This window comes from Pseudomonas sp. HMSC065H01, assembly GCF_001815235.1.
Taxonomy (GTDB): Bacteria; Pseudomonadota; Gammaproteobacteria; order Pseudomonadales; family Pseudomonadaceae; genus Pseudomonas; species Pseudomonas aeruginosa.
The window spans coordinates 167,404-278,436 of the sequence record NZ_KV819859.1; the positions used below are offsets into that span (position 1 = coordinate 167,404).

Consider the following 111,033-nt stretch of genomic DNA (forward strand, 5'->3'; position numbering starts at 1 on the left):
CGCCGACCCAGCGCTTCTCGAGCAAGGCGATGACTGCGCCGGTCAATTCAGAAGGCCCGTATGCCATGGCCCCGCTCCCCCGTCACCAGCACCTGCCAGAGCGCCCCCACCTGCTCCGCCAGGCCGCCGAGCACGCGCAGCTTGTGCATGTCGCTCATGACCCGCTCCAGCTTCACCGGATCGAGCCGGCTCGACTGACTGTCCAGGTCGGCGCTCAGGGCTTTCTGCAGGAAGGCCACGACCCGCTCCAGCGGCGTCGCGGCGAAGCGCGCCTGGATGTCCTGCCAGGCCGCCGACAGGCCCCGGTAGTCGAGTACTGCGTCACGGTAGGTATCGCGCAGCGCCTGGATATCGCCGACACCGGCGGCGGAAGCCTCGGCGGCCAGCGGCTCGATGCGCAGGCCGAGTTCGATCTCCAGGCCCTGCTCGTCGGCCATCCGCAGCAACGCCTGGTCGACCAGCGCCAGCATCGCCCGCGCCTCCGGCCGCCCGGCCAGGACGTCGCGCGCCCGCGACAGCGCCAGGAAGCGCTGGCTGATCTCGCTGGAGAAGCCCTCCAGGTAAGCGCTGAGCTGCGCCAGGCTGCTCAGTTGACCGCTGCCCAGGTGGGCGATCAGCGCCTCGAGCTTCTGCTGGCTTTCCAGGTCCGGAATGCGCTTCCAGTACTCCTGCAGCATGGCCTGGACTTCGCTCAGGCGCGCATGGGCGTCGCTCAGGCGGCGCTTGGCCAGGGATTTCTCGGCGCGCTCGGAAAAGGCGAAGGTCAGCTCTTCCGCGGCATCGGCCAGCGACTGCGAAACGGAGACGTAGTGGACGCGCTCGCCCTGGAAGCTGCCGCCGGCCTGCTGCGCGGGGGCGTTGGCCGCTTCCCGCGGCGCGAGGGGCGCGGCGGAGGAACTCTGGAGGATGTCCATCGTGGCTGTGGTTCCTGGTCTGCAAAGGCGGCGCAGTATAGGAACCGGTCCAGTGCCGCCGATGCCAATATCGGCCGGTTTTTTTTAGCCGCGGCGGCAACCGATTTCTAAAAACTCCCGGCTGGCACTGAAATTCGTCGCGCGAGGCTTTCTCTATAGTGCGCGCCGACTCCAGCCGAACCGACCCGCCATGCCCGCGCCTCTCTCTCCTCTCATCGTCCGGATGCGCCACGCCATCGAAGGCTGCCGGCCGATCCAGATCCGCGGGCGGGTCACCCAGGTCACCGGAACCCTGCTCAAGGCCGTGGTGCCCGGCGTGCGCATCGGCGAACTCTGCCAGTTGCGCAATCCCGACCAGAGCCTGGCGCTGCTCGCCGAGGTCATCGGCTTCCAGCAGCACCAGGCGCTGCTCACCCCGCTCGGCGAGATGCTCGGGGTTTCCTCCAACACCGAAGTCAGCCCTACCGGCGGCATGCATCGCGTGGCGGTCGGCGAGCACCTGCTCGGGCAGGTGCTCGACGGCCTCGGCCGCCCCTTCGACGGCAGCCCGCCGGCCGAGCCGGCGGCCTGGTATCCGGTCTACCGGGATGCCCCGCCGCCGATGAGCCGGCGCCTGATAGAGCGGCCGCTATCGCTGGGTGTGCGCGCCATCGACGGCCTGCTGACCTGCGGCGAAGGCCAGCGCATGGGCATTTTCGCTGCCGCCGGCGGCGGCAAGAGCACCCTGCTGGCCAGCCTGGTGCGCAATGCCGAGGTGGATGTGACGGTACTCGCCCTGGTCGGCGAACGCGGTCGCGAAGTCCGCGAGTTCATCGAAAGCGACCTCGGCGAACAGGGGCTGCGCCGCTCGGTGCTGGTGGTCGCCACCTCCGACCGACCGGCGATGGAACGCGCCAAGGCCGGTTTCGTCGCCACCAGCATCGCCGAGTATTTCCGCGATCAGGGTCGCCGCGTCCTGCTGCTGATGGACTCGCTGACCCGCTTCGCCAGGGCCCAGCGCGAAATCGGCCTGGCGGCCGGTGAACCGCCCACCCGCCGCGGCTACCCGCCCTCGGTGTTCGCCGCGCTGCCACGCCTGATGGAGCGTGCCGGGCAATCCGAGCGGGGCTCGATCACCGCGCTCTACACCGTACTGGTGGAAGGCGACGACATGAGCGAGCCGGTGGCCGACGAGACCCGCTCGATTCTCGACGGGCACATCGTGCTGTCGCGCAAGCTGGCCGCCGCCAACCACTATCCGGCCATCGACGTGCTGCACTCGGTGAGCCGGGTCATGAACCAGATCGTCGACGACGATCAGCGCCATGCGGCCGGACGCTTGCGCGAATGGCTAGCGAAGTACGAGGAAGTCGAGTTGCTGCTGAAGATCGGCGAATACCAGAAAGGCCAGGACAGTGAAGCCGACCGGGCCATCGAGAAGATCGCGGCGATCCGCCAGTGGCTGCGCCAGGGTACCCACGAAACCAGCGATTACGCACAGGCCTGCGCGCAGTTGCGGAGCCTCTGCGCATGAGCCTGGCGCTGCTGTTGCGCGTCCGACGCCTGCGCCTGGACCGGGCCGAGCGCGCCCAGGGCCGCCAATTGCTACGGGTTCGCGCCGCGGCGCAGGAACACACCGAGCGCCAGGCGGCGCAACGGGACTACCGCGACTGGCGACTGGCCGAAGAGCAACGGCTGTTTCTCGCCTGCCAGGCGGCCATGCTCGACCGCCGGCGCCTGGAAGCCTGGCAGCAGCAGGTAGGGCTGCTGCGGGAAAAGGAAGCCGGCCTGGAACAGGACTGCGCCGAGGCCGCGCAGCGCCTCGAAGGGGAGCGCGAGCGCCTGCGGCAGTGCCGGCGAGAGCTGCTGGAACGCCAGCGGCAACTGGAGAAGTTCGCCGAACTGGAGCGCCACGTCGACGCCGAGCGCCAGGGGCTGCGCGAACGCAGCGAGGAAGGCGAACTGGAAGAATTCACCCGCCACGAGACCTGGCCATGCTCAAGCTGAACGCCGTGGATACGGCTCCGCTCGTGTCGTCCGACACCCTTGCCCCCCTTCCGCCGCTGCGCGCGCAGCAGATCGCCTTCGAACAGGCCCTGCCCGCGCACCGACCGCCGGCGCCCAGGCCACCGTTCGACAAGGGCGACGAAACGACGGAGGCCGCCGCGACAGCCGACGCGCCGACCTCGACGCCTCTCGCCGACCAGCCCGCGGCGCCTGCCGCCGACCGGCCGCCGACCACTCGGCAGGATCCCATGCCAGTTGCCGCGGACGCAACGCCAACGCCAACGCCAACGCCAACGCCAACAGTGTCGCCGTCCGGATCGGTAGCACGGCAAGCGCCGGCAGTCACCGCGCGCGTCGCGGCGTCCACGCAAGGCCGGGAGCCGGCCAGCGTTTCGGCGCCTCCGGTCGACGAACCGCCGCTGGTGCCGGTGTCCTCCCACCCGCAAATCGCAGGTCGGACGCATGAGCGGCCACAGCCCGGCCCCGGCTTCCCGGCGAAAACCGCAGCCGAGGTCGCGTCCACGGCGCAGGCCAGTGTCCAGGCTTCGCCGCCCGCGCCGACAGCGGGCGGCGAAGGCCGCGGAGAGGAGCGTCGGCAACCCGGAGAAACCGATCCATCCGCACTGCCCCCCGACGACCAAGCGCCTGTGCCACTGCCTGCCATGCAAACCCCCGGCGACCGCCTGCTGGCACGCCTGCTGGCATCGAGCGGGAGCCGGCCACTGCCGCTGGCCGATCTCGTGCGCCTGCTCGATGCCGTGCAGGGGCGCATCCAGGTCGCCAGCGCAGCCGAAAGCCATGCGGCGCGCCTGCAGGTGCGACTGCCCCAGCTCGGCGCCGTGGAGGTGCAGGTCCTGCATGGCCATGGCCAGTTGCAGGTCGAGATCAGTGCCAGCCCCGGCAGCCTGGCGTTTCTCCAGCAAGCCCGTGGCGAGTTGCTCGAACGCCTGCAACGGCTGCATCCGGAACAACCGGTGCAACTCACCTTCAACCAGCAGCAGGACAGCGGCCAGCGCTCGCGGCAACGTCGCTACCTGCATGAAGAGTGGCAAGCCGAATGAACGGTACGGACCTCGACCTGCCGCTCGCCAGCCGCGCCGAACTGGATCTCCAGCGACGTCTCGCGCGTTGCCGTCGCCACTATGTCGGCAACGCTTTGCAAGCGCGCCTGGACATCGCCCAGGCCGCCCCCGACGTCGATCTCGAACTGAGCCTGGCGTGGGACGGCCTGCCCCTGCGCTTTCTCTGCCAGGCTCCGGCACTGGCCCACTGGCTCGCGCCGAACCTGCAGGAGGCAGCCTTCGCCAGCCTGCCGGCGGCCCTGCAACTGGCCTTGCTGGAGCGCGAAGGCAACGTCTTTCCCGGCCTGGTCTGGTACGGCCTGAGCCCGGCGCAACCACGCGCTGCGATGGGCCTGCGCCTGAGCCTGGAACGCGACGACCAGCGCCTGGCGCTCTGGCTCGACGGCGATCCCGCGACGCTGCTGGCACGCCTGCCGCCGCGCCCCTCGGCGCAACGCCTGGCCATACCGCTGCGCCTGTCGCTGCAATGGCCCGGCCTGCCGCTGGACGCCGGCGAGCTGCGCACCCTGGAGCCCGGCGACCTGTTGCTGCTGCCTGCCGGTCATCGCCCCGACGCAGCGCTGCTGGGGGTTCTCGAAGGACGCCCCTGGGCGCGCTGCCAACTCCACTCCACGCAACTGGAACTGCTCGACATGCACGACACCCACTCCCTCGCCGACGGCGAGGACCTGCACGAACTCGACCAACTGCCGATCCCGGTCAGCTTCGAGGTCGGCCGCCGCACCCTGGACCTGCATACCCTCTCCACCCTGCAGCCAGGCTCGCTGCTCGATCTCGACAGTGCCCTGGACGGCGAAGTGCGCATCCTCGCCAACCAGCGCTGCCTCGGTATCGGCGAACTGGTCAGGCTCCAGGATCGGCTCGGGGTGCGCGTAACCCGCCTGTTCGGACACGACGAAGCATGATCCAGTTGCCCGACGAGCTCGGCCTGATCCTCGGTCTGGCCCTGCTCGCGCTGGTCCCGTTCATCGCGGTGATGGCGACCTCCTTCATCAAGATGACCGTGGTCTTCTCGCTGCTGCGCAACGCCCTGGGCGTCCAGCAGATTCCGCCGAACATGGCGATGTACGGGCTGGCGATCATCCTCAGCCTGTACGTGATGGCACCGGTCGGCTTCGCCACCCGCGACTACCTGCGCAACCACGACGTCAGCCTGAGCGACTCGGCATCGGTGGAACGCTTTCTCGACGAGGGCATGGCGCCCTACCGGAACTTCCTCAAGCGGCAGATCCAGGAGCGCGAACACACCTTCTTCATGGAAAGCACCCGCCAGGTCTGGCCCAGCGAATACGCCGAGCGGCTCGACCCGGACAGCCTGCTGATCCTGCTGCCGGCCTTCACCGTCAGCGAACTGACCCGTGCCTTCGAGATCGGCTTCCTGATCTACCTGCCCTTCATCGCCATCGACCTGATCATTTCCAACATCCTCCTGGCGATGGGCATGATGATGGTGTCGCCGATGACCATTTCCCTGCCGTTCAAGCTGCTCCTGTTCGTCCTCCTCGACGGCTGGGCGCGGCTGACCCACGGCCTGGTCATCAGCTACGGAGGCTGACCATGAGCAGCGCCGACATCCTCCACTTCACCAACCAGACCCTGTGGCTGGTGCTGGTCCTGTCGCTGCCGCCGGTACTGGTCGCGGCCCTGATCGGCACCCTGGTATCGCTGGTCCAGGCGCTCACCCAGATCCAGGAGCAGACCCTCGGCTTCGTCGCCAAGCTGGTGGCCGTGGTGGTGGTACTGTTCGCCACCAGCGGCTGGCTGGGCGGCGAGCTGTACCGTTTCGCCGAAATGACCCTGCTGAAGGTGCCGCTGGTGCGATGAGCGTCCAGGACCTGCAGCAACTGCTGCTGACCTACAGCCTGCTGCTGCCGCGGATCATCAGTTGCTTCGTGGTCCTGCCGGTGCTGGCCAAGCAAACCCTGGGCGGCGGCCTGGTGCGCAACGGCGTGGCCTGCTCGCTGGCGCTGTTCGCCTACCCGATCGTCGCCGGCAGCCTGCCGCCGGCCCTCGACGCGCTGGACATCGCCCTGCTGATCGGCAAGGAAGTGCTGCTCGGCCTGCTCATCGGCTTCGTCGCCACCATTCCCTTCTGGGCCATGGAAGCGACCGGCTTCATCATCGACAACCAGCGTGGCGCGGCACTCGCCTCGACCTTCAACCCCAGCCTGGGCAGCCAGACCAGCCCCACCGGGCTGTTGCTGACGCAGACGCTGATCACCCTGTTCTTCTCCGGCGGCGCCTTCCTCGCGCTGGTCGGCTCGCTGTTCAGGAGCTATGCCAGTTGGCCGGTGAGCAGTTTCTTCCCGCAGCTCGGCAGCCAATGGGTGGCATTCTTCTACGCGCAGTTCTCGCAGATGCTGATGCTCTGCGCGCTGTTCGCCGCGCCGCTGCTGATCGCCATGTTCCTCGCCGAGTTCGGCCTGGCGCTGGTCAGCCGCTTCGCCCCGTCGCTGAACGTGTTCATCCTCGCCATGCCGATCAAGAGCCTGGTGGCCAGCCTGCTGCTGGTGCTCTACCTGGGCATCCTCATGGAGCACGCCTACGATGCCCTGCTGCTCGCCGTCGACCCGCTGCGCCTGCTGCGTCCCGTGCTGGAGACGCCATGAGCGCCGAGAAGACCGAGCAGCCCACGGCGAAGAAGCTGCGCGACGCCCGCCGGCAAGGCCAGGTGGTGAAGAGCAAGGAAATTGTCTCCAGCGCGTTGATCCTGTCGCTGGTGGCGCTGCTGATGGGCTTTTCCGACTACTACCTGGAGCATCTCGGCAAGCTGCTCCTGCTGCCCGCCGAGTACATCGACCTGCCGTTTCGCCAGGCGCTGGAGACCATCCTGGAGAACCTTCTCCAGGAGCTCCTCTACCTGCTGGCGCCGGTCCTGCTGGTCGCGGCGCTGGTGGTGGTGCTCAGCCATGTCGGCCAGTACGGTTTCCTGCTCAGCCTCGACAGCGTCAAACCGGACCTGAAGAAGATCAACCCGGTGGAGGGCGCGAAGAAGATCTTCTCGATCCGGAGCCTGGTGGAGTTCCTCAAGTCGACCCTGAAGGTCGCCCTGCTCTCCCTGCTGGTCTGGTTGACCTTGCAGGGCAACCTGGCCAGCCTCCTGCGGATTCCCGCCTGCGGGCTGGACTGCGTGGCACCGGTGAGCGGGCTGATGCTCAGGCAACTGATGCTGGTCTGCGCGGTCGGCTTCCTGGCGATTGCCGTCGCCGACTACGCCTTCGAACGCCACCAGCACTACAAGCAGTTGCGCATGAGCAAGGACGAGGTGAAGCGCGAGTACAAGGAGATGGAGGGCAGTCCGGAGATCAAGAGCAAGCGCCGGCAATTCCATCAGGAACTGCAATCGAGCAACCTGCGCGCGGATGTCCGGCGCTCCTCGGTGATCGTCGCCAACCCGACCCACGTCGCCATCGGCATACGCTATCGACGCGGCGAAACGCCCCTGCCGCTGGTCACCCTGAAGCACACCGACGCCCTGGCCCTGCGGGTCCGGCGCATCGCCGAGGAAGAAGGAATCCCGGTGCTGCAACGAATTCCGCTGGCACGGGCGCTGCTGCGCGACGGCAATGTCGACCAGTACATACCGGCGGACCTGATCCAGGCCACCGCCGAAGTCCTGCGCTGGCTGGAAAGCCAGCAGACGGATACGCCCTGATCGCTATCGGGCAGGGCGGCCGCCGCGGCACCGGCGACGCAAGACGCTGCGACCTGGCGCCGAAAAAAAGGGGCCCGAAGGCCCCTTTCACATGCTTGCTACGGGTCAGTCCTTGTCCGGGATCCCGTGTACCACGCCCGCGGTATTCTCCAGCAGGCTCTTGGTCGCGGTCTGGATGAACGACTCCAGCTTCTTCTGCAGCTCGGCCTGGTCCGGCACTTCCTTGGTGATCACCGCCTTGGCATCGCCGCCCAGTTGGTAATCGTAGACGCGCACGTCACCGTCCTTCGGCCGCACCAGGATGCGGTTGCCGGAGACGATGGCGACGTTCTGCTCGCTGCCCGACGGCTTGATCACGCCGAAGCCCTTGTCGCCTTCCGGCAGGTTCAGCAGGTCGCGGCCCCAGCACTGGTGGACGGTCTCGCCGCCGAGCAGGCCCATGATGGTCGGCACGATGTCGACCTGGGTACCGACGGTCGGCAGGTGGGTACCGAACTTCTCCTGGATGCCGGGGGCGATCAGCAGCAGCGGCACGTTGAAGCGGTGCAGGTCCATCTCGGTGAGCTGCTCGGGGCTGCCGAAGCCATGGTCGCCGACCACCACGAAAAGGGTGTCCTTGTAGTACGGCGACTTCTTCGCCTTCTCGAAGAACTGGCCCAGCGCCCAGTCGGAATAGCGCATGGCGGTCAGGTGCTCGTCGAGCGAACCGTAGCCGGTCACGCGCTCCACCGGCAGGTCCTTCGGCAACGCATAGGGCACGTGGTTGGAGAGGCTCTGCAACAGCGCATAGAACGGCTTGCCGGTGCTCGCCAGCTTGTCCAGTTCCTCGTTGCCACGGGCGAACATGTCCTGGTCGGAGACGCCCCAGGTCGGATCGGAGAACACCGGGTCGACATAGTCGTTGCGGCCGATGAAGGTGGTCATGCCCTGGTTGCTGAAGAAGCCGGACTGGTTGTCCCAGGCGAAATCACCGTTGTAGACGTAGACGTCCTCGTACTGGCGGGCGCTGAGCAACTGCGGCAGGCCGGAGAACTTGTGGCCGCCCTCCGGGGTTTGCATCAGGTATTCGAAGCCCGGCAGGTTGGGGAAGCAGGCCATGGTGGCGAACATGCCCTGGTGGGTATGGGTGCCGTTGGAGAAGAACTGGGTGAACAGCAGGCCTTCCTTCGACAGCTTGTCGAAATACGGCGTGATGTTGCCCGGCGCGCCCAGGGCGCCGACATAGTGGCCGGCGAAGCTTTCCAGCAGGACCACCACCACGTTGCGGATCGGCAGGGCATTCGCCGCCGGCGGGGTGAACTCGCGGCGCACCGCGGCCTCATCGGCGTCCACCAGCTTGTCGTTGGGGGTCAGCAACATCTGCCGGGTGGTCTCCAGGGCGACCTTGTCGTCCAGGGTGGCCTTCCAGATGTTCGCGCGGTCTTCGGAGAAGCGCTCCTTGGCCGCCTTGACCAGGGTCAGGGTGCCGTTCAGGCCCAGTTGGTTGGCGAACATGGATTCGGTGGTGAAGGCATCGCCCCAGCGCAGCGGCGGGCCCTGGCGCAGGGTGCCGCGGGCGGCGAGGACGCAGACCAGCACGCAGAGGAACAGCACCACGCCGCGCACGTACCAGGGCGCGGCAGCGCTCGGCCGGGCGATCACGCTGTCTTCGCGCGGCTTGCGCTGGCTCGGGCGGGTCGCCAGGTCGATGGCCTTGAACACCCGGTACAGCACCCAGGTGGCGAAGGCCCAGGCCAGCAGGTAGCGGACCACCGGGAAGCCGTACCAGAGCATGCTCATGACGGTCTTCGGGTCTTCCGACATGTACTGGAAGACCAGGCTGTTCAGGCGCTGGTGGAACTCGCGGTAGAAGTCCAGTTCGAGTACGCCGAGGAACAGGGTGATGCTGGCGAACAGCGTCAACCATGTACGGAACAGGCCGCGAGCGGCCATCGCGCGTACCGCGAACAACGACAGCACCAGCGGCGCCACGGCATAGACGACGACCCGCAGGTCGAAACGCACGCCGTTGCCGAACGCCTCGAGGAAGGTGCTCGCCGGGGTCGCGCCGATCAGTTCGCGGTTGTAGATCAGCAAGGCCAGGCGCAGCAGGCTGAACATGACCAGCAGCACCAGCGCGCTGAGCGCGGTGAACGCCAGGTGGCTGCGGATGGTGGGCTGGAACAGCCGTGGGGGCGATTGGGTGGTTCGGACTTCCGTTTGGTCCATGTTTACAATTCGCTCTTCTGTCGTTCGATTTCGAGAATGCGGTCCCGCCCCTGCTCGGCCAGCAGGTAGCGGCCGGGCCCGATGGGCAGTAGGGACTGTGCGGAACGCAGGCGCCGTACGATCACCTGCAGCGGCCCGTCGGGCGGCAGCAGCAAGGCTCGCGCGTTATGCGTCGAGTCCTCGGTGATCCACAGGCCTTCGCTGTCGCACAGCAAAAAGCTCGGTGCATTCAGTCCGTTCAGCACCACCTCGTCCTCGGCCCCCTCATGCAGACGCATGACGTGGCCACGTTTCTTTTCCGTGTAGAAGACGCTTCCGTCCGGGCAGGCGGCCACCCCTTCGGAGCGCTGCAATCCCTCGCGCAGTACCGTCAGTCCGCCGGTCTCCGGGTCGTAGCGGAGAATCCGCCCGTCCAGGTCGCGATCCTCGGCGGCGTACAGGTAGCGGCCGTCGCTGGCGACGCCCTCCACCTGGATGCCGTCGAACAGCGGCCGGGCCTGCTGGGCATGCCACCAGAACACCGGCGAGGCGCCCTGCTCCTGGCTGATCGCGATGCCGTCGCGGAAGCTGGCCATGCCGTCGGGCTTGGACAGCCCGTCGAGCACCGTATCGCGGCTGCCATCGGCGGCGATGCGGAACACCAGGCCCTTGCCGTCCTGCAACTCCTGGCTCACGTAGAGCAGGCCGTCCGGGTCGCGGGCCAGGGCGCTGACGTGGGGAATGTCCTCGAGCACTACCCGGTAGGTCCAGCCGGATACGGTGGCTGCCGGGGCGAAACGCTGCCAGCCGAGGAAGGCCAGGGCGATGAAGAGGACGCTACCGAGCAGGCAGGAGACTACTACGCCGCTCTGGCGCAATCGTTTGGTCAGCATTCGATGCACTCAAGGACAAAACTGCCATTTATAGCCATGGCAACGGAAAAAAGCGCGCAGATTTTCCCGGATCGATTGTGAAAAAAATGTTAGCTGGCAGTAACAGGGGATGTCGGAGCGACGCATGAAAAAGGGCCTTGCGGCCCTTCTTGGTGAAGCGTCAGTCGTTGTCCTGCTTGCCGATGGCCTGCAGCACGTACTGCGGCAGAGCAAACGCGCCCAGGTGGATATCGGCGTTGTAGTAGCGGGTGGCGATGCCGCTGTCGCGGAAGCGCTGGCGCAGCGTTTCCAGCGGAAGGCGACGCAGGCCTTCGCGGGTCGAACCCCAGGCGAAGGTCATGGCGCCGCCGATATAGGTCGGCACCGCCGCCTGGTAGAAATGCCAGTCGGCGAACAGCCCGTCGGTACGTGCGGCGGTGGTGCGCACTTCCTCCAGTTGCATGAATGGCGTGCCGTTCTGGGTGACCAGGATGCCACCCTCGTTCAGGCAGCGCCGGCAGGCCTGGTAGAAGTTCTCGGAGAACAGCACCTCGCCAGGGCCGATCGGGTCGGTGGAGTCGGAGATGATCACGTCGAAGCGTTCTTCCGTGGTAGCCACGAAGCGCATGCCGTCGTCGATCACCAGGTTCAGCCGCGGGTCGTCGAAGGCGCCCTGGGAGTGGTTGGGCAGGAACTCCTTGCACATGTCGACCACGGTGCCGTCGATCTCGACCATGGTGATCCGCTCGACGCTCTTGTGCTTGGCCACCTCGCGCAGCATGCCACCGTCGCCGCCGCCGATGATCAGCACGCGCCGGGCCGCGCCGTGGGCGAGGATCGGCACGTGGGTGAGCATCTCGTGGTAGATGAACTCGTCGGCCTCGGTGGTCTGGATCACTCCATCGAGCGCCATCACCCGGCCCATCCGGGCGTTTTCGAAAATCACCAGGTGCTGGTGCTCGGTGCGCACCTCATGCAGCATGTTGTCGATGCTGAAGCGCTGGCCGTAGCCCTGGTACAGAGTTTCCTGATAATCGCTCATGGGCCGGGATCTCCCTGGTAAGGCTGCAATCTGGCAGCGGGACTTGCCCGCGCCGCGAAGAAAGGCGCGCATTCTACGCTGGCGGCAATGACAGGTCGAACCCCGCCGGCGGATGGCGCCGGCTGCGCCGGACAGGTATCGTCTGCCCATGAGCCAGCCTACCTCTCCCCTCGTCCTGCACCTGCCCTACCAGTCACCCTGGGAATGGCGCCAGTTCCACCAGCATTTCGCCCTGCGCCTGCTCGCCGGTGTCGAAAGCCTGGGTGACGACCACTATGCCCGCAGCTTCCGGGCCAACGGCCGCCCGGCCTGGTTCGAGGTGCGACCGCTGGCGGAACGCCAGGTCCTGGCGCTGAGCCTCAGCCCGTCCGCCCATGCCCTGGCCGCCGAACTCGAGGCACGGGTCCGCCGGATGTTCGACCTGGACAGCGACCCGGCCGCCATCGCCCGGCATTTCGCCGGGGATCCCCTGCTCGGCCCGCTGGTGGCCGCCAATCCGGGACTGCGCCTGCCGGTGGCCTTCGATCCCTTCGAACAGGCGGTGCGCGCCATCGTCGGCCAGCAGGTCACGGTGAAGGCCGCGGTGACCATCACCGGGCGCCTGATCCAGCGCCTCGGCGAGCCGCTGGAAGATCTCGGCTACGACGGCATCAGCCACCTGTTCCCGACGCCCGCCGCGCTGGCGCAAGCCAACCTCGACGGCATCGGCATGCCCGGCAAGCGGGTACAGACGCTGCAACGCTTCGCCGCGGCGATCGCCTCGGGAGAGCTGAGCCTGGACCTGGCGGACGGCCCCGAGGCCCTGGTGGAGCGCCTCTGCGCGTTGCCCGGCATCGGCCCCTGGACCGCCGAATACATAGCCCTGCGTGCCATGGGCGAAGCCGACGCCTTCCCCGCCGCCGACCTCGGCCTGCTGAAATCCACGGTCTGGGGACCGCAAGGCATCGATGCGCGCAGCCTGAAGGCCCGCGCCGAGGCCTGGCGGCCTTGGCGCGCCTACGCCGCGATCCACCTGTGGAACCACTACGCCGCAGGCGGCTAACGCCGCGGCGGGAGGCTACAGCCTGACGTTGCCGCGCGGGCCGGCGATGGCCCAGATGATCAGGCCGAGCACCGGCAGGACGATGATCACCAGGACCCAGATGATCTTCATCCCGGTTTCCGCAGCGCTTTTCAGGATGTTGACGATGGCCCAGATATCCAGGGCCAGGATGACCAGGCTGATCAGCCCGCTGAGGGTGGAACCCATGGCGCGATGCTCCCGAGCAAGAGTGTTCCCTCAGGATAGCCGGCGCGTTCACTCCACGAGGATGTCGGCGAAGCTGGCCACCGTCGGATGGCCGTCTAGGCTGCCGCCTTCGCGGGCCAGGCCGAGCGTGCGCATGCCCGCGTCGCGCGCGGCATCCAGTTCCTGCACCACGTCGGAAAGGAAAAGGATTTCCGCGGCCGGCAGGCCGATGGCCCCGGCGATCCGCGCATAGGAGGCGCTTTCCCGCTTCGGCCCGCTGGTAGTGTCGAAGTAGCCGGAAAACAGCGAGCCCAGGTCGCCGGCCTCGGAACAGCCGAAGATCAGCTTCTGCGCCTGGATCGAGCCGGAGGAATAGACGTACAGGTCCAGCCCACGGGCCTTCCACTCGCGCAGCGCCTGCACCGCGTCCGGGTAGACGTGGCCCTTCAACTGACCGTCGCGGTAGCCCTGGGCCCAGACCATGCCTTGCAGGGCCTTCAGCGGCGTCGCCTTGCGGTCCTCGGCGATCCATTGCAGGAGGATCGCGATCACCCGCTCGACATCGGCGTCCGCCTCACCGCTCTCGGCACGCACCGCCGCCAACTGTGCGGCTACCTCGGTCTCTCCGGCGTGTTCGCGGACGAAGTCCGGCAGGTGCCGGGCGGCATAGGGAAACAGCACGTCGAAAACGAAGCTGACCGCGCTGGTGGTGCCTTCGATGTCGGTGAGGATGGCTTTGATGGTCATGCGGACTCCGGATGAAACCGCCCCCGGCAGGACCGGGGGCGCGGATGGTGACGGATGGGACGGTGCCTCGCTCAGTCTTCCAGCAGGGGGAAGCGGCTGGCGATGTCGTCGCCGGTGAACTGGGCGACCCAGCCCTCCGGGTTGTTGAACAGGCGCACGGCGACGAAATGCGGGTGCTCGCCCATGTCGAACCAGTGGCGGGTGCCGGCCGGCACCGAGATCAGGTCGTTGCGCTCGCAGAGCACGGCGTAGACATGCTCCTCGATATGCAGGACGAACAGGCCGCGCCCGGCGACGAAGAAGCGCACCTCGTCTTCGCCATGGCGGTGCTCGTCGAGGAACTTGGCGCGCAATTCGGCCTTCTGCGGGTGGTCGCTGTTCAGGCTGACCACGTCCACGGTGATGTAGCCGCGCTCGCGCTTGAGCCGCTCGATCTCGTGGGCGTAGGCGGCGATCACCTCGTCCTGGCTGGCGCCGGCGGCGATCGGCGCGGCGGCTTCCCAGCGTTCGAAACGGACGCCGACCTCGGCCAGGGTCGAAGCGATGTCCTCGGCATGGGTCAGCAGCTTCAGCGGCTGCTCCGGCTGGTTCTCGTGATAGACGGTAAGGCTGCTCATCGGCTCAGACTCAGTACTTTCAGTTCACACTCGAACAGAAACTCGAAAGCTTCCACCTGACGCAGGGCATCGCTCATGCGCGCGCCCCAAGTGTACAGCCCGTGGCCGCGGATCAAATACCCCGGGCAGTGCGGATGCGCCTCCAGCCAGGGCTGCACGCGGCTGGCCAGGCGGGCGATGTCCTGGTCGTTGTCGAAGATCGGCACCTCGACCTGGCCTTCGTGGGTGGTGACCCCGGCGAAGGCCTTCTGCAGTTCGTAGTCCTGCAGCACCAGGCGGTCGCCGCGGACCAGGCGGGAAAGCACGGTGGCATTCACCGAGTGGGTATGCAGCACCGCGCCGATCGCCTGGTTCCAGGCATACAACTGGGTGTGCAGGAGGGTCTCCGCCGAGGGTTTCTTGCCCGGTTCCAGGCTGTTGCCGGCCAGGTCGGTGGCCAGCACGTCGTCGAAGCCCAACTGGCCCTTGTGCTTGCCCGAGACGGTGAGCAGCGCGCGCTGTTCGTCCAGGCGCGCGGAGTAGTTGCTGCTGGTTGCCGGCGACCAGCCGCGGCCGTAGAGGAACCGGCCGGCGTCGATGATCTGCTGGGTCAGCTGTTCACGGTTGTCGTTCATGCCCGCACCTCTTGCAAACGGGTACTGATGATAGCGGCTGCCAGCAAGGCTGCCAGGCTGGCGATGGCGAAGGTCCAGGCAGGGCCCAGGCTGTTCCAGCTATAGCCGGAATACAGCGCGCCCAGGGCTCCGCCGGTACCGGCCAGCGCAGCATACAGGGCCTGGCCCTGGCCCTGCTGGCGCGGGCCGAAGCTACGCTGCACGAAATGGATGGCAGCCGCATGAAAACTGCCGAAGGTGGCGGCATGCAGCGTCTGGGCAAAGACCAGCAGCGCCAGGCTGTCGGCCAGGTTGCCGAGAAGCAGCCAGCGCAGCGACGCCAGCAGGAAGCTCGCGGCCAGCACCTGGCGCAGGCTGAAACGTTGCAGCAGGCGTGGCATGGCGAGGAACAACATGACCTCGGCGACCACCCCCAGCGCCCAGAGCAGACCGATCAGCGCCCGGCTGTAGCCCAGCGATTCCAGGTGCAGGGTCAGGAAGGTGTAGTACGGCCCATGGGACAGCTGCATCAGGCACACGCACAGGTAGAACGCCAGCACGCCCGGCTGGCGCAACTGGGCGAGGAAGCCGCCCTCGCCTTCGCGCGGTTCGCGATGGGCCGGCTGGGCATTGGGCACCCACCAGCTGCACAGCACGATGCCGAGCATGATACCCAGCAGCGTCGCCGGGTAGACATCCAGGCTCAGGCGCTCGAACAGCGCGCCGAGACCGACCACGGTGCAGATGAAACCGATCGAGCCCCACAGGCGAATCCGGCTGTAGCTGGCGCTGCGCTCGCGCAGGTGGGCCAGGGTGATGACCTCGAACTGCGGCAGCACGGCGTGCCAGAAGAACGCGTGCAACGCCATCACCAAGGCCAGCCAGGCGTAGCTGTGGCTGACGAAGATCAGCGAGAAGCCCAGCGCCGTGCATACCGCGCCGAAGCGCACGATGGCCAGGCGCTGGCCGCTGCGGTCGCCCAGCCAGCCCCACAGGTTGGGCGCGACGCAACGCATCAGCATGGGAATCGCCACCAGCTCGCCGATGCGCGGGCTGGGGAAGCCCAGGTGATGGAAATACAGGGCGAGGAACGGCGCCGTGGCGCCGAGCAGGCTGAAATAGAAGAAATAGAAGCTGGACAGGCGCCAGTAGGGAACCGCGCTGGTCACGATCCGCCGTTCACCCGTCCCGCATCGCTGCCTGCCACAGCCCTCACAGCTGCGGCAGGACCGGCGTGTCGACGCGCACGTCGGCGTTCTGCCCACGCTGGCGCAGCAATTGGTCGAGCAGGACGATGGCCATCATCGCCTCGGCGATCGGCGTGGCGCGGATGCCGACGCACGGGTCGTGACGGCCCTTGGTGATCATGTCCACCGGCTCGCCGGCGGTATCGATCGAGCGCCCGGGAGTGGTGATGCTGGAGGTCGGCTTCAGCGCCAGGTGGGCGACGATCGGCTGGCCGGAGGAGATCCCGCCGAGGATGCCGCCGGCATTGTTCGACAGGAAGCCTTGCGGGGTCAGTTCGTCGCGGTGCTCGGTGCCGCGCTGGGCGATGCTGGCGAAGCCGGCGCCGATCTCCACGCCCTTCACCGCGTTGATGCTCATCAGCGCATGCGCCAGTTCGGCGTCCAGGCGGTCGAAGATCGGCTCGCCCAGGCCCGGCGGCACGCCTTCGGCAACCACGGTGATCTTCGCCCCGACCGAATCCTGGTCGCGGCGCAATTGGTCCATGTAGGCCTCCAGCTCCGGCACCTTGTCCGGGTCGGGGCTGAAGAAGGCATTCTGCTCGACGCTGTCCCAGCTCCTGAACGGAATCTCGATCGGCCCGAGCTGGCTCATGTAGCCGCGCACCTGAATGCCCAGGCCCGCCAGGTATTTCTTGGCGATAGCCCCGGCGGCCACACGCATGGCGGTCTCGCGCGCCGAGGAACGGCCGCCGCCGCGGTAGTCGCGCACGCCGTACTTGTGGTGGTAGGTGTAGTCGGCATGGGCCGGGCGGAACAGGTCCTTGATCGCCGAGTAGTCCTTGGACTTCTGGTCGGTGTTGCGGATCAGCAGGCCGATCGGCGTGCCGGTGGTCTTGCCCTCGAACACCCCGGAAAGAATCTCCACCTCGTCGGCTTCCTGGCGCTGGGTGGTGTGCCGGCTGGTGCCGGGCTTGCGCCGGTCGAGGTCGCGTTGCAGGTCCCGGGCGGACAGTTCCAGCCCCGGGGGGCACCCATCGACGATGGCGACCAGCGCCGGGCCGTGGCTTTCGCCTGCGGTGGTGACGGTGAAGAGCTTGCCGTAGGTGTTGCCGGACATGCGAGGCTCCGCGTGAGGACGAGAGGGAAAGACATCGGAGTATACCCGTCAAGGACGGGCCTGCGAACCTTCCCCGGAGGACGCGATCAAAGCGCTATCATCGGCCCATGAAGACCTCCATGCCGCGCGCCCTCCTCGCCCTGTTCTGCCTGCTCGCCAGCCTGGCCCACGCCGCTCCCAACAGCATCCTGCACCGCCCCTACGACCTGGACACCGGGCACGGCGTGCTGCGCGGCTCCTTGCTGCTGCCGCGCAGCGCCGTGCCGCCGCCGGTGGTCCTGCTGGTCGCCGGCTCCGGTCCCACCGACCGCGACGGCAACAACCCCTTCGGCGGCAACAACCGCTACCTACTGCGTCTCGCCGAGGCCCTGGCCGAACGCGGAATCGCCAGCGTGCGCTACGACAAGCGTGGAGTCGCCCGCAGCCTGGCGGCGGCGCCGCGCGAGGAAGACCTCAGCGTCGGCGTCTATGTCGACGACGTGGTCGCCTGGAGCGAGCGGCTGGCCCGCGACCCGCGCTTCTCCCGGCTGATCCTGGTCGGCCATAGCGAAGGCGCGCTGATCGCCAGCCTGGCGGCGCCTCGCACGCCGGCCGAGGAATTGATCGCCATCGCCGGCAGCGGCCAACCCATCGACCGGGTGCTGCGCGAGCAACTGCGCGGTCGCCTGCCGCCGGCGCAACTGCGCCAGGCCGACTCGGTGCTGGCTTCGCTGAAGGCCGGCGAGACCCGCGGCGATATCCCGCCGGCGCTCGCCAACCTGCTCCGCCCCAGCGTGCAGCCGTACCTGATCTCGCTGTTCCGCGAAGACCCGGCCCGCGCGTTCGGCCGCCTGCGCATCCCGACCCTGATCGTCCAGGGCCGCAATGACATCCAGGTCGGCGTCGCCGACGCCGAGGCGCTCCAGCGAGCCAAGCCCGACTCGCAACTGGTGCTCATCGACGGCATGAACCACATCCTGCGGATCGCCCCGAGCACCGGTCTCCAGCAGCTTTCCGCCTACAACGACCCGAACCTGCCGCTGGCCCGGCAACTGGTCGAGGCGGTCAGCCGCTTCATCCTGCGCGGCGCAGAGGCGGAAAAAGGCCGCTGAGCCGCTACAGAAATCGCTTCCCGCGCCGACAAGTTCTGAAAGCCGGCCCGTGAAGGCGGCCGGCCAGAGGATGTCCGATGATCGATAGCGATACCCAACCGGCCGCAGAAGAAGCCGAGAAGAAACCGCCGCACCCCTGGGCCGAACTGGCGCCGGAGCATTTCCGCCTGCTCCGCCTGGCGCCACTGCCCACCGACCGCGCGACCGGCGCCCGCCCCCTGCGCTTCGTCCAGCTCGGCAGGGTCGAACGGCACAGCGCGGACCAGAGCCTGCTGCGCCTGAGCATCCAGGTGCCAGGCCTGATGCTGCGCAAGGAGCAGAACCTGCTGGAGGTCTGGGCCGATCATCGCAACAAGGAAGTGCGTTTCGGTTCGGACGCCGGGCTCAGCCTGGAACCCTTGAACCGCGGGCTGGGCCGCTTCCTGCTGGCCCAGGCGATCGCCTGGGCGCAACGACGCTGGGCCCACTACAAGGTGGAAGGCGGCGCACTGGCGCTGAAGGATGGCCTGACCGAAGACGCACGCCTGCGCCGCGACCATTTCATCCGCGCCCAGGGCTTCGACGTCAGCTATGAGGACCAGCGGTTGCTCAAGGCCCGCTACAGCGCCGGCCGGGTCAGTGAGCTGCACAGCGATTGGCACAAGGACAAGGTGCAGATCGTGCCGCTGCTGGACGCCGCGGCGATGCTGGAACAGGCCGAGCAGACCCTGCAGGCCCAGGATGCGGAGATCCGCCAACTGGAACAGCGCATCAACCACTACCGCCGCGACGACACCAGCCTGCGCTTCACCATCGCCTGCCTGACCGCCTTCGCGGTGTTCCAGGCCGGCCTGCTGATCTGGATCGCCACTCACTGAACCGGCGGCACCAGCCGCCTCCGATCACTTTTCCAAGCGCGAACGGAACAGTTCCCGGTGCTCGCGGCACTGCGCGGCGGACAGCATGAACACCCCGTGGCCGCCGTGCTCGAACTCCAGCCAGGTGAAGTCCACTTCCGGATACAGCGCCTGCACATGGACCTCGCTGTTGCCCACCTCGACGATCAGCAGGCCTTTCTCGCTGAGGTGGTCGGCCGCCTCGGCGAGCATCCGTCGCACCAGGTCCAGGCCGTCGTCGCCGCAGGCCAGGCCGAGTTCAGGCTCATGATGGAACTCCGCCGGCATGTCGGCGAAATCCTCGGCATCCACGTAGGGCGGATTGGACACGATCAGGTCGAAGCGCTGGCCGGGAAGCCCGGCGAAACCGTCGCCCTGGACGGTGTAGACCCGCTCGCCGAGGTCGTGGCGCTCGATATTGACGTTGGCCACCTCCAGCGCATCGAAGGACAGGTCGGCGAGCACCACCTCCGCCTGCTCGAACGCATAGGCGCAGGCGATGCCGATGCAGCCGGAACCGGTGCAGAGGTCGAGGATTCGCGCCGGCTCGGCCGGCAGCCAGGGCGCGAAGCGCTGTTCGATAAGTTCGGCGATAGGCGAGCGCGGCACCAGCACGCGTTCGTCGACGCTGAATGGAATCCCGCAGAACCAGGCTTCGCCCAGCAGGTAGGCCGCCGGAATCCGTTCCTCGATGCGCCGCCGGAGGATCTCCGCCAACTCGGCGCGTTCATCGTCTTCCAGGCGGCAATCCAGGTAGCTGTCAGAAATTTCCCAGGGAAGGTGCAGGGAGCCCAGAACCAGGTGGCGCGCCTCGTCCCAGGCATTGTCGGTGCCGTGACCGAAGAACAGGCCGGCGGCGTGGAAACGGCTGACAGCCCAGCGGATGTAGTCGCGCAGGGTGAGCAGACGGGACTCGGACATGACGGAATTGCTCCTCGCAACGCACAAAAGGGCGACATTCTAGCCGATCGCGCCGGAGCTGGCCTCCAGCGCGGGAAGTCCATACCACTTTAGTGCGCATGCGGCAAAGGTTCACAGGCTCGCCGATAGGGGCCAGAATGAAAGGCATGTGCCTTCTCAGGAGTAGTGACATGCCTCATCCGCTCACCCTTTTGCAGATCAGCGGACGCGGCTACCCGCCAGCCCCCCTTCGGCAGAGCACCTTGCTGATCATCGATGCCCAGGAAGAGTACCGCAGCGGCGCCCTGCGCCTGCCAGGCCTCGACGCCGCCGCCGCGGAGATCGGCGTGCTGGTGCAGGCGGCCCGCGCCAGCGGTACGCCCATCGTGCATGTACGCCACCTGGGTATCCAGGGCGGCCTGTTCGATCCGCAAGGGCCGCGCGGCCAGTTCCTCCCGGAACTGCAACCGGAAGCCGGGGAAAAAGTCGTGGAGAAACGCCTGCCCAATGCCTTCTCCGGCACCGAGCTGCACGACCTGCTGCAGAACCACGGCCGTCTCGACCTGATCGTCTGCGGCTTCATGACCCATTCCAGCGTCAGCACCACCGTGCGCGCGGCCAAGGACTACGGCTACCGCTGCACCCTCGCCGATAGCGCCTGCGCCACCCGCGACATACCCACCCTGAACGGCGGGGTCCTGAGCGCCGCGGATCTGCAACGCGCCGAGATCGCCGCCCTCGGCGACAACTTCGCGGCGATCGTCGCCCAGGCCCGGGAACTGCTCTGACCGCCCATCCAGCCGCCCTCCCGTCCCGCCCTGCGGAGGACTAGTCTGCCTGCAGGGCCATGGCTTGCGGCGAGAAGACGAGTGGCGCACGGTTTGCCCACGGCTCCCGGGAATCCGGGAACCCGGCAGGAAGGTTCCGGTCCTAGCCCCGATGACACACGAGGAAGTCGGGATGAAGTTGTCCGATAGTTTCGATGCGCGCCGGCTGCGCCCGCGCCGGCCGAGAGTCTGGCGCTGGCGCCTGGCGGCGGCGTTCGCGGCCCTGGTGGCGAGCCTGGGCGTGCTGCTGTCGCTGGCCGGCACCTCGGCCTTGATCGGCCGCCAGCCGGCTGTCGGCATGCTGCATATCGAACCCGCCGCTGGCGGCGTCTTGCTGGCCCTTGGCCTGCTGTCGCTCTGCCTCGGCGTGTTCTTCTGGCGTTTCAGCCGCCGCCGCAGCCGCCGCAACAGCGACCTGAGCCTGTCGCCGAACCTGATGAAAAAGCGCGACTGAGCGGGCTGCCGGCGTCCGGCCGATCCGGTAAACTGCGCCGCTTCGCGGAGGCTCCCATGCAAGACGACGACTTTTCCCTGTTCAAGAGCGAGATGCGCGGCGTCAAGCGCATCTCGGTCGATCGAGCCGATACCGGCAAACCTCGCAACGACCGCCAGCAACTCAAGCAACGCCAGCTCAATGCCAGCGTGCGCAACGACGAAATCCGCGTCGATGGCCTGTCCGACCAGTTCGTCATCGACGTCGGCCCCGAGGACGAGCTGTCCTGGGCCCGCGACGGCGTCCAGGAAAGCCAGTTGCGCAAGCTCAAGCAGGGCCTGGTGCCCTTCGACGGTAGCCTCGACCTGCACGGCATGAGCGTGGAGAAGGCCCGGCAGACGCTATGGGACTTCCTTGCCGAGGCCACCCGCCTGGAAATCCGCTGCGTGCGCGTGACCCATGGCAAGGCCGCGCGCAAGGACGGACGCAGCCCGCTGGTGAAAAGCCACGTCAATACCTGGTTGCGCCAGCACCCGCAGGTGCTCGGTTTCACCTCCTGCCTGCCACGCCACGGCGGCACCGGCTCGGTCTACGTGATGCTGCGCAGGACCATGCTCGAAGGCCGCGACGAGTAGCCGGCAAGCGCCGAGTCTTGCCAGCGGCCCGGCGACGTCCTACCCTCCGCGCTGGTAATCGTCTGACTGGAACGCCCATGTCCCTGGAACAACACTACTCCTCGATCCTCACCCAGCTCGGCGAGGACGTTAACCGCGAAGGTCTGCTGGACACGCCCAAGCGTGCCGCCAAGGCCATGAAGTACCTGTGCCGCGGCTACCAACAGAGCCTGGAAGAAGTCGTCAACGGTGCCCTGTTCAGCTCCGACAACAGCGAAATGGTATTGGTCAAGGACATCGAGCTGTACTCGCTCTGCGAGCACCACCTGCTGCCCTTCATCGGCAAGGCCCACGTGGCCTATATCCCGAACGGCAAGGTGCTCGGCCTGTCGAAGGTCGCGCGGATCGTCGACATGTACGCCCGCCGCCTGCAGATCCAGGAGAACATGAGCCGGCAGATCGCCGAGGCGGTCCAGCAGGTCACCGGCGCCCTCGGCGTCGCGGTGGTGATCCAGGCCCAGCACATGTGCATGATGATGCGCGGCGTGGAAAAGCAGAACTCGTCCATGGTCACTTCGGTGATGCTCGGCGAATTCCGCGACAACGCCGCCACCCGCAGCGAATTCCTCAGCCTGATCCGCTGAGGCCAGGTCCGCTGGCGAAAGAACCGGCCCCACTGGGCCGGTTTTGCGTTTCCTTCCCCGGCGATCAGCCGAAGAAGCGCTTCATCGAGCGCGACAACCAACCGCCCTCGCTCTTGTCCTTGACCAGTTCGGACATGCTGTGGCGTACCGCATCCACATATCCGGCGTCGTCGTTGCGGATGTGGTTGAACAGCCAGCGCGAGAGCAAGCCCTTGAGTTCATCGCCGACATCCTCGCCGGCCTGGAAGCGCACCCGGTATTCGGAGACCCGGCGGATGAACAGCTCGTGGATCTTCTTGTGCGCCCGGGAAAACTGGTAGCCGGCATCCTCCATCAGGGTTTCCTCGAAGGCGAAGTGCGACAGCGTGTAGTCCACCAGCTCCTCGATCACCTCGGCGATCGCCGCGTGTTCCTTGCCTTGCTGGGCGTCGTGCAGGTGATTGATCATCTCGACGATGCGTTTGTGTTGATTGTCGATGACCTGAATACCGGTATTCAGGTCATCCTGCCAGACCAGATGCGCCATGATGACTTCCCCCAAGCGAACAGCGAACGGCCTTTCCGAACGGCCTGGGGCCAGGGTATTTTTGTGACGCAGTACGGGTATTGACGCCGGTCAAGCGGGACAAGATGTTAATGAATTTCGCATGAATTCATTCGCCCCCCTCGCGGCGGCATGCCCGCTCGATCCGCTCGGTTTCGCGCGGCTGAACATCCGCCATCGTCGCCGGAAAGCGGCGTCACCAGTGGTCCCGACAGGACAGGAAGGAAATGAACCTGATCGCGCACGTGGAAATACCGGTGTCCGACCTGGGGAGGGCGATGCGTTTCTACGCCTCGGTGTTCGGAGTGGCGTTCGGCGAGGTAGCCACCCTGCACGGAAGCAGAATGGCGCATTTCCCCTTCGAGGAAGGCCGTGACGGTGCCAGCGGCGCACTCGCCGAGGGCGACGTCTACGTGCCTACGCTACATGGGGCGATCATCTACCTGAATGTCGCGGACCTGGATGCCGTCATTGCCCGGGCCCTCGGCGAAGGCAGCGAAATCCTCTTCCCGAAGACGCCGCTTGGCGACGGCGTGTTCATCGCCGAGATCAGGGACAGCGAAGGCAATCGTATCGCCCTGCGGAGCGCTTGCGGAGAGCGGCCGTAGAGGTCCTGCAAACCGAGCGCCGCCGGCTCAACGGGCAAGAACGCCGGCCAGCCAGGAACGCCGCGCGCCCAGCGCTTCCTGCAATTCGCGGACGCCGATGCAGCGCCGTTCGGGGTCGAGGCTCAGGGCGGTACGCAGCGCCGGCCAGCAGCGCCGAGGCAGGTGTCCGGGCGCGCGCAGCTGGCGCTCCAGCCCCTGCTCCCGGGCCTGGTTCGAGGGCAGGCGGCGGAACGGATGGCGACCGTCGGCCAGTTCGTAGAGGACGCAGGCCAGCGCATACAGGTCGGCCGCCGGCGACAATGGCGCGCCCTCGAGCAGTTCGGGAGCGGCGTAGCCCGGAGTCCAGGCGTCGATGCGGCCCCGGCTGAGCTGCGGCAGGCCATCCAGGATGCCTGCCTGCGCCTGGCCGAGGCCGAAGTCGAAGAGCCGCACGCCCTCTTCGCCGAGCATCACGTTGCTCGGCTTCAGGTCGCCATGCAGTACTCCTTGTTCGTGGACGTAGGCCAGAACATCCAGCAACGGCCGGGCGATCGCGCTCAGCTCGGACCAGGGCAGGCCTTCGGGACGCTCGCAGAGCAGGCGGTCGAGCGGCAGGCCAGGCATGAGTTCCATGACGATGTAGGCGCGCTGGCATGCGGTGTCGACGTCGAAGGTGAACAGACGCACGACGTTCGGATGGCGCAAGCGCCGGGTCAGGGCGAACTCGCTATAGAGCAAGGCGCTGGCGTCGGGTGACTCGGCGACCGACTCGTTGAGCAGCTTCAGCGCTACCAGCGGCGCCGGGTCGCCGAACTGCTCATGGAGCAGGTCCCGGGCACGGTAGACCGTCCCCATGCCGCCGGCGCCGAGCATCCGCTCCAGACGGTAGCGCCCGGAAAGAACGTCCGGCAGCGGACCGGGCAACACCGCCGGCAGGTCCGGCGCCGAGGCGGTCGGGGCGGCGAAGGCGAAATAGGTCAGGTTCGCGCCGCCCTCCTCCTCCGGCAGCAGCTCCAGCGACGACAGCGGTTCGTTCATTGGCGGATCACCACTGCCGTCAGGTTGTCCCGTGCGGCGCCGCTCAGGGCACCGTCGAACAGCCGCTCCACCGCCACCTGCGGCGATGCCAGGCTCAACGCGCGACCCAGCGCATCGGCGCTCAGCTCTTCGTAGAGCCCGTCGCTGCAGAGCAGGAAGACATCCCCGGGATGCACCTCCAGTTCCAACACGTCCAGCACCAGTTGTTCGCTGGCGCCGACGGCACGGGTCAGCGCGCGCGCCGAGGGATAGGCGCGGGCCTGCTCGATATCCATCCGCCGTTCGTCGACCAGTCGCTGCAACAGCGAGTGGTCGCGGGACAGCTGGTACAGCCGCTGGCCGCGCCACAGGTAGCAGCGACTGTCGCCGACCCACACGCAGGCCGCCCGCGAACCCTCCACGACCAGCGCCACCACCGTACTGCCGATGATCCTGTCGCCGCGTTCGGCGCTGAGGGTGAGTTCCTCGCCCAGGCGCCGGTTGAGCCAGTGCAGGCACTGGCGCATCGCGTTCAGGCGCTCGTCGAATCCCGCCCGGGCCGGCAGTTCCGCCAGGCTGGTGACGATCATCCGGCTGGCCAGGTCGCCGGCCTGGTGCCCGCCCATGCCATCGGCGACCGCCCAGAGCCCGCGATCCGGGCAGTCCAGGAAGGCATCCTCGTTGCGCGCGCGGACCTTGCCGCGATCCGTGCGCGCCGCGCTGCGCCAGGGCTCGGTGCGTTGCATCAGAGCTGCACCGGCATGCGGAAGCTGCGCAGGACCGCGAGATCGAACGGATTCGGCGTGCGCTGGGCGAGCAGCAGGTAGTTGGCGCGCAGGCCGCCCAGGTCGGCCTTGAGCACCATCACGTCACGCCCGCTGAGGTACTCGGTCTGCATCAGGTCGAACAGCCTGAACAGCGACCAGGGCCCGGTATTGCGTTCGATTCCCACCGGTCGTCCGGCCATCTTCTCCAGCACCAGGCTGGTGCGGCCGCCGTCGGCGTCGCTGGGCCACTTGAACGACATCGGCACGATCGGGCCGTGGCGGTACTCCATGGACTGACCGTCGAAACGGAACTCGGCGCGGCTGACGCCAGGATCGAGGGTATAGGGCTCCAGGCGGAAGCGCACCTGTGGCTCGGCCGGGTTCTCGGCGAAGAAGCTCTGGCGGATCACCTGGGCCGTGCCCATCTGGTCGAGATAGACCTTGGACATCGGCAGGCTGTAACCGTCCACGCTGCGCAGGCGGTAACTGCCCGGGTCGCCGCTGACGAAGGGCCGCATGTAGGTTTCGAAGAAGCGTTCGGCGACGCCCTGCGCCTTGAAGAACTCGCGGAAATCGCTGACCGCGACATCGCTGGCGCTGTGCGCGTTGAACGGGTAGCGCTTGTTGATCGCCTTGCTGTAGAAACCGTACAGCTCGCTCTGGTAGCGCTGGTTGAGGTACAGGTAGGCATCGCCGAGGACCAGCCGCCAGGCGTCTTCGGCCAGCACGCTGAACCATCCGCCGAGCGGTCGCGGCAGTCGCGCGGAGGCGTTGCGCAGGTTGCTCAGGGCATCGCGCTGGCCGCCCATGCGGCTCTTCGCCATGTCGAAAGCCGCCTGCTCCGGCTGGCTGGCGCGCGCCAGTCCGGCGAGTTGCAACTGCAACTCGTTGAGCGCCTGCAACAGCGGGGTGAGGTCGGCCGCCGGGCCGTTGTTATCGTCGAGCAGGCGATGCAGGGGCTCGAAGCGGCGTTGCAGGGACTTCTTCGCGGTATCCGGCAGGTTCTTCGCCAACGCGTCCCTGGCCTTGCCGGCCGCCGCGGCGGCCGCCTTGCCCAGCTTGCCGCCCTTTTCCGCGGCCTTGTCGCTGGCCTCTGCCAGCGCCTCGGCGCTCTCCGCCAGGACCGGGAAACGGGTGTTCTCACGGACCTCCAGCAACAACTGGAGGATCGGCGAGTTGGCGGCGAGCAGCCCGGAAACCTGGTCGGCGCCCTCGCCGGCATCGTTGAACGGCAGCAGGCCCAGGCGTCCGACCGCCTCGCTCCAGAAGTTCGCGTAGTCGCGGAAATACAACTGCTCGAGTTCGACCATCAGGCGCCGCAGGTCCATGTCGCTGATCCCGCTGCCCTCGCCCAGGACCCAGTTGTCGCGAAGGATGTCGTTGATCAGGCTGGCGCCCTGGACCACGAAGTACTGCTGGTAGCCCTGCTGGGTGTAGAAGCCCGGGATCACGTAGTCGGTGCCGACGAACAGACCGGCCTGCGGCCCCAGGTGCTGGCCGAAGCGATACTCGGGCAGGCTTCGCGCCTGTTCGCGCAGCACCCGGTAGACCACGTTGGCCAGGGACTCGCTGCGCAGCACCTGGCGTGCCTGGGCCACCAGGGTCTCGTTCAGCGGATAGCTGAACGGTTGCTCGAGCAGACGGGCGAAATGCGTGTTCAGGCCATTCTGCACGGTGCCGTTGCCGGCATAGCGCTGCGACCAGTCGGTAGCCACCCAGTCCTTGAGCCATCCGCTCTCGCGGCGCTCGCGCAGATTCAGCATCAGGTAGGCCCGCAGGCTGTTGAGCAGGCGTTCGCGATTCTGCATGTTGCCGCGGATCTGCGCTTCGAGCATCCGTGCCACGCGCGGCAGCAGTTGCGTCTCCAGCTCGCGGCGATAGGCCGCGGCCAGCGGCGGGTTGACCTCGTTGCCCTGGTACAGCCCGGCGCGCTCGTGCAGCGAGACTTCCCCTTTGGGCGGAAACACGGTGGTCGCCGCATAGCTGCTATCCAGCGTCTTCAGCGCCGCCATGGCGTCTTCGCGCTCGCCAAGCGCCTGGCGCTGCTGGGCCCATTGCTGCGCCAGCTCGCGGACCCGCTCCAGGCGCTCGTGGTTGGCCGAGAAACCGCCAGCCCAGAGCAGGCCGAATAGCAGAAGGAGCGCCAGCGAACCGACGTACAGGGCTCGCTGGCCCCAGTGGATGCGCGTGCGTTCGCGGCGATCGAGACCTGCCAGGTTGGCCTCGGGGAAGATCACCTGGCTCAGCAGGTGATGGATGAAGCGCGAGCGCCCGTTGCGCAGGGTCGGCAGCAGGCCGCTGGCGATCCCCAGGTTGGCGCCGATGCCGGCGGTGTCCTCGTCCAGCTGCTGGGCCAGGTGCGGCGCGCTGGTCAGGTAGAAGCCGCGCAGGCGGCTGGCGCGCTGGTAGCGGTTGCCGGTGAAGGCGAGTTCGACGAACAGGCACAACCGCTCGCCGATCTGGCCAAGCTGGTGCGGGAAGTCGAGGATGCGACCGCGACGCAGGGTATCGCGCTCCTGGTGGATGCGCATGATCACCTGGCTGTTCAGGCGTCGCAGAAGGTCCTCGAACGCCTGGCGCAGGACCGTCACATCTGTGCCGTTCTGCTCCTTGCCGAAGCTGGTGCCCAGAACCTGGTCGCTCTCCTCGCGGCTCAACTGGTCGAAGAACTCGTCGAAGCCGAGCAACTGGTCGGCCTTGCTCAGCACCAGGTAGACCGGCAGATCGAGGTGCAGGGTCTGCTGGATTTCCTGCAGGCGCGCGCGCACCTGGCGAGCCAGCGTATCCAGCGCCATCTCGTCGTCGCTGAGCAACGTTTCCACCGGAATCGACACCATCACGCCATTCAGCGGCCGTGCGCGGCGGCGCTTGCGCAACAGGCCGAGCAGGGTCGCCCAGGCGCCCCCGTCGACCTCGCCGTCGGCTTGGGTCAGGTAGCGCCCGGCGGTGTCGATCAGGACGCCGTGGTCGGCGAAGTACCAGTCGCAGTAGCGCGTGCCGGCGGTGTCGCGGGTCAGCTTGCGGTCGATCCGGTTGATCGGGAATTCCAGTCCGGAAAAGTCCAGCAGGCTGGTCTTGCCGCTTCCCTGCGGGCCGATCAGCAGGTACCAGGGCAGCTCGTTGCGCCAGCGCTCGCTGCGGCCGCGGTACAGGCTGGAGGTCTTCAGGGTGCGCAAGGCGTCCTTGAAGCGGCTGCGCAATTCCTTCTGTTCGTCTTCGATCAGACCGTCGCGGCGCAGGCGCTCCTGGCCCTCGTCGCTGTCCTCGACGGCCTTGCGCCGCACTCCCGCGCGCCAGCTGACGAAGACCATCGCCAGCCCCCAGACCAGGAACATCAGGCTGATGCTCAGCAACCGCGAGGTCGGGCTTTCCCAGAACTTGTAGTCGGCGACCGCCAGCAGCGGCCCGACGAACCACACCAGCAATGCCGCCAGGAGTGCCAGCAACAGCGTCCAGACCCACGTCTTGCGCAGGAAGGCGCCGACTTTCTTGAAGAAGTTTTTCATTTCGCGTCCCTGTGTTTACGAACCGGGCTGTCCTGCCGCCGCATCGAGCGACTGGTAAGGCTGCAGCACCGTGTCGCGTTGTTCGCCGAGAACCCAGGCGAATCCCGAATACATCACCACTAGGCAGACCAGGGTGAACAGCGCCACCATCCACCAGGGCACGATCCGCACCAGGCCGCGACGCTGGTCGCTGAGCCCCTGCCAGTGCGGCGACAGTTCGCGCGGCACGTCGCCGCGCAACTGGCGGATCTGCCGGTAGAGCGCATCGGAAATACCGTCCAGGTCGAGCACGCCGCGAGCCATCACCCGGTACTTGCCCTCGAAGCCGAGGGCCAGGCAGAGGTACATCAGCTCCAGCATCGGCAGGTGCTTGACCGGGTTCTTCGACAGCCGGTCGAGCAACTGGAAGAACTTCTCGCCGCCGAAGGTCTCGTTATGGAAGCTGCTCAGCAGGCTGATCTTCGACCATTCGCTTTCGTTGCCCCACGGGGTGGTCACCACCGCCTCGTCGACCACCGTGCACAGCACGTAGCGCGCCGCCATGACCTGGCTGTTTTCCACGCCATCCTGCACGGCGCGGAATTCGAAGAGCTTCATGGCGGAGGTCAACCGCTCCTTGAGCGCCGCAAGGTTCTCCAGCACGGTGCTGTGCTTGAGCCGGACCACTTCCGAAAGCAGTTCGGAAGCCGCCGCCACCAGCGGGTTCAGGCTGACGTTGAAGGCCTCGCCCGGACGCAGGCGCGCCGCGTAGATCATCCGCTCCTCGAGCTGCTCGAAGCGCGGCGGTTCGGCGAAATCGGTCAGCGGCCCCTGGGCCGGTACCTGTCCCTGGTGATCGAGGAGGACGGTCTTCTCGTCCTCGTGGTATTCCCTTTCCTTGATCATGTTCAGTTCCTGATGGCCCAGAATTTCAGTTCAAGCTCGGAGAACTCGCCGGATACATGGAACGCGAAACCGCCGGAGCGCTCCAGCTGGGCCATGTCCTCGGCGTTGGGTTCGAGAATGAAATAGGTCTTGTTGGAGTGGAACGGGATCTGCCGCGGCGCCACCGGCAGCGGCTTGACCCGGATCCCCGGCAGGTGCAGGTTGACCAGTTGGCGAATGTGCTCGACCGCACCCACCTTGAGATGCGCGGGCAGCCGCTGGCGCAGTTCCTCCGACTCGCAATTGGCACTGGCGGCGAGCACGAACGAGGCGCTGCCGAGCAGCTTGTGGTCGTGCAGGGGCGAGACCAGGATGCCGTACTGGCGGGCCTGGAGAGGCAGTTCGATGGCATGCTGCTCGAGCACCATCGACAGGACCTGGCGGATCGCCTCCATCAACCTGCGGAAGCTGGCGCCCTGGTCGCTGTGCTGGTAACGGCTGTCCAGGCGCGGACGCTTGCTCTCGCTGCCGAAGGTGGCGAGGTCGCCGAGCATGGTCAGCAGCACCCGGTACAACTGCTCCGGATGCACCTGCTCCAATCCCAGGTAGTGGCGCAGCAGCAACTCGGTGCGATTGATCAGTTGCAGCATCATGAAATCGCCGACCTCCGCGCCGCCGACCTTGCCATTGGACCGGATACGCTCGGCGATGGTGTCGCCGCGATGGCCGAGCATGCTGATCACTTCCTTCAGGCAGGACAGCAGGTAGGCGGATGCGTGGGCGTGGAGGTAGCTCGGCACGAAGTCGGGATCGAGGCTGATCACCCCGTCCGGCGTGGTATCCAGCACCACCGCCACCTTCAGTTTGACGTAGGCCTGGTCGCTCTGCTGCTCGCCGAGCAGCAGGCGAAAATCCGGCCGCGCGCAGCTGACCTGCACCATGGAATCCTCGCCGGCGTTGGAGTCCGCCACCTCCAGGTCGTAGGCGGTATAGCGCGCCAGGACCTCGGCCTGCTCCGGCCGACGCGCCTCGATGTGGTTTCCGGTGACCAGCGGCAGGGCCAGGTAGATCGGCACGTTCGAGGTATTGGGCGGCACGTCGAGGGCGAGCGGCTCGGTATTGCCGCCGAGTTCGAACAGGCTGCCGTCGGGCAATACGCCGGAGGCCTGGCTGATCACCAGCTTGCCCATGTTGAGGAACTGGCGGTCCAGCTCCAGGGCGAGGAAGCCCCAGTTGTAGCTGCCCAGCAACTGGGTCCGGGCCTTCATCTGGTTGTCGTAGTAGCGGTCGTTGTGTTGCAGGTGCTGCGGGCGCAGCAGCATGCCTTCCTGCCAGACGATCTTGTGCACGTTCATCGCGCGTCACCCGCCTTGCCGAGCAGTTCGCCGGCATTCAGGATGCCCTTCTGGCCCAGCTTCAGCTCTACCCGGGTCAGCTCTTTCGCCGTGACCGGCACCACGTAGCGCCAGCTTGCCTCGCCGAGATCACGGTAGGCGGCGAGCACGCCCACGTAGCGGCTCCCCTCCCCCACGCTGAGCTTGAGTTCGACCCGCTCGCCGGGACGCAGCTCCAGCTCCTCGCTGGTCACCAGGTCGGGGTCCAGGGTCTCCTTGGGACGTTCGTAGAGGCTGAAGAAGTCGGCGTTCTCGAACGCCACCGGGTGTTTCAGCTCGAACAGCCGCACTACCACCGGCGACGGCCGGCCATTGAGGTCGGGATTGACCCGCTCGCCGGCGCTCAGGGCGAGGTCGAGCTTGGTCAGTCTGGAATACGGCGACAGCGTGGAACAGCCGGCCAGCAGCGCCAGGACGGCGAGCATGGCCAGCGCCCTGGCTGGCGGGATCGGGCGACGAGACATGGCGATCATCCTTGGTGCTCGGTGTAGAGGGTGGAAATCAGGCGAACCTGCTCTTCGTAGGCCTGGGCGAAATCACGCGCCAACAGACGCTCGCTCCAATCGTCGTCCTGGCATAGCGACTGGTGGTAGCGACCGTAGGCACGCCAGCGGCTGCCCGAGGTGGCCAGCAACGGCCGGCGACCGTCGCGCTCGAAACGCAGGGCCAGCTGCTGCGGCGAGAAATGCTCGAGGGTCGCGCGCACCGCCGCCCGGCTGGCGCCGAGCAGCGCCACCTGGTGCGCCTGGAGGTCGCGGAAACTGCGTGCGACGGCCTGTTCGCCACTCAACTGGCCAGGCTTGCCATCCCGTAGCAGATGCCCCAGCGCCTCGCTGGCATCGGCGCTGAAGCGCAAGGGATTCTTGCCGGTATCGCGCAACGTGCTCAGCGACAGGCGCAGTTCGTTCTTCAGTTCGCTGCGGGTCCGCAGGCTCTGCTGCAAGCCGCCGATGCACTGCCGCAGCAAACCGGCGGCGTCGATCGCCAGCGCTTCGCGCGCAGCGCCGTCGAGGCCTTCGAGGTCCATTCCCAGGGCCTGGCCGAAACGCTGCCAGAAGGCTTCGTCGCGACCCGGACGCGGACTTTCCACGGGTTCCTGCGGAGCCGCCGGGGCGGGCACCAGCTCCGGTACGACCAGGCTTTCCATGTCGATCCGCGCGTAGTCCGCACGCGCCCCGGCCTCCTGGCTGGGCTGGGCGATCGCGCTCAGGTCGTCGAGTTCGTAGGCATCTGCACCGTCCTGGTCGAGCGCCTGCAACGGATCGAGGGCCAGGAAGGCATCGTCCGGAATGATGCTGCCCGCCGGCTGCGGCCGCCCGACGTCCATGGCGAGCTCGTCGGGCTCGCGCAGCAACCGCGCGCGGATCTCGAAGTCGCCGAGCAGGAAGACGCTGTCCTGCTCGATGCGCTGCGGCTCGCCATGCGGCAGGCGGCTGCCGTTGCCGGCGCGGATGCCGTTGCTGCTGGTGTCGGTCAGGTAGAACGCGCCGTTGCGATAGCTGACCCGCGCATGCTGCTTGGACAGGTGCCGCTTGCGATCGGGAATCGCCCAATCGCACTCACCGCCGCGGCCGATGAGGCCGCCGTTCCTGCCGAAGGTCTTGCTGCATAGCTCCGTCGGTACGAATTGCTTGGCGCTGAGCATTTCCAATACCAGTTCCATGAGATCGCTCCTTGCGGTCACTTGCCGCGATTGACCGCCTGCGGATCGCCAAGCGGGCGATAGTCGCCGTCGTTGAATTTGTAGTTGCCGCTGCAACCGGAGAGGCCGCAGAGGACGGCCAAGGCCAGAAGCACGGCGGGCCAGTGACGAACAGGCATCAGGGAGTCTCCATGGAAGGGCCGCGGACGCCGCGCTCCAGGCGCGCGCCCGGCTGGGCTGGTTGGAAGGAAATCTCGATCATGGGCTTCAGGTCCGGGGATCGCCGAAATGAATGTTCAGGCGTCCCATGCGATAGATCAGGGTTCGTCGCGGCAGACCCAGTTCGCGCGCGGCGAGGGTCTGGTTGCCAGCGTTCCTGCGCAGGCAGGCGAGCAGCAGGTCCCGTTCGATCTGCTCCAGATGCTCGCGCAGCTTGAGCGGCGCCTCCGCTTCCGGGGGCGCGCGCAGGGAAAAGTGTTCGGCCAGCAGCATCTCGCCTTCGCAGAGCAGTACCGCGCATTCCACCAGTCCCTTCAGCTCCCGAACGTTGCCGGGAAAGCCATAGCCGTCGAGCAGTTCCAGCGCTTCCGCGGACCAGCCCAGCGGCGCGCGGCGCAGGAACACGCAGGCGCGCTCGGCGAAATGCCGGGCCAGTTCGAGGGCGTCGCCCTCGCGCTGGCGCAACGGCGGCAACTCGATGGGAAACTGCGCCAGCCGGTAGTAGAGGTCTTCGCGGAACTTGCCATCGCGTACCAGCAGGGCGAGGTCACGGTGGGTAGCGGCGATGATGCGTACATCGACCTTGTGCGTGTCGTTGCCGCCGAGCGGGCGAATCTCGCCTTCCTGCAACACGCGCAACAGCTTGGCCTGGAGCGAGAGGGGCATGTCGCCGATTTCGTCGAGCAGCAGGGTTCCGCCATCCGCGGCATCGAACAACCCGGGACGATCGCGCTCGGCACCGGTAAAGGCGCCCTTGCGGTAGCCGAACAGCTCGCTTTCCAGCAGGTTTTCCGGAAACGCCGCGCAGTTCTGCACCACGAACGCCTGTGCACGCCGCGGGCCGTACTCGTGGATCGCCCGTGCGACCACCTCCTTGCCGGTGCCGGTCTCGCCCTGCAGCAACACGGTATAGGGGTTGTGCAGGACCTTGCTGATCAGGCGGCAGGTCTCACGCATCGCCGCGCTCCTGCCGATCAGCCCGTAGCCGCTGACCACCGGTGCGCTGGACGGTCCCTGCGGCTCGCCGGAGGGTTGCGAGAGGCGTTGCAGCAGATGCAGCTGGGCCAGCACGAACGAGCCCAGCTGGCCCAGTGGATGGGCGAATCCCTGCAGGTCCAGTGGGCGCCGGGTAGCGCAGACCACCATGCCCTCGACCGTTTTCTCCGGGCTCACCAGCGGAACGCAGAGCAGGGACAGCCAGGGCTGCTCCCCTGCCGGCAGGAAGCCGGTCTCGTGCAGCCGCGACGGCAGGTCGACGAGACTGACCACGCGGTTCTGGCACAGGGCGAACTGCAGCAACTGCTCGCCGGTGTAGTCCGCCGGCAGGCTCGACGGCTCCAGCGCCTGCAACAGGCCGTCCCGGCATTCGGCGTTGAGGGTGAGCGCGGTATGGGTCTGGTCGAGCAGATACAACTGGCTCAGCTCGCAGCCGCTGAGTTCGCCGACTGCGCGTGCGAAACCGCCCAGCAGGGCCGCGGCGTCGGTTTCCCGCGACAGCGCGCCGAACTGAGCGAGCAGGGCTTCGGCGAAGGCCAGGGGTTGCGGTACGCGGCTGAACATCGCACCCACCTCAGGCGAACTCGCAGAGCACGCGGCCGTGCTCGCCCAGCGTCGCATGGACCCGCTCGAGACGCTCGTCGCGCGCCATCGCTTCCAGCAAACGGTCGGCCACCAGCGGCAGCAGGTGCGTGTCCAGCAGGTGGTCGATCAACCGTGCGCCGCTGTCGCTCTGGGTGCAACGCTCGGCCAGGTGGCCCACCAGCGCCTGGCTGTAGTCGAAAGCCAGTTGACGGCGCGCCAGGCGCTCGCCGAGGCGTTGCAGCTTGATCTCGATCAGCTCGCGCAGTACCGGGCCGCCCACCGGGTAGTAAGGCACCACGCGCATGCGCGCCAGCAGCGCCGGCTTGAAATGCCGGCTGAGCGCCGGCCGGATGGTTTCCTCCAGGAGTTCGGCGGAAGGCCGCGCGCCGTCCTGGCAAAGCGCGGCGATGTGCTCGCTGGCGAGGTTGGAGGTCATCAGGATCAAGGTATTGCGGAAATCGATCTCGCGCCCTTCGCCATCGTTGGCCACGCCCTTGTCGAAGATCTGGTAGAACAGGTTGAGCACGTCCGGATCGGCCTTCTCCACCTCGTCCAGCAATATCACCGAATAGGGCTTCTGGCGTACCGCCTCGGTGAGCATGCCACCCTCGCCATAGCCGACATAGCCGGGCGGCGCGCCGATCAGGCGCGAGACGGTGTGCTTCTCCTGGAACTCGGACATGTTGATGGTGGTGATGAAACGCTCGCCGCCATACAGCAGGTCGGCCAGCGCCAGCGCGGTCTCGGTCTTGCCCACCCCGCTCGGGCCCACCAGCAGGAACACGCCGACCGGCGCATCGGGCTTGTTCAGCCCGGCCGCGGTGGCGCGCATCGCGCGGTCCAGGGCGCTGACCGCCTGTTCCTGGCCACGGATCCGCGCCCGCAGGTCGTCGGCGAACCCCATCACCTTGGCGTTGTGTTCCCGCGCCAGTTGTTCCACCGGTACGCCGGTCCAGGCGCCGATCACCTCGGCAACCAGGCGCGGGCAGACCTCGAAGCTGACCAGCCGCCCCTGGGCCTGGGCATCGACGAGCGCCTGGCGGGTTTCGTGAAGGGCCTTTTCCAGGGCTTCGACACCGCCATGCTCGTCGGCCGGGAAAGTCTCCGCGTCCGCCTCGCCGCCCTGCTCTTCCCGGTTCGCCTCGCGGGCCCTGGCCAATTGCTGGCGCAGGGCGAGCAGGCGCTCGGCGAGTTCGCGCTGGCGGCTCCACTGGTCCTCCTGTACGTGCCGCTCGCTTTCCGCCTGGGCCAGGCGCTCCTCCAGCGCCTGCAGGGTATCGTGGTCGATCGGCAGGCCTGCCTCGGCATCGCGGCGCAGGGCCTGGCGCTGGCGCTCGCCTTCGGCCAGCTCGCCGCGCAGGCGCTCGAGGCTCTCCGGCGCCGCCGCCAGGCTGATGCGCACCCGCGCACAGGCGGTGTCGAGGACGTCGACGGCCTTGTCCGGCAACTGGCGACCCGCCAGGTAGCGGGCGGACAGTTCGGCGGCGGCCACCACCGCGTCGTCGCGCAGGTAGATACCGTGGCTTTCCTCGTAAACCCGGGCCAGGCCACGCAGGATCGTCACCGCCTCGGCAACGCTCGGCTCATGCAACTGCACGGGCTGGAAGCGCCGGGCCAGCGCCGGGTCCTTCTCGAAATACTTCTTGTATTCGGCCCAGGTCGTCGCCGCGATGGTGCGCAACTCGCCACGTGCCAGGGCCGGCTTTAGCAGGTTGGCGGCATCCGAGCCGCCGGCCTGACCGCCCGCGCCGATAAGCGTATGGGCCTCGTCGATGAACAGGATGGTCGGCCTGAGCGCTGCCTTCACTTCGTCGATGACGCCTTTCAGGCGCCGCTCGAACTCGCCCTTCACGCTGGCACCGGCCTGCAACAGGCCCATGTCGAGGGACAACAGCTCGACGTCCCTCAGCGCCGGCGGCACTTCCCCTGCGGCGATCCGCGAGGCCAGGCCTTCGACGATGGCGGTCTTGCCGACGCCGGCCTCGCCGACCACGATGGGGTTGTTTTTCCGCCGACGGGCCAGGATGTCGACCATCTGGCGAATAGCCCCGTCGCGACAGAGCACCGGATCGAGCTTGCCGTCGCGCGCCTGCTGGGTAAGGTTGTGGGTGAAACGCTGCAACAGGGACTCGCCGCCGCCCGGCTTGCCGCTGGGCGCGCCCTCCAGCGGCTGCGAGAGCGCGAAATCCTTCAACCGCTCGATGTCGAGCCGCGCCAGCAGCGGCTGGTAGCGGCTGCCGGCATAGCGCAACGGGTTGCGTAGCAGGGCCAGGATCAATGCCGCCTGGTCGATCTGGCTACGGCCCAGTTCGAGGTTGGCCAGCAACAGCGCATCCTGCAGCCACTGCACCAGCTCGGGCGCGAACACCGGATTGCGCGAGGCACTATGCTCGCCCCGCGCTTGCAACGCGGCGTTGAGTTCGCCGGCGTCCACCGCGGCATCCTGCAGGGCGCGCGCCAGCAGTCCCTGGGGACGCTCCAGCAGGCCCAGCAACAGGTCCTCCACCAGTACCTTGCTGCCGCCACGGGCTACGCAGCGCTCGGCCGAGCCTTCGAGGTCGCGCCGGGTGTCGGCATCCAGCGCCTGAATCAGTTGTTGCAGGTCTACGTTGATCATGCTCATCCATCCTTAATGAATCTTGCTGCCCAGCGTCACCACGCCATCCGCACGCTCCCGGCCCAGCCAACTGGTCCAGCCAAGGCGGCAGGCGTTCTGCGCGCCGATGCGGAACTCACGGATTTCCTCGTGGCGCAAGACCAGCCGGATGTCGTAGTCGAGCGGGTCGCGCAGGGTGAAGCGAACCAGCGCGCAAAGCGGCTGGTAGCCGGGACCGATCGGCAGGAACTCGTGGAAGCGCTGCCAGTCGAGCTGGCGGATATGAATGCGGAACTTGCCGCTGCGGTCGCGGACCCGTTCGCCCAGCACCGCGTCTTCGCCAAGCTGGCTGTTGAACAGGCCGAGCCGGTTGCGCTGCTCTTCGAGGATCGCGACGCGCCGTTCGATACACTGCTCGGCGACCAGTTCGGCATGCTTGAAGTAGTAGCGCAGCACCGACTCGATCAAGGCCGCCGAGTGCGCCCGCAGGCTGAGCAGGCCCAGGTAGGGCAGCAGGCGTTTCCAGTTCAGTTCCCTGGCCTTGCGGATCTCTTCCCCGCCCAATCCGACGAGGGCGAACAACTGAGCGGAGAACGCATCGCTCGCGCCGCTCTGGAAGCTCACCCGGTAGCGGTACTTGCGCCAGATCGGCAACAGCAGCCGATGCAGGCGGTGATGGAAGAGATCGAGGAAGTTCCGCGTAGGATTGCCCTCCTCGCTGTCGCCCAGAGCCTGCTCGCTGTAGAACGCCGGCAACGGCGAACTGGCACCGAACAAGCCGATCAGGTTGAAACGCAGCCGCGCCCGCAGCATGCCGCGCTCTTCGAAGAACTCCACCCGATCGACATCGCTGCCCGGGAAACCGAGGCTAGGATTGGCCTGGAATTCCAACTGATCGTAGAGCGCCTCGTCTCCCAGGCCGGGATATTCCTGACGCAGGCGATCCATGACCAGCAGGACCGCCTGGAACAGCGAGTACTCGCGAATGCCCCGGGCCAGCGCGCTTACAGCAGGGGCTGCAAACCCATGCGCGGTTTCCATTGGTACACGTCTCCCTGTGTGCTCCTCACCCGCAACTCGTGGTAGGAGTTGATGCTGGCGTAAAGCGCGAAAAATTCGTTCAGAACCGAAGCGAACACGAACAGGTCGCCCTCGCCGATGTAGCCTTCCGGATCGATCGTCAGCTCGGTACGCAAGCCGCGCAGCGGCAGGCCCCGATGCAGGCGGTCGACATGCTCGTGGCGGACCGACTTGAGCCCGCCCAGCAGGCGCTTGCTGACCTTCGCCGCATGCTGGTCGTAGTAGCGCGGCAGGTCGTAGGTTTCGAGGATCACCTTGAGCGCGTCGACGTTGGCCAGCGACAGGTAGTTGAGCGACATGTTGCTGATCAGTTTCCAGAGGAAATCGCGGTTCAGCGGCGGCGCGTAGCTCGGCGTCGGCGGGGTGATATTGCGGAAACCGAGGAACTCCGGCGTGCCTTCGCAGGCGACGCAGATATCGCCCAGGCGCAGCCGTTGGGGCAGGTTCTGGTTGGTGCAGGTCAGTTCCACCGACAGCGTCTCGATCTGCTCGGGATGGCGGATGCCGAAGCTCAGGTAGGTGTCCAGGCCATCGTGCAGCAACGAGGTCCGTTGCCGGACGCTGTAGTGGGGCCGTGCTTCCGGGACGTCGAAGCTGGGATCGTGCTCGAAGGACTCGAACGGTACGTAGGCCTGGTAGCCGAGCCCGCCCGGCCGCCAGCCGGTGACGCCCTCTACCGAGAACACCCCGCAGTCCTCCAGGCTGTATTCGGCCGGCATCAGCAGGTATTCGTCCTGCTTGCCGTCTAGGCGGATCGGCAGCGCATCGTGGCGGAACAGGTTGGCCACCGGCGTACAGTACAGCTTGACGTTCTCCAGCGTCGGGTGCAGGCGCTGGATGCCGCTCTTGCGGATATCGAAGCGCAACTCGAGGCCGCGGACCTGCTTGAGGGTTTCCTCGGGCAGAGCGCCGAGCAGGTCAAGGCCATCCACGTCGACGAACAGGAACTTGTCCTGGAACGCGAAGTATTCCTGCAGGTAGCGATAGCCACGGAAGGTATTCAGCGGATAGGGAATCAACGCCTCGTCTTCGGCGAACCCCACCGGCTGCACCCGCTCGCCCGTCAGGCGGAACGACATCGGCTTGCCGGCCACGCCATCCAGCGGCCGCCCATGGGCGTCCAGCGGAATCAGCTGGATGCTCTCCAGGTTGCGCAGCAGGCACAGGTAGAGCATCTGGCTGATGTAGCGCTCGCCGGCCAGGTGCAGGCGCAGCCGACTCAGGCCCAGCTCGCCGAGATGCCCGTCGCAGCTCATCGCCAGGCGCAGGCCGAGCAGCGCACCCTCGCCGGTCACCGAATAGTTGAGCGCCTCCAGCACCAGCGGCAGGACTTCGGTGGCGTAGCAGGTACGGAAGCGACAGGCGACCTCGCCCACCGGCCGGCTCTCGACCGGCGTATCGCGCTCCACGCGCAGCGCCCCGCCCGGGCGGGTCAGGGGGTCGAACTGGAGAATGCTGAAAGCCGGCAGCGGGCGCATATAGTTCGGCCACAGCAGGTGCATCATCGAGTGGCTGAGTTCCGGCAACTCGTCGTCCAGCTTCTGCCGCAACCGCCCGGTCAGGAAGGCAAAGCCCTCGAGCAGGCGCTCGACATCCGGATCGCGTCCGACCTGCCCGAGAAACGGGGCCAGGGCCGGGCTACGCTCGGCGAAACGGCGCCCCAGCTGGCGCAGTGCGGTGAGTTCGCTCTGGTAGTAATGATTGAAGGACACGGCTTACCTGCTGGATATCGTTTCACTGATGGCAGTCGTCTGACCGCTGCCGCCAAAACCGCAATGACATTTCTGGCCTGAAGATCGGAAACCCACGGTGTCCGTTGTCTTTCCGTAATCGACCCGATTCGCGCCCATCTCAGAAGACCTCATGGACGAACCAGGCATCGAAGCGGTACAGCGCCAGGCCGAGGCGTCACCCTGGCGGGCCGCCGCGAGGCCGTCGAAGAACACGTCGGCGGAACCGACGCCGATGGGATTGCTGCCGTGCCCGGGGAGCGGACAAGCGGTGGGATCGGAAACGCGGGCTGCGGGTTTGCCGGACATCGAAACCTCCTTAGCTGACCTTCACCTGGCCGCTGCCATCCAGGCATGCGGAAAAACTCACCTGGCGCTTGAAACCTCCCACCTCCAGCAAGCCTTCGATGCTGAAGGCCAGGCGGAGCTGGTCGTTGTCGCGTGGCAGGGAAACGACACGCACGTCGCTCAAGCGCGGTTCGTAAGCCTCGATGAAACCTTCGATGGCCGAGCGGGCCTGGCTCAGGGAGTCGTGCAGGCTCAGGCGCATGTCGTTGAGATCGGGCAACCCGTAGTCGGACAGCGTCTGCACGCTGCCCGCCCGGGTGCTGAGCATCTTGCCCAGATGGGCAGCCACCGACGCCATGGCGGAAACCTCGCGGCTCCAGCCGACGCGCTTATCCGCGTCGCCGTTCAGGCGCTCGAACAGGCTGCCGTATCCGGTCATGGAAAGCTCCGCTTACTCTTTGTCCAGCTTGCCGACCAGCGACAGGGTGAAGTCCGCCCCCATGTACTTGAAGTGCGGGCGCACGTTCAGGCTGACGCGGTACCAGCCCGGCTCGCCCTCGACGTCACTGACGATGATCTGTGCAGCGCGCAGCGGGCGACGGCCGCGCACTTCGGCGCTGGGGTTTTCCTGGTCGGCGACGTACTGGCGGATCCACTTGTTCAGCTCCAGCTCGAGGTCGGTACGCTCCTTCCACGACCCCAGCTGTTCGCGTTGCAGGACCTTCAGGTAATGGGCCAGGCGGTTGACGATCATCATGTACGGCAACTGGGTGCCGAGCTTGTAGTTCAGCTCCGCGGCCTTGCCTTCGGCGCTGATGCCGAAGAACTTCGGCTTCTGCACCGAGCTGGCGGAGAAGAACGCGGCGTTGTCGCTGCCCTTGCGCATGGTCAGGGAAATGAAGCCTTCCTCGGCCAGTTCGTACTCGCGGCGATCGGACACCAGCACCTCGGTGGGGATCTTGGTCTCGATCTCGCCCATGCTCTCGAAGTGGTGCAACGGCAGGTCCTCTACCGCACCGCCGCTCTGCGGCCCGATGATGTTCGGGCACCAGCGATACTTGGCGAAGCTGTCGGTCAGCTTGGTGCCGAAGGCATAGGCGGTGTTGCCCCACAGGTAATGCTCGTGGCTGTTGGCCACGGTCTCCTTGTAGGCGAACGACTTGACCGGATTCTCTTCCGGATCGTAGGGCGTGCGCAGCAGGAAGCGCGGTACGGTCAGCGCCACGTAGCGGGAATCCTCGGACTGGCGGAAGCTCTGCCACTTGGCGAACTGCGGGCCTTCGAAATGATCCTTCAGGTCCTTCAGGTCCGGCAGGCCGGTGAAGCTTTCCAGGCCGAAGAACTTCGGACCGGCGGCCGCCACGAATGGCGCATGGGCCATGCAGGCCACGCTGGAGACGTATTGCATCAGCTTGACGTCGGGCGAACTGGGCGACATGTAGTAGTTGGCGATGATGGCGCCGACCGGCTGGCCACCGAACTGGCCGTATTCGGCGGTGTAGATGTGCTTGTACAGGCCGGACTGCATCACCTCGGGCGAGTCCTCGAAATCGTCCAGCAGGTCCTGCTTGGAAACGCTGAGAATCTCGATCTTGATGTTCTCGCGGAAGTTGGTGCGGTCGACCAGCAGTTGCAGGCCGCGCCAGGCCGACTCCAGCGCCTGGAAATCGGGATGATGGAGAATCTCGTCCATCTGCGTGCTGAGCTTGGCGTCGATCTCGGCGATCATCCGGTCGACCATCGCCTTCTTCACCGGCTCGCCGTCGTTCTGCGGCTTGAGCAATTCCTCGATGAAGGCGGAGACGCCGCGCTTGGCGATGTCGTAGGCCTCGTCGTCCGGGCTCAGGCGGGTCTCGGCGATGATGCTGTCGAGAATGTTGTATTCGCCGTTCTGGTTCCGGCCTTGCTGTGCGGCACTGGTGCTCATGTATCTGCTTCCTTGGCTAGGGGTGGCTCAGGCGTCCTGGGAGGGGGCGGCGCTCAGCCCCAGCTCGCCCAGCACACGGCTACGGGACTCGTCGTCGGCGAGTACGCTTTCGATGGCCTTGCGGAACGCCGGGGCGTTGCCCAGCGGGCCCTTGAGGGCCACCAGCGCATCGCGCAACTCCATCAGCTTCTTCAGCTCGGGCACCTGCTCGACGATGCTGGCCGGGTTGAAGTCCTTCATCGAGTTGATCTGCAGCCCCACCGCCAGCTCGTCGCTGCCGCCCTCCTCCTGGAGACGATTGGGTACGCTCAGCGTCAGCCCCAGCTCCTGCTTGGCCAGGACCTCGTCGAAGGTCATCTTGTCGATGCCGATCGGCTTGCGGTCCTCCACCTTGCGCTCATCCGCGCGCTGGGTGTAATCGCCGATCGCCAGTAGCTTCAACGGCAGTTCGATTTCTTCCTGGGCACCGCCAGTGGCGGGCTTGAAGGTGACGTTGATGCGTTCCTTTGGGGCTACCGAGCCTTCTTTGGCCATGGCTTTTTCTCCTTGAGAATTGAGGGCGCGAAGCCCTATTCGAGCACCACCTCGAGATCGAGGTGGCACAGCCTGCGATAAATGTCTTCCTTGCGTTCTCGCACGGCGTGGTTCTGCGGCAACAGCTCGCAGCAGCTATGCAGCAGGTGCAGTACATCCAGCGCCAGATCGGGCTCCCAGGCGTGCAATCCCGATTCGTGCAACTGATGGTCGAGGCTCTCCAGCTGGGTCTTGGCCAGCTCGTACTTCTTCGCCAGGAAGCACAGTCGCGCGAGGCTCAGTTGCCAGAAGAACCGGGCGCGCCCGCCGTGGGCGCGCTTCATGCCCTGCTTCAACACCTGTACCGCCGCCTTCAGGCCGTCCTTGCGCAACACCGGCTGGACCTCGTCCAGGGCGACGTCCCATTCGGCCTGCAGGGCCACGGTCTCGACCTTGCGCGGCGCACTGTCGTTCTGGAGATGGGGCATGACATGGGCGCTGATCCAGCCGCGGGTGGCCGCATCGGCGAATGCGCTGCCGTCGTGGAAACGCAGCTCCACCAGCCCCGGCAGACGCTGCAGGAGCAAGGCGAAATGCATTTCGACTTCCCGCATCGCCTGCTCGGCGTTGAGCCCTTGCAGGCACTCCCAGACCAGGCGCTGGCCGTCGAACCAGAACGGCGCCCGTGCCAGGCTCGCCTCCAGCTCCACCAGGAGATCGGCGTACAGGCCCTGGGCGAAACGCTCCTGGTAGCTTTTCAGCTTGTCCGCCGGCACTCCCCTTAGCGCGGTGACCTGTTCGGCATTGCGCTCGGGCATGGACTCGATGGGCAGCCAGAGCATCGTCCGGTTGAGGCGCAGCGCGCGCAGATCGGTGGCTTTCTGCTTCAGCCACCAGGCGCACAGGGGGCGTGCGGCCTCCTGCTGGGCGCGCATGGCCTTGTGGGCGTCGCGCTCGTTGTCGATGGGCGCACCCGGCGCCAGCAACTGGCTGGCCGCCTGCTTGACCTGGGCCACCACGGCGCCGACCACGCCAGGTTCGGGCTGGTTGTCGGCGGCGCGCTGGAGCATGCCCGAAAGGCGTCGGCTGATCGGCAGCAACAAGGGCGCGTCGTCGCCCAGTTGCGCGGTCAGCGCGGTATCGAGTTTTTCCAGGTGCTCGGCGAGACGCCGGAACAGGGGGAGTTGCTCCTTGATCGGTACGTTTTCGTTCAGTGCCTGCTCCAGCCGGGGCACCAGCCAGGCAATGGCCGCGGCGCGAGTGCGCGCCTTGAGCGGATGGATCTCGACCCAATGCCGGCTGCACAGACGTTCCAGCAATCCCAGTCCGGCCAGCAAACCGGGAAAGGATTCCCGTTGGTAGAGGGCCCAGGTCAACCAGGCTGCAACACGCAGGTCCTTGGATTGGGCACGAAGCAGCGCTTCGCTGTTTTCCAGGATTTTCAACCAGTCGGTCTGGCCGTTCTCATGGAGCGAGAGCGCCTTGCCCAGCTCATTTTCCAGCGCCTCGTATTCGCTGGAAAAACGCACATCCTCACCCGCAAAGACATCCTTTGAAATCGGCTGTTCCGCGAGTTCCAGATAATGCGAGGAGAGCTTGCTCGAATAGGTCATCCTAACCCTTCAATGCACACCATGTGCGCCAATGAATATCTTAACAATTCAACTAGTTGGCATAAAAACCGAGCGAAAATCCCAATAGTCTGAAGAGCTCTTTGCCTTTTCCATGAAAACAACATAAAAACTGGCAAGCAACAGGACATTCCCTCTTTGGGAATTTTCCTATTCATTGATACGAATCAATGAAAGATTTTCAGCCAAACGTCAGGCGTCTGCGTCCATGCCCTTTACGGCTTGGCTATAGCCATCATAACGACATTGATGGCCATTTGGAAAACCCTACCAAAACAGGTAGTTAACAATTTATAAAAAATAAGGCAGGCAGTATGGATTTCTCCGGAGAGCCTCGAAACATAGGCCTTCCAAGCGGACCAACAGCTGATTTAGAGCGTAATAGCGATTGTGCAAGAAGTTGCACAATGAAAACCAAGAAACATCCCCAATAACAGTCCACAGCCCTTGAAAATACTGGCCTGAACACTACTGCGCAAAAAGTTGCACAGCACTGCGCAACTTCTTGCTCAATTCACTTGTTATATTTCTTTTCAGAATGAGACATGGATAACAATAAGCCATTGAATGAGATTGATTAAAAGAGCCACGAAAAGACTGGCACGGGAATTGTTAGAGAAATTAATCGAGATGGGCGGTCCCATGGCCACCGGCGAGGAAGTTGCGCCGTGACCGACTGCAGGCGGGACGCACCGCTGCGTTTACCCTGGACACGCCCGTACCGCACCGGCTGGGCGGAAATCGATAGCGACCCGAGCAGTCAGGAAAGCAGGATTCGATGACCGCCGCAGCGCCTATCGCCAAGCCCTCGATGACCAACTTATGCGGTAGGCCGCGTACGGCGACGACAGAGAATTGCGCACCGCTTACCCGCTCGACAGTGCTGTGCGCCTACTGGCGAGAAAGCTGCCCGACAGTAGTCGGGTCGGCTAGCGCGGCCAGTCGGTCGATGCCCTCCTGGGCATCGACCTCAACGGCCAGTAACTGACCCGCCACCAGCGCAGCGCCGGGTACCAACAGCAGCGCCAGGAAAGCGAGCTACGAATAATCAGGAAAAACGCGCATCCAGCCCGATGCATAAAAATTTCGCTCTACCCGAAACTCCCGCTCATGACAGAAATCACTGCCTCGCCAACCGCTGATCGAAGCTCCCCTCAATCCAGCATCCCCACATACCCCGGCACCTCCCCCACTCGCTTGATCCACGCGCGGATCGCCGGGTAGGCCGTCAGGTCGAAGCCGCCTTCATGGGCGACATGGGTGTAGGCGTAGAGGGTGATATCGGCGATGGAGAACTGTTCGCCGACCAGGAATGGCGTGCGCGACAGCTGTTTCTCCATGACGTCGAGGGCCTTGTAGCCGCCGATCTTCTTCTCTTCGAACTCGGCGCGGCGGGCTTCCGGGAGGCCGAGGTAGAGCTTGATGAAGCGCGCCACGGCCACATAGGGCTCATGGCTGTATTGCTCGAAGAATTGCCATTGCAGCACCTGGGTGCGCAGGCGCGGTTCGCTGGGCAACAGGGCGCTGCCGTCGGCGAGGAAGTTGAGGATGGCGTTGGACTCCCACAGGCAACTGCCGTCCTCCAGCTCCAGCACCGGTATCTTGCCGTTGGGGTTCTTCGCCAGGAACTCCGGGGTCTGGGTCTCGCCCTTGAGAATGTCCACCGGTACCCACTGGTAGTCGATGCCGAGCAGCGACATGGCCAGCTTGATCTTGTAGCAGTTGCCCGAACGGTAATCACCGTAGACCTTGTACATCGTGTCGCTCCTCGGATCGGATGGCCGGCGCCCCGGAAGGAGCGCCGATGAGGGTTCAGGCCGCTTCGGCGGCCTGGGCGTCGCGGACGACCTTGGCCAGGCGCCGCAGGCCTTCGTGCAGGCGCTCCGGGGCGACGTGGCTGAAGTTCAGCCGCAGACGCCCGAGGTTCTGCTCCGGCTCGGCGAAGAAAGGTTCGCCGGGCATGAATGCGACATCGGCGGCCAGCGCCGGCTGGAGCAGGGTGCGGGTATCCAGCGGCTGCCTGAGGGTCAGCCAGAAGAACAGCCCGCCCTCCGGGATATTCCATTCGGCCAGCTCACCGAAGTGCTCCAGCAGCGCCTCCTGCATGGCGTCGCGGCGGACCCGGTAGAACTCGCGCAGTTCGGCCAGGTGCTGGCGGTAGGCCTCGCTGCCGAACCATTGCAGCGCCTGCCACTGCCCTACCCGGTTGGTATGCAGGTCGGCCGACTGTTTCAGCCGCAGCAGGTGGGGGAACAGGTCCGGGGTGGCGATCAGGAAACCGACGCGCAGGCCCGGCAGCAGGGTCTTCGACACCGTGCCGGTATAGATCCAGCTGGACTTGCGCAGGCGGCTGACCAGCGGGGTTGCGCGGCCCTCGTCGAACACCAGTTCGCGATAGGGTTCGTCTTCGATCAGGGTCACGCCGAATTCGTCTAGCAGCGCCGCCACCGTGTCGCGGCGTTCCTCGCTGTAGCGCACGCCGGACGGATTCTGGAAAGTCGGGATCAGGTAGGCGAAGGCCGGCTTGTGTCGCTCCAGGCGCTGCCGCAGGGCAACCAGGTCGGGGCCCTCGGCACCCAGCGGCACGGTCACGCAATCGGCGCCGAACAATTGGAAGGCCTGTAGCGCGGCGAGGTAGGTCGGCGCCTCGAGCAGCACCTCGGTGCCCGGATCGATGAACAGCTTGCTGGCCAGGTCGAGGGTCTGCTGCGAACCGCTGACGATCAGCACCTGGCTCGCCTCGCAGGGGACGCCGAGGGCACGCGCTTCGGCGGCGATGGCTTCGCGCAGGGCAGGCTCGCCTTCGCTCATGCCGTACTGGCCTATGGAGGCCGGCATCTGCTCCCACTGCACCTTCGGCAGCATCGGCTCGGCCGGCAGCCCGCCGGCGAACGACATCACCTCCGGACGCTGCGCCGCGGCAAGGATTTCGCGGATCAAGGAGCTTTTCAGGCGGGAGATGCGTTCAGAGAAGGCCATGGGATCACCGGTAGCGTAGGCGGGGAAAAATGAGTCAAACTGCTTGACCGAAACTACGATGCCGCACCCGGAAGCGTCAATATGCCTGACCTGAAAAACCACGCCGTCCAGCAGCAGGCCATGATGGAAGCCTTCTTCTTCGCGTACCAGGCCTTCACCACCAAGCCTGACGAGATGCTCGCCCGCCGCGGCCTGGGACGTGTGCACCACCGCGTGCTGTTCTTCATCGCCCGCTATCCGGGCCTCAGCGTGAAGGAACTGCTGGCCCTGCTCGGCGTGACCAAGCAGGCGCTGAACATCCCGCTGCGCCAGTTGCTGGAGATGAACCTGATCGGCAGCGCCACCGCCGACGACGACAAGCGCAAACGCCTCCTCGGCCTCACCGCCGAGGGCGTGCGGTTGGAAAAGGCGCTGCGTCGCGAGCAGTCGCGGCTGCTCCAACGCTGCTTCGAGGAAGCCGGCGGCGAAGCGGTCTCCGGCTGGCTGGCGGTCAATCGCACCCTGGCTCGGGCGCATGCAGGCAGCCGCGGCGAAGCGGCGACGGAGGCCGCCGACTGACGCCCCATGGGCCTGGCGCATGGACGCTCGACAAGCCGACCGGCTGCCCGCTAGCTCCGCTCCAACTCCCGCGCCGCGCGCCAGCAGGCCAGCGCCATGGCCACGGTGGCGGCCAGCAGCGGCAGTACCGCCAGCACCAGCAACAGCACCGAAGCCAGCATCGCGCCGCCGGCGATGTCCAGCCAGGCCATGATCCGCAGCGACGGATAGAGATTTTCCTGCTTGAGCAGACGCAGGCCCAGCCAGAGGGTGGTAGCTCCGATCAGCGCAAGCAGCGCGAAGTACACCAGCGCCTGCCAGTTCCAGCCCTGCAGCGCATCGTCGGTAACCGCCAGCAGGCTCCAGCCCTCGCCCAGCAGGGTCAGGAGAATCGACAACCATACCGGCCAGGCCAGCGAGGGGCCGCGAAAGCGCGACTCGACCAGGTGCTTGAGCCGCAGCAGCAGGTAGGCGCCGAGCAGGCTGAGGAGCAGGCCCAGCCAGTCGGCGTAGACCCTGAACGCGGCGCCGTCGCCGAATGCCTCCAGCAGGCTGAGCACCATCAGCACCACGCCGCCGGCTATCGAGGCCAGGCAGAGCCAGGCGAGGATGCGCAGTTGCGCGGGCGTCCAGCGCCGGCGGAAAGCATCCGGTATGCCCTGCTCGACCAATTCGACACGCGGCGTGGCGTAGGGGTTTGCATCCATGACGAAGCTCCTCGGCAAATGCCGGGAAGTTACCAGCTGCGCCAGCTTCCGGCAGCTGCGACTGTATGGCCAACTATGTCCGCGGCTGTACCGGGACAGCCCCTGGCCGGCTGTTTAGGCTGCGCAAAACAGAAAAAGATGATCGGCACTCCGCGCCTCGCGCAACCTGCCCCGTGGCTCCGCCCACCGCCGTGCCCGGTCGTCCCGCACACTCCATGGAAGTACCCGGCATGACCGAAACCACCCAGCCCCAGCCTCGTCTGCGTCCGTTCGCCGACTCCTCTCCCGCCGCCGTGGTGGCCGGCTTCGTCGCCATGCTCACCGGCTACACCAGCTCGCTGGTACTGATGTTCCAGGCCGGGCAGAACGCCGGTCTCAGCAGCGCGCAGATTTCCTCGTGGATCTGGGCCCTGTCGATCGGCATGGGCCTGGCGACCATCGGCCTGACCCTGCGCTACCGGGTGCCGATCGTGATCGCCTGGTCCACCCCCGGCGCGGCGCTGCTGATCAGCAGCCTGCCCGGAGTGCCGTACAGCGAGGCGATCGGCGCCTTCATCGTCTGCGCCCTCCTGATCACCCTGTGCGGCGTCACCGGCAGCTTCGAACGCCTGATGCGCCAGGTTCCCTCCTCGCTGGCCTCGGCGCTGCTGGCCGGGGTGCTGTTCCGCATCGGCATCGAGATCTGCAACGCCGCCGAGCAACAGACCCTGCTGGTGCTGGCGATGTTCTTCAGCTATCTGCTGTGCAAACGCTTCTCGCCGCGCTATGCGGTGTTCGCTGCGCTACTGGTGGGGGTGCTGCTGGCCGGGATACTGGGCCAACTGGACTTCAGCAGGTTCCGCCTGGAACTGGCGGTACCGGAGTGGACCACGCCGAGCTTCTCCCTGGCCGCCACCATCAGCATCGGCATCCCGCTGTTCATCGTCGCCATGGCTTCGCAGAACATGCCCGGCATCGCCGTGCTGCGCGCCGACGGCTACCAGGTGCCGGCCTCGCCGCTGATCTCGAGTACCGGCATCGCCTCGATCCTGCTGGCACCGTTCGGCTCCCACGGGATCAACCTGGCGGCGATCAGCGCGGCGATCTGCACCGGTCCCTCGGCCCACGAGGACCCGCACAAGCGCTATACCGCGGCGCTCTGGTGCGGCTTCTTCAACTGCGTCGCAGGAACCTTCGGCGCCACCCTGGCAGCGTTGTTCGCGGCGTTCCCCAAGGCACTGGTACTGTCCATCGCCGCCATCGCCCTGCTCGGCTCGATCATGAACGGCCTGGCCAACTCGATGGCCGACGAGCGCCAGCGCGAGGCCGCGCTGGTGACCTTCATGGTCACCGCCTCCGGCTTCACCCTGCTGTCCATCGGCTCGGCGTTCTGGGGCCTGGTGGCCGGCCTGCTGACTCAGTTCGTGCTCAACTGGCGGCGCGGCTGACCGACCTCAGTCCGGCGCCGTCACGGGCGCCGGCGCGGCCTGGTGGCCACGGCTGACCCACCAGCCGAAGGCCGCCGCGGTGAAGAACATCAACACTCCGTAGATCGCCGGCGGAATCGCCATGGTGCTGTTGTTCAGCAGGCTCGGACTCAGCGCCAGGGCGATCGCCAGGGTGCCGTTGTGGATGCCGATCTCCATGCCGATGGCCACCGCCTGGGCCTTCGGCAGGCGCAGCAGGCGCGGTACCCAGTAGCCCACCGCCAGGCTCAGCAGGTTGAAGGCCAGCGCGGCCAGCCCGACCACCGGCGCGTAGGTGACGAAGGTCTGCCAGTCCTTGGCCAGCGCCAGCAGGATGATCACCAGCAACAGCAGCGCGGAAAGGATCTTCACCGGCTTCTGCAGCCGATCCGCCACGGCCGGCAGGCGGTTGCGCACCAGCATGCCGATGGCCACCGGGCCGAGGACGATGACGAACACCTGCATGACCTTGCCGAACTGCAGGGGAATCGCCTGCCCGTCGCCCATGAAGTATTGCAGCGACAGATTGACGATCAGCGGCATGGTGAGGATGGCGATCACCGAGTTCACCGCGGTCAGGGTGATGTTCAGTGCCACGTCGCCATGCGCCAGGTGGCTGTAGAGGTTGGCGGTGGTGCCGCCGGGCGAGGCCGCCAGCAACATCATGCCGACCGCCAGGGCCGCCTCCAGGGCGAAGCCCTGGACGATCAGGAAACAGGCCATGGGCAGCAGGACGATCTGGCACACCAGGCCGACCAGCACCGGCTTCGGGTAGCGCACCACGCGGAGGAAGTCGGCCGGGGTCAGGGACAGTCCGAGACCGAGCATGATGATGCCCAGGGCGATGGGGAGGAACAGGGTCAGGATGGGATCGGCGGTCATTATTGTTATTGCTCCGATGCGATGGAGACGGGCTCAGGCCCCGGATTCTCGACCCAGGTTAGTCCCCCGGCAGTGGCCTGGCGCGCCAAACCGCGCGCCGACCTGTAACAGAATGCGAATGCCCCGCGCCGGGGCATCCCGATTGTATCGCCGCCCGCTCAGATCGCCGTCGCCCCGCCGTCCACCGGCAAGGCGATACCGGTGGTGAAGCCCGCGTTGTCGCTGCACAGGTAGAGCACCGCGGCGGCGATTTCCTCGACCCGTCCGACCCGACCCAGCGGATGCATCGCGGCGGCGAACTCGGCCTTGCGCGGATCGGCCTCGTAGGCGCGGCGGAACATGTCGGTGTCGATCACCGCCGGACACACGGCGTTGACGCGGATGCCCTTCTTCGCGTACTCGATCGCTGCCGATTTGGTCAGGCCGATCACCGCGTGCTTGGAAGCAGCGTAGATGCTCATCTTCGGCGCCGCGCCGAGCCCGGCGACCGAGGCGGTGTTGACGATCGCGCCGCCGCCCTGGGCCAGCATCAGCGGGATCTGGTGCTTCATGCACAACCAGACGCCCTTCACGTTGACAGCCATGATGGCGTCGAACTCGGCTTCGTTGCCGTCGGCCAGCTTGCCCTGCTCGATCTCGATACCGGCGTTGTTGAAGGCGTAGTCGAGACGGCCGTAGGCCGCCGCGCAACCCTCTACCAGCGCCTTGACCTCGGCGTCGCGGGTGACGTCGCAGCGAATGAAGACGGCTTCGCCACCTGCCTGGCGGATCGCTTCGACCGTGCCCTCGCCGCCGGCGCTGTCCAGGTCGGCGACCACCACCTTGACCCCGGCGGCGGCGAAGGCCAGCGCGGTAGCGCGGCCGATGCCCGCCGCACCGCCAGTGACCAGTGCGACCTGGCCGGAAAGAAGTTTGCTCATCTGCTGCTCCTCGGAAAATCGCCTTCCGCCAACCGCGACGGAACCGGGCCGCGCCAGTCTAGCCAGGGCCGGCGCAAGGCATAGCACTATCAGGGGACTGGAGGATGGGCCATCCAGCCCGCTGATAAGACTGATGGCGGCGAATCATCGGCATAGATGACCGGTCATTTCCGCACTCGCCTTCGCTTGCCGCCGGCGCCGGCGCCAGCTATCCCTAGGGGCCTGTTTCCCGACATTCGAGTGCCCTGCCATGACCTCCCAGATCAATCGGCAATACCAGTTGGCCCAGCGTCCCAGCGGGCTGCCCGGCCGCGACACCTTCAGTTTCGTCGAAACCCCGCTCGGCGAACCGGCCGAGGGCCAGATCCTGGTGAAGAACGAGTACCTGTCGCTGGACCCGGCGATGCGCGGCTGGATGAACGACGCCCGCTCCTACATCCCGCCGGTGGGGATCGGCGAGGTGATGCGTGCGCTCGGCGTCGGCAAGGTGCTGGTTTCGAAGCACCCCGGCTTCCAGGCCGGCGACTACGTCAACGGCGCCCTCGGCGTGCAGGACTATTTCATCGGCGAGCCCAAGGGTTTCTACAAGGTCGACCCGTCCCGCGCGCCGCTGCCACGCTATCTCTCGGCGCTGGGCATGACCGGCATGACCGCCTACTTCGCGTTGCTCGACGTCGGCCAGCCGAAGAACGGCGAGACCGTGGTGATCTCCGGCGCCGCCGGTGCGGTGGGCAGCGTTGCCGGGCAGATCGCCAGGCTCAAGGGCTGCCGGGTGGTAGGCATCGCCGGCGGCGCCGAGAAATGTCGCTTCCTGGTCGAAGAACTGGGCTTCGACGGCGCCATCGACTACAAGAACGAAGACCTCACCGCCGGACTCAAGCGCGAATGCCCGAAGGGTATCGATGTGTTCTTCGACAACGTCGGCGGCGAAATCCTCGACACAGTGCTCACCCGCATCGCCTTCAAGGCACGCATCGTCCTCTGCGGGGCGATCAGCCAGTACAACAACAAGGAAGCGGTGCGCGGCCCGGCCAACTACCTGTCGCTGCTGGTCAATCGGGCGCGCATGGAAGGCATGGTGGTGATGGACTATGCCCAGCGCTTCCCAGAAGGCCTGAAGGAGATGGCCACCTGGCTGGCGGAAGGCAAGCTGCAATCGCGCGAGGACATCGTCGAAGGCCTGGAGACCTTCCCCGAAACGCTGCTCAAGCTGTTCAGCGGGGAAAACTTCGGCAAGTTGGTGTTGAAGGTCTGAGGTCCGCCGCCGGCGCGAAGAAGCGGCGGATAGCGCCTCGCCTCGAAGAGCGTGTGCACTGAAGAAATAATGATTCCCGGCAATCCTGCCGCCTGTCCTTCGGGCTAAGCTGCGGCATCCGCGCCTGCAAGGAATCAGCCGCATGCCGCTCGCCCGCTGGGTACCCGGACTCGATAGCCTGCTCCACTACCGCCGCGCCTGGTTCCGTCCGGATGTCCAGGCCGGGCTGTCGGTAGCGGCGATCCAGATCCCCACCGCCATCGCCTACGCCCAGATCGCCGGCTTCCCGCCCCAGGTAGGCCTCTATGCGTGCATCCTGCCGATGCTGATCTACGCCCTGATCGGCAGCTCGCGGCAGTTGATGGTAGGCCCCGACGCGGCGACCGCGGCGATGGTCGCCGCCGCCATCACCCCGCTGGCGGCGGGCGATCCGCAGCGCCTGGTGGACCTGTCGATGATCGTCGCGATCATGGTCGGGCTGTTCTCCATCGTCGCCGGCCTGGCCCGCGCCGGGTTCATCGCCAGCTTCCTCTCGCGACCGATCCTGGTCGGCTACCTCAACGGCATCGGCCTGAGCCTGCTGGTCGGGCAACTGGGCAAGCTGTTCGGCTACGAGGCGGCGACCAGCGGCTTCGTCGCCGGCATCCTCGCGCTGCTGGAGAACCTGCTGCACATCCATTGGCCGACGCTGATCCTCGGCAGCCTCTCGCTCTTGCTGATGGTGCTGCTGCCGCGGCGCTTCCCGCAGTTGCCCGGGGCGCTCTGCGGCGTCCTCCTGGCCAGCCTCGCCGCGGCGCTGCTGGGCCTGGATCGCTACGGCGTGGAACTGCTTGGCGAGGTACCGGCCGGGCTGCCGCAACTGAGCTGGCCGCAGACCAGCCTGGAGGAACTGAAAAGCCTGCTGCGCGACGCCACCGGCATCACGGTGGTCAGCTTCTGCAGCGCCATGCTCACCGCGCGCAGCTTCGGCGCCCGTCACGGCTACAGCATCAACGCCAACCACGAATTCGTCGCCCTCGGCCTGGCCAACATCGGCGCCGGGGTCTCCCAGGGCTTCGCCATCAGCGGCGCCGACTCACGCACCGCGGTGAACGACATGGTCGGCGGCAAGACCCAACTGGTCGGCGTGGTCGCCGCGCTGGTGATCGCCGCCACCCTGTTGCTGCTGAACAAGCCCCTGGGCTGGGTGCCGATGCCGGCGCTCGGTGCGGTCCTGTTGCTGGCCGGCTGGGGCCTGATCGACGTGCAGGCGCTGAAGGGCTTCTGGAAGCTCAGCCGCTTCGAGTTCAGCCTCTGCCTGCTGACCACCGTCGGCGTGCTCAGCGTCGGCGTGCTGCCGGGAATCTTCGTCGCCGTCAGCATCGCCGTACTGCGCCTGCTCTACTACACCTATCGCCCGAGCGACGCGGTGCTCGGCTGGATGCACGGCATCGACGGCCAGGTCGAGCTGGCCAAGTACCCGCAAGCCACCACTCTTCCCGGCCTGGTGATCTACCGCTTCGACGCCCCCCTGCTGTTCTTCAACGCCGACTACTTCAAGCAGCGGGTGCTTGCCGTGGTGGACGGCAGCGAGCGGCCGAATGCGGTGCTGCTCAACGCCGAAGCCATGACCAACCTCGACATCAGCGGCCTGGCCACCCTCCACGAGGTGCAACAGATCCTCAAGGCCCAGGGCGTGCACCTGTCGCTGGCGCGGGTGACCGGGCAGACGCTGGACCTGCTGCAACGCTCGAGCATGCTCGGCGAGATCAAGCCGCCGCTGGTGTTCAGCTCGGTGCGCTCCGGGGTCAGTGCCTATCGCTACTGGCTGCGCCAGCAGGAAAGACTCGCCGCCCAGGCCGCGGCTACAAGCGGAAATGCCTGACCATGCCCTGTAGTTCGCGGCCCAGCTCCGCCAGTTGTTCGCTGGACGAAGCCGTCGACTGCATGGCTTGGGCCGACTGATCGGCCACCTCGCGGATCGCCGTGACACTGCGGTTGATCTCCTCGGCGACCGCGCTCTGCTGCTCGGAGGCCGCGGCGATCTGCTGGTTCATCTGCTGGATCAGCGCCACCGCCGTGGCGATGTTGCCCAGCGCCGCCTCGGTCTGCAACGCGTCGTCGACGCTCTGGTCCACCAACTGGTGGCTGCGCTGCATACGCTGCACCGCCTGCTGCGTGCCATTCTGCAAGGCACCGATCAGGGTCTCGATCTCGGCCGTGGACTGTTGGGTGCGCCGCGCCAGCGCCCGCACCTCGTCGGCGACCACGGCGAAGCCTCGACCCTGGTCGCCGGCCCGCGCCGCCTCGATGGCGGCGTTCAGCGCCAGCAGGTTGGTCTGCTCGGCCACGCTCTTGATCACGTCCAGCACGCTGCCGATGCGCTGGCTGTCGGCGCTCAGCGCCTCGACGCTGGCGGTGGCCGCGCGCACCGCCTCGGCCAGTCGCTCGATCCGCTCCAGGGTCTGGCGTACCACCTCCTGGCCGACGCTGACCTTGCCGTCGGCGCTTTCCGCCGCCCCCGCGGCTTCCTCGGCGTTGTGCGCCACTTCATGGACGGTGGCGGCCATCTGGTTCATCGCCGTGGCCACCTGTTCGGTTTCCGCCCGCTGGCTGTCGATTCCCAGGCGGGTGCGCGTGGTAACGCCGGACAGCGCCTCGGAAGCGCCGGCAATCCGCCCGACGCCGTCCTGCAACTGGCTGACGATACCGCGCAGGCTGCCGGTCATGGCGCGCATCGCGGCCATCAGTTGGCCAACCTCGTCGCGCCGCTCGCTGTCGACCCGTACCGCAAGGTCGCCTTCGGCGATCCGCTGCGCCACACCCATCGCCTGGCGCAGCGGACGGACGATCAGCAGGCTGATGCCGAAGGCCGCGCCCAGGCCCACCAGCAGCGCCAGCACGGCGGCGCCGACGATCAGCAGGGAGTTTGTCCGCAGGCTGTGGAGCATGGCCTGCTGCTGCGCCTCCCAGCTACGGTCGACACGCGCCATCACCTGCCCGGCGCGCTCGCCCATGGCGGCGTACATCTGCCGCTCCTGGAGCTGACTGGCGCGGTACTCGGCGAGCTTGTCGGCGAAACCGCGGATATTGGTCAGCACGTCCTTGACCACCGACACGTAGGCATCGTCGGTGATCGCCTGCTCCAGCCGGGCTGCCAGCTCCAGCGCCTCGCGCAGCGATTTCGGCGGCCCCTCCTGCGCATCCGCGGCGCGCGCTTCGAGACGCGAGCGGGCCTCGTCCAGCCCCTGAAGGACCAGGCGATTGACCTGGGCGACCTGGGCCGCCTGCTGCAACAGCGGCTCGCCGTCGTGCCCCTGGCTCTCCTTCAGCGCATAGGCGCCATCCTCGGCCAGGCTGGACTGGAGGATATCGAGGCTGTTGGCGGCGCCGTTCAGCGACCAACTGGCGCTTTCCCAAGCCAATTGGCGTCCCTGGATGGACTGCTCGAAGCGGCCGAACGCTTCTAGGTATGCCGCCAGCACCTGCTCCACCTCGGCCATGCCAAGCGCCTGATCGGCGTCGCCGTCGGCCTTGAGCCGGCCCACCCGTTCAAGGGTCGCGGCCAGGCGCTGGCGCAAGCGCTCGGCGTCGCTCTTTTCCCCGTGCAGGGCAAAGTCCTTCTCGGCCTGGCGAACCTCCAGCACGTCGCGATTGATCGCGCTCATCTCCTGCAGGCGCGCGAAGCGCTGCCCCAGCGCATGCAGCGAGAGCACCGCGAGCGCGGCCACCAGCGCGGTCAATAGCAGGACCAGGGTAAAACCGATGGCCAGTTTCTTCGCCGTGCCGAGATCGGCCAGACGCCTGCGCAGCAACCCCAGCATGACTCCCCTCCCCCGTGACGCGCCGTCTGCGTGCGCATTTCCCGCTGTGTCGCGCGTTTTTCGCCGAACCTGAGCGGCCGGGCAAGGTAATGGCACGATAATGGCCAGGAGAGATATGCGCAGGTCGTTTCCAGGATATCCGGGCTGACGTCGGTCGAGCGCGGAGCCATACTGGGCGCCCCATGGAAAAAGGAGCTTGCCATGCGTCCCGTATTGCCGCTGTTGCTGTCGCTGAGTCTGTGCGCCCCCACCCTGGCCGACTGGAGCGGCCCGATCGAGCAGCCGCTCTGGTCGTTGCCGGCGGCGCCGGGCCTGTCGCGCTGGCTGATCGTGCACAACCTGTCGAGCGCGGCGGCCGACGGCCTGTACCACGTCGAGGTCCTGGAGCGCCGCCAGGGCCAGCAGCCCTGGCAGTTCCAGCGCCTGGCCGCGCACCTGGCGCTGACCGAACAGGCGCTGCGCGCGAGTATCGTGGCGCCGCTGAAGCGCGGCGGGGTGTATCCGGAAAGCTACCAGTTCGCCTATCGCCAGTGGCAGGAACGCCAGGCCGCGGGCCAGGCGCCGGTGTGCCGGCGCACGGTCGACGAGTGCCTGCGGGCGCCGGACTGAGCCCGGCTACCTGGGCCGGATCATGCTGAACGTGTCGCGGGTATGGCTGTAGTGGCTGCCGCCCAGGCGACCGACCAGGTCGAGCCGGGCGCTATCCACATGGCGCTCGTCGGCCAGCACGGCATCGTCGACATGGGCCAGCAGCACGCGGGCGAAGATCAGGTGGCAATTGGGGTTCTCCGCCGGATACGGCTTGATCTCCGCCACCTCGCACTCGAAGGCCACCGCCGCCGCGGCGATCCGCGGCGGCGCCACGCGTACGCTGGACACGGTAGGGATGCCGACCGTCTCGATCTCGCTCACACCATGGGGCAGCCAGGCGGAGGTGGCGTTCATGGTTTCGGCCTGGGCGGCGCCGACCAGGTGGATCACCAACTGCCCGGTGGCCTGGACGTTGCGCAGGGTGTCCTTGAGGCTGCCGTCGTCGCGCAGGCTGACGTTGACCATCAGGGTCGGCGGCTCGTCGCTGATCACCTGGAAGAAGCTGAACGGGGCCAGGTTGCTGGCGCCCTCGGCGGACAGGGTCGAGACCCAGGCAATCGGTCGCGGGGTGACGGTGGAAGCCAACCAGCGATAGGCCTCGGCGGGAGCGATGGTGGTGAAGTCCAGTTGCATGGCGGTCTCGCGGAAATCGACGGAGGGGACGCCGATTATGCCGCAGCCCCGCAGCTCTCGCGACCGTCTGCGCCGCAGCCCTGCGCCACCTGGAGGCAGCGGCTAGACTTGCCCTACCCTCACCCAGGAGCCCTGCCATGAACTATCGAGGAAGCTGCCACTGCGGAACCATCGCCTACGAAGTCGAAGGCGACCTCGACCAGGTGATCCAGTGCAACTGTTCACTGTGCAGCCGGCGCGGCTGGCTGCTGTGGTTCGTCCCGCGCGACCGTCTGGCGCTGAAGACGCCGGCCAGCGCGATGCACACCTACACCTTCAACACCCACCGCCTGCAGCATCACTTCTGCCCCACCTGCGGCTGCGCGCCGTTCAGCGAAGGCATAGGTCCGGACGGCCAGGCGATGGCCGCGGTCAACGCGCGCTGCCTGGAGGACATCGACGCCAACGCGCTCCCGGTACAGCACTACGATGGCCGCAACGCCTGACGCTGGCGCAGGTAGCCGATCACCTCGGCCTGGTTGCCGCGGAACTCGACGCGGTCTTCCTTGCTCTGCCGCTGGAAGGCGTACATCGGGTCGTAGTACTCCTTGAGCAGCCCCTCGATCCAGCCGCGATGGGTATCCACCGAGCCGTCGCGGCCCTGCTCTTCCAGCGCCTGCACGAGGATCGCCGCCAGCCGCTGGTAGCGCTCGCCGCCGAGGCGCTTGACGATGCCGGCGAGGCTCTTCTGCAGGTAGGCGGAGAAGGCGGCGAAGCCCTCCTCCACGCCCACCACGCGCTCGAACTCGCTGCGCAGATCGATCACGTAGTCCCTGAGGATACGCTCGACACGCTGCTCGAAGGCATCCTCCAGCCAGACCAGCGGGTAGCCCTGCATACCCTGGTACAGCTCCAGCGGCAAGGAGCAGCTGCCGACGATCCGCCCCTCGTCCTCGAGGACGAACTGGCCGACGCCACGATGACGCTTCTTCAGGATGTCGATGGCCAGGCGGTTCTCGAAGTCGATCTGCGCCGGCTGCGGCGTGGCTCGCCGGCCAAAGCTGGAGCCGCGATGGTTGGCGTGGCCTTCGAGATCGAGGCTGTTGTCCAGCGCCGCGATCACCTCGGTCTTGCCGCAACCAGTAAGGCCGCCGACCAGCACGAAATCGCACTCGTCGACCGCCGCGCGGGTGGTTTCGAAAAGGAAGTTGCGCAACGCCTTGTAGCCGCCGATCACCCGTGGGTAGTCGATGCCGGCGTCCTGCTTCAGCCACTGCTGGACGATCTGCGAGCGCAGGCCGCCGCGGAAGCAATACAGGTAGCCGTTCGGGTTGGCTTCGGCGAAGGCTTTCCAGGCCGCCAGCCGTTCGGCCTTGAGCGCCCCGCAGACCAGTTCGTGGCCAAGGGCGATGGCGGCCTGCTGGCCGTGCTGCTTGTAGCTGGTGCCGACCTTCTGCCGCTCGATGTCGTTCATCAGCGGCCGGTTGACAGTGTTGGGAAAGGCGCCCTTGTGGTACTCCACCGGGGCGCGCACATCCATCAGGGGGATATCGTCGAGAAACAGTTCGCGGTAGTGCTGGGTGTTGTCGCGCATTACAGCACCTGTACCGCGAGACTCTGTCGCTCGACCAGCTCGCCGATCGGCGCCAGTTGCAGGCCGAGTTCCGCCGCCACGGCGAGGAACTCCGCCTCGCCTTCCGGAGCCACCGCCACCAGCAGGCCGCCGCTGGTCTGCGGATCGCAAAGCAACAGCTTCTGCACTTCCGGCAGTGGCGCGATGCGCTCGCCATAGCTGTCGAAGTTGCGCAGGGTGCCGCCAGGCACGCAGCCCTGCTCCAGGTAATATTCGGCACTGGCCAGGCGCGGTACCGCGGCGTACTCCACGCGTGCGGTGAGCTTGCTGCCGTCGGCCATTTCCACCAGGTGGCCGAGCAGGCCGAAACCGGTGACGTCGGTCATCGCCTTGACCCCCGCCAACCGGCCGAAGCGCGCGCCGGGCCTGTTCAGGGTGCACATCCAGTCACGCGCCACGCCGACGTCCTCGGCGCGCAGCCTGGCCTTCTTCTCGGCGGTGGTGAGGATGCCGATGCCCAGCGGCTTGGTCAGGTACAGCCTGCAGCCGGCCTCGGCGGTGTCGTTGCGTTTCATGAAGCGCTTCTCCACCACGCCGGTCACGGCCAGGCCGAAGATCGGCTCGGGGGCGTCGATGGAGTGTCCGCCGGCCAGCGGGATGCCGGCTTCCTCGCAGACCTTGCGGCCGCCGGCGATCACCTCGCGGGCGACTTCCGCGGCCAGCACGTTGACCGGCCAGCCGAGGATGGCGATGGCCATCAGCGGGTCGCCGCCCATGGCGTAGATATCGCTGATGGCGTTGGTCGCGGCGATACGGCCGAAATCGAAGGGGTCGTCGACGATCGGCATGAAGAAATCGGTGGTGGAGACCACCCCGCGCTCCTCGTCGAGGGCGTAGACAGCCGCGTCGTCGCGCGAGGCGTTGCCGACCCAGAGCTTCGGATCGAGGTTCTGCGCGCCGCTGCCGGCGAGGATCACCTCCAGTACCTTGGGCGAAATCTTGCAGCCGCAGCCGGCGCCGTGGCTGTACTGGGTCAGGCGGATCGCCTCGCTCATCGGTGTACTCCCGTGGATGTCGGAAAAGTGCCCATTCTAGCAAAGCCGGCGCCGCCGCCAGAGGACCGATCGCCGCGCCCGGCTCAGCGCCCGGCGCGCGACTCGCGGATATAGAAGCGCGCCTTCTCGGCCTTGCTGGTGCAGCCCTCGTAGGCCTCGAACTGCTGCTGGGTCTTGGCCCCGGTGAGCAGGGTCAGGGCCTTCGAGTAGCTGACGGTGCCGGCGAAGCCTTCGGCCTTGGCCAGGTCGAGTTCCTTCCAGGCCGCGTCCAGCTGGTCGGCGCAGTTCTCCCGGTAGGCGGTCTTGCCGGCGCAGCCGGCCAGGGTCAGGGCAAGGACGGGCAGAACGATCCAGGTTTTCATCGAACGATCTCCGGACAGGGAAAGGGCCGCGCATCGCCGCGACGCACTTGGCGGCGGCCGGGCGACACGCGTATCGTTTTCGCTTCGTCACGCAGTATTGGCAAGGGGTTGCAGATGAGCAAACAGGTCGCCCTGGTATTGGGCTCCGGCGGTGCGCGCGGCTACGCGCACATCGGCGTGATCGAGGAACTCGAGGCACGCGGCTATGAGATCACCTGCATCGCCGGTTGTTCCATGGGCTCGGTGATCGGCGGCATCTACGCCGCCGGCAAGCTGCGCGAGTACCGCGAGTGGGTGGAAAGCCTGGATTACCTCGACGTGCTGCGCCTGCTCGACGTCAGCTTCCGCCTCGGCGCGATCCGCGGCGAGCGGGTGTTCGGCAAGATCCACGAGATCCTCGGCGAGGTAAACATCGAGGACCTGTCGATTCCCTACACGGCGGTTGCCACCGACCTCACCAACCAGCAGGAAATCTGGTTCCAGGAAGGCTGCCTGCACCAGGCCATGCGCGCCTCGGCGGCAATCCCCAGCCTGTTCACACCGGTCATGCAGGGCAGCCGCATGCTGGTCGACGGCGGCCTGCTCAACCCGTTGCCGATCGTGCCGGTGGTGTCGGCCCACAGCGACCTGATCATCGCGGTCAATCTCAACGCCACCAACCAGAAGCAGTACCACCTGCCGGTGATCGAGCGTCCGGCCGCGCTCAAGGGGCGCTTCGACAGCATGATCGAGAGCCTCGGCCACAAACTCTCGTTCTTCCGCCGCCACGGCGACGACAATACCCCGCCGGAGCTGAGCGCCGACGCCCTGCTCCATCCGGTTCCGGCGGAATCCGAGGAGCCCGCCGAGCCGCAACTGCAACAGCCGGCCGCGGCGCCGCAAGGCAAGGACTCGCCGAAGTCGGCCAGCGGCACCACGGTGGTGGAAAGCAGCGGTCCGGCATCGCTGCTGGAACTGGTCAACCAGAGCTTCGAGGTGATGCAGACCTCGCTGGCGCAGTACAAGATCGCCGGCTACCCGCCGGACATCCTGATCAACGTGCCGAAGCGGGTCTGCCGCTTCTTCGAGTTCTACAAGGCGCCGGAATTGATCGCCCTCGGCCGGCAGATCGCCAGCGACACCCTGGACCGCTACGAGGAAGACAACGCCTGAGCCTCAGCGGCTGAACTCGAGGACCTCGTAGCCGCCGCGCCGTTCCGGGAACAGCAGGAGGAAGCCACCGGCGTGCGGGCGCAGCAGCGCGACCACGTCGGACTCAGCCGGCGCGCCGTGGGCCAGGCCACTGAAGGCCACCTGGGGCTCGTCGTTGACCGTGGCGCCGCCGAGGAACACGTAGCGCTGCGTGCCTTCGCGGAACAGGTAGCCGCTGACCCGCTGCGAACCGCTGGTCTTCTCCAGGAACAGGCCGCGGTCGGTACGCCGGATGCGGCACTGGAAGTTCGGATAGCGATAGATGCCGTACTGGTCGGCCTGGGTCGAGCGGCACTTCCAGTCGCCCAGCAGGCCTTTCTCGTCGACGGCGACGACGGGCTGCGCCAGGCTGAGTTCCAGTTGCTCCAGTTCCGGCAGGAATTCCTCGAAGGCACTGTCGTAGTAGCGCTTGTTGATGGCCTCGGCGTCCTGCTCGACGGCCAGCACGCTGCGCTGCTGCTGTTCGCTGGTGTAGCCACGCCAGTCCGGTTCGGCGGCGCCGGCATGCGCGCAGGCGGCGAGAACGGTGAGGCAGGCGAAGACACGGGAAACGGGGATCGGACGGGACATGGCGACCTTCCTGGCGAGTGGACCGGCGCATCCGGCGCCGGCAAGCGGTAGCCGCAGAACATAGCGCAGCGGCGCCGGGAATTCGAGCGCCGCCACGACGGGCGGCGGTTTCAGAAGATCGACCAGCCGATCCGCTCGCTGAGTTTCTCCAGCGCGGCGATACCCGCCAGCGAATTGCCCGCGGCGTTCAGTTCCGGCGACCAGACACAGACCGTGAAGCGCCCCGGCACTACCGCGATGATGCCGCCGCCGACACCGCTCTTGCCCGGCAGGCCGACCCGATAGGCAAAGTTGCCGGCCTCGTCGTAGAGCCCGCTGGTGGCCATGATCGCGTTGACCTGCTTGGTCTGCCGCTCGTTGAGTACCTGCTCGCCGCTGTGCTTGCAGAAGCCCTTGTCGGCGAGGAAGCAGAACGCCCGCGCCAGGTCGACGCAGCTCATGCGCAGCGCGCAATGATGGAAATAGCTGAGCAGCACCGCCTCGACGTCGTTGTGGAAGTTACCGAACGATTTCATCAGGTAGGCCGCCGCCGCGTTGCGCGAGCGGTGCTGGTACTCCGAGCGCGCCACCACCGAGTCCGACACCACTTCCGGGTTGCCGCACAGGCGCCGGACGAAATCGCGCATCGATTGCGCCGGCGCGGCGAAACGCGACTGGTTGATGTCGCAGATCACCAGGGCGCCGGCATTGATGAACGGGTTGCGCGGCTTGCCGCGCTCGAACTCCAGCTGCACCAGGGAGTTGAAAGGCTGGCCGGAGGGCTCGTGGCCAAGGCGTTGCCAGATGTCCTCGCCGGAATGCTGGATCGCCTGGACCAGGCTGAACACCTTGGAAATGCTCTGGATGGAAAACGGCCGCAGGGCGTCGCCGGCATGGAACAGCTCGCCGTCGCGGCTGTACACGGCGATCCCCAGCTGGTTCGGCTCGACGCCGGCGAGCGCGGGGATGTAGTCGGCGACCTTGCCGCGCCCGATCAGCGGGCGGACTTCATCGAGAATCTCGTTCAACAGTTGCTGCATGATGACCTTCGTGGTGACACCGGGGCACCGACCCGGGCGCATCCGGGCCAGCGCGAATGCGCGGCATCATAGGCGATGAACGCACGGGAGGCATGCCCCTCGCGCAGAATTGCGCTGCGCGTCAGCTGTCGCGCAGGCGATAACCGACACCCGCCTCGGTCACCAGGAAGCGCGGGCTGGCCGGATCGTCGCCGAGCTTCTGGCGCAGGTGGCCGACCACGACCCGCAGGTAATGGGTGTCTTCGACATGGGTCGGACCCCAGATATCCTTGAGCAGTTGCTGCTGGGTCACTACCCGTCCGAGATGGCGTGCCAGCGCGGCGAGCACTGCATACTCCTTGCGCGTCAGCGCCACTTCCGCACCCTCCAGGGTGACTCGGCGATAGGCGAAGTCCACCTGCAACGGGCCGACCGCCACCGACGCCTCCGGGCTTTCGCCCTGCGCCGCCTGGCGCAGCAGGACGCGCACGCGGGCGAGGAACTCCTGGATGCCGAACGGCTTGGTCACGTAGTCGTTGGCGCCGCCGTCCAGGGCCAGTACCTTCTCGCCCTCGCTGGCGCGCACCGACAGCACCAGCACCGGCACCTGCGACCATTCGCGCAGGTCGCGAAGGATGTCCTGGCCGTCGCGGTCAGGCAGGCCGAGGTCGAGCACCACCAGGTCCGGTCGGTTCAGCGCGGCCTGGGCCAGCCCCTCTTCGCCGGTGCCGGCCTCGAGCACCCGGTAGCCCTGGGCATTGAGGCTGATACGGAGGAACTTGCGGATCTGCGGTTCGTCGTCGATCAGCAGGATGCTGTTCTGCAATTGGGTCATGGCACTCGGCACGGCAGGTGAACACGGCGACAGGCCAGCGGCGGCGTCGCGGAAACGGCAGGAATAGCGCGAGCGCAGGCGCCAGGCAAGTGCGCCGGGCTCATTCGTCGCCCTCCAGTTGCCCGAGGTCCGGCTGCGGATGCAGCGGCAGGTGCAGGACCAGCGTGGTGCCGCGACCGTCGAGGCCTTCGCCGACGCTGATACGCCCGCCGTGGGCGCCGATCATGCCCTGGCAGATCGCCAGGCCCAGGCCGGTGCCCTGGCCACCGCGGTCGCCACGGGCAGCGGTGTAGAACATGTCGAAGATCTTCTCCCGCTCGGCCTCGGGAATCCCCGGCCCCTCGTCGCTCACCGCGAAACGCAGCTCGGCGGCATCCTGGCTGACCTCGATGCGCAACCGGCCGTGGTTCGGCGAGAAGCGCGCGGCATTTTCCAGCACGTTGATCAGCGCCTGCTCGATCAGCGCCGCATGCACGTAGAGCAACGGCAGGTCGTTGGCCACGATCGCCTGTACCCGGTACGGCGCCAGCACCGCGCGCAGGCGGTTCAGCGCGCTGCCGACGATGTCGCCCGGCGCCACCCAGTCGCGCGCCAGCTTCAGGCCACCGTGGCCGAGACGGGTCATGTCGAGCAGGTTCTGGATATAGCGGTCCAGTCGCTCGGCCTCGTCGCGGGTGCTTTCCAGCAGTTCGCGACGATCCGCCGGCGGGATCGCCTCGCCCAGCGCCAGCAGGCTGTCGATGGAGCCGCGCATGGCCGTCAGCGGCGTGCGCAGGTCGTGGGACACCGAGGCGAGCAAGGCGCTGCGCAGTTGCTCGGTCTCGCCGTGCAGGCGCGCGGCCTCCAGGTCCTCGGCCAGGCGAGCCCGCGCCAGGGCCTGGGCCAGAGGCTGGCCGAGGGCGGCGAGCAGGCGCCGGCGCTGCGGGCTCAGCGGCTGGCCGTCCAGCGGCGCGACTCCGAGCAGTGCCAGCGGTCCCTCTTCCGCCGACAGCGGCCACCACCACCAGCGTCCTCCGGGCAGCGTGCCAGTACCGAGGCCGGCCGGCTGGTCGTGGGCCCAGGCCCAGTCCGCGGCGACCCGTTCCTGGTCGGCGAGTTGCCGCTGCACGCCGGCCCCGGTCTTCCACTCGCCATTGACCTGACCGAGCAGGCAGACCTCGACGTCCTTCCAGTCGTCGAACTGCTGGGCGGCGGCGGCCAGCACCGCCTGGCGGTCGGTGGCGGCGGTGAGCTTGCGCGACAGCTCCAGCAGCAGGCTGGTTTCCTCCTGGGTATCGCGCAGCGCCTCCAGCTGGCGCCGCTGGCGTGCCGCCAGGTTGCCGGTGAGGCCGGCCATGAACAGGAAGAACGCCAGGCTCAGCAGGTCTTCGTGGCGATGGATGGCGAAGGAAAAATGCGGCGGGATGAACAGGAAGTCATAGGCCAGGAACGACGCCACCGCGCACAGCAGTGCCGGCATCAGGCTGCTGCGCACTGCCACCAGCAGCACCGCCATCAGGAACACCAGGGAGATGTTCGGCAGCTCCAGCAGGTGCGCCACGATCCAGGCCAGGCCGCTGGCCAGGGCGGTCGCCAGCAGCGCCAGCAGATAGTCGTTCCACACCACCGGATAGCGTGGCCGCGGTTCCGCCGGGCGCAGGTCGGCCTCGCTGTCCAGGGCACTGATCTCCAGGCCCTGGCCGTCACGCAGCAGACGCCCGGCGAGACCACCGCCGAAGGCCCGGCGGTACCAGCGGCGCCGCGACTGGCCAACCAGGACCAGGCTGGCGCGGCGCTCGCGGGCATGTTGCAGGAGGGTCCGCGCCACCTCGCCGGCGCGCAGCACGACGATCTCGCCGCCGAGCCGCTCGGCCAGTTGCTGCGCACCCTGCAGGCGCATCCGCGCCTGCTCGCCGCGCAAGCCGCCGGTATCGACGTGTACCACGCTCCAGGGCAGGTGCCGACGTTCGGCGACCCGGCAGGCGTGGCGCACCAGGCGTTCGGCCTGTTCGTCACCGTCGATGCCCACCAGCAGCCGCCCGCGCAACGCCGGCGCTTCCTCGCCGCGCTGGCGGTAGCGGTGGTTGAGGTCGGCGTCGACCCGCGCGGCGGCGGTCTGCATCGCCAGTTCACGCAGCGCGGTGAGGTTGGTCTGCGAGAAGAACGCATCGATCGCCGCCCGCGCCTGTTCCGGCACGTAGACCTTGCCCTCGCGCAGGCGCTCCAGCAGCTCGCGCGGCGGCAGGTCGATGAGGACGATCTCGTAGGCCTCCTGCAACACCCAGTCCGGCACCGTCTCGCGGACCTGCACGCCGGTGATGTCGCGGACCTGGTCGTTGAGGCTCTCCAGGTGCTGGACGTTGACCGTTGTGTAGACGTCGATTCCCGCCGCCAGCAACTCCTGGATGTCCTGCCAGCGCTTGGCGTGGCGGCTGCCGGGAACGTTGCTGTGGGCCAGTTCGTCGACCAGGGCCAGCGCCGGCGGGTCGGCAAGGAGACCGTCGAGGTCCATTTCCTGCAGTTTCATCCCTCGATACTCGAGGCTGCGCAGCGGCTGCTGCGGCACGCCTGCGAGGAGGGACTCGGTTTCCGCCCGCGAGTGGGTCTCGACCACCCCGGCGCGCAGTTTCACGCCCTGGCGCAACTGGGCCTGGGCGGCCTGCAGCATGGCGAAGGTCTTGCCCACCCCCGGCGCCGCGCCGAGAAAGACTTTCAGGCGGCCGCGCCCGTCAGCGGGCAGGTCGGCCAGCAGCGCGTCGGCGCGTGCGGTGTCGGTCATGGATCGGTCGTACTCCGTTGCTCTGCGCCGCGCAGGGCGGACGATCGCCGGCGATCATCCGCCGATGCGGCGATATTGCAAGCCCTTGCGTGGGTCTCTGGGGAAACCTAGCGCTTCAACCCCGCCAGCGCCATGTTCAGCGCCAGCACGTTGACCACCGCCGGCCCCACCAGCGGCCGCTCGGTGTGGCTTTCCACCAGGTCTTCCACCAGCCGCAGCGGCAGCCCGCGCGCCGTGGCCACCCGCAGCGCCTGGTAACGCGCGGCCTGCGGCGGCAGCTGCGGATCGAGTCCGCTACCGGAGGTAGTGACCAGCGCCAGCGGCACCGGCCCCTGGTCGGCGATACGCTCCTGGGCGGCGTCCCTGGCGATGCGCTCGGCCAGTGCCGGGTTGCTCGGCGCCAGGTTGCTCGCGGCACTGGAAACGGTGGCGTAGTCGCCCGCCGAAGGCCGCGAATGGAACCACTCCTCGCCGTCGAACTTCTGCGCGATCAGCCGCGAGCCGAGCACCTTGCCCTCGGCGTCGCGCAGCAGGCTGCCATTGGCCTGCTCGGGGAACGCCAGTTGGGCGATACCGGTGACCAGCAGCGGATAGGCCACGCCGGTGACCAGGCTCAGCACCAGCAGTGACGCCAGTGCCGGACGGAGTTGCTTGAACATGTGCAGATCCTCTCTTCAGTCCCAGGCCCTCGCCCGACGGCGAGGGCCGTTGTTCATGCCAGGCCGACGGCGGTCAGCAGCAGGTCGATCGCCTTGATCCCGAGGAACGGCGCCACCAGGCCGCCGACGCCATAGATCAGCAGGTTGCGCTGCAGCAGTTGCGAAGCGTCCGCCGCCTGAACCCGCACGCCGCGCAAGGCCAATGGGATCAACGCGACGATGATCAGCGCGTTGAACACGATGGCCGACAGGATCGCGCTCTGCGGGCTTTGCAGGCGCATCACGTTGAGCACGTCGAGCTGCGGGTAGATGCCGACGAACAGCGCCGGCAGGATGGCGAAGTACTTGGCCACGTCGTTGGCGATGGAAAAGGTGGTCAGCGCGCCGCGGGTGACCAGCAACTCCTTGCCCACCTGGACCACGTCGAGCAGCTTGGTCGGGTCGCTGTCCAGGTCGACCAGGTTGGCCGCCTCGCGGGCGGCCTGGGTGCCGTCGTTCATGGCCATGCCGACGTCGGCCTGGGCCAGCGCCGGGGCGTCGTTGGCACCGTCGCCGCACATCGCCACCAGGCGACCTTCGCCCTGCTCCTGGCGAATCCGCGCCAGTTTCTTCTCCGGGGTAGCCTCGGCGATCACGTCGTCGACCCCAGCCTCGGCGGCGATGGCAGCGGCGGTCAGCGGGTTGTCGCCGGTCACCATCACGGTGCGGATGCCCAGCCGGCGCAGTTCGGCGAAGCGCTCGCGAATGCCCGGCTTGACCACGTCCTTCAGGTGAATGGCGCCGAGCAGCCGGCCGTTGGCTACCACCAGCAGCGGGGTGCCGCCGCTCTGGGCGATCTTGTCCACCTCCCGCGAAAGCACCTCGGGCATCTTCTCCCGCGGCAGGTCGATGAAGCGCAGCGCCGCATCCACCGCCCCCTTGCGGTACACCTGGCCGTTCCAGTCGACCCCGGACAGGCGGGTTTCCGCGCTGAAGGCGATCGGCGTCAGCTCCTCGCGGCGCGGCTCCTCGATCGGATGCAGGATGCGCAGGTATTCGACGATCGACTTGCCTTCCGGGGTGTCGTCGGCCAGCGAGGCCAGCAACGCGCCCTCGGCCAGTTCCTTGCCGCTCACCCCCGGCGCGGCGTACAGCGCGCTGCAGCGGCGGTTGCCGAAGGTGATGGTGCCGGTCTTGTCGAGCAGCAGCACGTGGACGTCGCCGGCCGCCTCCACCGCGCGACCGGACTTGGCGATCACGTTCAGGCGCACCAGGCGGTCCATGCCGGCGATGCCGATGGCCGAGAGCAGGCCGCCGATGGTGGTCGGGATCAGCGTCACCAGCAGCGCCACCAGGAACACCAGCGGCAGGTTGCCGCCGGCGAACAGGGCGAACGGCTTGAGGGTCACCACTACCAGCAGGAAGATCAGGGTCAGGCCGATCAGCAGGATGTCCAGCGCCACTTCGTTGGGGGTCTTCTGCCGCTTGGCGCCTTCCACCAGGGCGATCATCCGGTCCAGGGTCGACTCGCCCGGGTTGGCGCCGATCCGTACCAGCAGCCAGTCGGACACCACCTGGGTGTTGCCGGTCACCGCCGAGCGATCGCCGCCGGACTCGCGGATCACCGGCGCCGATTCGCCGGTGATGGCGGCCTCGTTGACCGCCGCCACCCCTTCGATGACTTCGCCGTCGCCGGGAATCATCTCGCCGGCCTGGACCCGTACCACATCGCCCTTGCGCAGGCTGCTGGCAACGACGCTCTCGAAACTGCCGTCGGCGCGCCGCTTATTGGCGGAGAGGCCCTGGCTGCCGGCCTTGAGACTGTCCGCGCGGGCCTTGCCACGCCCCTCGGCGAGCGCTTCGGCGAAATTGGCGAAGAGCACGGTGAACCACAGCCAGAGGGCGATCTGCAGCGCCACCGAGGTCGGCACCGCCTGGTCGGGGACGAAGCACAGCAAGGTGGTGAGCACGGCGGTCAGTTCGACCACCAGCATCACCGGCGAGCGCAGCAACTGGCGCGGGTCGAGCTTGACGAAGGCTTGCAGCAGCGCCGGCCGCCACAAGGCGGCGAGGCTGGTGGACGCGTTGTGGCGACGTTCGAGCGATTTGTGCAAGGCGTTCTTGGACGCCTGGGTCTGAGCGTTCATGTACGATTCCTTCAGAAGCCGAGGCTCAGTTGTTCAGCGATCGGGCCGAGGGCCAGGGTCGGCAGGAAAGTCAGGCCGCCGACCAGCAGGATGGTCACGGTGAGCAGGCTGACGAACAGCGGACCATGGGTCGGGAAACTGTTCGGCCCCACCGGGCTGGCCTTCTTCGCCGCCAGGCTGCCGGCGATGGCGAGGATCGGCAGGATGTAGCCGAAGCGGCCGATGAGCATGGCCAGGCCGATCATCAGGTTGTGGAACGGCGTGTTGGCACCGAAACCGGCAAACGCCGAGCCGTTGTTGGCGCTCCCCGAGGTGTAGGCGTAGAGCAGTTGGCTGAAGCCGTGCGGGCCGGGATTGGTCACCGCCGAGGCCGGCCCCGGCAGGCTGGCGGCGATGGCGCCGAGCACCAGCACGCCGACAGGCATCACCAGCAGGGTGAAGACCAGCAGGCGGACCTCCTTCGCCTCGAGTTTCTTGCCCAGGTACTCCGGCGTCCGCCCGACCATCAGGCCGGCGAGGAACACCGCGATCAGGACGAACAGCAGCATGCCGTAGAGGCCGGCGCCGACGCCGCCGAAGATCACCTCGCCGAGCATCATGTTCAGCAGCGGCAGCATGCCACCCAGGGGGCTCAGGCTGTCGTGCATGGCGTTCACCGAGCCGTTCGAGGCGGCGGTGGTGGTGATCGCCCAGAGCATGCTGGCGGCGGTGCCGAAGCGACTCTCCTTGCCCTCCATCGGCGCGCCCTGCTCGATCGGCAACTGCGCCAGCGCCGGGTTCGGCTGGTATTCGGCCCACAGCGACAGGCCCAGGCCGAGGCAGAACAGCAGCAGCATGCAGCCGAGGATCGCGCGGCTCTGGCGCAGGTCCTTCACGTAATGGCCGAAGGTGAATACCAGCGCCGCCGGGATCAGGATGATCGAGGCCACTTCGAACAGGTTGCTCCAGGCGCTCGGGTTCTCGAACGGATGGGTCGAGTTGACGCCGAAGAAGCCGCCGCCATTGGTGCCCAGCTGCTTGATGGCGATCTGGCTGGCCGCCGGGCCGAGCGGGATGGTCTGCTCGGCGCCTTGCAAGGTGGTGGTATGGACATAGTCGAAGAAAGTCTGCGGCACGCCCTGCCAGACCAGCAGCAACGCCAGCAGCAGGCACAGCGGCAGCAGCACGTAGAGGGTGCCGCGGGTCAGGTCGACCCAGAAGTTGCCCAGCTGTCGTGTGGAGCGGCGGCTGATGCCGCGCGCCAGGGCCACCAGCACGCAGAGGCCGACCGCCGCGCTGACGAAGTTCTGCACCGTGAGGCCGACCATCTGGCTGAAGTAGCTCAGCGAGGCCTCGCCGCTGTAGGCCTGCCAGTTGGTGTTGGTGACGAAACTGACCGCGGTGTTGAACGCCAGTGTCCATTCCAGGCCCGGCAGGTGCTGCGGGTTCAGCGGCAGGCTGCCCTGCAGCATGAGGATCGAGAACAGCAGGACCAGGCCGGCCAGGTTGAATGCCAGCAGCGCCAGGGTGTAGGTCTTCCAGTCCTGCTCGCTCGCCGGATCGACGCCGAACAGGCGATAGCAGACGCGCTCCAGTGGCGCCAGCGGCGCGCTGAGGAGATTGCGTTGGCCTTCCATCACCTTGAAGCAGTAGCGCCCGAGGAACGGTGCAGGCACCAGGACCAAGGCGAAAAAGGCCAGGATCAAGAGAATCTCGTGGCTGTTCATGTGCCCTCCCCTAGGCACGGTCGGCGCGTAGCAGCGCCACCAGCAAATAGACGAACAGTCCCGTGGCCAGGGCCAGGGACAACCAATCCAGAACGGTCATGTGTGCGATCTCTCCTTCGAGCGGCCTCTGCCGCTTGAGGGAAAGTCTCCGCAAAGGGGGCGTAAAGAAGCGATTCAGGGCCGTGTCGGACGGCATAAAGAAAGCGTAAAGAGTGGCGCGGACAGCGCCTGGGACAGCAACCGGCCGGGGACTGCGCCACGGCCGGTGACAAGGCGAAGGATCGACGCTAGCCCTGGGCGGCGCGGATCATGTTGCGGGCGATCAGCAGTTGCTGGATCTGCGTGGTGCCCTCGTAGATGCGGAACAGCCGCACGTCGCGATAGAAGCGCTCGATCCCGTAGTCGCCGATATAGCCGGCGCCGCCGAATATCTGCACCGCGCGGTCGGCGACGCGGCCGCACATTTCCGAGGCGAACAGCTTGGCGCAGGACGCCTCGGTACCGACATCGCGGCCTTCGTCGCGCTGCCGCGCGGCGTCGATGACCATGCAGCGCGCCGCGTAGGCTTCGGCCTTGCTGTCGGCAAGCATCGCCTGGATCAACTGGAACTCGGCGATCGGCTGGCCGAACTGCTTGCGCTCCAGGGCATAGCGCAACGCATCCTCGAGCATCCGCTCGGCGACCCCCACACAGACTGCGGCGATGTGCAGGCGGCCCTTGTCGAGCACCTTCATCGCGGTCTTGAAGCCGACGCCCTCGACCCCGCCGATCAACTGACTGGCAGGCACCCGGCAGTCGTCGAAGATCACGTCACAGGTATGCGCGCCCTTCTGTCCCATCTTGCGATCCGGCTTGCCCAGGGACAGCCCGGGCGTACCGCGCTCGACGACGAAAGCGGAGATTCCGCCGGCGCCACGGATCGCCGGGTCGGTGCGCGCCATCACGGTGTAGATGCCGGCCTGCGGGGCGTTGGTGATGAAGCGCTTGGTACCGTTGAGCACGTAGTGCTCGCCGTCACGCACCGCCGTGGTCTTCAGCGAGGCGGCGTCGGAACCGGAGTCCGGTTCGGTGAGGCAGAACGAACTGAGCAGTTCGCCCGACGCCAGGCGCGGCAGGTAGCGCCGCTTCTGTTCTTCGGTGCCGTCGATGACGATGCCCTGGGAGCCGATGCCGTTGTTGGTGCCCAGCAGCGAACGGAACGCCGGCGAGGTCCGCCCCAGCTCGAAGGCGATGCTCACCTCTTCCTCCATGGTCACCCCGAGGCCGCCGTAGGCCTCCGGGATCGACAGGCCGAACAGGCCCATCTCGCGCATGCGGGCGATGATCGCCTCGGGGATGCGGTCGGTTTCCGCCACTTCCTGCTCATGAGGCACCAGGCTTTCGCGGACGAACTGGCGGATGCTGTCCAGCAGCAGGTTCAGGGTTTCCGGATCACGAATCATGCTCACTCCAATAGGCCACTAGGCCGGTTGCCATGATTCCGTCACCGGCCTCGGTCAGCGGGTGGCGGCCTCGATGTTGTGGACCATGTGCAGCAGGCGCGGGCCGATGTCGTCCTCCAGTTTCTCGCGCTTGAGATGGAAACTCGGCCCGCCGCAATTGAACGCCAGCAGCCCATGGCTCTCATGGTGCAAGGCCACGCCCACCGCGTTGACGTCGCGTTGCCACTCGCCGAGCGACAGGCAGAAGCCGTAGTCGGCATAGTCGCGGAAGGCCCGCTCCAGCCCCTTGCGCACTTCCGGCCAGTCTTCCGGGTGGCGCTTGCGGATGTGCCCGAGGATGAATTCCCGCTCGTCCTCCGGCATCGCCGCCAGGCAGGCCCGGCCGATCGCGCTGCGGTGCAGCGAGAGGTGGCTGCCGACCTGGCGACGCATGGTCAGGTTGGCCTCGCCATGCACCACATCGAGGTAGACCATGCTCAGCCGGTCGCGGGCCGCCATGGCCACCGCGGCCTTGGCGTAGCCGGCCATCTCTTCCATCAACGGGCGGGCGAGCGCGCGAATCGACAGGTTCGAGAGCATCGCGTAGCCGAACGACATCACCCCCACTTCCAATTGATACTTGCCGCTATGCGGCAGGTGACGCAGATAGCCCAGCCGGGTCAGGGTGTGGGTCAGACGCGACACCGTCGGCTTCGGCAGGCCGGTCTTCTTCGCCAGTTCCTGGTTGCCCAGCAGGCTTTCCCGTGGCGTGAAACAGCGCAGCAATTCCAACCCGCGGGCCAGCGCGGTGACGAACTGGCGGTCCTTGAGTTCCTCGTCTTTCTCCTGCATCGGGTCGATCAGCACAGCTTCGAAGGCGGACACTTCCGCTTCCGTACTGGCACCTTCCGCCGGACTCCGGCGCTCGTCGTTGCCGCGCATAGTAGGGACCTCTTTTTCAAAAAATCAATAAAACAAAATCATATTTCGCATAGCGAAACTAATAGAAGAACCCATGCACTTTCAACAACGAAAATAAAATCCTTTTAAAACAGTAAATTGTATAAGTAGATCGTCCGAAATCCGACGCGAGTATTTACAACGCCACGGCTGGCGCTGATTATTTTCGATAAATCATGAAACTATATTTCGCATAGCGAAATATCAATTCATCGGAGCTTCCATGTCCGCCGATCCTTCGCCCGTGGTCCTGCTCGAATTTCCCGCAGCCGATATAGCCCTGCTTCGCCTCAATCGTCCGCAAGCCAGGAACGCGCTGAACGACGAAGTGCGCCAGCGCCTCGCCAGCCACTTCCAGACGCTCGGCGCGGATCCGGCGATCCGCGTCATCGTGCTCACCGGCGACTCGCGCTGCTTTGCAGCTGGCGCCGATCTCCGCGATCTCTCGACGAGCACGGCGATCGGCCTGTACGGCCGCCACGGCGAGCGCTACTGGGAAGCCATCGCGCGCTGCCCGAAGCCGGTGATCGCCGCGGTCAACGGCTTCGCCCTGGGCGGCGGCTGCGAACTGGCGATGCACTGCGACCTGATCGTCGCCGGCGAGTCGGCACAGTTCGCCCAGCCGGAGATCAAGGTCGGGGTGATGCCGGGTGCCGGCGGCACCCAGCGCCTGGTACGGGCGGTGGGCAAGTTCCAGGCGCTGCGCATGCTGTTCACCGGCTGCCTGGTGAAGGCTCCGCAAGCGCTGGCCATGGGCCTGGTCAGCGAAGTGGTGGCGGACGAGTCGACGCTGGCGCGCGCCCTGGAACTGGCCATGGAGATCGCCCGCCTGCCCCCTCTGGCGCTGGCGCAGATCAAGGAGGTGGTCCTGGCCGGTGCCGACCTGCCGCTGGACAGTGCCCTGGCCCTGGAACGCAAGGCGTTCCAGTTGCTGTTCGACTCGCAGGACCAGAAGGAAGGCATGCAGGCCTTCCTGGAGAAACGCCCGCCGAACTACCAGGGGAAATAGACGATGCCCGATATTCGTTGTATCGCCGTGGTCGGTACCGGTGCGATGGGCACCGGGATCGCCCAGATCGCCGCCCAGGCCGGCCTGACCGTATGGCTGTTCGACAGCCGCGCCGAGGCCGCCGCCGAGGCACGCCAGCGCCTGCGGCAGACCTTCGAGAGCCTGTGCGGCAAAGGCAAGCTGAGCGCCGCCGACGCCGAGGCCGCGCAAAACCGGCTGCGGGTGGCGGAACGCCTGGAACAACTGGGCGACTGCGAACTGGTGGTGGAGGCCATCGTCGAGCGCCTGGAGGCCAAGCAGGAATTGCTGCGCCGGCTGGAAGCCATAGTCGCGCCGGAGACCATCCTCGCCAGCAATACCTCGTCGCTGTCGATCACCGCCATCGCCGCCGCCTGCGAGCGGCCGCAGCGGGTCGCCGGCTTTCACTTCTTCAACCCGGTGCCGCTGATGCGCGTGGTCGAGGTGGTCGACGGCCTGGCCAGCGCTCCGGAAGTCGGCGACGCCCTGCTCGCCCTCGCCGCGCGCCTGGGCCACCGCGGTGTACGGACCAAGGACAGCCCCGGCTTCATCGTCAACCATGCCGGCCGCGCCTATGGCACCGAGGCCCTGCGCATCCTCGGCGAAGGCGTCGCCGAATGCGCCGAGATCGACCGTGTGCTGCGCGAGTGCGCCGGCTTCCGCATGGGGCCGTTCGAACTGCTCGATCTTACCGGCCTCGACGTGTCGCACCCGGTAATGGAATCGATCTACCAGCAGTACTACCAGGAACCGCGCTACCGCCCACACCCGCTGACCCGCCAGTTGCTCGCCGCCGGCCGTCTCGGGCGCAAGAGCGGCCAGGGCTTCTATCGCTACGTCGACGGCCAGCCGCAGGACAAGCCCGGTCCGCAACCGGTGCCGCAGGCCGCCATCCGGCCCCCGGTGTGGCTGGGCTGCGAAAACGAGGACGACCGCCGCACGCTCGCCGAACTGCTGCATCGCCTCGGCGTCGAGCCGGAAACCGGCGAACGCCCTTCCGCCGCAGCGCTCTGCCTGCTGGCCGCCTGGGGCGAGGACCTGAGCAGCGCCGTGCAGCGCTTCGCCTGTCCCGCCGAGCGCAGCGTCGGCATCGACCTGCTCTGCGACCTCGAGCGCCGGCGCTGCCTGATGCTCTCGCCACTGACTATCCCGGCCATGCGCGACGCCGCCCACGCGCTACTGGCTGGCGACGGCGTCGGGGTCACGGTGCTGCGCGACAGTCCCGGCTTCGTCGTCCAGCGGGTACTGGCGATGATCGTCAACCTCGCCTGCGACATCGCCCAGCAGGGCATTGCCAGCGTCGAGGATATCGACCAGGCGGTGCACCTCGGCCTCGGCTATCCTCACGGCCCGCTGGAATGGGGCGACCGCCTCGGCCCGCGGCGCCTGCTGAGCATTCTCCAGCGCTTGCAGACGCTTACCGGTGACCCGCGCTACCGGCCCAGTCCCTGGCTGCGCCGACGAGCGCAACTGGGCATGTCCCTGCGCGCCGGCGAAACCGCCGCCGTAGGCTGACGCATCGGCGACCTGGCGGCGCAGCGTCATGCGTCTCGCCGCCAGGCCAACGCTTTTTCCCCGAGCGACGCTTTCCGGGCTTGCAGCTGCCGAGGTATCCTGCGCGCAAATTCATCCGATGATTGGATGTTTCTTCCGTGACCATTCCCCTCAAGCGCTCCCTGGTGGACATCGCCCTGGAGCAGATCCGCCAGCGCATCGACGCCGGCCATTGGCCGCTCGGCCAGCGCCTGCCGCCGGAGCCGGAACTCGCCGAGCTGCTCGGCATGAGCCGCAACACCGTGCGCGAAGCGGTGCGGGTGCTGACCTTCTCCGGCGTGCTGGAAGTCCGCCAGGGCGACGGCACCTACGTGCGCGCCTGCGCCGATCCGCTGGAAACCATGCTGGTGCTGGCGCGCAGCGCGGTGCAGCACTCCCTGGAGGCCCGCGGGATGATCGAGATCGAGGCGGCGCGCCTGGCAGCCGTTCGCCGCGACGACAGCGACCTGAGCGCATTGCGCGAACATCTCGACGCTTCGCGCCAGCGCTACGGCAGCGCCGACCTGCAGGACTACATAGAGCACGACGTCCGCTTCCACCAACGGATGGTCGATGCCGCCCACAATCCGGTGCTCAGCGAACTCTACCGCTATTTCTCGCAGGTCATCCGGACCTCGCTGGAACGCACCATGGCCGACCCACAAAGGGCCCAGCCCTGCTTCGAGCTGCACCAGCAACTGCTCGACGCCATAGAACGCGGAGACCCGGACGCTGCCGCCGCGGCCAACCGCGCACTGCTGATCTGAACCCGGGACAGACCCATGACTCACGCCTTGAATGCCCGGCCGGGAGCGCACCCCGGCCATCCTCCGGAAGAACTGCTGATCGATGCCGAAGTCGACGACGAACCAGTTCCGCCGGCGCCGCCACTACGCCCCTGGCTGCTCCTGCTGGGCCTGGTGCTGGTGGCGCTGAACCTGCGCCCGGCGCTGTCCAGCCTCGCCCCCCTGCTCAACCAGGTGCGCGACGATACCGGCCTCTCGGCCGCTGCCGCCGGCCTGCTGACCACCGCGCCGGTACTCTGCCTGGGGTTGTTCGCGCCGCTCGCGCCGCGCCTGGCCCGGCGTATCGGCGCCGAGCGCAGCGTGCTGCTGATCCTCTTCTGCCTGGCCGGCGGCATCGTCCTGCGCAGCCTGTTCCCGGTGTTCGGCCTGTTCGCCGGCAGCGTCCTGGCCGGCGCCAGCATCGGCATCATCGGCGTGCTCCTGCCGGGCATCGTCAAACGCGACTTCCCGCGCCAGGCCGGGGTGATGACCGGGGTCTACACCATGGCCCTGTGCCTGGGCGCAGCGCTCGCCGCCGGCGCTACCGCGCCGCTGGAGAAGCTCTTCGGCAACTGGGAACTGGCGCTGGCGTTCTGGTCGCTGCCGGCGATCCTCGCCGCCGCCTTCTGGCTGCCGCAGACCCGCCAGGGCCAGCACGCCCATCGCCAGGCCTTCCGTGTCATCGGCCTGTGGCGCGACCCGCTGGCCTGGCAGGTCACGCTGTACATGGGCCTGCAATCGTCCCTGGCCTACATCGTCTTCGGTTGGCTGCCGTCGATCCTGATCGACCGCGGCATGACTGCGGTAGAAGCCGGCCTGGTGCTGTCCGGCTCGGTGATGCTGCAACTGATCACCGCCCTGCTCGCGCCCTGGCTCGCCGCTCGCGCCAGGGACCAGCGCCTGGCGGTGGTGCTGGTGATGGCGACCACCCTCGCCGGCCTGCTCGGCTTCCTCTATGCGCCGCTGCAGACCATCTGGGGCTGGGCGGTCCTGCTCGGCCTCGGCCAGGGCGGTACCTTCAGCATCGCCCTGGCGCTGATCGTCCTGCGCTCGCGCGACGCCCACGTCGCCTCGCATCTGTCGGGCATGGCCCAGGGCGTCGGCTACACCCTGGCGGCCATGGGGCCGTTCATGGTCGGCGTGGTCCACGACCTGACCGGCGGCTGGAACGCGGTCGGCTATATCTTCATCGGCGTCGCCATCGCCGCCACCCTGTTCGGCCTCGGCGCCGGGCGCAGCCAGTACGTGGGGGCCCGCAGCGAACACCTGTAGCCCCGCAGACGCAAAAAGCCCCGCATCGCGGGGCTTTTTCTCCTTCGTCACTCAGGCATCCGGGCCGCGCCCTTCGGCGGGCGGCGTCCGCGGCGTGCTGGCGATCCAGTCGCTGAGCAGGTTGTAGGCCACTGCCAGCAGGATCGGGCCGAGGAACAGGCCCATGAAGCCGAACGCCAGCAGGCCGCCGAATACCCCGAGCAGCACCACCACCAGCGGCAGGTTGCCGCCACGGCTGATCAGGTAGGGTTTGAGGATGTTGTCCACCCCGCTGATGATGAAGAAGCCCCACAGGCCGAGGAACACCCCGTGGCCATAGTCGCCCTTGAAGAACAGCCAGGCGGTGGCCGGCCCCCAGACCAGCGGCGGGACCATCAGTAGGCTGCAGGCGAAGGTCAGCAGGCCGAGCAGCATGGCTCCCGGTACGCCGGCGATCATGAAGCCGATCCAGGCCAGCAGGGCTTGCGCCGCGGCGGTACCGATCACCCCGTTGACCACCCGCTGTACGGTGCCGGCGACAAGGTCGCGATAGTGCTCCGCGCGGTTGCCGATCAGGCGTTCCAGGGCACGGTGGACGATGGACTCCAGGCGCGGCCCGTCGCGGTAGAAGAAGAAGATCAGGATCAGGCTGAGGACCAGTTCAAGGATCCCTCCGCCGATCTTCGCGCTGCGCGCCAGCAGCCAGTTGCCGACCTCGCCGACATAGGGCTTGAGCACGTAGAAGAACGCCACGCCCTGTTGGTCGATGGAGTCCCACCAGCCGATCAGGCGGTCGCCGATCAGCGGTACGCCGGCCATCCACGAAGGCGGCGGCGGCAGGCCCTCGACCTGGAGATTCTTCAGCAGCTCCATCAGCGAGCGAACGTTGTCCGCCAGGCCGAAGCCGAGCCAGATCAGCGGCAATGCCACCAGGACGATCCAGCCCAGGGTCAGCAGGCCCGCCGCCAGCGACTCGCGGCCACCGAGCAGGCGCGTGAGCATGCGCATCAGCGGCCAACTGGCGAAAGCCAGCACCGCGGCCCAGAACAGCGCCGACCAGAATGGCGCCAGCACCCAGAGACTGGCACCGAGCAGACCGAACAGCAGCACGCGAAGCAACAGCCGATCGTTATCGAACATCAAGGCAGGCCTTCCTCAAAGGGGGATACACCGATAGACAGCGCTCGGCGTGCGCCGTTTCCAGCCGGAGCGTGGGGCGCGGGGGAAAGGCAGTCTACTCTGGCGGGCGGCCTTGCCGAAGGCATTTTCGCCATCGCCCGGGCCCGCAGGCCCGGGCGAACGCGTTCAACGCAGCCAGTTGAGGTGCAGGCCCTCGACCTCCGACTGGCCCAGCTCCATGCGGCTGTTCAGCACGCCCTGCCCGCGCAGGGCGTCGCGCCACTCCTGGGCGTGCTTGCCGGACAGCTCGACCCGCACCCCGGTATCCAGGCGCAGGGTCCGCACCAGCAGCTCCAACCAGGAGCCGGCCGGCTCCGCCGGCACATGGCTGAGGGTCAGTTCGCCGTTGGCCTTGAGCAGGCGCAGCAGGGTCGCCGGGCTCGGCAGCAGTTCCGCCAGCGGCGCATCGGCCTTGAGTTCCTCGGCCTGCAGGTAGGCGCGGCGATTGCCACGGGTGATCGAGTAGACCGCCACCAGGCTGTTCTCCTGCGGCGCCGCCAGACGCACCAGCAGGTAGGCCTGCTGCTCGTCCGGGCCGTACAGCTTGGCATTGCCGAACACGGCGTTGGCCAGCAGGCTGCTGGAGCCGCAGTCGCGTCGCTCGCACCAGAACAACGGCGTGGCGTCGGCCTTGAGCAGCGCGGTGCGCGCCGCGGCGAACGCCTCCTGGCTGCTGTGCTCGGGCGGCAAGCGGTAGGTCAGTGCGGTCAGCTCGCCTTCGGCGCGCACCTCGCCCTCCATGCGCAGGCGACCGCTGATGCGACTGATCGCCCCTAGCGGGTAGATCCGTTCCTCACTCGGCGCCTGACGGAAGTCGACGATCTCGGCGCGCGGGAAGCGCGGCAGGATGTCCAGGTCATGGCTGCCGGGAAGGTCGGCGGCCAGCGCCGAAAAGCTGAAAACGCCCAGGGATAGCAACAGGAACCCTCGCATACCGGCCCTCAACGGGTCAGCATCGACTGGGCGGTACGGATGGCGTCGTCGCCCTCCTTCTCCCGCCGCGGCACCAGCAGTCCGCGCTGCACCGCGGGACGCGCCTCGATGGCGGCGATCCAGCGCTGCAGGTTGTCCAGCCCGTCGACGGCGACACCGGACCAGTCGTGGATGCGCACCCAGGGATAGGTGGCGATATCGGCAATGCTGTAGTCGCCGGCGAGGTACTCGGCCTCGCCCAGGCGACCGTCGAGAACTTCGTAGAGGCGCCGGGTCTCATGCTGGTAGCGGTCGATGGCGCCCTGCAACTTCTCCGGGAAATAACGGAAGAACACGTTGGCCTGCCCCTGCATCGGGCCGACCCCGCCCATCTGGAACATCAGCCACTGGATCACCCGCGAGCGGCCCTTGACGTCGGTGGGCATCAGTTGCCCGGTCTTCTCGGCGAGGTAGATGAGGATCGCGCCCGACTCGAAGACGGCGAAGTCGTCGTTGTCGCGGTCGACGATGGCCGGGATGCGGCCGTTGGGATTGATCCTGAGGAATTCCGGAGCCTTCTGCTCCTTCTTGTCGAACGACAGCGCGTGCACCCTGTAGGGCAGGCCCATTTCCTCGAGGGCGATGGAAACCTTGTGGCCGTTCGGCGTGGCGGCGGTGTAGAGATCGATCATGCGGTGACTCTCCGTAACGATCCGTCCAGCCTTACGGCTGGACCCGGAATAGTCAAGGAAACAACGGCAAGCCGGTGTTTCAGCGCGCGAAGAAGGCCGCGAAGACCCTGGCCACCGCCTGCGCCCCGGCCTCGTCGTCCAGATGCAGGTGATGCCCGCCCGGCAGGTGGTGCCGCTCGAACGGCAGGGTCTCCAGCAGCGCCCGCATGCGCGGCTCCACCGCCAGCATGCCCTGTTCGGCCAGTACCAGGCTGACCGGACATTCCACGCTGCGCACGAAGTTCAGCGCGTGGGCCTGGGTCAGGCGCAGCGGCGACGGTAGGGTCAGGCGCGCGTCGGTGCGCCAGGTATAGCCACCGGGCACCGGTTCCAGGCCGCGCTGGGCGAGCAGTTCGGCGGCCTCCCGAGAGATCTCGCCGACCCCGCGCATCCGCGCTTCCACGGCTTTTTCCAGCTCGGCATAGACCGGCTTGCGCTTGTGGCGTAGCGCCAGTTGCGCCTTCAGCGCTTCGCCGAGCTTCTGCGGCGCCTTGTCGGCTTCGCCAGTGTAGGGAATCAGGCCATCGATCAACGCCAGCCGCTCGATGCGCTCGGGCAAGGCCCCGGCGAGCAGCACCGAGACGATGGCGCCCATCGAGTGCCCCAACAGGGAAAACCGCTCCCAGCCCAGTTGCTCGGCCACCATCAGCACGTCCAGCGCGTAGTCCCAGAGCAGGTAGCTGGCGCCCTCGGCACGATGCGCGGAATGCCCGTGGCCGGCGAAGTCGAGGGCGACGATACGCAGCCCGGCGAGCTTCGGCGCCAGGCGCGAGAAGCTCATGGCGTTGTCCAGCCAGCCATGCAGGGCGATCACCGGCTTGCCGTCCGGCGGACCGAACAGATGCGCGGCCAGTTCGATGTGCGGCAGGCTGATGCGTACTTCCTCGACCTGCAGGCTCATGCCGAACGCTCCTCGGTCGCCCGCGACCAGCGATCGAACACGCCTTTCAGCAGTTCGGCGGTTTCCCGCGGGCGCTCCAGCGGGAACATGTGGCCGCCGGGCAGCGACATGAACTCGCCGCGCGGCATCGCCCGGATCAGCCGGGTGTGGTGCGGCAACACCACCTTGCTGTGCCGCCCGCGCACCATCGCCAGCGGCACCTGCAACTGTCGTGGACGCCCCGGGCTGCTGTGCGGCACGCTACGGTAGATGCTGATCTCGGTGGCCGGATCGAAGCGCAGGCGCAGGCCGGAACCGCCGCCGCTGTCGGCCAGCCCGTGGCGTACGTAGGCCTCCAGGCAATCGGGGTCGAAGCGGCGGAACAGCGCCTTGCCGGAGAAGTACGCCCGCGCCTCTTCCAGGTCGGGGAACGCCTCGCGACGCCCCAGGGTGCGCCCGGCCGGAGTGATCCGGTCGATGAAGCCGAAGCGCTTGGCGGCACGGATCACCAGGCGGTCGGCGAGGGTCAGCACCGGCGAATCGAGCATCACCACGCCGCGGTAGAGTTCCGGCCGGCGCAGCGCCGCGTGGTAGTGCAGCACGCCGCCGAGGGAATGGCCGACGCCCCAGACCGGCTGTTCCAGGCTGGCGAGGTGGTGCAGCAGTTCGTCCACCAGGTTGTCCCAGTTGTCGTTCACCGGAAAACGCGGGTCGTGCCCGTGCATTTCCAGGTGATCCACCCGATACTCCGGCGCCAACGCCTCGAACAGCTTGGCGTAGGTAGCCGACGGGAAGCCGTTGGCGTGGGCGAAGAAAACCGATTGCGACATGCGCGACGTCTCGACAGGGCTGATGCCAGGGATTCTCCGGGAGCCTCGCCGAGGCGGCAATGGCTTTGCCGGCTGCCTTGCACGGCGAAGCGGCCAAAACCTCAGGCAGAGCGGACGAGATGCTCGAGGATCGCCGCCGCCACCAGCAGGAACACCACCCCGCAGGCCGCGTCCAGCCAGGGCACCGCGCGCAACAGGCGGGTCTGCAGGGCCGGGCGGGTAAGGGTCAGGCTGAGCAGGCCGAACCAGCAGGCGCCCATGCCGAACAGCAGCGCCGCCACCGCCAGTTTGCCGCCGAGCGACATCTGCGCGGGAATCAGGCTGCCGAGCAAGGCGATGAAGAACACCAGCGCCTTGGGATTGAACAGATTGGTCGCCACTCCGCGCAGCCAGGGCCCCAGGGGCGACGGCGGCAGTGCCCCGTCGAGCCGGCCCGGCTGGCCGTCGCCGCGCCGCAGCCAGGCGCGCAGCGCGCCGACGCCGAGCCAGGCCAGGTACAGCGCGCCGAGCGCCTGCAGGATGGCGAACAGCACAGGCGTACGGCTGAGCAGCAGCGACACGCCGGTCAGCACCAGGGTGGTATGCAGGAGAATCCCGCAGGCCAGCCCCAGCGCGCTGGCCAGGCCGGCCCGCCGCCCCTGGTGCAGGGACGTGCGCACCACCAGGGCGACATCGGGACCGGGGCTGACCAGGGCTATGGCGAACACCGCCGCCAGGGTCAGCAAGACAGACAATTCCTGCATGGCTACTCCACGAAAAAGGGATCGGAAAGGAAAACGCGAATCAGCGCTGGCGCAGGCGCGCCGGCGGTAACCCATAGGTGCGCCGGAACAGACGGCTGAAGTGCGCCTGGTCGTAGAAACCGAACTGCTGGGCCACCTGGCTCAATGGCTGCTCGCCGCGCAGAACCAGCGGCAAGGCGCGCTCCAGGCGCAGTTGGGTCAGCCACTGGTGGGGCGGCAGGCCGCAGTGACGGCGGAAGCGCCGCAGCACCTGCCAGGGGCTCAGGCCGCAGAAGGCGGCCAGTTCCTCCAGGTTCGGCGGGTACTCCAGGCGCGACTCCAGCCAGTCGCGCAGCCGCGTCCAGTCGCGCTGGCCGAAGCCTTCCCGGTCGCCCTCCTCCAGGCGCAGGCTGCTGCCCAGGCTGAGCAGGCAGGCCAGCGCCTGCCAGAGGTGCTCTTCCAGGGCCAGACGGTTCTCCAGCGCCGCCGCTCCGCCGAGCATGCCCAGGTGCAACTGACGCAGGCGCTGCTGCAGACGCTCGTCGCGGACCAGGCTGCTGGTCAGGCGCGGCGCCCCCCGGCGGCCGTCGCTGAAGTCACGGCTGGCGCGCTCCAGCCAGTCGGCATCGAGCGCCAGGACGCGGATACGGTAGCCCTCCTCGCCGGCGCTGCTGCCGTCGTGGATGCTTTCCGGCGCCATCAGCAACGCGTCGCCGGCCCCGGCCAGGCGCCGTTCGCCGCCGGCGGCATAGCGATGCCGGCCCTGCAACAGCAAGCCGATGTGGTACTCCAGGTGGAAGTGCCGGGGAAAGGAAAAGCGGTTGTGCTCGGCGTCTATCAGGCGTACGCCGGGAATCCCGCTGCTGAGATGGGTGATCTGTTCCATCCCGCTACTCTACCGCCCGCGGGACGGAACGATCTTGGACAAAATTGCGGACCGCGCTCAGCCCGCCCTGCCCGCCAGCGGCACCACCGCCATGGTCAGGCGGGCGATGCAGCTCGGCTTGCCGTCGTCGCCACTGAGGCGGATGTCCCAGACATGGGTGGTACGCCCCAGGTGGATCGCCCTGGCCACCGCAGTGACCCGGCCGCTGCGCAGGCCGCGCAGGTGGTTGGCGTTCACTTCCAGGCCGACGCAGTAGTACTGACTGGTGTCGACGCACAGGTAGCTGGCCATCGAGCCCAGGCTTTCCGCGAGGACCACCGAGGCGCCGCCATGCAGCAGGCCGAACGGCTGGTGGGTACGCGAGTCGACCGGCATGCTGGCGGTCAGCGACTCGTCGTCGAAGGCTTCGAAGCGGATGCCAAGCAGGTCGCCGATGCTGTTCTTCTGCGAGGCGTTCAGTTGCTCCAGGTCGGGCGTTTGTCGCCAGAGGCTCATGGGAATTCCTTGCGCAAGGGGGAAGCCCGGAAGGGCTTCCCGTCGGTGGGAGTCATTCGTGCCAGAGCACGGCCTCGCGGCGTTCCACCCATTCGTGGAAGCGCGAGCCATAGGCACCTTCCACCATATTGCGCTTGATCTTCAAGGTCGGCGTGAGGAAACCGTTGTCCACCGCCCAGGTTTCCTGCACCAGGACCAGGCCGACCAGGCGCTCGTGCTTGTCAAGCGCACCGTTGACCTGTTCCAGGTGCGCCCGCAGGCTGCTTTCCAGCGCCCCGCGGGTCCCGTTGAGGGCCTCCCGGCGACCGACCTCGGAGAGCACGCAGAGCCCCAACGGCGCGCTGAGGCCCTCGCCGACCACGCAGACCTGCTCGATGCGATCGTGTACCGCCAGGCGGTTCTCGATCGGCGCCGGCGCCACGTACTTGCCCTTGCTGGTCTTGAAGATTTCCTTCATCCGCCCGGTCAGGCGCAGGTTGCCTTCGGCGTCCTGCTCGCCCTTGTCGCCGGTGCGCAGGAAACCGTCGGCGGTGAGCACCTCTGCGGTCTTCTCCGGCTCCTTGTAGTAGCCGACCATGGTCGCGCCGCTACGCACCTGCACCTCGCCCTCGTCGCTGATGCGTACCTCGACGCCGGGGCTGTTCTGGCCGATCCAGCCGGTCTTCTGCCTGCCGGGCCGGCAGACGTGGGAGTAACCGCTGTTCTCGGTCATCCCGTAGACCTCGAGCACATCCAGGCCCAGGCGGCGATACCAGAGCAGCAGCGCCTCGGGTACCGGCGCCGCGCCGCAGAGCGCGTAGCGCACCGCGTCCAGGCCTAGCCCGGCGAGCACCTTGCGACCGACGATGCGGCCGAGGATCGGCAGCTTCAGCAGGCGGTCGAGCTTCTGCGCCGGCATCTTCGAATACACCCCCATCTGGAACTTGGTCCAGATGCGCGGCACGCCGAACAGCAGGGTCGGCCGCGCACGCTTCATATCCTCGACGAAGGTGTCCAGGCTTTCGGCGAAGAACACCGTGGTTCCCCCGTAGAGCGACCCCATCTCGACGAACATCCGCTCCGCCACGTGGCACAACGGCAGGTAGGAGAGCATCCGGTCGTCTTCGCGGGTGCCGAACAGTTCCACGCCGCGGCTGGCGGCGAAGGCGAAACTGCTGAAGTTGTGCATCACCCCCTTGGGCACGCCGGTGGTTCCGGAGGTGTAGATCAGGGTGGCGAGTTGCTCGGCGGCGGTCGGCGTGTCGCCTTCGAGCGGCGCGCAGGCCTGCAGGTCGCTCCACTGGCGGTCGAAACGCCCTTCCGGGTGCAACGGCATGGCCACGGTCGGTATGCCCTCGGGGACTCCGGGCGCCATCGCCGGCCAGTCGTCGAGCTTGCCGACGAAGACCACCGCCGACTCGGAATGCTCCAGCACCTGGCGCGCCGACTCGGCGGTGAGATTGGGATAGAGGGGGACGGAAACGTGCCCGGCCATCCAGATCGCCAGGTCAGTGACGATCCAGTGCGCACAGTTCTTCGAGATGATCGCGATACGGCTGCCGGCGGGGAGATCCAGGCTGCGCAACCAGGCGGCTGCACGCCGCGCCTGGTCGCCCACCTCGCCCCAGCTCAGCTCCTCGACCCGGCCGCCACCGATGGGCTGCACCAGGTAACGCCGTTGCGGATGACGCTTTTCGCGCTCGAAGAAGACTTCGAGCGGCAGACGATTTGCAGTGACCACGTACCGCCTCCGTTGTTGTTGTTCTGGGAGATCGACCAAGCACTTGCTTGGTCGAATATTCCATCACAGCCAACCGCAGGCAAGCCGGGAAATGTTTCGGTTTGTAGTCGTTGTGCCAGGCGCTTCCTAGCCGTGCCGCGGGTGATGCAGCGAGACCAGGGTCATCAGCCCGGCGGCGGCGAAGTCGCCTTCCAGTTCGGCCAGCGAGGCAGTGCTCATCGGCAACGGATCGCGCCGGTTGCCATGCACCAGCAGACCGCCCAGCGCCCCGACCAGGGGCTGGTGGCTGACCAGCAGGAGATTGCGCTCGCTGCGCTCGTCGAGGAAACCGAGCACCTCGCGCGGATCGTCGTCGGGGGTCAACCAGGGCGCGGTGCCGACCGGCTCGACCAGGCCCAATGCCTCGCGCACCAGCTCGGCGGTCTGCTGGGCGCGCACGTAGGGGCTGGCGAGAATCCCGTCCAGCGGCAACCCGGCCAGCCGCGCGGCGCTCTGCAGCACCTCCTTGCGTCCATGGGCGGTCAGGCGCCGCTCGGAATCCCGGCTGGCGTGCGGTTCGGCCTCGCCGTGGCGCAACAGCCAGAGTTTCACAACTTCGGCTCTTCGTCGCGCGCCGGGTGCGCGGCGGGCGGCACGCTGTGGGCGGCCTCGCCCTCGGCGGCGCGGGCGCTCGGCCAGTCGGCGAACGGCCAGGGTTTCTCGTCGCTGTGGAAGGTACCGAAACGGCCGATCTGCGCCAGGTACTGGCTGAGGCTGTCGCCGAAAGCCATCAGGCTGCCGTTCGGCGCGCCGTAGATCAGTCGGTAGACCAGTTGGATCACCACCACCGCCCCGAGGAGCAGTTCGGCGACCTGCCAGACCAGGACGAACAGCAGCATCCAGAGGATGCGGATGGCGATCGATTCGCGTGCTTGCGGGTCTGCGGACATGGCGGTCTCCTCGTCAGAAGCCGGTGGTGGGAATGAAATCGACGTCGGTCTTCGGCTCGCCGCGCATCAGCAGCTGGATGACCTGCGCCAGGGTGCGGCCTTCGAAGAGGATCGCATGGAGACCGGCGACCAGCGGCATGTACACCTGCATCTCGTCGGACTTTTCCTTGAGTACCTTGAGAGTGTTCACACCCTCCGCGGTCTCGCCCATGCGCGATACCGCCTCCTCCAGGCTGAGCCCCTCGCCGAGGGCGTGGCCGACCTGGTAGTTGCGGCTCTTCGGCGAGGAACAGGTGACGATCAGGTCGCCGACGCCGGCGAGGCCGAGAAAGGTCATCGGGTTGGCACCGAGCTTGACGGCGAACCGGGTCATTTCCGCCAGCGCGCGGGTAATCAGCATGCTGCGGGTGTTCTCGCCCATATCCATCGCCGCGGCCAGGCCGGCCATGATCGCGTAGACGTTCTTCAGCGCACCGCCGAGTTCCACTCCGAAGCGGTCGCGGCTGGCGTAGACGCGGAAGGTGCGGCCGTGCAGGGCCGCCTGGACGCGGGCGCACAGCTCGTCGTCCTCGCTGGCGACCACCGTGGCGGTCAGCTCGTGCTCTGCGATCTCGCGCGCCAGGTTCGGGCCGGAAATCACCCCGATGCGGGCTTGCGGGGCGATTTCCTCGAGGATCTCACTCATCAGCTTGAAGGTGTGCGCCTCGATGCCCTTGGTCAGGCTCACCAGCAGCTTGTCCGTCAATGCCGCCTGGTGTGGTTGCAGCACCTTGCGCAGGGCGCTGGAGGGCAAGGCGACGAAGATCAGTTGGCAATCGGCCAGGGTGCGCTCCAGGTCGGTGACCGGCTCGACCCCGGGATGCACCTTGACCCCTTTCAGGTAGCGCGGGTTCTCGCGTCGGCTGCGGATCGCCTCGGCCTGCTCCGGGTCGCGCATCCACTGGCGGACCGCCTGGCCGTTCTCGGCCAGCAGGTTGGCGATGGCGGTGCCGAAACTGCCGCCGCCGAGCACGGCAATCGGTTGCTGCTCTGTCATGATTCATCCATTTCTGGCCGCCACGCGGCAATCACGCCATTATACGGTCGGCCAGCCGGCCGACCAGTCTTGACGCCGGCGCTGGCAAAAGCCCGCGCCTCGTTTACCATGCCCGGGCCAGACAATACCTATCGAGAACAAGGTCGTTCCGTGCCCATCGCTTCACGTGCTCCCGCCTCCCTGACCCTGCTGGCCCTGCTGTTCGGCGGCAAGCTCGCGGCCGCCGACCTGTTCAACGATCCCAGCGGCGTTCCCGAAGTATTGACCGCGACACGCCTGAAACAATCCCCAGCGGAAGTTCCCGGCAGCATCAGCGTGCTCGACCGCGAGCTGATCGTCGCCAGCGGCGCCCGCGACATTCCCGAACTGATGCGCCTGGTCCCGGGCATGATGGTCGGCTACCTGTCCGGCAACCAGCCCACGGTCAACTACCACGGCACCAGCATGTCGGGGGCGCGGCGCCTGCAGGTGCTGATCGACGGCCGCTCGGTGTACCGCCCGGGCCTTGCCAGCGTCGACTGGAGCGACCTGCCGCTGGCCCTCGAGGATGTCGAGCGGATCGAAGTGTTCCGTGGGCCGAATACCGTCAGCTACGGCGCCAACGCATTGATGGGGGTGATCAACATCATCACCCGCGCCCCCGGCGAGTCGCCCGGCACGCGCCTGAAGTACACGGCGGGCCAGCGCGGCATCCGCGACTGGTACGCCAGCCAGAGCATCGCCCTGGAAGACAGCGACTTCCGCCTGTCGCTGTCCGGCCAGGAAGACGACGGCTTCGACCGCGACCACGACGGTCACGCCCTGCGCGACGGCCGCCGGCTCAGCCGCTTCAACCTCAACGCCAGCCACAGCCTGGCGCCGAACCAGAGCCTGGAGTGGCAACTGGCGGCCAAGGAAGGCTCGAACCAGCACCCCTACGCCTATCGCTCGCCGTTTCCCCAGGTTCCCGACGACATCGACAACTCCGATACGCTCGCCCACGACTATGCCGGTTCGCTGCGCTGGAATGTCGACCTCGACCCGCGCCACAGCTTCTATATACAAGGCTACGCACAGCACTGGGAGCGCCGGCAGGAATGGAACGCCTGCGAGGCGGCCATTGCCTTCAGCCCGCAACTGGCGCAGCTCTGGGAACTGAACCCGGACTACCTGCGCAGGTTCGCCGACGATCCGACCCGGCTGCCGCCCGGCAGCGCCCAGGAGTTGCAACTGGCGACCCAGGTCCTCGACCAGCTACGCAACGGCGGACTGCGCCCGGTCTGCGGACGGGTCGACCGCAACATCCGGGAAAGCCGCTACGACCTGGAGATGCAGGACACCCTCAGCCTGGGCGACAACCTGCGCCTGCTGAACGGCCTGAGCTACCGCTACGACCAGGCAAACTCCGAGACCTTCTACGGCGGCAGGGTCAGCAGCCAGATCTGGCGGCTGTTCAGCCAATTGGAGTGGCATGCCGGCGAACACTGGCTGCTGCAGGGCGGGGGGATGCTCGAAGACGTCGAGGGCTCCGGCAGTTCGTTCAGCCCGCGGCTGGCGGTGAACTACCTGTTCAACCCCCAGCACAGCCTGCGCGCGGTCTATTCGGAGGCAGTGCGGTCACCGGGCATGTACGAAAACGACGTCGACTGGCGCTACCGGGTCCGCCACCTGACACCGGCGCCCTATGGGCAGAGCGAAGCCTACTACTTCGCCAGCGCCCACGGCCCCGGCGACCTGGGCAAGGAACACACCCGTTCGCGCGAGATCGGCTACAACGGTTTTTTCCGCGAGACCGGACTGGCCGTGGATGTACGCCTGTTCCACGAGGAAATCACCGGACTGATCAGCGATCCGCTCAGCGTCGTCGACTTCAGTCCGGACAACGGCGATCGCATCCGCTTCTCCGGCGCGGAAGGCCAGCTCGACTGGCGCCTGGGCCTACGCGACCGCCTGCGCGCCACCTACGCCTATCTCGACTACGACGCCACCAGTCGCTACGACCGGCGCCTGACCGCCCGCCACGGCGGCTCGGCCGGCTGGATGCACGACTGGGGCCAAGGCTGGTCCAGCGCCCTCTTCTATTATGGCGACGACTCGCTCAATGGACATCGTTTCGAACGCGTCGACCTGCGCCTGGCCAAGCGCATTCCCCTGGGCAAGGCCGCCCTGGAACTGGCCGGCGTGCTCCAGCAGCGTCTCGACGACGAACCGCTGACGTTTCCCGACAACCGCTACGACAGCCGCCACCTGCTCTACTTCAGCGCCGAGGTGACGTTCTAGATGCGTCGCTTGCGCCCCGCCCGCCGGGCTTTCCAGGCGCTGCTCGCGCTCGTCTTCTGCTGTCTCCCGCATGTCGGCGAGGCCGCGCAACTGGTCCTGGTCAGCGCCAACCAGGGGGCCGCGGTGAACGCCTTTCGCGATGCCCTGGCGCAGCGACGGCCGCAGGACCAGGTGGAACTGCGCACGCCCGCGGCCCTGGCGGAGGGGATGGTCTTCGCCGACGACACCCGCCTGCTCCTGCTCGGCCCCGAGGCCCTGGCCTGGCGCCTGCGCCAGCACCGGGCGCCGCCGACCCTGGCGCTGCTGCTCAACCGGGTCGATGGCCAGCGCCTGCTGCCAGGCGCCAACGGACATGGCGGACACGGCGTCGGAGGTCTCTGCGTACTCTGGAGCGACCCGCCGGCGTCCCGCCAGCTCCGCCTGGCGCGCCTGATCCTGCCGGGCATCCAGCGCATCGGCGTGCTCTACGGCAAGGACAGCGAATTCCTCCTCGACGAGCTTCGCCGCGAGGCCCGCAGCCAGGGGCTCCAGCTGTTCGTCGCCAGCAGCAGCGGCAACGACGACCCGCGCCCGCTGCAGTTCCTGCTCGGCAATAGTGACCTGCTGCTCGGCATCGACGACAAACAGCTGTACAACTCGCAGAGCATCAAGAGCCTGCTGCTCGGAAGCTACGCCAAGAACCGCGCGCTGCTCGGCCCCACCGCAGCCTTCGTCAAGGCCGGCAGCCTGGCGAGCAGCTACAGCGACCAGGAGGATTGGCTGGACACCCTCGACGAATTGCTCGGCCAGGCGCCCAGGCACTGGCCCCTCAGCCTCTATCCAGGGCATTTCAAGGTGCTCGGCAATCGGCAGGTAGCCCGTTCCCTGGGTATCGACCTGGCCAGCGACGCCGACCTCGGCCGGCGCCTCGCCGAAGGAGAAGAACCATGAGCCAGCGCCACGGCTGGGACATCCGTACCCGCATGCTGGCGATCAGCCTGGGCCCGGCGCTGCTGCTGACCCTGTTGCTCACCGCCTACTTCACCTACTCGCGCCTGCAGGACCTGCGCCAGGAACTGACCCATACCGGCCAGTTGATCGCCGACCAGTTGGCGCCGGCCGCCGAATACGGCGTGATCGCCGGCAACACGCCCGTGCTGCAGAAGCTGCTGCAGGCTACCCTCGACACCCCGCATGTGCGCTTCATCGAGGTACGCGACCGCAACGACAATATCCTGGTGTACGTCGAACAGTTGCCCGGCGCGTTGCAGAACGCCGCGCCGATCGACATCTTCCACTCCACCATCCAGCGCCAGCGTATCGCCCTGGCCAGCGACCCGCTGCTGGATGGCGCCAGCGAAGGCGACGGCCAGTCCGGCGAGGACTACCTCGGCCGGGTGGTGGTCGGCATGTCCAACGACGCCTTCAGCCAGCGGCAACAGGAAATCCTCCTGAAGGCCGCCCTGCTGGCCGCCTTCGCCCTGATCCTCACCTTCCTCGTCGCGCGCCGCCTGGCGCAGCGCCTGTCGGCGCCGATCAGCACCATGGGCCAGGCGGTCGAGGCGATCCAGAGCGGCGACTACAAGACCAGCCTGCCGATCCTCGACGACGGCGAGATCGGCGACCTGGCCCGTCACATCAACAATCTCGCCAGCGGGCTGGACCGCGCGAGCCGGGAACAGGAACAGGCGATCAGCCAATTGATCAGCGCCCGCGAGGAAGCGGAGCAGGCGAACCGGGCGAAGTCCGACTTCCTGGCGATGATGAGCCACGAGCTTCGCACCCCGATGAATGGCGTGCTGGGCATGCTGCAACTGCTGGAAACCACCGAGCAGACCCGCGAACAGGCCGAGTACACGGCGCTGGCCACCGAGTCCACCGAACACCTGCTGAAGGTCATCAACGACATTCTCGATTTCTCAAGGATCGAACGCGGCGCGCTGGAACTGGAGTGCATCCCCTTCAACCTGCTGGAACTGGTGCAAGGCTCCGCCCTGGTGTTCCAGCACAGCGCCCAGCAACGCGGACTGGCGCTGGAATTGCAGATCCAGGCCGGCCTGGAGAATATCGAGGTCTGCGGCGATCCGACGCGGATCCGACAGATCCTGGTGAATCTGCTGGGTAATGCGCTGAAGTTCACCGAGGAAGGCGCCATCCATCTCAGCCTGGAGTGGCAGGCTCTCGATCACGACGTACTGTGGCTGACCTGCGCGGTGCACGACAGCGGCATCGGCATCTCGCCGGAACGCCTGGAACATATGTTCGACGCCTTCCAGCAGGCGGATTCGTCGATTTCCCGACGCTACGGCGGCACCGGGCTCGGCCTGGCGATCGCCAGGACCCTGGCGGAACGGATGGGCGGCACCCTGCAGGCAGAGAGCAAGGAAGGCTCGGGATCGACCTTCACCCTGGAGATTCCGCTGCCCTTCCAGCAGTCGCCGGCGCACCGGCAGCAGGCCGCCGGCGACGCCGCCCCGGTCGCCGCCGGTCAGGAAATCCTCCTGGTCGAGGACAATCCGGTGAACCAGACAGTCATAGAAGCCATGTTGCGCAGCCTCGGCTATCGCGTCACCCTGGTCGCCGACGGTATCCAGGCGGTACGCAGCGCCGAGCGCCAGCGCTACGACGCGATCCTGATGGACTGCCGCCTGCCGGTGCTCGACGGCTACTCGGCGACACGGGAAATCAGGGCCCAGGAGAACGGCCGGCAGGTACCGATCATCGCCCTGACCGCCAACGCCCTGCAGGGCGATCGGGAGAACTGCCTGCAGGCGGGAATGAACGATTACCTGGCCAAGCCATTCAAACGGGCGGAATTGCAACGCATACTGCAACGCTGGATCGGCTCGCAGCCGGAACTCCCCGTGACATCGAACGAAACCGGACGAGGGGAGCCGGAATGATCTACGACAAGGGCGGCAAGCGGACGCGGGAATAAAGTGAACATCTGTTCGCCGGACACTGTGACTTTCACCGCAACGCAACAGTCTATGACTAGGCTGCCGCTGCGACGCCGATACAATAACCCGGCGCGACGGCCGCTGGACGAACCGCCACAACCCTGCAGTTCAGGGATTTTTGAGGAGCTCGCATGACCAAACAACACGCCTTCACCCGAGAAGACCTGCTGCGCTGCAGTCGCGGCGAGCTGTTCGGCCCGGGTAACGCGCAACTTCCCGCCCCCAACATGCTGATGATCGATCGCATCGTTCACATCAGCGATGTCGGCGGCAAGTATGGCAAGGGCGAGCTGGTCGCCGAGCTGGATATCAACCCGGACCTGTGGTTCTTCGCCTGTCACTTCGAAGGCGATCCGGTCATGCCCGGTTGCCTGGGCCTGGATGCCATGTGGCAGCTGGTCGGTTTCTACCTCGGCTGGCAGGGCAACCCCGGCCGCGGCCGCGCCCTGGGTTCGGGCGAAGTGAAGTTCTTCGGTCAGGTTCTGCCGACAGCGAAGAAGGTCACGTATAACATTCATATCAAGCGCACGATCAATCGTTCGCTGGTCCTGGCCATCGCCGACGGCACCGTCAGCGTCGATGGCCGCGAAATCTACAGTGCCGAAGGCCTCCGCGTCGGCCTGTTCACCTCCACTGACAGCTTCTAAGGGTTATCCGCATGCGTCGCGTCGTTATCACCGGTCTGGGCATCGTTTCCTGCCTCGGCAATGACAAAGACACCGTTTCCGCCAACCTCCGTGCGGGTCGGCCCGGCATTCGCTTCAATCCGTCCTACGCCGAGATGGGCCTGCGCAGCCACGTTTCCGGTTCGGTCGACCTGAACCTCGAAGAGCTGATCGATCGCAAGGTCTTCCGCTTCATGGGCGATGCCGCCGCCTACGCCTACCTGGCGATGGAGCAGGCGATCAAGGACTCCGGCCTGACTCCGGAACAGATTTCCAACCCCCGCACCGGCCTGATCGCCGGCTCCGGCGGCGCTTCCACCCTGAACCAGATGGAAGCCATCGACACCCTGCGCGAGAAAGGCGTCAAGCGCATCGGCCCATACCGCGTGACCCGCACCATGGGCAGCACCGTATCGGCCTGCCTGGCCACACCGTTCCAGATCAAGGGCGTCAACTACTCGATCTCCTCCGCCTGCGCCACCAGCGCCCATTGCATCGGCCAGGCCATGGAACAGATCCAGTTGGGCAAGCAGGACGTGGTCTTCGCCGGCGGCGGCGAAGAGGAACACTGGAGCCAGAGCTGCCTGTTCGACGCCATGGGCGCCCTCTCCACCCAGTACAACGACACGCCGGAAAAGGCCTCCCGCGCCTACGACGCCAAGCGTGACGGCTTCGTCATCGCCGGCGGCGGCGGCATGGTGGTGGTCGAGGAGCTGGAGCATGCGCTCAAGCGCGGCGCCAAGATCTACGCCGAGATCGTCGGCTACGGCGCCACCTCCGACGGCTACGACATGGTCGCCCCGAGCGGCGAAGGCGCGATCCGCTGCATGCAGCAGGCGCTGGCCACCGTCGACGCGCCGATCGACTACCTGAACACCCACGGCACCTCCACCCCGGTCGGCGACGTCGCCGAGATCCGAGGCGTGCGCGAAGTGTTCGGTGACAAGGCGCCGGCCATCAGCTCGACGAAGAGCCTGTCCGGCCACTCGCTGGGCGCCGCCGGCGTGCACGAGGCAATCTATTGCCTGCTGATGATGGAGGGCGGCTTCATCGCCGGCTCCGCCAACATCGACGAACTCGACCCGGAAGTGGCCGACCTGCCGATTCTCCGCGAGACCCGCGAGAACGCCAAGCTCGATACCGTCATGAGCAACAGCTTCGGCTTCGGCGGCACCAACGCCACCCTGGTCCTCAAGCGCTGGCAGGGTTGATTCCCTCCATCGCCGCATGAAGCGCCCTCCGGGGCGCTTTTTTGTACCCAGCGTTTCTTTACCCGGACTGCATGAACGGGCTAAACCTCCCGCCCTGCCTGCCGATAGTACTGGTCAGCCCCGTCCCTCTTCCTGCCCCCTGGAATCCGCCATCATGTCTTTGCGCAGTATGCCCATCGCGACCCGTGCCGCCCTGAGTTTCGCCCTGATCACCGCTCTGCTGGTCATCACCGGCATCTTTTCCCTGAACCGGATGGGTTCGCTCAACGAAGCCTCTTCGGACATCAGCGACAACTGGCTGCCTAGCGTCCGCGAAAGCGCCGAGTTGAACGTTCTGCTCGCCGAACTGCGGCAGGTGCAACTGGCCCATGTGCTGGCGGCGGACGATAGCAGCAAGCGCTTCCTGGAAAGCCGCATGACGGAAATCGGCAAGGAACTGACCGATCGCGAGGGCGCCTACCAACGGCTGATCAGTGGTGCCGACGAGCGCTCGATCTACGAGCGCTACCTGGCTACCCGGCAGACGCTCCTGCAAAGCCAGCAGACCCTGGTGCAGATGTCGCGCAGCAAGCCGCTGGAAGAGACCCGCCAGTACACCGAAAGCACCTTGCTCGACCAGTACCGCGCCACCCAGCAGCAACTGCAGGCGCTGATCGACTTCAACGTCAAGGGCGCCAGCCAGGCCAGCCACACGGCCGATGAGGTCTATGACAGCGCCTTCGCCGCAGTGATCGGCGTACTGCTGGTCGCCGGCCTCGCTACCGTGGTACTGGCCTGGCTGTTCACCCGCAGCATCACCCAACCGATCGGCGAGGCGCTGCGAGTGGCCGAGGTGATCGCTTCCGGCGACCTCACCAGCCGCATCGACACCTCTGGCCGCGACGAACCGGCCAAGCTGCTGGTCGCCCTCCAGGGCATGCAGGCACAACTGCGCCAGACCATCCAGCAGATCGGCAGCTCGGCGACCCAACTGGCCTCCGCCGCGGAGGAACTCAGCGCCGTCACCGAACAGGGCAACCGCTCGCTGACCCAGCAGAACGACGAAATCCAGATGGCCGCCACCGCGGTCAACGAGATGACCGCCGCCGTCGAGGAAGTGGCGCGCAACGCCAGCTCCACCTCGGACGCCTCGTCCGCCTCCGAGCAATCGGCGCAGAACGGACGCCAGCGGGTACTGGAGACGGTCCAGGCGATCCGCCTGATGAGCGAAGAAGTGGACAATACCTCGGCGCTGGTCGGCGGCCTGGCGGAAAAGGCCCAGGACATTTCCAAGGTCCTCGACGTGATCCGCGGTATCGCCGAACAGACCAATCTCCTGGCGCTCAACGCGGCCATCGAGGCGGCTCGCGCCGGCGAGCAGGGCCGCGGTTTCGCCGTGGTCGCCGACGAGGTTCGCGCCCTCGCCCATCGCACCCAGGAATCCACCCGCGAGATCGAGCAGATGATCGCCAACATCCAGGAAGGCACCGGCGCCGCGGTCGGCGCCATGGACAGCAGCAGCGTACGCGCCCGCAACATGCTGGAGATCGCCGAAGCCGCCGGCCTGGCGCTGAACGAGATCGCGGAGCGGGTCGGCCAGATCAACGAGCGTACCCTGGTGATCGCCAGCGCCTCCGAGCAGCAGGCCCAGGTGGCCCGCGAGGTCGACCGCAACCTGGTGAACATCCGCGACATCTCGCTGCAGACGTCCGCCGGCTCCAACCAGACCGCCGCCGCCAGCCAGGAACTGTCGCAACTGGCCATCGACCTGAACAACATGGTCACCCGCTTCGTCGTCTGACCATGCCGTGCGCCGTCTCACGGCGGCGCACTTCCTCCGGTTGCCCAGCGTGAAGCCCGGGTTTTACCATGAAACCCGATCCTCTCCCCCTCCGGAGCCGCCCAGATGGTCAAGCGCACCAGCCACAAGCAAGCCAGTTGTCCAGTCGCCCGCCCGCTGGACGTGATCGGCGACGGCTGGTCGATGCTCATCGTGCGCGATGCCTTCGAAGGACTGACGCGCTTCGGCGAATTCCAGAAGAGCCTCGGCCTGGCCAAGAACATCCTGGCGGCGCGCCTGCGCAACCTGGTGGAGCACGGCGTGATGGTGGCGGTCCCGGCCGAAAGCGGCAGTCACCAGGAATACCGCCTGACTGACAAGGGACGCGCGCTCTTCCCCCTGCTGGTGGCGATTCGGCAGTGGGGCGAGGACTATTTCTTCGCCCCGGACGAATCCCATGTCCGCCTGGTCGAGCGCGACAGCGGCCAGCCGGTGCCGCGCCTGCAGGTACGCGCCGGCGACGGCAGTCCGCTCGCCGCGGAAGATACCCGGGTCAGCAGGGACTGATCGAAGGACGAACAGGCTACCGTCGGCATCCGTTCGTACGCCGCCCTACCGCACGCAGGCAACCCTTGCCCGGTAGAGCGAATGGCGCCCCCGCGTTATCCACGCCACACAAGAAAACCAGCGCTTTGCATGGCTCGCGCTCAGCGCACGTCGAAGGATTTCTCCGCCAGCAGGCGATCGCCCTGGAACACCATCAACCGCCATTCGCCCTTCACCACTTCGTGCGGCTCGGTGAATTCGTAGGCCATGACATCGGTCGGCGCGCCCGGCACCAGCTTCTGCACCACTTCGAACTTGTCATGCCGCTGGCCATCCGGAGTGACCACGCCCGGGGTGAGGTAGAGCAGCGTCAAAGGCGTATCGCCTTCCTGCTTGCCGCTGAGTTGATAACGCATGCCGAACTTGGTGCCGAGCTTGGCCGGGACTTCGGTGGTCTGCTGGATGTTCTGCTCGCTACGGGTCAATACCCGTTCGCCGGGCTGGAAATCCTGGTAGCGGCTTTCGAACACGCCATATTCGATGGGGCCGTCGATACGCACCTCGGCCTGCGCCGCCACGGCGACGCCGGCGCCGAGCAGGAAGACGGAACGACTGATGCAAGAACGGATGAAGGACATGACTCACTCCTGGATGGGACTGGCGCGAGCCTATGACGCCGGCATGACAGACTGATGACGAATCCGGGTTATTCGCCTCGCGGATCGGCGGGCTGGCGCGGCAGCACCGCCAGGAAGTTGTCCCGCGCCACCTGGCGAGCGACCTGCTCGGGCAAGGCGTCGAGGAACGGATCGAAGCTCGCCATCAACTCGGGCAGGCTGTCGAACTGGCCGACCACATCGGAACCGAGCATGAAGCGTTGCGGAAACCGCTCGACCAGTGCCAGCCACTGCGGATCGGGCTTGCCCTGCTCGTCCAGCAGGTACGGGCGCAACACCGACCAGGACAGGTCGATGTAGAGGTTCGGGTAGCGCTGTAGCAGACGCCGAAGGGTCGGCAGGAGGAAGTCCAGTTTCTTCTGGTGGCGATGGATCTCCATGCTGGTCCCGGCATGGGCCCAGATGAACCGCACATGCGGGTGATTGCGCAGGGGCTCCTCGATTTCCTCCAGGTACAGCGGGTTGCGTTCGCGCTTGGAAGTGACGTTGGCGTGCAGCAACACCGGCAGGTCGAATTCGGCGGCCAGGTGATAGCCCCGCGCCAGCGCCTCGTTGTTGGCCCTCGGCACGTCGCCGTAGGTCAGCGCGGTGAGGTCGTCGTGACGGGTAAAGATCTCGCCGATGCCCTGCCAGAGTCCCGGGTCCAGCTCCAGCATGCGACGGATGTGCGCGTCGGCGTTCTTGTCGGTCGGGTTGAAACCGGTCAGGAACGGATGCACGCGCCGCCGCTGCTCGGCTGGCAGGGATTTCACCGCCGCCGCCACGATCACGTCGGTGGCGCTGTACCAATAGGCTCCGGCATCGTCACCAGCGTAGTAGCGCGGCCGCTTCGGCTCGTCCTCGTGCCATTTCTTGGCGACCGCGACGCCGCTGAGCATCACATGGTCGACCCGGCCTTTGTCCATCGCCTCCAGCAGCCGCGGCATGCCTTCGCTTTCCTGGAAAAAATCCACATAGTGCACGTGAGCGTCGCTGTAGCGATAATCCCTGGCATGGGTCAAGGATGTCACCAGGGACAGGGCGAACAATGTCGAAAACAGGGCACGCGTACGGGGGCCAGCCATGGCATTCCTCCTGATAGGCCTGAGTGAACATAGACCGCTGCCGCTCGGCCAGGGTTCGCCGCTCCGCTGGCTGGCCCTGCTGTTCGGCCTGCTGGCCTGGCATGCCGGGGCTGGCGAACGGGTGATCTATCCGCGCCACTCCGAAGGGCGCAACCCCGAACCCTACGTCGTCGAGCTGCTGCAACTGGCGCTGGCCAGGAGCGGCGGCGACTACCGCCTGGAGCCCAGCGCGCAGCCCATGCCGCAGTCCCGTGCGCAACTGCGCCTGGAGCAGGACGATCCGGGCCTGCAGGTGATGTGGGCGCAGTCCCGCGACGACCTGGAAGAGACCCTGCTGCCGATCCGCATTCCGATCTATCGCGGCCTGATCGGCTGGCGCATTCCCCTGGTCAGCGCCGCCAACAAGGATATCCTGGCCTCGGCGCGGACCCTCGACGATCTCCGCCGCCTGCGCTTCGGCCAGCGCCAGGACTGGGCCGACACACCGATCCTGCGCGCCAACGGCCTGGAGGTGAAGACCAGCCAGAACTACGAGAGCCTGTTCCGCATGCTCGATGCCGGCCGCTTCGAGGTCTTCCCCCGCGAGGTCGTAGTGATCGACGGAGAACTGGAGGACGCCTCCCGCGCCGGGCTGCACCTGGCGATCGACCAGCACGTGGCCCTGCACTACCCCGCGGCCTTCTATTTCTTCGTTTCGCGTCAACGCCCGGAACTGGCCGAGGCCATTCGCCAGGGCCTGGAGAAGGCGATTGCCGACGGTAGCTTCGAACGGCTGTTCGAGCGACATTTCAAGACGCGGCTGGGCAAGCTTGCCCTTCGGCAGCGGAGAATAATCGAGCTGAAAAACCCCTATCTTCCAGGAAAAACTCCTTTTCAGCGCGAGGCGCTCTGGTACCGGCCGTGAGCTAGAATGAAGCCCTCACGCCACCACCGATGTCCAGCATGTCCCGTAACGCCCCGTACCGCCTCGACGACCAGATCGGCTTCATCCTGCGCCAAGCCAACCAGCGCTATGCGGCGTTGTTCGCCAATGGCATCGGCAACGGCCTGACCCCCACCCAGTGGGCCGCCCTGGTCCGCCTCGGCGAGACCGGACCCTGCCCGCAGAACCAGCTCGGCCGACTCACCGCCATGGACGCCGCGACCATCAAGGGCGTCGTCGAGCGCCTGGACAAACGGGGACTGATCCAGCGCAGCGCCGATCCGGACGACGGCCGGCGCCTGCTGGTCAGCCTCAGTCCTGCCGGACGCGCCGAACTCGAGGCCGGCCTGGCGGCCGCCCGCGAGATCAACCGGCAGGCCTTGGCCCCCCTCTCCCCGCAAGAACAGGAAACCCTGCGCGGGTTGCTCGCTCGCCTGACCTGAGGCCATTGCGGTCTATCCTTTTGTCCGCGTTGCGTCGCCCGGAGCTGCGCCTTTCGTCGTAGCGGCCTGCCATTGACAGTTCACCGCAGGCGTTCATAACATGTTTGTATACAAACAAATTCCCGCATAGCCGCATGCTACCAGGCACGGCTGACGGGATATCCGCCTGATGAACAGCCATGCCGCCGGCATGGGGAGAAACCGCCATGAGCGATGCCCTTGCCCTGACCGTCAACGGTCAGTCCCTGCGCCTCGATGTCGCCCCCGATACCCCCCTGCTCTATGTCCTGCGCAACGACCTGCAACTGAACGGTCCCAAGTTCGGCTGCGGCCTCGGCGAGTGCGGCGCCTGCACCGTGCTGATGGATGGCGTCGCCACCCGCTCCTGCATCACCCCGGTGGAGGCCGCCGTAGGCCGCCGGGTGGTTACCCTCGAAGGACTCGGCGATGCCGCCCATCCCCATCCGCTGCAACAGGCCTTCATCGACGAACAGGCCGCCCAATGCGGCTACTGCATCAACGGCATGGTGATGACCGCCAAGGCGTTGCTGGATCGCAACCCGAACCCCAGCGACGGCGAGATCCGCCAGGAATTGGCCTACAACCTGTGTCGCTGCGGCACCCATGTGGAGATTCTCAAGGCCGTGCGGCGTGCCGCCGAGAGCCTGAAGGAGCATCAGGAGGAGCACCCGGCATGAGCCTGGCCAATCCCTCGCGACGCGGCTTCCTCAAGGCCGGCGGCCTGCTGCTGGTCACCGTCAACCTGCCCGCCCCGCTGCTCGCCCTTGCCGAGCAGGGCGCCACCGACCTGCCGCTGGACCAGGTCGACTCGTTCATCGCCATTGCCGCGGACGGCAAGGTCACCGCCTTCTGCGGCCACGTCGACCTTGGTACCGGCATCCGCACGGCACTGGCGCAGATCGTCGCCGAAGAGTTGGACGTCGCGTTCGAGCAGGTCGAGATGATCCTCGGCGACACCCGTCGTACACCGGACCAGGGGCCGACCATCGCCAGCGCCAGCATCCAGGTCAGCGCCGTGCCGCTGCGCCAGGCCGCCGCCGAAGCCCGGCGCTTCCTCCTGCGCCAGGCCGGAAGCCATTTCCCGGTGCATCCGGACAGCCTGCGCAGCGAAAACGGCCAGGTCTTCGCCGCCGCCAATCCGCAGCGACGGATCGGCTACGGCGAGTTGCTGCGAGGCCAGCGCTTCAACCTGAACATCGACGGCAAGGCGCCGCTCAAGCCGCGCAGCGAGTACCGTCTGGTCGGCAAGCCGGTGCGTCGGGTGGACATCCCGGCGAAGCTGACCGGTCAACTGACCTATGTCCACGACATGCGCTTGCCCGGCATGCTGCATGGGCGAGTGGTACGCCCGCCCTATACCGGCGCGGATGTCAGCGCCCCGCTCGGCAGCGGCCTGCTGGCGGTGGACGAAAGCTCGGTCGCCGGGCTGCCGGGGCTGGTCAAGGTGGTCGTGATCGGCGACTTCGTCGGCGTGGTCTGCGAACGCGAGGAGCAGGCGATCCGCGCCGCGCGCCAGCTCAAGGTGCGCTGGAAGGACTGGCAGGGCCTGCCGCCGCTGGAACCCGACCGGCTCGAGGACACGCTTCGCCGGCATCCGAAGAAGCCACGCACGCTGCACGACTCACCCGGTCTCGAGCAGCACCTCGCGGGCATCGCCCGGCCGCTGTCGGCCACCTATGTCTGGCCCTACCAGTTGCACGCCTCCATCGGCCCTTCCTGCGCCCTCGCCGAGGTCGATGCGCAGCGCGCTCGCGTCTGGTCCGGCACGCAGAACCCGCACGACCTGCGCAACGACCTGGCCAGGCTGCTGCAGCGCGAGACCGGGGACATCGAGGTGATTCGCATGGAAGCCGCCGGCTGCTACGGACGCAACGGCGCCGACGACGTCAGCGCCGACGCCGTGCTCCTGGCGCAGGCAGTGGGCCGGCCGGTGCGGGTACAACTGATGCGCGAACAGGAACATGGCTGGGAACCGAAAGGCACCGCGCAACTGATCGAGGTCCGCGGCGGCCTCGACGAGCAAGGCCGGGTGGCGGCCTACGACTTCGCCACCTGCTACCCCTCCAACGGCGCGCCGACCCTGGCCCTGCTCCTCACCGGGCGGATCCCGGCCACCCCGCAGGTGGCCGACATGGGCGACCGCACCGCGATCCCGCAATACCGCTACCCGCGGATGCGGGTGGTGGCCAACGACGCCGCCCCTATCGTCCGCGCGTCCTGGATGCGCGGCGTCTCGGCGCTGCCGAACGTGTTCGCCCATGAGTCCTACGTCGACGAACTGGCGCACCTGGCCGGCATCGACCCCATCGCCTTCCGCCGCCGCTACCTGGACGACCAGCGCGCCCTGGCGCTGATCGACGCCCTGGTCGCCCGCGCCGGCTGGCAGCCACGCACCTCCCCCAACCCAGAGGCGCGCCGGGACGGCTTGCTGAAGGGACGCGGCTTCGCCTATGCGCGCTACTTCCACAGCAAGTTTCCCGGTTTCGGCGCCGCCTGGGCCGCCTGGATCGTCGACGTCGAGGTGAACCCGGAGAACGGCGCGGTGCGCGTCGCCAAGGTCTGGGTCGCCCATGACTGCGGGCAGATGGTCAATCCCGATGGGGTCAGGCACCAGGTCCACGGCAACGTCATCCAGTCCACCAGCCGGGTACTCAAGGAGTTCGCCACCTTCGACCGCCGTGGCGTCACCAGCCTGGAATGGGGCGGCTACCCGATCCTCGGCTTCCCCGAACTGCCGGAGATCGACGTACTGCTGCTCGACCGCCCCGAGCAGCCACCGATGGGCGCTGGCGAGTCAGCCTCGGTGCCCAGCGCCGCGGCCATCGCCAATGCGATCTTCGACGCTACCGGGGCGCGCCTGCGACAGGTGCCGTTCACTCCGGAACGCGTACTCGCGGCGCTGCGCAGCGCGCAGGCCTGATCCTTTTCCCCGGGGCGCCGCGGCGCCCCGCGCAGTGGATGACTGACAGATGAAGAAGGCAACACGCATCGGCCTCTGGGCCTCCGGCAGCCTCGTCGCGCTCGCCGCCATCGCCCTCGGCTACGCCTGGCAACCGGCCATCGGGCCACTGGAAGGCACACCCGGTCCCTTCAGCGCCGAGCAGATCGCCCGCGGCGAACGCCTCGCCGCCCTCGGCGACTGCGCGGTCTGCCACACTCGCGAAGGCGGCCCGCGCAACGCCGGCGGACGGGCCTTGCCGACGCCGTTCGGGACGATCTACAGCAGCAACCTCACGCCGGATCGCGCGAGCGGCATCGGTGGCTGGTCCTACCCCGCCTTCGAGCGGGCCATGCGGCATGGCGTGGCCCGCGACGGCAGCTACCTGTATCCGGCGTTCCCTTACACCGCCTTCACCAGGACTCGCGACGAAGACCTGAAGGCCCTGTACGCCTACCTGATGAGCCAGCCGGCGGTGCACAGCGAAACGCCTGCCAACCAGCTGCCGTTCCCCTTCGACCAACGCCAGCTGATGGCCGGCTGGAACCTGCTGTTCCTGGAGCCCGGCGCCTACCGCGACGAGCCGACGCGCAACCAGCAATGGAACCGCGGCGCCTATCTCGCCGAAGGCCTCGGCCATTGCAGCGCCTGCCACTCGCCGCGCAATGCGCTCGGCGCGGAAAAGTCCGGCAGCGCGCACTTCGCCGGCGGCGAGGCGGAGGGCTGGACCGCGCCAGCCTTGAACGCCAGTTCGCCGGCGCCCATCGCCTGGAGCGAGGAGGCCCTCTACGCCTACCTCCGCCACGGCTATTCGGCCTACCACGGGGTCGCCAGCGGGCCGATGGCGCCAGTGGTCGGCGAAGGCCTGGCCAAGCAGTCGGACGAGGACCTGCGGGCCCTGGCCCATTACCTTGCGTCCTACGCCGCTGCCCCGGCCGGGGAAACCGATCAGCAACAGGCGCAACGCCTCGACCGGCAGGGCTACGGCCGCGTGCAACCGCCCAGCGGCAGCGGCGCGCGCCTGTTCGCCGGGGCCTGCCTGGCCTGCCACCATGACGGCGACGGACCGCGCTTCTTCGGCGTGCGTCCATCCCTGGCGCTGAACAGCAATGTGCATGCGGACAGCCCGGACAACCTGCTGCGGATCATCCTCGACGGCATCCACAGCCCGGCCACCGGCGACCTCGGCTATATGCCCGGCTTCCGCCACAGCCTCGACGACCGGCAAGTCGCCGCCCTGGCCAACTACCTGCGCGAGCGTTTCGCCGGCAAGCCCGCCTGGCCGGACCTCGCGGCCAAGGCGGCAAGCCTGCGCCGACAGGCGGCGCCCTGAAGCATGCGGCTCAGTTGGGCAAGCGCAGGGAGCGGGCGAAGCAACCGGGGGTCTGGCCGAAATGACGCTGGAACAGGCTGATGAACGCAGAGGTGGAGTCGTAGCCAAGGTCGCTGGCCACCCGCGTCACGCTGGCGCCCTCCTCCAGCGCGGCGACCGCGTTGAGCAGACGCAGGCGCTGGCGCCACTCGCGAAACGACAACTGGGTCTGCTCGCGGAACAACCGCGCCAGGGTCCGTCGGGACGCCCCCACCAGTCCCGCCCAATCCGAGATGCCGCGCGGATCGGCGGGATCCGCCTGTAGCGCGTCGGTGATCCGGCGCAAGCGCGGGTCGCCAGGCAACGGCAGGTTCAGCGGCGCCTCGCGAAGGCGCCCGACCTCATCGGCGACCACCTGCATGAGACGCTCGGCCTCGCCACCCGGCGGATATTCACGGGGAAACTCCGCCGCCCGCAGCAACAGTTCGCGCAGCAGGCCGGACACCTCCAGTACCCGGCAACCGCCGGGCAGCGAACGATCCAGGTAGAGACTGCGGAACAGCACAGGGTTGCAAGCCTCCGCGGCGTGCCGGACGCCCGGCGGAATCCACAGCGCCCGCTGCGCCGGCACCAGATAGCTGTGCCGCTCGGTGCTGGCGCGCAAGGTGCCGCTGGCGGCGTACATCAGTTGGCCCCAGGGGTGGTCGTGCATCTCCACCCGGTGCCCGGCGGGCATCTCGAAGGCGCGCAGGTACACCGCGCAGGGCAGGCTGCGGAATCGCGGCAGGTCGCGTTCTTGTCCCGTTTGCGGCATCGGTTGTCCCCATCCGTCGAGTGAGCGGTGCGTGGCCGATGTTAGCGTGTGGCTCCCCATAGACAAACCGGAGCCACGCCATGAGCAGTCATCGCCCGCAACATCGCCTGTCCGTTCCCGATATCCAGCGCCGCAAGGGTGCCGGCAGCCTGGTGGCGCTGACCGCCTACAGCACGCCCATGGCCCGCCTCCTCGATCCGCATGCCGACCTGCTGCTGGTCGGCGATTCGCTGGGCATGGTGCTCTATGGCATGCCCAGCACCCTGGGAGTGAGCCTGGAGATGATGGTCGCCCACACCCTGGCGGTGATGCGCGGCAGCCGGCGCGCCTGCGTGGTGGCCGACTTGCCGTTCGCCAGCTACCAGGAATCGCCCCGACAGGCGTTCCGCAACGCCGCACGCCTGCTGGCCGACAGCGGCGCCCAGGCGGTGAAGCTGGAAGGCGGTGAGGAAATGGAAGAAACCGTGGACTTCCTGGTACGCCGTGGCATACCGGTGCTCGCCCATATCGGCCTGATGCCGCAGCAGGTCAACGCCATGGGCGGCTTCAAGGCCCAGGGGCGTGACCCGGAAAGCGCAGAACGGGTACGCCGCGACGGCCTCGCCATGCAGCGCGGCGGCGCCTTCGCGGTGGTCATCGAAGGCGTAGGCGAGCCGCTGGCCCGTCGCCTTAGCGAAGAACTGGCGGTCCCCTGCATCGGTATCGGCGCCTCGCCGGCCTGCGACGGCCAGGTACTGGTCAGCGAGGACCTGCTCGGGCTAAGCGGCGAACAGGTACCGCGCTTCGTCGAACGCTACGCGCGCCTCGACCGGGAAATCGACGAGGCGGCCCGGCGCTTCGCCGAGGACGTGCGCGAACGGCGCTTCCCCGAGGCCAGGCATTGCTTCGCCATGCGCGAGTGAGCCGGCGGTCTCAGGCGAAGACTTCCGCCAGCAGGTCGTCCATCGCCTGGAAGGCACGCCGGGAGGTCCTGGCGTCATAGTGCATCTTGCCCGGCAGCTTGGCGTTCGGATCGGTGAAGGAATGCACCGCGCCGCCGTAGCTGGTGAGCTGCCAGTCGACGCCGGCATCGGTCATCTCCCTGGCGAAGGCCGGCAACTGCTCGCGCGGCACCAGCGGATCGGAGGCACCGTCGAGGACCAGTACCGCGCCCTTGATGTTCCTGGCATGCGCCGGGTCCGGCGTATCCAGGGTGCCATGGAAGGACACGAAGGCCTTCAGCTCGGCGCCGTCGCGAGCCAGCTCCAGCGCGCAGCAACCGCCGAAGCAGAAACCGAAGGCAGCCTGGCGGGTCGTATCGACAGCCGCGAGCGCCTGTCCGCGCAAGGCCGCCAGCGCTGCCTGCATGCGCTTGCGCAGCAGGGCCCGGTCGTTCTTCAGCGGCATCATCGCCGCGCCCGCCTCGTCGCCGTTCTGCGGACGCACGTCCCTGCCGTAGAGGTCCGCCACCAGCACCACGTGCCCACGGCCGGCGACCTGCCGGGCGATGTCCAGCGCGGCGGCGCTCACGCCCATCCAGTTCGGCGCCATCAGCAGGCCCGGGCGCGGCCCCGCGTGGCTGGCGTCGTACACCAGTTGACCTTCGTACGGCTGCCCATCGATGTCGTAGGCGACCGGCTCTACACGAATCTCACTCATGGGTACTGCTCCTGCGAGAGTTGGAAAAGACAAAGCCCGCCGAAGCGGGCTTTGTCGGGGCTACTGCTTAAGCGGACAGCTCCACCAGCAGCTTGTTCAGTCGGCGTACGTAGGCGCCCGGATCCTTGAGGCTGTCCCCCGCGGCCAGGGCGGCCTGGTCGAAGAGAATATGCGACAGCTCGCCGAAGCGGTCCTCGTCCGGCTCCGCATCCAGCTTCTCGATCAGCGGATGCTGCGGGTTGATCTCGAAGATCGGCTTCGAGTCCGGCACTTTCTGCCCGCTGGCCTCGAGGATCTGGCGCATCTGCAGGCCAAGGTCCTGTTCGCCGATGGCGAGGATCGCCGGCGAATCGGTCAGGCGGTGGGAAACGCGGACTTCGCTGACCTGCTCGTCGAGCACCTTCTTCAGGCGCTCGATCAGGCCTTCCTTGCTCTTGGCGACTTCTTCCTGGGCCTTCTTGTCCTCTTCCGAGTCCAGGCTGCCTAGGTCCAGGTCGCCGCGGGCGACATCGACGAACTGCTTGCCGTCGAACTCCGGCAGGTAGCTCATCAGCCACTCGTCGATGCGATCGGTGAGCAGCAGCACCTCGATGCCCTTCTTGCGGAAGACTTCCAGGTGCGGGCTGTTCTTCACCTGCGAGTAGCTCTCGCCGGTGAGGTAGTAGATCTTGTCCTGGCCTTCCTTCATCCGACCGATGTAGTCGGCCAGCGCTACGCTCTGCTCGCCCGAATCGTCGCCGGTGGAGGCGAAGCGCAGCAGGCCGGCGATCTTATCCTTGTTGCCGAAGTCTTCCGCCGGGCCTTCCTTGAGGACCTGGCCGAAGTTCTTCCAGAAGGTCTTGTACTGCTCCGGCTCGTTCTTCGCCAGCTTCTCCAGCATGTCCAGCACGCGCTTGGTCAACGCCGACTTCATCGAGTCGATCACCGGATCCTTCTGCAGGATTTCCCGGGAGACGTTCAGCGACAGGTCGTTGGAGTCGACCACACCCTTGATGAAGCGCAGGTACAGCGGCAGGAACTCGTCGGCCTGGTCCATGATGAACACGCGCTGTACGTACAGCTTCAGGCCCCGCGGCGCTTCGCGATGGTACAGGTCGAACGGCGCGCGGCCCGGCACGTAGAGCAGCGAGGTGTATTCCAGCTTGCCTTCGACCTTGTTGTGGCTCCAGCTCAGCGGGTTCTCGAAGTCATGGGCGACGTGCTTGTAGAACTCCTGGTATTCCTCGTCCTTCACCTCGGCGCGCGGACGGGTCCACAGCGCGCTGGCGCGGTTGACCGTTTCCCATTCCGGCTCGGCCGGCTTGTCGGCCTCTTCGCCGTGGAACTCCTTGGGCAGCTCGATCGGCAAAGCGATGTGATCGGAGTATTTCTTGATCACGTTGCGCAGGCGCCAGCCATCGGCGAACTCCTCCTCGCCCTTTTTCAGGTGGAGGACGATGCGGGTACCGCGCTCGGGCTTGTCGATGGTAGCGACGTCGAACTCGCCCTCGCCCTTCGACGACCAGTGCACCCCTTCGCTGGCCGGCTGGCCGGCGCGACGGGAGTAGACATCGACCTTGTCGGCGACGATGAAGGCGCTGTAGAAACCGACGCCGAACTGGCCGATCAGGTGCGAATCCTTCTTCTGGTCGCCAGACAAGTTCTTCAGGAAGTCGGCGGTCCCGGACTTGGCGATGGTGCCCAGGTGAGTCACCACATCCTCGCGGCTCATGCCGATGCCGTTGTCTTCCAGGGTGACGGTGTTGGCTTCCTTGTCGAAGCTGACGCGGATCTTCAGCTCGGCGCCGCCCTCGAGCAGCTCGGGATTGGCCAGGGCTTCGAAACGCAGCTTGTCGGCGGCGTCCGAGGCGTTGGAAATCAGTTCGCGGAGGAAGATTTCCTTGTTCGAATAGAGAGAATGAATCATCAGGTGAAGCAGTTGCTTCACTTCAGTCTGAAAGCCCAGTGTCTCTTTTTGGGTTTCCACGCTCATCGCTCCAAGCTCCATCAATGACATAAGCCGCGTACCACGGCGGATGTCCCCTAGGTGGGGCCTTCTTCCGGCTTTTCAAGCGCTTATGCGAAAAAACCGCGCACCATCGTGCGACGACTAGCGTTCGAGCAGTTCGAGACGGGCGATCTCCGCCGGGCGCAACAGGTAGCTCGCCTCCCCCGCACCGGGCATTTCCCGGCGGATCACCAGGCGCCCCTCGCTGTCGAGGCCGGTGAAACGGCCCTCGGCGATACGCCCGCGTACCGTAGTGGCCTTGACCAGGCGCTGGCTGTAGCGCTGCGGTTCGACCTGGACCAGCTCCAGGTCGAGGGTGGCGTTACCCGGCGCCGGCAGCGCCTGCGGCTCGGGCGGCGCCGCCGCCGCGGCCACGGTCGCAGGCTCCGCCGGCAAGGCGGGGAACGCGTCGCCGCGCACCGTCCACTCCCGCCGGGCGTTCTTCTCCAGCGTCAGCTCCAGCACCTGAGCCTGGCCGGC

107 protein-coding genes and 1 pseudogene (2 of these 108 cut by a window edge) are annotated in these 111,033 nt (G+C 67.1%); 40 read left to right on the plus strand and 68 right to left on the minus strand.

Annotated elements, in window-relative coordinates:
* Together pcr1 and popN are read right to left on the minus strand one after the other, a co-directional pair.
* Positions 1-67, minus strand: the start of a protein-coding gene (gene pcr1, locus HMPREF3014_RS08540) for an Acr1 family type III secretion system gatekeeper subunit Pcr1 (RefSeq protein ID WP_003087693.1). Its footprint begins 212 nt before the window's first position; 67 of the gene's 279 nt are visible here — the first part of the coding sequence; the start codon lies at positions 65-67; its stop codon lies beyond the left edge, outside the window.
* Positions 48-914 carry a SctW family type III secretion system gatekeeper subunit PopN gene (popN, locus tag HMPREF3014_RS08545; protein ID WP_003087692.1) on the minus strand — a complete coding sequence of 289 codons (867 nt, stop codon included), beginning with the start codon at positions 912-914 and terminating at the stop codon, positions 48-50. Before popN ends, pcr1 begins: the two co-directional genes overlap by 20 nt.
* Before the next feature lie 190 nt (positions 915-1,104).
* On the opposite strand from popN, the gene pscN reads away from it, so the two are divergent.
* The 8 genes from pscN to pscU are packed head-to-tail and all read left to right on the plus strand — an operon-like array spanning position 1,105 to position 7,637.
* On the plus strand, positions 1,105-2,427 hold the full coding sequence (pscN, locus tag HMPREF3014_RS08550) for a SctN family type III secretion system ATPase PscN (protein WP_003122866.1): 1,323 nt from the start codon (positions 1,105-1,107) through the stop codon (positions 2,425-2,427).
* A complete protein-coding gene (gene pscO, locus HMPREF3014_RS08555) occupies positions 2,424-2,900 on the plus strand; it encodes a type III secretion system central stalk protein PscO (RefSeq protein ID WP_003087688.1) in 477 nt (158 codons plus the stop codon). The genes pscN and pscO overlap by 4 nt, the downstream gene beginning before the upstream one ends.
* Positions 2,888-3,961, plus strand: a complete 1,074-nt coding sequence (gene pscP / locus HMPREF3014_RS33230) for a type III secretion system needle length determinant PscP (protein ID WP_083327197.1) — start codon at positions 2,888-2,890, stop codon at positions 3,959-3,961. The genes pscO and pscP overlap by 13 nt, the downstream gene beginning before the upstream one ends.
* Positions 3,958-4,887 (plus strand): SctQ family type III secretion system cytoplasmic ring protein PscQ, encoded by a 930-nt coding sequence (pscQ, locus tag HMPREF3014_RS08565; protein WP_003450006.1) that lies wholly within the window; start codon positions 3,958-3,960, stop codon positions 4,885-4,887. The genes pscP and pscQ overlap by 4 nt, the downstream gene beginning before the upstream one ends.
* Complete coding sequence (gene pscR, locus HMPREF3014_RS08570; RefSeq protein WP_003087674.1) at positions 4,884-5,537, plus strand: SctR family type III secretion system export apparatus subunit PscR; 654 nt, start codon at positions 4,884-4,886, stop codon at positions 5,535-5,537. The genes pscQ and pscR overlap by 4 nt, the downstream gene beginning before the upstream one ends.
* A 2-nt stretch (positions 5,538-5,539) precedes the next feature.
* Entirely contained in the window at positions 5,540-5,806 is a 267-nt protein-coding gene (gene pscS / locus HMPREF3014_RS08575; RefSeq protein ID WP_003087672.1) for a SctS family type III secretion system export apparatus subunit PscS, read from the plus strand.
* Positions 5,803-6,591, plus strand: coding sequence for a SctT family type III secretion system export apparatus subunit PscT (pscT, locus tag HMPREF3014_RS08580; RefSeq protein ID WP_003103206.1), 789 nt, complete (start codon positions 5,803-5,805; stop codon positions 6,589-6,591). Before pscS ends, pscT begins: the two co-directional genes overlap by 4 nt.
* Positions 6,588-7,637: a SctU family type III secretion system export apparatus subunit PscU gene (pscU, locus tag HMPREF3014_RS08585; RefSeq protein ID WP_003103203.1), complete on the plus strand. Its 1,050-nt coding sequence runs from the start codon at positions 6,588-6,590 to the stop codon at positions 7,635-7,637. Before pscT ends, pscU begins: the two co-directional genes overlap by 4 nt.
* A gap of 105 nt (positions 7,638-7,742) precedes the next feature.
* On the opposite strand, the gene HMPREF3014_RS08590 is transcribed toward pscU, so the two are convergent.
* The 3 genes from HMPREF3014_RS08590 to speE all read right to left on the minus strand — a co-directional run bounded on the left by HMPREF3014_RS08590 (position 7,743) and on the right by speE (position 11,738).
* On the minus strand, positions 7,743-9,845 hold the full coding sequence (locus HMPREF3014_RS08590; RefSeq protein WP_004342847.1) for an LTA synthase family protein: 2,103 nt from the start codon (positions 9,843-9,845) through the stop codon (positions 7,743-7,745).
* Between the two features lie 2 nt (positions 9,846-9,847).
* Positions 9,848-10,717, minus strand: a complete 870-nt coding sequence (locus HMPREF3014_RS08595) for an NHL repeat-containing protein (protein ID WP_003087664.1) — start codon at positions 10,715-10,717, stop codon at positions 9,848-9,850.
* A 160-nt stretch (positions 10,718-10,877) separates the two neighbouring features.
* Positions 10,878-11,738 (minus strand): polyamine aminopropyltransferase, encoded by an 861-nt coding sequence (gene speE, locus HMPREF3014_RS08600; protein WP_003103196.1) that lies wholly within the window; start codon positions 11,736-11,738, stop codon positions 10,878-10,880.
* 148 nt (positions 11,739-11,886) lie between these two features.
* Here speE and HMPREF3014_RS08605 point away from each other — a divergent pair, with 148 nt between their 5' ends.
* On the plus strand, positions 11,887-12,780 hold the full coding sequence (locus tag HMPREF3014_RS08605; RefSeq protein WP_003449989.1) for a DNA-3-methyladenine glycosylase family protein: 894 nt from the start codon (positions 11,887-11,889) through the stop codon (positions 12,778-12,780).
* A 15-nt stretch (positions 12,781-12,795) separates the two neighbouring features.
* On the opposite strand, the gene HMPREF3014_RS08610 is transcribed toward HMPREF3014_RS08605, so the two are convergent.
* From HMPREF3014_RS08610 to aroC, 6 genes are all read right to left on the minus strand, one after another.
* The gene (locus HMPREF3014_RS08610; RefSeq protein WP_003103184.1) at positions 12,796-12,987 is read right to left on the minus strand and encodes a PLDc N-terminal domain-containing protein; all 192 of its coding nucleotides are present in this window, start codon (positions 12,985-12,987) and stop codon (positions 12,796-12,798) included.
* A 48-nt stretch (positions 12,988-13,035) separates the two neighbouring features.
* Complete coding sequence (mtnC, locus tag HMPREF3014_RS08615) at positions 13,036-13,713, minus strand: acireductone synthase (protein WP_003103183.1); 678 nt, start codon at positions 13,711-13,713, stop codon at positions 13,036-13,038.
* A gap of 71 nt (positions 13,714-13,784) precedes the next feature.
* On the minus strand, positions 13,785-14,330 hold the full coding sequence (locus HMPREF3014_RS08620) for a 1,2-dihydroxy-3-keto-5-methylthiopentene dioxygenase (protein ID WP_003087656.1): 546 nt from the start codon (positions 14,328-14,330) through the stop codon (positions 13,785-13,787).
* Positions 14,327-14,944 (minus strand): methylthioribulose 1-phosphate dehydratase, encoded by a 618-nt coding sequence (locus HMPREF3014_RS08625; protein WP_023087589.1) that lies wholly within the window; start codon positions 14,942-14,944, stop codon positions 14,327-14,329. The genes HMPREF3014_RS08620 and HMPREF3014_RS08625 overlap by 4 nt, the downstream gene beginning before the upstream one ends.
* Positions 14,941-16,092, minus strand: a complete 1,152-nt coding sequence (locus tag HMPREF3014_RS08630) for an MFS transporter (RefSeq protein ID WP_003087654.1) — start codon at positions 16,090-16,092, stop codon at positions 14,941-14,943. Before HMPREF3014_RS08630 ends, HMPREF3014_RS08625 begins: the two co-directional genes overlap by 4 nt.
* Before the next feature lie 43 nt (positions 16,093-16,135).
* Entirely contained in the window at positions 16,136-17,227 is a 1,092-nt protein-coding gene (gene aroC, locus HMPREF3014_RS08635) for a chorismate synthase (protein WP_003087653.1), read from the minus strand.
* A gap of 107 nt (positions 17,228-17,334) precedes the next feature.
* On the opposite strand from aroC, the gene HMPREF3014_RS08640 reads away from it, so the two are divergent.
* Positions 17,335-18,318, plus strand: coding sequence for an alpha/beta hydrolase (locus HMPREF3014_RS08640; protein ID WP_004349090.1), 984 nt, complete (start codon positions 17,335-17,337; stop codon positions 18,316-18,318).
* Positions 18,319-18,395: 77 nt separating this feature from the next.
* A complete protein-coding gene (locus HMPREF3014_RS08645) occupies positions 18,396-19,175 on the plus strand; it encodes a hypothetical protein (protein ID WP_003087649.1) in 780 nt (259 codons plus the stop codon).
* A gap of 24 nt (positions 19,176-19,199) precedes the next feature.
* On the opposite strand, the gene prmB is transcribed toward HMPREF3014_RS08645, so the two are convergent.
* Positions 19,200-20,114, minus strand: coding sequence for a 50S ribosomal protein L3 N(5)-glutamine methyltransferase (gene prmB, locus HMPREF3014_RS08650; RefSeq protein WP_003087648.1), 915 nt, complete (start codon positions 20,112-20,114; stop codon positions 19,200-19,202).
* Between the two features lie 170 nt (positions 20,115-20,284).
* On the opposite strand from prmB, the gene HMPREF3014_RS08655 reads away from it, so the two are divergent.
* The 4 genes from HMPREF3014_RS08655 to folE all read left to right on the plus strand — a co-directional run bounded on the left by HMPREF3014_RS08655 (position 20,285) and on the right by folE (position 22,611).
* Positions 20,285-20,881, plus strand: a complete 597-nt coding sequence (locus HMPREF3014_RS08655) for a cysteine hydrolase family protein (protein ID WP_003103179.1) — start codon at positions 20,285-20,287, stop codon at positions 20,879-20,881.
* Positions 20,882-21,053: 172 nt separating this feature from the next.
* Positions 21,054-21,374, plus strand: coding sequence for a hypothetical protein (locus HMPREF3014_RS08660; RefSeq protein WP_003087644.1), 321 nt, complete (start codon positions 21,054-21,056; stop codon positions 21,372-21,374).
* A gap of 56 nt (positions 21,375-21,430) precedes the next feature.
* Positions 21,431-21,988, plus strand: a complete 558-nt coding sequence (locus HMPREF3014_RS08665) for a Smr/MutS family protein (protein WP_003087642.1) — start codon at positions 21,431-21,433, stop codon at positions 21,986-21,988.
* 77 nt (positions 21,989-22,065) lie between these two features.
* On the plus strand, positions 22,066-22,611 hold the full coding sequence (gene folE / locus HMPREF3014_RS08670; protein WP_003087639.1) for a GTP cyclohydrolase I FolE: 546 nt from the start codon (positions 22,066-22,068) through the stop codon (positions 22,609-22,611).
* Positions 22,612-22,675: 64 nt separating this feature from the next.
* Here the strand turns inward: folE and HMPREF3014_RS08675 are convergent, their stop codons facing one another.
* Positions 22,676-23,137, minus strand: coding sequence for a bacteriohemerythrin (locus HMPREF3014_RS08675; RefSeq protein WP_003087637.1), 462 nt, complete (start codon positions 23,135-23,137; stop codon positions 22,676-22,678).
* Positions 23,138-23,382: 245 nt separating this feature from the next.
* Between HMPREF3014_RS08675 and HMPREF3014_RS08680 the strand changes: the two genes are divergently transcribed.
* The gene (locus HMPREF3014_RS08680; RefSeq protein ID WP_010794019.1) at positions 23,383-23,763 is read left to right on the plus strand and encodes a VOC family protein; all 381 of its coding nucleotides are present in this window, start codon (positions 23,383-23,385) and stop codon (positions 23,761-23,763) included.
* Positions 23,764-23,790: 27 nt separating this feature from the next.
* Here HMPREF3014_RS08680 and HMPREF3014_RS08685 read toward each other — a convergent pair whose 3' ends face one another.
* The 19 genes and pseudogenes from HMPREF3014_RS08685 to HMPREF3014_RS08770 all read right to left on the minus strand — a co-directional run bounded on the left by HMPREF3014_RS08685 (position 23,791) and on the right by HMPREF3014_RS08770 (position 47,476).
* Entirely contained in the window at positions 23,791-24,780 is a 990-nt protein-coding gene (locus HMPREF3014_RS08685) for a serine/threonine-protein kinase (protein ID WP_003097784.1), read from the minus strand.
* Positions 24,777-25,505: a PP2C family protein-serine/threonine phosphatase gene (locus tag HMPREF3014_RS08690; protein ID WP_003087627.1), complete on the minus strand. Its 729-nt coding sequence runs from the start codon at positions 25,503-25,505 to the stop codon at positions 24,777-24,779. The genes HMPREF3014_RS08685 and HMPREF3014_RS08690 overlap by 4 nt, the downstream gene beginning before the upstream one ends.
* Positions 25,505-29,032: a type VI secretion system membrane subunit TssM gene (gene tssM / locus HMPREF3014_RS08695; protein ID WP_023087590.1), complete on the minus strand. Its 3,528-nt coding sequence runs from the start codon at positions 29,030-29,032 to the stop codon at positions 25,505-25,507. The genes HMPREF3014_RS08690 and tssM overlap by 1 nt, the downstream gene beginning before the upstream one ends.
* 15 nt (positions 29,033-29,047) lie before the next feature.
* Positions 29,048-29,917: a type IVB secretion system protein IcmH/DotU gene (gene icmH / locus HMPREF3014_RS08700; protein ID WP_003087622.1), complete on the minus strand. Its 870-nt coding sequence runs from the start codon at positions 29,915-29,917 to the stop codon at positions 29,048-29,050.
* Positions 29,918-29,919: 2 nt separating this feature from the next.
* Positions 29,920-31,251, minus strand: coding sequence for a type VI secretion system baseplate subunit TssK (gene tssK, locus HMPREF3014_RS08705; protein WP_003097790.1), 1,332 nt, complete (start codon positions 31,249-31,251; stop codon positions 29,920-29,922).
* Positions 31,248-31,754: a type VI secretion system lipoprotein TssJ gene (tssJ, locus tag HMPREF3014_RS08710; RefSeq protein WP_003122875.1), complete on the minus strand. Its 507-nt coding sequence runs from the start codon at positions 31,752-31,754 to the stop codon at positions 31,248-31,250. The genes tssK and tssJ overlap by 4 nt, the downstream gene beginning before the upstream one ends.
* A gap of 5 nt (positions 31,755-31,759) precedes the next feature.
* Positions 31,760-32,953, minus strand: coding sequence for a type VI secretion system-associated FHA domain protein TagH (tagH, locus tag HMPREF3014_RS08715; protein ID WP_003160019.1), 1,194 nt, complete (start codon positions 32,951-32,953; stop codon positions 31,760-31,762).
* 17 nt (positions 32,954-32,970) lie between these two features.
* Entirely contained in the window at positions 32,971-33,111 is a 141-nt protein-coding gene (locus tag HMPREF3014_RS08720) for a hypothetical protein (RefSeq protein WP_003117736.1), read from the minus strand.
* An 88-nt stretch (positions 33,112-33,199) separates the two neighbouring features.
* A complete protein-coding gene (locus tag HMPREF3014_RS08725; RefSeq protein ID WP_012614303.1) occupies positions 33,200-34,711 on the minus strand; it encodes a sigma-54 interaction domain-containing protein in 1,512 nt (503 codons plus the stop codon).
* Positions 34,712-34,721: 10 nt separating this feature from the next.
* On the minus strand, positions 34,722-37,355 hold the full coding sequence (gene tssH / locus HMPREF3014_RS08730; RefSeq protein WP_017002572.1) for a type VI secretion system ATPase TssH: 2,634 nt from the start codon (positions 37,353-37,355) through the stop codon (positions 34,722-34,724).
* Positions 37,356-37,361: 6 nt separating this feature from the next.
* On the minus strand, positions 37,362-38,369 hold the full coding sequence (gene tssG / locus HMPREF3014_RS08735) for a type VI secretion system baseplate subunit TssG (protein WP_017002570.1): 1,008 nt from the start codon (positions 38,367-38,369) through the stop codon (positions 37,362-37,364).
* Entirely contained in the window at positions 38,333-40,120 is a 1,788-nt protein-coding gene (gene tssF / locus HMPREF3014_RS08740; protein WP_023087592.1) for a type VI secretion system baseplate subunit TssF, read from the minus strand. Before tssF ends, tssG begins: the two co-directional genes overlap by 37 nt.
* A 159-nt stretch (positions 40,121-40,279) precedes the next feature.
* Positions 40,280-40,447, minus strand: a pseudogene (locus HMPREF3014_RS34325) (PAAR domain-containing protein); the annotation flags it as partial.
* A 10-nt stretch (positions 40,448-40,457) separates the two neighbouring features.
* Positions 40,458-40,865 carry a type VI secretion system baseplate subunit TssE gene (tssE, locus tag HMPREF3014_RS08745; RefSeq protein ID WP_003120359.1) on the minus strand — a complete coding sequence of 136 codons (408 nt, stop codon included), beginning with the start codon at positions 40,863-40,865 and terminating at the stop codon, positions 40,458-40,460.
* Positions 40,866-40,877: 12 nt separating this feature from the next.
* Complete coding sequence (tssC, locus tag HMPREF3014_RS08750; RefSeq protein ID WP_003087596.1) at positions 40,878-42,353, minus strand: type VI secretion system contractile sheath large subunit; 1,476 nt, start codon at positions 42,351-42,353, stop codon at positions 40,878-40,880.
* A 27-nt stretch (positions 42,354-42,380) separates the two neighbouring features.
* Positions 42,381-42,887 carry a type VI secretion system contractile sheath small subunit gene (gene tssB, locus HMPREF3014_RS08755; protein ID WP_003114607.1) on the minus strand — a complete coding sequence of 169 codons (507 nt, stop codon included), beginning with the start codon at positions 42,885-42,887 and terminating at the stop codon, positions 42,381-42,383.
* Between the two features lie 35 nt (positions 42,888-42,922).
* Positions 42,923-44,479, minus strand: coding sequence for a type VI secretion system protein TssA (gene tssA / locus HMPREF3014_RS08760; protein WP_003097814.1), 1,557 nt, complete (start codon positions 44,477-44,479; stop codon positions 42,923-42,925).
* Positions 44,480-45,651: 1,172 nt separating this feature from the next.
* The gene (locus tag HMPREF3014_RS08765) at positions 45,652-46,254 is read right to left on the minus strand and encodes a glutathione S-transferase family protein (protein WP_003097816.1); all 603 of its coding nucleotides are present in this window, start codon (positions 46,252-46,254) and stop codon (positions 45,652-45,654) included.
* 55 nt (positions 46,255-46,309) lie between these two features.
* Positions 46,310-47,476 carry an aminotransferase-like domain-containing protein gene (locus HMPREF3014_RS08770; protein WP_023087593.1) on the minus strand — a complete coding sequence of 389 codons (1,167 nt, stop codon included), beginning with the start codon at positions 47,474-47,476 and terminating at the stop codon, positions 46,310-46,312.
* Between the two features lie 81 nt (positions 47,477-47,557).
* On the opposite strand from HMPREF3014_RS08770, the gene HMPREF3014_RS08775 reads away from it, so the two are divergent.
* Positions 47,558-48,034: a MarR family winged helix-turn-helix transcriptional regulator gene (locus tag HMPREF3014_RS08775; RefSeq protein WP_003097819.1), complete on the plus strand. Its 477-nt coding sequence runs from the start codon at positions 47,558-47,560 to the stop codon at positions 48,032-48,034.
* A 50-nt stretch (positions 48,035-48,084) separates the two neighbouring features.
* Here HMPREF3014_RS08775 and HMPREF3014_RS08780 read toward each other — a convergent pair whose 3' ends face one another.
* Positions 48,085-48,720: a hypothetical protein gene (locus tag HMPREF3014_RS08780; protein ID WP_003097821.1), complete on the minus strand. Its 636-nt coding sequence runs from the start codon at positions 48,718-48,720 to the stop codon at positions 48,085-48,087.
* Positions 48,721-48,950: 230 nt separating this feature from the next.
* Between HMPREF3014_RS08780 and HMPREF3014_RS08785 the strand changes: the two genes are divergently transcribed.
* Positions 48,951-50,147, plus strand: a complete 1,197-nt coding sequence (locus HMPREF3014_RS08785) for a benzoate/H(+) symporter BenE family transporter (RefSeq protein WP_003087572.1) — start codon at positions 48,951-48,953, stop codon at positions 50,145-50,147.
* Positions 50,148-50,153: 6 nt separating this feature from the next.
* Here HMPREF3014_RS08785 and HMPREF3014_RS08790 read toward each other — a convergent pair whose 3' ends face one another.
* Together HMPREF3014_RS08790 and HMPREF3014_RS08795 are read right to left on the minus strand one after the other, a co-directional pair.
* Positions 50,154-51,047, minus strand: coding sequence for a bile acid:sodium symporter family protein (locus HMPREF3014_RS08790; RefSeq protein ID WP_003087569.1), 894 nt, complete (start codon positions 51,045-51,047; stop codon positions 50,154-50,156).
* 158 nt (positions 51,048-51,205) lie between these two features.
* Complete coding sequence (locus HMPREF3014_RS08795; RefSeq protein ID WP_003117742.1) at positions 51,206-51,967, minus strand: SDR family oxidoreductase; 762 nt, start codon at positions 51,965-51,967, stop codon at positions 51,206-51,208.
* 250 nt (positions 51,968-52,217) lie between these two features.
* On the opposite strand from HMPREF3014_RS08795, the gene HMPREF3014_RS08800 reads away from it, so the two are divergent.
* Positions 52,218-53,222, plus strand: a complete 1,005-nt coding sequence (locus tag HMPREF3014_RS08800) for an NADP-dependent oxidoreductase (protein ID WP_023087594.1) — start codon at positions 52,218-52,220, stop codon at positions 53,220-53,222.
* Positions 53,223-53,364: 142 nt separating this feature from the next.
* Positions 53,365-55,086 carry a SulP family inorganic anion transporter gene (locus tag HMPREF3014_RS08805; RefSeq protein WP_023087595.1) on the plus strand — a complete coding sequence of 574 codons (1,722 nt, stop codon included), beginning with the start codon at positions 53,365-53,367 and terminating at the stop codon, positions 55,084-55,086.
* Here HMPREF3014_RS08805 and HMPREF3014_RS08810 read toward each other — a convergent pair.
* The gene (locus tag HMPREF3014_RS08810) at positions 55,067-57,025 is read right to left on the minus strand and encodes a methyl-accepting chemotaxis protein (protein ID WP_003114601.1); all 1,959 of its coding nucleotides are present in this window, start codon (positions 57,023-57,025) and stop codon (positions 55,067-55,069) included. The genes HMPREF3014_RS08805 and HMPREF3014_RS08810 overlap by 20 nt on opposite strands.
* 201 nt (positions 57,026-57,226) lie before the next feature.
* Here HMPREF3014_RS08810 and HMPREF3014_RS08815 point away from each other — a divergent pair, with 201 nt between their 5' ends.
* Positions 57,227-57,634, plus strand: a complete 408-nt coding sequence (locus HMPREF3014_RS08815) for a DUF5086 domain-containing protein (protein ID WP_003117744.1) — start codon at positions 57,227-57,229, stop codon at positions 57,632-57,634.
* Between the two features lie 6 nt (positions 57,635-57,640).
* On the opposite strand, the gene HMPREF3014_RS08820 is transcribed toward HMPREF3014_RS08815, so the two are convergent.
* A complete protein-coding gene (locus tag HMPREF3014_RS08820) occupies positions 57,641-58,249 on the minus strand; it encodes a flavin reductase family protein (RefSeq protein WP_003097831.1) in 609 nt (202 codons plus the stop codon).
* Positions 58,250-58,386: 137 nt separating this feature from the next.
* Here HMPREF3014_RS08820 and HMPREF3014_RS08825 point away from each other — a divergent pair, with 137 nt between their 5' ends.
* Positions 58,387-58,734: a GFA family protein gene (locus tag HMPREF3014_RS08825; protein WP_003114600.1), complete on the plus strand. Its 348-nt coding sequence runs from the start codon at positions 58,387-58,389 to the stop codon at positions 58,732-58,734.
* On the opposite strand, the gene mnmH is transcribed toward HMPREF3014_RS08825, so the two are convergent.
* From mnmH to HMPREF3014_RS08840, 3 genes are all read right to left on the minus strand, one after another.
* Positions 58,713-59,822 (minus strand): tRNA 2-selenouridine(34) synthase MnmH, encoded by a 1,110-nt coding sequence (gene mnmH, locus HMPREF3014_RS08830; RefSeq protein WP_003087548.1) that lies wholly within the window; start codon positions 59,820-59,822, stop codon positions 58,713-58,715. The two genes, HMPREF3014_RS08825 and mnmH, sit on opposite strands and share 22 nt — an antisense overlap.
* A complete protein-coding gene (gene selD / locus HMPREF3014_RS08835) occupies positions 59,822-60,856 on the minus strand; it encodes a selenide, water dikinase SelD (RefSeq protein ID WP_003087546.1) in 1,035 nt (344 codons plus the stop codon). Before selD ends, mnmH begins: the two co-directional genes overlap by 1 nt.
* Before the next feature lie 83 nt (positions 60,857-60,939).
* A complete protein-coding gene (locus HMPREF3014_RS08840; protein WP_003097836.1) occupies positions 60,940-61,218 on the minus strand; it encodes a hypothetical protein in 279 nt (92 codons plus the stop codon).
* Between the two features lie 114 nt (positions 61,219-61,332).
* Between HMPREF3014_RS08840 and HMPREF3014_RS08845 the strand changes: the two genes are divergently transcribed.
* Positions 61,333-62,370: a patatin-like phospholipase family protein gene (locus HMPREF3014_RS08845; protein WP_003087542.1), complete on the plus strand. Its 1,038-nt coding sequence runs from the start codon at positions 61,333-61,335 to the stop codon at positions 62,368-62,370.
* Positions 62,371-62,373: 3 nt separating this feature from the next.
* Here the strand turns inward: HMPREF3014_RS08845 and HMPREF3014_RS08850 are convergent, their stop codons facing one another.
* From HMPREF3014_RS08850 to HMPREF3014_RS08895, 10 genes are all read right to left on the minus strand, one after another.
* Positions 62,374-62,979 carry a DUF4893 domain-containing protein gene (locus tag HMPREF3014_RS08850; protein WP_003097837.1) on the minus strand — a complete coding sequence of 202 codons (606 nt, stop codon included), beginning with the start codon at positions 62,977-62,979 and terminating at the stop codon, positions 62,374-62,376.
* A 110-nt stretch (positions 62,980-63,089) separates the two neighbouring features.
* Entirely contained in the window at positions 63,090-63,998 is a 909-nt protein-coding gene (gene glsB, locus HMPREF3014_RS08855) for a glutaminase B (RefSeq protein WP_003087537.1), read from the minus strand.
* A 121-nt stretch (positions 63,999-64,119) separates the two neighbouring features.
* Positions 64,120-64,812: a response regulator gene (locus HMPREF3014_RS08860; protein WP_003114598.1), complete on the minus strand. Its 693-nt coding sequence runs from the start codon at positions 64,810-64,812 to the stop codon at positions 64,120-64,122.
* A 100-nt stretch (positions 64,813-64,912) separates the two neighbouring features.
* On the minus strand, positions 64,913-67,570 hold the full coding sequence (locus HMPREF3014_RS08865) for a sensor histidine kinase (RefSeq protein WP_014603072.1): 2,658 nt from the start codon (positions 67,568-67,570) through the stop codon (positions 64,913-64,915).
* A gap of 107 nt (positions 67,571-67,677) precedes the next feature.
* Positions 67,678-68,229 carry a potassium-transporting ATPase subunit KdpC gene (kdpC, locus tag HMPREF3014_RS08870; protein WP_003087529.1) on the minus strand — a complete coding sequence of 184 codons (552 nt, stop codon included), beginning with the start codon at positions 68,227-68,229 and terminating at the stop codon, positions 67,678-67,680.
* A gap of 53 nt (positions 68,230-68,282) precedes the next feature.
* Positions 68,283-70,355 (minus strand): potassium-transporting ATPase subunit KdpB, encoded by a 2,073-nt coding sequence (gene kdpB, locus HMPREF3014_RS08875; protein ID WP_003097844.1) that lies wholly within the window; start codon positions 70,353-70,355, stop codon positions 68,283-68,285.
* An 11-nt stretch (positions 70,356-70,366) separates the two neighbouring features.
* Complete coding sequence (gene kdpA / locus HMPREF3014_RS08880) at positions 70,367-72,061, minus strand: potassium-transporting ATPase subunit KdpA (RefSeq protein WP_023087596.1); 1,695 nt, start codon at positions 72,059-72,061, stop codon at positions 70,367-70,369.
* 10 nt (positions 72,062-72,071) lie between these two features.
* A complete protein-coding gene (locus HMPREF3014_RS08885) occupies positions 72,072-72,161 on the minus strand; it encodes a K(+)-transporting ATPase subunit F (protein ID WP_003097848.1) in 90 nt (29 codons plus the stop codon).
* A 187-nt stretch (positions 72,162-72,348) separates the two neighbouring features.
* Positions 72,349-73,503 (minus strand): acyl-CoA dehydrogenase family protein, encoded by a 1,155-nt coding sequence (locus tag HMPREF3014_RS08890; RefSeq protein WP_003097850.1) that lies wholly within the window; start codon positions 73,501-73,503, stop codon positions 72,349-72,351.
* Between the two features lie 54 nt (positions 73,504-73,557).
* Positions 73,558-74,424, minus strand: a complete 867-nt coding sequence (locus HMPREF3014_RS08895) for an IclR family transcriptional regulator (protein ID WP_003097851.1) — start codon at positions 74,422-74,424, stop codon at positions 73,558-73,560.
* A 241-nt stretch (positions 74,425-74,665) separates the two neighbouring features.
* Here HMPREF3014_RS08895 and HMPREF3014_RS08900 point away from each other — a divergent pair, with 241 nt between their 5' ends.
* The 4 genes from HMPREF3014_RS08900 (at position 74,666) to HMPREF3014_RS08915 (ending at position 79,059) form a co-directional block, all read left to right on the plus strand.
* A complete protein-coding gene (locus tag HMPREF3014_RS08900; RefSeq protein ID WP_003124891.1) occupies positions 74,666-75,451 on the plus strand; it encodes an enoyl-CoA hydratase in 786 nt (261 codons plus the stop codon).
* 3 nt (positions 75,452-75,454) lie between these two features.
* On the plus strand, positions 75,455-76,984 hold the full coding sequence (locus HMPREF3014_RS08905; protein ID WP_023087597.1) for a 3-hydroxyacyl-CoA dehydrogenase: 1,530 nt from the start codon (positions 75,455-75,457) through the stop codon (positions 76,982-76,984).
* Positions 76,985-77,121: 137 nt separating this feature from the next.
* Positions 77,122-77,769: a FadR/GntR family transcriptional regulator gene (locus tag HMPREF3014_RS08910; protein ID WP_003097856.1), complete on the plus strand. Its 648-nt coding sequence runs from the start codon at positions 77,122-77,124 to the stop codon at positions 77,767-77,769.
* A 15-nt stretch (positions 77,770-77,784) separates the two neighbouring features.
* Complete coding sequence (locus HMPREF3014_RS08915; protein WP_003114593.1) at positions 77,785-79,059, plus strand: CynX/NimT family MFS transporter; 1,275 nt, start codon at positions 77,785-77,787, stop codon at positions 79,057-79,059.
* Between the two features lie 51 nt (positions 79,060-79,110).
* Here the strand turns inward: HMPREF3014_RS08915 and HMPREF3014_RS08920 are convergent, their stop codons facing one another.
* From HMPREF3014_RS08920 to HMPREF3014_RS08975, 12 genes are all read right to left on the minus strand, one after another.
* Positions 79,111-80,178: an AI-2E family transporter gene (locus HMPREF3014_RS08920; protein WP_003097861.1), complete on the minus strand. Its 1,068-nt coding sequence runs from the start codon at positions 80,176-80,178 to the stop codon at positions 79,111-79,113.
* 165 nt (positions 80,179-80,343) lie between these two features.
* Positions 80,344-81,150, minus strand: a complete 807-nt coding sequence (locus HMPREF3014_RS08925; RefSeq protein ID WP_003097863.1) for a DUF4892 domain-containing protein — start codon at positions 81,148-81,150, stop codon at positions 80,344-80,346.
* Positions 81,151-81,158: 8 nt separating this feature from the next.
* Complete coding sequence (locus HMPREF3014_RS08930) at positions 81,159-81,821, minus strand: glutathione S-transferase family protein (protein ID WP_003114590.1); 663 nt, start codon at positions 81,819-81,821, stop codon at positions 81,159-81,161.
* Positions 81,822-81,900: 79 nt separating this feature from the next.
* Entirely contained in the window at positions 81,901-82,761 is an 861-nt protein-coding gene (locus HMPREF3014_RS08935; RefSeq protein ID WP_003097867.1) for an alpha/beta fold hydrolase, read from the minus strand.
* Positions 82,758-83,570, minus strand: a complete 813-nt coding sequence (locus HMPREF3014_RS08940) for an alpha/beta fold hydrolase (protein ID WP_003097869.1) — start codon at positions 83,568-83,570, stop codon at positions 82,758-82,760. The genes HMPREF3014_RS08935 and HMPREF3014_RS08940 overlap by 4 nt, the downstream gene beginning before the upstream one ends.
* 101 nt (positions 83,571-83,671) lie before the next feature.
* Complete coding sequence (locus tag HMPREF3014_RS08945; protein ID WP_003117750.1) at positions 83,672-84,313, minus strand: LysE family translocator; 642 nt, start codon at positions 84,311-84,313, stop codon at positions 83,672-83,674.
* A gap of 40 nt (positions 84,314-84,353) precedes the next feature.
* Complete coding sequence (locus tag HMPREF3014_RS08950) at positions 84,354-85,178, minus strand: AraC family transcriptional regulator (RefSeq protein ID WP_003097872.1); 825 nt, start codon at positions 85,176-85,178, stop codon at positions 84,354-84,356.
* A gap of 57 nt (positions 85,179-85,235) precedes the next feature.
* Positions 85,236-85,673, minus strand: a complete 438-nt coding sequence (locus HMPREF3014_RS08955; RefSeq protein ID WP_003087490.1) for a hotdog fold thioesterase — start codon at positions 85,671-85,673, stop codon at positions 85,236-85,238.
* Between the two features lie 52 nt (positions 85,674-85,725).
* Positions 85,726-87,393, minus strand: a complete 1,668-nt coding sequence (locus tag HMPREF3014_RS08960) for an AMP-binding protein (protein WP_003097876.1) — start codon at positions 87,391-87,393, stop codon at positions 85,726-85,728.
* 126 nt (positions 87,394-87,519) lie between these two features.
* Positions 87,520-87,984, minus strand: coding sequence for a phosphohistidine phosphatase SixA (gene sixA / locus HMPREF3014_RS08965; protein WP_003117751.1), 465 nt, complete (start codon positions 87,982-87,984; stop codon positions 87,520-87,522).
* The gene (locus tag HMPREF3014_RS08970; protein WP_003097882.1) at positions 87,981-88,322 is read right to left on the minus strand and encodes a DUF4389 domain-containing protein; all 342 of its coding nucleotides are present in this window, start codon (positions 88,320-88,322) and stop codon (positions 87,981-87,983) included. The genes sixA and HMPREF3014_RS08970 overlap by 4 nt, the downstream gene beginning before the upstream one ends.
* 13 nt (positions 88,323-88,335) lie before the next feature.
* Positions 88,336-89,358, minus strand: coding sequence for an NAD(P)H-dependent glycerol-3-phosphate dehydrogenase (locus HMPREF3014_RS08975; RefSeq protein ID WP_003097883.1), 1,023 nt, complete (start codon positions 89,356-89,358; stop codon positions 88,336-88,338).
* Positions 89,359-89,508: 150 nt separating this feature from the next.
* Here HMPREF3014_RS08975 and HMPREF3014_RS08980 point away from each other — a divergent pair, with 150 nt between their 5' ends.
* From HMPREF3014_RS08980 to HMPREF3014_RS09010, 7 genes are all read left to right on the plus strand, one after another.
* Positions 89,509-91,617, plus strand: a complete 2,109-nt coding sequence (locus HMPREF3014_RS08980) for a TonB-dependent receptor plug domain-containing protein (RefSeq protein WP_003097885.1) — start codon at positions 89,509-89,511, stop codon at positions 91,615-91,617.
* A 171-nt stretch (positions 91,618-91,788) separates the two neighbouring features.
* Complete coding sequence (locus tag HMPREF3014_RS08985; protein ID WP_003120435.1) at positions 91,789-92,547, plus strand: ABC transporter substrate-binding protein; 759 nt, start codon at positions 91,789-91,791, stop codon at positions 92,545-92,547.
* Positions 92,544-94,499 (plus strand): ATP-binding protein, encoded by a 1,956-nt coding sequence (locus HMPREF3014_RS08990; RefSeq protein WP_003097889.1) that lies wholly within the window; start codon positions 92,544-92,546, stop codon positions 94,497-94,499. The genes HMPREF3014_RS08985 and HMPREF3014_RS08990 overlap by 4 nt, the downstream gene beginning before the upstream one ends.
* A 188-nt stretch (positions 94,500-94,687) precedes the next feature.
* Entirely contained in the window at positions 94,688-95,203 is a 516-nt protein-coding gene (gene fabA / locus HMPREF3014_RS08995; protein ID WP_003087475.1) for a 3-hydroxyacyl-[acyl-carrier-protein] dehydratase FabA, read from the plus strand.
* Between the two features lie 11 nt (positions 95,204-95,214).
* Positions 95,215-96,432 carry a beta-ketoacyl-ACP synthase I gene (gene fabB / locus HMPREF3014_RS09000; protein WP_003097892.1) on the plus strand — a complete coding sequence of 406 codons (1,218 nt, stop codon included), beginning with the start codon at positions 95,215-95,217 and terminating at the stop codon, positions 96,430-96,432.
* Between the two features lie 154 nt (positions 96,433-96,586).
* A complete protein-coding gene (locus tag HMPREF3014_RS09005; protein ID WP_003097894.1) occupies positions 96,587-98,212 on the plus strand; it encodes a methyl-accepting chemotaxis protein in 1,626 nt (541 codons plus the stop codon).
* A 105-nt stretch (positions 98,213-98,317) separates the two neighbouring features.
* Positions 98,318-98,758, plus strand: a complete 441-nt coding sequence (locus HMPREF3014_RS09010; protein WP_003087468.1) for a biofilm oxidative stress transcriptional regulator BosR — start codon at positions 98,318-98,320, stop codon at positions 98,756-98,758.
* 140 nt (positions 98,759-98,898) lie between these two features.
* On the opposite strand, the gene HMPREF3014_RS09015 is transcribed toward HMPREF3014_RS09010, so the two are convergent.
* Both HMPREF3014_RS09015 and HMPREF3014_RS09020 read right to left on the minus strand, forming a co-directional pair.
* Positions 98,899-99,375 carry a DUF3859 domain-containing protein gene (locus HMPREF3014_RS09015; RefSeq protein WP_003087466.1) on the minus strand — a complete coding sequence of 159 codons (477 nt, stop codon included), beginning with the start codon at positions 99,373-99,375 and terminating at the stop codon, positions 98,899-98,901.
* 68 nt (positions 99,376-99,443) lie between these two features.
* Entirely contained in the window at positions 99,444-100,478 is a 1,035-nt protein-coding gene (locus HMPREF3014_RS09020) for an amidohydrolase family protein (protein WP_031633396.1), read from the minus strand.
* Here HMPREF3014_RS09020 and HMPREF3014_RS09025 point away from each other — a divergent pair.
* The 5 genes from HMPREF3014_RS09025 (at position 100,477) to HMPREF3014_RS09045 (ending at position 106,135) form a co-directional block, all read left to right on the plus strand.
* Complete coding sequence (locus tag HMPREF3014_RS09025) at positions 100,477-101,382, plus strand: substrate-binding periplasmic protein (protein ID WP_003097899.1); 906 nt, start codon at positions 100,477-100,479, stop codon at positions 101,380-101,382. The genes HMPREF3014_RS09020 and HMPREF3014_RS09025 overlap by 2 nt on opposite strands.
* 38 nt (positions 101,383-101,420) lie before the next feature.
* Positions 101,421-101,843, plus strand: a complete 423-nt coding sequence (locus HMPREF3014_RS09030) for a MarR family winged helix-turn-helix transcriptional regulator (RefSeq protein WP_003120438.1) — start codon at positions 101,421-101,423, stop codon at positions 101,841-101,843.
* 206 nt (positions 101,844-102,049) lie between these two features.
* Positions 102,050-102,541, plus strand: a complete 492-nt coding sequence (locus HMPREF3014_RS09035) for a (2Fe-2S)-binding protein (RefSeq protein ID WP_003097907.1) — start codon at positions 102,050-102,052, stop codon at positions 102,539-102,541.
* Positions 102,538-104,784, plus strand: coding sequence for a xanthine dehydrogenase family protein molybdopterin-binding subunit (locus tag HMPREF3014_RS09040; protein ID WP_003120440.1), 2,247 nt, complete (start codon positions 102,538-102,540; stop codon positions 104,782-104,784). The genes HMPREF3014_RS09035 and HMPREF3014_RS09040 overlap by 4 nt, the downstream gene beginning before the upstream one ends.
* A 49-nt stretch (positions 104,785-104,833) precedes the next feature.
* Positions 104,834-106,135: a cytochrome c gene (locus HMPREF3014_RS09045; RefSeq protein ID WP_003117755.1), complete on the plus strand. Its 1,302-nt coding sequence runs from the start codon at positions 104,834-104,836 to the stop codon at positions 106,133-106,135.
* Between the two features lie 10 nt (positions 106,136-106,145).
* On the opposite strand, the gene HMPREF3014_RS09050 is transcribed toward HMPREF3014_RS09045, so the two are convergent.
* Positions 106,146-106,928 (minus strand): AraC family transcriptional regulator, encoded by a 783-nt coding sequence (locus HMPREF3014_RS09050; RefSeq protein ID WP_003097919.1) that lies wholly within the window; start codon positions 106,926-106,928, stop codon positions 106,146-106,148.
* Between the two features lie 80 nt (positions 106,929-107,008).
* Between HMPREF3014_RS09050 and panB the strand changes: the two genes are divergently transcribed.
* Positions 107,009-107,830 carry a 3-methyl-2-oxobutanoate hydroxymethyltransferase gene (gene panB / locus HMPREF3014_RS09055; protein WP_023087599.1) on the plus strand — a complete coding sequence of 274 codons (822 nt, stop codon included), beginning with the start codon at positions 107,009-107,011 and terminating at the stop codon, positions 107,828-107,830.
* Positions 107,831-107,840: 10 nt separating this feature from the next.
* Here panB and HMPREF3014_RS09060 read toward each other — a convergent pair whose 3' ends face one another.
* The 3 genes from HMPREF3014_RS09060 to HMPREF3014_RS09070 form a co-directional block, all read right to left on the minus strand.
* Complete coding sequence (locus tag HMPREF3014_RS09060) at positions 107,841-108,566, minus strand: dienelactone hydrolase family protein (protein WP_003114260.1); 726 nt, start codon at positions 108,564-108,566, stop codon at positions 107,841-107,843.
* Between the two features lie 67 nt (positions 108,567-108,633).
* Positions 108,634-110,538: a molecular chaperone HtpG gene (htpG, locus tag HMPREF3014_RS09065; RefSeq protein WP_004349034.1), complete on the minus strand. Its 1,905-nt coding sequence runs from the start codon at positions 110,536-110,538 to the stop codon at positions 108,634-108,636.
* Between the two features lie 117 nt (positions 110,539-110,655).
* Positions 110,656-111,033, minus strand: partial view of an MFS transporter gene (locus tag HMPREF3014_RS09070; RefSeq protein ID WP_003117757.1) — the 3' portion only. Its footprint extends 855 nt past the window's final position; the window shows 378 of its 1,233 coding nt (coding positions 856-1,233); the start codon falls outside the window, past its right edge; its stop codon occupies positions 110,656-110,658.

Coding starts and splice junctions, on each gene's coding strand:
- popN (WP_003087692.1), bottom strand. CDS start 914: ATGGACATCCTCCAGAGTTCCTCCGCCGCGCCCCTCGCGCCGCGGGAA.
- pscN (WP_003122866.1), top strand. CDS start 1,105: ATGCCCGCGCCTCTCTCTCCTCTCATCGTCCGGATGCGCCACGCCATC.
- pscO (WP_003087688.1), top strand. CDS start 2,424: ATGAGCCTGGCGCTGCTGTTGCGCGTCCGACGCCTGCGCCTGGACCGG.
- pscP (WP_083327197.1), top strand. CDS start 2,888: ATGCTCAAGCTGAACGCCGTGGATACGGCTCCGCTCGTGTCGTCCGAC.
- pscQ (WP_003450006.1), top strand. CDS start 3,958: ATGAACGGTACGGACCTCGACCTGCCGCTCGCCAGCCGCGCCGAACTG.
- pscR (WP_003087674.1), top strand. CDS start 4,884: ATGATCCAGTTGCCCGACGAGCTCGGCCTGATCCTCGGTCTGGCCCTG.
- pscS (WP_003087672.1), top strand. CDS start 5,540: ATGAGCAGCGCCGACATCCTCCACTTCACCAACCAGACCCTGTGGCTG.
- pscT (WP_003103206.1), top strand. CDS start 5,803: ATGAGCGTCCAGGACCTGCAGCAACTGCTGCTGACCTACAGCCTGCTG.
- pscU (WP_003103203.1), top strand. CDS start 6,588: ATGAGCGCCGAGAAGACCGAGCAGCCCACGGCGAAGAAGCTGCGCGAC.
- HMPREF3014_RS08590 (WP_004342847.1), bottom strand. CDS start 9,845: ATGGACCAAACGGAAGTCCGAACCACCCAATCGCCCCCACGGCTGTTC.
- HMPREF3014_RS08595 (WP_003087664.1), bottom strand. CDS start 10,717: ATGCTGACCAAACGATTGCGCCAGAGCGGCGTAGTAGTCTCCTGCCTG.
- speE (WP_003103196.1), bottom strand. CDS start 11,738: ATGAGCGATTATCAGGAAACTCTGTACCAGGGCTACGGCCAGCGCTTC.
- HMPREF3014_RS08605 (WP_003449989.1), top strand. CDS start 11,887: ATGAGCCAGCCTACCTCTCCCCTCGTCCTGCACCTGCCCTACCAGTCA.
- HMPREF3014_RS08610 (WP_003103184.1), bottom strand. CDS start 12,987: ATGGGTTCCACCCTCAGCGGGCTGATCAGCCTGGTCATCCTGGCCCTG.
- mtnC (WP_003103183.1), bottom strand. CDS start 13,713: ATGACCATCAAAGCCATCCTCACCGACATCGAAGGCACCACCAGCGCG.
- HMPREF3014_RS08620 (WP_003087656.1), bottom strand. CDS start 14,330: ATGAGCAGCCTTACCGTCTATCACGAGAACCAGCCGGAGCAGCCGCTG.
- HMPREF3014_RS08625 (WP_023087589.1), bottom strand. CDS start 14,944: ATGAACGACAACCGTGAACAGCTGACCCAGCAGATCATCGACGCCGGC.
- aroC (WP_003087653.1), bottom strand. CDS start 17,227: ATGTCCGGCAACACCTACGGCAAGCTCTTCACCGTCACCACCGCAGGC.
- HMPREF3014_RS08640 (WP_004349090.1), top strand. CDS start 17,335: ATGAAGACCTCCATGCCGCGCGCCCTCCTCGCCCTGTTCTGCCTGCTC.
- HMPREF3014_RS08645 (WP_003087649.1), top strand. CDS start 18,396: ATGATCGATAGCGATACCCAACCGGCCGCAGAAGAAGCCGAGAAGAAA.
- prmB (WP_003087648.1), bottom strand. CDS start 20,114: ATGTCCGAGTCCCGTCTGCTCACCCTGCGCGACTACATCCGCTGGGCT.
- HMPREF3014_RS08655 (WP_003103179.1), top strand. CDS start 20,285: ATGCCTCATCCGCTCACCCTTTTGCAGATCAGCGGACGCGGCTACCCG.
- HMPREF3014_RS08660 (WP_003087644.1), top strand. CDS start 21,054: ATGAAGTTGTCCGATAGTTTCGATGCGCGCCGGCTGCGCCCGCGCCGG.
- HMPREF3014_RS08665 (WP_003087642.1), top strand. CDS start 21,431: ATGCAAGACGACGACTTTTCCCTGTTCAAGAGCGAGATGCGCGGCGTC.
- folE (WP_003087639.1), top strand. CDS start 22,066: ATGTCCCTGGAACAACACTACTCCTCGATCCTCACCCAGCTCGGCGAG.
- HMPREF3014_RS08675 (WP_003087637.1), bottom strand. CDS start 23,137: ATGGCGCATCTGGTCTGGCAGGATGACCTGAATACCGGTATTCAGGTC.
- HMPREF3014_RS08680 (WP_010794019.1), top strand. CDS start 23,383: ATGAACCTGATCGCGCACGTGGAAATACCGGTGTCCGACCTGGGGAGG.
- HMPREF3014_RS08685 (WP_003097784.1), bottom strand. CDS start 24,780: ATGAACGAACCGCTGTCGTCGCTGGAGCTGCTGCCGGAGGAGGAGGGC.
- HMPREF3014_RS08690 (WP_003087627.1), bottom strand. CDS start 25,505: ATGCAACGCACCGAGCCCTGGCGCAGCGCGGCGCGCACGGATCGCGGC.
- tssM (WP_023087590.1), bottom strand. CDS start 29,032: ATGAAAAACTTCTTCAAGAAAGTCGGCGCCTTCCTGCGCAAGACGTGG.
- icmH (WP_003087622.1), bottom strand. CDS start 29,917: ATGATCAAGGAAAGGGAATACCACGAGGACGAGAAGACCGTCCTCCTC.
- tssK (WP_003097790.1), bottom strand. CDS start 31,251: ATGAACGTGCACAAGATCGTCTGGCAGGAAGGCATGCTGCTGCGCCCG.
- tssJ (WP_003122875.1), bottom strand. CDS start 31,754: ATGTCTCGTCGCCCGATCCCGCCAGCCAGGGCGCTGGCCATGCTCGCC.
- tagH (WP_003160019.1), bottom strand. CDS start 32,953: ATGGAACTGGTATTGGAAATGCTCAGCGCCAAGCAATTCGTACCGACG.
- HMPREF3014_RS08720 (WP_003117736.1), bottom strand. CDS start 33,111: ATGCCTGTTCGTCACTGGCCCGCCGTGCTTCTGGCCTTGGCCGTCCTC.
- HMPREF3014_RS08725 (WP_012614303.1), bottom strand. CDS start 34,711: ATGTTCAGCCGCGTACCGCAACCCCTGGCCTTCGCCGAAGCCCTGCTC.
- tssH (WP_017002572.1), bottom strand. CDS start 37,355: ATGAGCATGATCAACGTAGACCTGCAACAACTGATTCAGGCGCTGGAT.
- tssG (WP_017002570.1), bottom strand. CDS start 38,369: ATGGAAACCGCGCATGGGTTTGCAGCCCCTGCTGTAAGCGCGCTGGCC.
- tssE (WP_003120359.1), bottom strand. CDS start 40,865: ATGACCGGATACGGCAGCCTGTTCGAGCGCCTGAACGGCGACGCGGAT.
- tssC (WP_003087596.1), bottom strand. CDS start 42,353: ATGAGCACCAGTGCCGCACAGCAAGGCCGGAACCAGAACGGCGAATAC.
- tssB (WP_003114607.1), bottom strand. CDS start 42,887: ATGGCCAAAGAAGGCTCGGTAGCCCCAAAGGAACGCATCAACGTCACC.
- tssA (WP_003097814.1), bottom strand. CDS start 44,479: ATGACCTATTCGAGCAAGCTCTCCTCGCATTATCTGGAACTCGCGGAA.
- HMPREF3014_RS08765 (WP_003097816.1), bottom strand. CDS start 46,254: ATGTACAAGGTCTACGGTGATTACCGTTCGGGCAACTGCTACAAGATC.
- HMPREF3014_RS08770 (WP_023087593.1), bottom strand. CDS start 47,476: ATGGCCTTCTCTGAACGCATCTCCCGCCTGAAAAGCTCCTTGATCCGC.
- HMPREF3014_RS08775 (WP_003097819.1), top strand. CDS start 47,558: ATGCCTGACCTGAAAAACCACGCCGTCCAGCAGCAGGCCATGATGGAA.
- HMPREF3014_RS08780 (WP_003097821.1), bottom strand. CDS start 48,720: ATGGATGCAAACCCCTACGCCACGCCGCGTGTCGAATTGGTCGAGCAG.
- HMPREF3014_RS08785 (WP_003087572.1), top strand. CDS start 48,951: ATGACCGAAACCACCCAGCCCCAGCCTCGTCTGCGTCCGTTCGCCGAC.
- HMPREF3014_RS08790 (WP_003087569.1), bottom strand. CDS start 51,047: ATGACCGCCGATCCCATCCTGACCCTGTTCCTCCCCATCGCCCTGGGC.
- HMPREF3014_RS08795 (WP_003117742.1), bottom strand. CDS start 51,967: ATGAGCAAACTTCTTTCCGGCCAGGTCGCACTGGTCACTGGCGGTGCG.
- HMPREF3014_RS08800 (WP_023087594.1), top strand. CDS start 52,218: ATGACCTCCCAGATCAATCGGCAATACCAGTTGGCCCAGCGTCCCAGC.
- HMPREF3014_RS08805 (WP_023087595.1), top strand. CDS start 53,365: ATGCCGCTCGCCCGCTGGGTACCCGGACTCGATAGCCTGCTCCACTAC.
- HMPREF3014_RS08810 (WP_003114601.1), bottom strand. CDS start 57,025: ATGCTGGGGTTGCTGCGCAGGCGTCTGGCCGATCTCGGCACGGCGAAG.
- HMPREF3014_RS08815 (WP_003117744.1), top strand. CDS start 57,227: ATGCGTCCCGTATTGCCGCTGTTGCTGTCGCTGAGTCTGTGCGCCCCC.
- HMPREF3014_RS08820 (WP_003097831.1), bottom strand. CDS start 58,249: ATGCAACTGGACTTCACCACCATCGCTCCCGCCGAGGCCTATCGCTGG.
- HMPREF3014_RS08825 (WP_003114600.1), top strand. CDS start 58,387: ATGAACTATCGAGGAAGCTGCCACTGCGGAACCATCGCCTACGAAGTC.
- mnmH (WP_003087548.1), bottom strand. CDS start 59,822: ATGCGCGACAACACCCAGCACTACCGCGAACTGTTTCTCGACGATATC.
- selD (WP_003087546.1), bottom strand. CDS start 60,856: ATGAGCGAGGCGATCCGCCTGACCCAGTACAGCCACGGCGCCGGCTGC.
- HMPREF3014_RS08840 (WP_003097836.1), bottom strand. CDS start 61,218: ATGAAAACCTGGATCGTTCTGCCCGTCCTTGCCCTGACCCTGGCCGGC.
- HMPREF3014_RS08845 (WP_003087542.1), top strand. CDS start 61,333: ATGAGCAAACAGGTCGCCCTGGTATTGGGCTCCGGCGGTGCGCGCGGC.
- HMPREF3014_RS08850 (WP_003097837.1), bottom strand. CDS start 62,979: ATGTCCCGTCCGATCCCCGTTTCCCGTGTCTTCGCCTGCCTCACCGTT.
- glsB (WP_003087537.1), bottom strand. CDS start 63,998: ATGCAGCAACTGTTGAACGAGATTCTCGATGAAGTCCGCCCGCTGATC.
- HMPREF3014_RS08860 (WP_003114598.1), bottom strand. CDS start 64,812: ATGACCCAATTGCAGAACAGCATCCTGCTGATCGACGACGAACCGCAG.
- HMPREF3014_RS08865 (WP_014603072.1), bottom strand. CDS start 67,570: ATGACCGACACCGCACGCGCCGACGCGCTGCTGGCCGACCTGCCCGCT.
- kdpC (WP_003087529.1), bottom strand. CDS start 68,229: ATGTTCAAGCAACTCCGTCCGGCACTGGCGTCACTGCTGGTGCTGAGC.
- kdpB (WP_003097844.1), bottom strand. CDS start 70,355: ATGAACGCTCAGACCCAGGCGTCCAAGAACGCCTTGCACAAATCGCTC.
- kdpA (WP_023087596.1), bottom strand. CDS start 72,061: ATGAACAGCCACGAGATTCTCTTGATCCTGGCCTTTTTCGCCTTGGTC.
- HMPREF3014_RS08885 (WP_003097848.1), bottom strand. CDS start 72,161: ATGACCGTTCTGGATTGGTTGTCCCTGGCCCTGGCCACGGGACTGTTC.
- HMPREF3014_RS08890 (WP_003097850.1), bottom strand. CDS start 73,503: ATGATTCGTGATCCGGAAACCCTGAACCTGCTGCTGGACAGCATCCGC.
- HMPREF3014_RS08895 (WP_003097851.1), bottom strand. CDS start 74,424: ATGCGCGGCAACGACGAGCGCCGGAGTCCGGCGGAAGGTGCCAGTACG.
- HMPREF3014_RS08900 (WP_003124891.1), top strand. CDS start 74,666: ATGTCCGCCGATCCTTCGCCCGTGGTCCTGCTCGAATTTCCCGCAGCC.
- HMPREF3014_RS08905 (WP_023087597.1), top strand. CDS start 75,455: ATGCCCGATATTCGTTGTATCGCCGTGGTCGGTACCGGTGCGATGGGC.
- HMPREF3014_RS08915 (WP_003114593.1), top strand. CDS start 77,785: ATGACTCACGCCTTGAATGCCCGGCCGGGAGCGCACCCCGGCCATCCT.
- HMPREF3014_RS08920 (WP_003097861.1), bottom strand. CDS start 80,178: ATGTTCGATAACGATCGGCTGTTGCTTCGCGTGCTGCTGTTCGGTCTG.
- HMPREF3014_RS08925 (WP_003097863.1), bottom strand. CDS start 81,150: ATGCGAGGGTTCCTGTTGCTATCCCTGGGCGTTTTCAGCTTTTCGGCG.
- HMPREF3014_RS08930 (WP_003114590.1), bottom strand. CDS start 81,821: ATGATCGATCTCTACACCGCCGCCACGCCGAACGGCCACAAGGTTTCC.
- HMPREF3014_RS08935 (WP_003097867.1), bottom strand. CDS start 82,761: ATGAGCCTGCAGGTCGAGGAAGTACGCATCAGCCTGCCGCACATCGAA.
- HMPREF3014_RS08940 (WP_003097869.1), bottom strand. CDS start 83,570: ATGTCGCAATCGGTTTTCTTCGCCCACGCCAACGGCTTCCCGTCGGCT.
- HMPREF3014_RS08945 (WP_003117750.1), bottom strand. CDS start 84,313: ATGCAGGAATTGTCTGTCTTGCTGACCCTGGCGGCGGTGTTCGCCATA.
- HMPREF3014_RS08950 (WP_003097872.1), bottom strand. CDS start 85,178: ATGGAACAGATCACCCATCTCAGCAGCGGGATTCCCGGCGTACGCCTG.
- HMPREF3014_RS08955 (WP_003087490.1), bottom strand. CDS start 85,673: ATGAGCCTCTGGCGACAAACGCCCGACCTGGAGCAACTGAACGCCTCG.
- HMPREF3014_RS08970 (WP_003097882.1), bottom strand. CDS start 88,322: ATGTCCGCAGACCCGCAAGCACGCGAATCGATCGCCATCCGCATCCTC.
- HMPREF3014_RS08975 (WP_003097883.1), bottom strand. CDS start 89,358: ATGACAGAGCAGCAACCGATTGCCGTGCTCGGCGGCGGCAGTTTCGGC.
- HMPREF3014_RS08990 (WP_003097889.1), top strand. CDS start 92,544: ATGAGCCAGCGCCACGGCTGGGACATCCGTACCCGCATGCTGGCGATC.
- fabA (WP_003087475.1), top strand. CDS start 94,688: ATGACCAAACAACACGCCTTCACCCGAGAAGACCTGCTGCGCTGCAGT.
- fabB (WP_003097892.1), top strand. CDS start 95,215: ATGCGTCGCGTCGTTATCACCGGTCTGGGCATCGTTTCCTGCCTCGGC.
- HMPREF3014_RS09005 (WP_003097894.1), top strand. CDS start 96,587: ATGTCTTTGCGCAGTATGCCCATCGCGACCCGTGCCGCCCTGAGTTTC.
- HMPREF3014_RS09010 (WP_003087468.1), top strand. CDS start 98,318: ATGGTCAAGCGCACCAGCCACAAGCAAGCCAGTTGTCCAGTCGCCCGC.
- HMPREF3014_RS09015 (WP_003087466.1), bottom strand. CDS start 99,375: ATGTCCTTCATCCGTTCTTGCATCAGTCGTTCCGTCTTCCTGCTCGGC.
- HMPREF3014_RS09025 (WP_003097899.1), top strand. CDS start 100,477: ATGGCATTCCTCCTGATAGGCCTGAGTGAACATAGACCGCTGCCGCTC.
- HMPREF3014_RS09020 (WP_031633396.1), bottom strand. CDS start 100,478: ATGGCTGGCCCCCGTACGCGTGCCCTGTTTTCGACATTGTTCGCCCTG.
- HMPREF3014_RS09030 (WP_003120438.1), top strand. CDS start 101,421: ATGTCCCGTAACGCCCCGTACCGCCTCGACGACCAGATCGGCTTCATC.
- HMPREF3014_RS09035 (WP_003097907.1), top strand. CDS start 102,050: ATGAGCGATGCCCTTGCCCTGACCGTCAACGGTCAGTCCCTGCGCCTC.
- HMPREF3014_RS09040 (WP_003120440.1), top strand. CDS start 102,538: ATGAGCCTGGCCAATCCCTCGCGACGCGGCTTCCTCAAGGCCGGCGGC.
- HMPREF3014_RS09045 (WP_003117755.1), top strand. CDS start 104,834: ATGAAGAAGGCAACACGCATCGGCCTCTGGGCCTCCGGCAGCCTCGTC.
- HMPREF3014_RS09050 (WP_003097919.1), bottom strand. CDS start 106,928: ATGCCGCAAACGGGACAAGAACGCGACCTGCCGCGATTCCGCAGCCTG.
- panB (WP_023087599.1), top strand. CDS start 107,009: ATGAGCAGTCATCGCCCGCAACATCGCCTGTCCGTTCCCGATATCCAG.
- HMPREF3014_RS09060 (WP_003114260.1), bottom strand. CDS start 108,566: ATGAGTGAGATTCGTGTAGAGCCGGTCGCCTACGACATCGATGGGCAG.
- htpG (WP_004349034.1), bottom strand. CDS start 110,538: ATGAGCGTGGAAACCCAAAAAGAGACACTGGGCTTTCAGACTGAAGTG.